The organism is Caproicibacterium amylolyticum (assembly GCF_014467055.1).
GTDB lineage: Bacteria > Bacillota > Clostridia > Oscillospirales > Acutalibacteraceae > Caproicibacterium > Caproicibacterium amylolyticum.
Window position 1 is genome coordinate 1,663,862 of record NZ_CP060696.1, and the last position, 115,343, is coordinate 1,779,204.

General features: G+C 48.3%; 114 protein-coding genes, 1 pseudogene, 2 riboswitches and 1 other annotated feature (1 of these 118 cut by a window edge). Of the genes and pseudogenes, 21 read left to right on the forward strand and 94 right to left on the reverse strand.

Annotation, left to right across the window (positions count from 1 at the left end; all coding sequences use genetic code 11):
* Positions 1-412: 412 nt before the first annotated feature.
* Positions 413-682, reverse strand: a complete 270-nt coding sequence (locus H6X83_RS07955; protein WP_212505970.1) for an HFCD family protein — start codon at positions 680-682, stop codon at positions 413-415.
* Between H6X83_RS07955 and H6X83_RS07960 the strand changes: the two genes are divergently transcribed.
* Positions 635-955, forward strand: coding sequence for an integrase core domain-containing protein (locus H6X83_RS07960; RefSeq protein WP_343063103.1), 321 nt, complete (start codon positions 635-637; stop codon positions 953-955). The genes H6X83_RS07955 and H6X83_RS07960 overlap by 48 nt on opposite strands.
* 66 nt (positions 956-1,021) lie before the next feature.
* Here H6X83_RS07960 and H6X83_RS07965 read toward each other — a convergent pair whose 3' ends face one another.
* From H6X83_RS07965 to H6X83_RS08010, 10 genes and pseudogenes are all read right to left on the reverse strand, one after another.
* A complete protein-coding gene (locus H6X83_RS07965; protein WP_212505971.1) occupies positions 1,022-1,243 on the reverse strand; it encodes a TIGR01212 family radical SAM protein in 222 nt (73 codons plus the stop codon).
* A 58-nt stretch (positions 1,244-1,301) separates the two neighbouring features.
* Positions 1,302-1,988: a hypothetical protein gene (locus tag H6X83_RS07970; RefSeq protein ID WP_212505972.1), complete on the reverse strand. Its 687-nt coding sequence runs from the start codon at positions 1,986-1,988 to the stop codon at positions 1,302-1,304.
* A gap of 134 nt (positions 1,989-2,122) precedes the next feature.
* A complete protein-coding gene (locus H6X83_RS07975) occupies positions 2,123-2,821 on the reverse strand; it encodes a glycosyltransferase (RefSeq protein ID WP_212505973.1) in 699 nt (232 codons plus the stop codon).
* Positions 2,818-3,096, reverse strand: coding sequence for a hypothetical protein (locus H6X83_RS07980; protein ID WP_212505974.1), 279 nt, complete (start codon positions 3,094-3,096; stop codon positions 2,818-2,820). Before H6X83_RS07980 ends, H6X83_RS07975 begins: the two co-directional genes overlap by 4 nt.
* Positions 3,097-3,704: 608 nt before the next feature.
* Positions 3,705-4,435, reverse strand: a pseudogene (locus H6X83_RS07985) (HAD-IB family hydrolase).
* A gap of 306 nt (positions 4,436-4,741) precedes the next feature.
* Entirely contained in the window at positions 4,742-5,608 is an 867-nt protein-coding gene (locus tag H6X83_RS07990) for an NAD-dependent epimerase/dehydratase family protein (protein ID WP_212505975.1), read from the reverse strand.
* A gap of 221 nt (positions 5,609-5,829) precedes the next feature.
* Entirely contained in the window at positions 5,830-6,270 is a 441-nt protein-coding gene (locus H6X83_RS07995) for a VOC family protein (protein ID WP_212505976.1), read from the reverse strand.
* A 217-nt stretch (positions 6,271-6,487) separates the two neighbouring features.
* Positions 6,488-7,933, reverse strand: coding sequence for an IS1182 family transposase (locus tag H6X83_RS08000; RefSeq protein WP_212505977.1), 1,446 nt, complete (start codon positions 7,931-7,933; stop codon positions 6,488-6,490).
* A gap of 75 nt (positions 7,934-8,008) precedes the next feature.
* The gene (locus H6X83_RS08005; protein ID WP_212505978.1) at positions 8,009-8,893 is read right to left on the reverse strand and encodes an NAD-dependent epimerase/dehydratase family protein; all 885 of its coding nucleotides are present in this window, start codon (positions 8,891-8,893) and stop codon (positions 8,009-8,011) included.
* A gap of 125 nt (positions 8,894-9,018) precedes the next feature.
* Positions 9,019-9,777 (reverse strand): SDR family oxidoreductase, encoded by a 759-nt coding sequence (locus H6X83_RS08010; protein WP_212505979.1) that lies wholly within the window; start codon positions 9,775-9,777, stop codon positions 9,019-9,021.
* Between the two features lie 38 nt (positions 9,778-9,815).
* Here H6X83_RS08010 and H6X83_RS08015 point away from each other — a divergent pair.
* From H6X83_RS08015 to H6X83_RS08025, 3 genes are all read left to right on the forward strand, one after another.
* Positions 9,816-10,966, forward strand: a protein-coding gene (locus H6X83_RS08015; protein ID WP_246419077.1) for an IS3 family transposase whose coding sequence is annotated in 2 segments (ribosomal slippage) — positions 9,816-10,074 and positions 10,074-10,966 — 1,152 coding nt in all. Because the reading frame shifts where the segments join, the coding sequence is not laid out codon by codon here.
* 190 nt (positions 10,967-11,156) lie between these two features.
* On the forward strand, positions 11,157-11,489 hold the full coding sequence (locus H6X83_RS14800) for a helix-turn-helix domain-containing protein (RefSeq protein WP_212505980.1): 333 nt from the start codon (positions 11,157-11,159) through the stop codon (positions 11,487-11,489).
* A gap of 19 nt (positions 11,490-11,508) precedes the next feature.
* The gene (locus H6X83_RS08025) at positions 11,509-12,114 is read left to right on the forward strand and encodes an IS30 family transposase (RefSeq protein WP_246419079.1); all 606 of its coding nucleotides are present in this window, start codon (positions 11,509-11,511) and stop codon (positions 12,112-12,114) included.
* Between the two features lie 154 nt (positions 12,115-12,268).
* On the opposite strand, the gene H6X83_RS08030 is transcribed toward H6X83_RS08025, so the two are convergent.
* A complete protein-coding gene (locus H6X83_RS08030; RefSeq protein ID WP_281390882.1) occupies positions 12,269-12,865 on the reverse strand; it encodes a dipicolinate synthase subunit B in 597 nt (198 codons plus the stop codon).
* A 5-nt stretch (positions 12,866-12,870) separates the two neighbouring features.
* Complete coding sequence (locus tag H6X83_RS08035; RefSeq protein ID WP_246419086.1) at positions 12,871-13,734, reverse strand: dipicolinate synthase subunit DpsA; 864 nt, start codon at positions 13,732-13,734, stop codon at positions 12,871-12,873.
* 199 nt (positions 13,735-13,933) lie between these two features.
* On the opposite strand from H6X83_RS08035, the gene murC reads away from it, so the two are divergent.
* A complete protein-coding gene (gene murC, locus H6X83_RS08040; protein WP_212505982.1) occupies positions 13,934-15,310 on the forward strand; it encodes a UDP-N-acetylmuramate--L-alanine ligase in 1,377 nt (458 codons plus the stop codon).
* 221 nt (positions 15,311-15,531) lie between these two features.
* On the opposite strand, the gene mreB is transcribed toward murC, so the two are convergent.
* From mreB to rpoB, 13 genes are all read right to left on the reverse strand, one after another.
* Positions 15,532-16,569, reverse strand: coding sequence for a rod shape-determining protein (gene mreB / locus H6X83_RS08045; RefSeq protein WP_212505983.1), 1,038 nt, complete (start codon positions 16,567-16,569; stop codon positions 15,532-15,534).
* 147 nt (positions 16,570-16,716) lie between these two features.
* Positions 16,717-17,385, reverse strand: a complete 669-nt coding sequence (locus H6X83_RS08050) for a ComF family protein (protein ID WP_212505984.1) — start codon at positions 17,383-17,385, stop codon at positions 16,717-16,719.
* Positions 17,372-19,594: an SF1B family DNA helicase RecD2 gene (gene recD2 / locus H6X83_RS08055; protein WP_212505985.1), complete on the reverse strand. Its 2,223-nt coding sequence runs from the start codon at positions 19,592-19,594 to the stop codon at positions 17,372-17,374. Before recD2 ends, H6X83_RS08050 begins: the two co-directional genes overlap by 14 nt.
* A gap of 40 nt (positions 19,595-19,634) precedes the next feature.
* The gene (locus tag H6X83_RS08060; protein WP_212505986.1) at positions 19,635-19,988 is read right to left on the reverse strand and encodes a hypothetical protein; all 354 of its coding nucleotides are present in this window, start codon (positions 19,986-19,988) and stop codon (positions 19,635-19,637) included.
* 369 nt (positions 19,989-20,357) lie between these two features.
* Positions 20,358-21,539 carry a methionine adenosyltransferase gene (gene metK / locus H6X83_RS08065; protein WP_212505987.1) on the reverse strand — a complete coding sequence of 394 codons (1,182 nt, stop codon included), beginning with the start codon at positions 21,537-21,539 and terminating at the stop codon, positions 20,358-20,360.
* 91 nt (positions 21,540-21,630) lie between these two features.
* Positions 21,631-21,726, reverse strand: a riboswitch (SAM riboswitch).
* Positions 21,727-21,844: 118 nt separating this feature from the next.
* Positions 21,845-22,477, reverse strand: a complete 633-nt coding sequence (locus H6X83_RS08070) for an ECF transporter S component (RefSeq protein ID WP_212505988.1) — start codon at positions 22,475-22,477, stop codon at positions 21,845-21,847.
* Between the two features lie 75 nt (positions 22,478-22,552).
* Positions 22,553-22,688, reverse strand: a riboswitch (FMN riboswitch).
* Positions 22,689-22,728: 40 nt separating this feature from the next.
* Positions 22,729-23,076: a hypothetical protein gene (locus tag H6X83_RS08075; protein WP_212505989.1), complete on the reverse strand. Its 348-nt coding sequence runs from the start codon at positions 23,074-23,076 to the stop codon at positions 22,729-22,731.
* Between the two features lie 134 nt (positions 23,077-23,210).
* Positions 23,211-24,413, reverse strand: a complete 1,203-nt coding sequence (gene tuf, locus H6X83_RS08080) for an elongation factor Tu (RefSeq protein ID WP_212505990.1) — start codon at positions 24,411-24,413, stop codon at positions 23,211-23,213.
* A gap of 96 nt (positions 24,414-24,509) precedes the next feature.
* On the reverse strand, positions 24,510-26,627 hold the full coding sequence (gene fusA / locus H6X83_RS08085) for an elongation factor G (RefSeq protein ID WP_212505991.1): 2,118 nt from the start codon (positions 26,625-26,627) through the stop codon (positions 24,510-24,512).
* A 37-nt stretch (positions 26,628-26,664) separates the two neighbouring features.
* Positions 26,665-27,135, reverse strand: a complete 471-nt coding sequence (gene rpsG / locus H6X83_RS08090; RefSeq protein ID WP_212505992.1) for a 30S ribosomal protein S7 — start codon at positions 27,133-27,135, stop codon at positions 26,665-26,667.
* 153 nt (positions 27,136-27,288) lie between these two features.
* Positions 27,289-27,717, reverse strand: coding sequence for a 30S ribosomal protein S12 (rpsL, locus tag H6X83_RS08095; RefSeq protein WP_212505993.1), 429 nt, complete (start codon positions 27,715-27,717; stop codon positions 27,289-27,291).
* Between the two features lie 174 nt (positions 27,718-27,891).
* Positions 27,892-31,446, reverse strand: a complete 3,555-nt coding sequence (gene rpoC, locus H6X83_RS08100; protein WP_212505994.1) for a DNA-directed RNA polymerase subunit beta' — start codon at positions 31,444-31,446, stop codon at positions 27,892-27,894.
* Between the two features lie 17 nt (positions 31,447-31,463).
* Positions 31,464-35,216: a DNA-directed RNA polymerase subunit beta gene (gene rpoB, locus H6X83_RS08105; protein WP_212505995.1), complete on the reverse strand. Its 3,753-nt coding sequence runs from the start codon at positions 35,214-35,216 to the stop codon at positions 31,464-31,466.
* A gap of 726 nt (positions 35,217-35,942) precedes the next feature.
* Between rpoB and H6X83_RS08110 the strand changes: the two genes are divergently transcribed.
* Complete coding sequence (locus H6X83_RS08110) at positions 35,943-37,697, forward strand: EAL domain-containing protein (protein ID WP_212505996.1); 1,755 nt, start codon at positions 35,943-35,945, stop codon at positions 37,695-37,697.
* A gap of 51 nt (positions 37,698-37,748) precedes the next feature.
* Here H6X83_RS08110 and H6X83_RS08115 read toward each other — a convergent pair whose 3' ends face one another.
* Positions 37,749-38,843, reverse strand: a complete 1,095-nt coding sequence (locus H6X83_RS08115) for a radical SAM/SPASM domain-containing protein (RefSeq protein ID WP_212505997.1) — start codon at positions 38,841-38,843, stop codon at positions 37,749-37,751.
* An 85-nt stretch (positions 38,844-38,928) separates the two neighbouring features.
* Between H6X83_RS08115 and H6X83_RS08120 the strand changes: the two genes are divergently transcribed.
* A complete protein-coding gene (locus tag H6X83_RS08120; RefSeq protein ID WP_212505998.1) occupies positions 38,929-39,918 on the forward strand; it encodes a nucleoid-associated protein in 990 nt (329 codons plus the stop codon).
* Positions 39,919-40,033: 115 nt separating this feature from the next.
* Here H6X83_RS08120 and H6X83_RS08125 read toward each other — a convergent pair whose 3' ends face one another.
* The 7 genes from H6X83_RS08125 to H6X83_RS08155 all read right to left on the reverse strand — a co-directional run bounded on the left by H6X83_RS08125 (position 40,034) and on the right by H6X83_RS08155 (position 46,465).
* A complete protein-coding gene (locus tag H6X83_RS08125; protein ID WP_212505999.1) occupies positions 40,034-40,465 on the reverse strand; it encodes an RrF2 family transcriptional regulator in 432 nt (143 codons plus the stop codon).
* An 11-nt stretch (positions 40,466-40,476) separates the two neighbouring features.
* Positions 40,477-41,586, reverse strand: a complete 1,110-nt coding sequence (gene rpoD, locus H6X83_RS08130; RefSeq protein WP_212506000.1) for an RNA polymerase sigma factor RpoD — start codon at positions 41,584-41,586, stop codon at positions 40,477-40,479.
* 12 nt (positions 41,587-41,598) lie between these two features.
* The gene (dnaG, locus tag H6X83_RS08135; protein WP_212506001.1) at positions 41,599-43,356 is read right to left on the reverse strand and encodes a DNA primase; all 1,758 of its coding nucleotides are present in this window, start codon (positions 43,354-43,356) and stop codon (positions 41,599-41,601) included.
* A gap of 53 nt (positions 43,357-43,409) precedes the next feature.
* Positions 43,410-44,432: a deoxyguanosinetriphosphate triphosphohydrolase gene (locus H6X83_RS08140; RefSeq protein WP_212506002.1), complete on the reverse strand. Its 1,023-nt coding sequence runs from the start codon at positions 44,430-44,432 to the stop codon at positions 43,410-43,412.
* A gap of 137 nt (positions 44,433-44,569) precedes the next feature.
* Positions 44,570-45,202 carry a YigZ family protein gene (locus H6X83_RS08145; protein WP_212506003.1) on the reverse strand — a complete coding sequence of 211 codons (633 nt, stop codon included), beginning with the start codon at positions 45,200-45,202 and terminating at the stop codon, positions 44,570-44,572.
* Between the two features lie 100 nt (positions 45,203-45,302).
* Entirely contained in the window at positions 45,303-45,509 is a 207-nt protein-coding gene (gene rpmE, locus H6X83_RS08150) for a 50S ribosomal protein L31 (RefSeq protein WP_212506004.1), read from the reverse strand.
* A 149-nt stretch (positions 45,510-45,658) separates the two neighbouring features.
* Positions 45,659-46,465, reverse strand: a complete 807-nt coding sequence (locus tag H6X83_RS08155; protein WP_212506005.1) for a M15 family metallopeptidase — start codon at positions 46,463-46,465, stop codon at positions 45,659-45,661.
* A 388-nt stretch (positions 46,466-46,853) separates the two neighbouring features.
* Here H6X83_RS08155 and pyk point away from each other — a divergent pair, with 388 nt between their 5' ends.
* Positions 46,854-48,608 carry a pyruvate kinase gene (gene pyk / locus H6X83_RS08160; RefSeq protein WP_212506006.1) on the forward strand — a complete coding sequence of 585 codons (1,755 nt, stop codon included), beginning with the start codon at positions 46,854-46,856 and terminating at the stop codon, positions 48,606-48,608.
* Positions 48,609-48,772: 164 nt separating this feature from the next.
* Here the strand turns inward: pyk and H6X83_RS08165 are convergent, their stop codons facing one another.
* The 4 genes from H6X83_RS08165 to H6X83_RS08180 form a co-directional block, all read right to left on the reverse strand.
* Positions 48,773-49,195 carry a type II toxin-antitoxin system PemK/MazF family toxin gene (locus H6X83_RS08165; RefSeq protein WP_212506007.1) on the reverse strand — a complete coding sequence of 141 codons (423 nt, stop codon included), beginning with the start codon at positions 49,193-49,195 and terminating at the stop codon, positions 48,773-48,775.
* Between the two features lie 146 nt (positions 49,196-49,341).
* Complete coding sequence (locus H6X83_RS08170; RefSeq protein WP_212506008.1) at positions 49,342-50,187, reverse strand: NAD(P)H-hydrate dehydratase; 846 nt, start codon at positions 50,185-50,187, stop codon at positions 49,342-49,344.
* A 1-nt stretch (position 50,188) separates the two neighbouring features.
* Entirely contained in the window at positions 50,189-50,554 is a 366-nt protein-coding gene (gene acpS / locus H6X83_RS08175) for a holo-ACP synthase (RefSeq protein WP_212506009.1), read from the reverse strand.
* Entirely contained in the window at positions 50,554-51,084 is a 531-nt protein-coding gene (locus tag H6X83_RS08180; RefSeq protein WP_212506010.1) for a DUF6106 family protein, read from the reverse strand. Before H6X83_RS08180 ends, acpS begins: the two co-directional genes overlap by 1 nt.
* A 191-nt stretch (positions 51,085-51,275) precedes the next feature.
* Positions 51,276-51,498, forward strand: a binding site (T-box leader).
* 51 nt (positions 51,499-51,549) lie between these two features.
* Between H6X83_RS08180 and pheS the strand changes: the two genes are divergently transcribed.
* From pheS to abc-f, 5 genes are all read left to right on the forward strand, one after another.
* Positions 51,550-52,569: a phenylalanine--tRNA ligase subunit alpha gene (gene pheS, locus H6X83_RS08185; RefSeq protein WP_212508531.1), complete on the forward strand. Its 1,020-nt coding sequence runs from the start codon at positions 51,550-51,552 to the stop codon at positions 52,567-52,569.
* 50 nt (positions 52,570-52,619) lie between these two features.
* Positions 52,620-55,013 (forward strand): phenylalanine--tRNA ligase subunit beta, encoded by a 2,394-nt coding sequence (gene pheT, locus H6X83_RS08190; RefSeq protein ID WP_212506011.1) that lies wholly within the window; start codon positions 52,620-52,622, stop codon positions 55,011-55,013.
* Between the two features lie 126 nt (positions 55,014-55,139).
* On the forward strand, positions 55,140-55,385 hold the full coding sequence (locus tag H6X83_RS08195; protein WP_212506012.1) for an IreB family regulatory phosphoprotein: 246 nt from the start codon (positions 55,140-55,142) through the stop codon (positions 55,383-55,385).
* Between the two features lie 33 nt (positions 55,386-55,418).
* Entirely contained in the window at positions 55,419-55,721 is a 303-nt protein-coding gene (locus H6X83_RS08200; protein WP_212506013.1) for a hypothetical protein, read from the forward strand.
* Positions 55,722-56,047: 326 nt separating this feature from the next.
* Entirely contained in the window at positions 56,048-57,526 is a 1,479-nt protein-coding gene (gene abc-f, locus H6X83_RS08205) for a ribosomal protection-like ABC-F family protein (RefSeq protein WP_212506014.1), read from the forward strand.
* Between the two features lie 163 nt (positions 57,527-57,689).
* Here the strand turns inward: abc-f and purD are convergent, their stop codons facing one another.
* The 20 genes from purD to ylxM form a co-directional block, all read right to left on the reverse strand.
* Entirely contained in the window at positions 57,690-58,952 is a 1,263-nt protein-coding gene (purD, locus tag H6X83_RS08210) for a phosphoribosylamine--glycine ligase (protein WP_212506015.1), read from the reverse strand.
* 13 nt (positions 58,953-58,965) lie between these two features.
* The gene (locus tag H6X83_RS08215) at positions 58,966-60,138 is read right to left on the reverse strand and encodes a phosphoribosylaminoimidazolecarboxamide formyltransferase (protein ID WP_246419094.1); all 1,173 of its coding nucleotides are present in this window, start codon (positions 60,136-60,138) and stop codon (positions 58,966-58,968) included.
* 10 nt (positions 60,139-60,148) lie between these two features.
* A complete protein-coding gene (locus H6X83_RS08220) occupies positions 60,149-60,853 on the reverse strand; it encodes an IMP cyclohydrolase (RefSeq protein ID WP_212506016.1) in 705 nt (234 codons plus the stop codon).
* Positions 60,850-61,485, reverse strand: coding sequence for a phosphoribosylglycinamide formyltransferase (purN, locus tag H6X83_RS08225; RefSeq protein WP_212506017.1), 636 nt, complete (start codon positions 61,483-61,485; stop codon positions 60,850-60,852). Before purN ends, H6X83_RS08220 begins: the two co-directional genes overlap by 4 nt.
* Positions 61,479-62,519, reverse strand: coding sequence for a phosphoribosylformylglycinamidine cyclo-ligase (gene purM, locus H6X83_RS08230; protein WP_212506018.1), 1,041 nt, complete (start codon positions 62,517-62,519; stop codon positions 61,479-61,481). Before purM ends, purN begins: the two co-directional genes overlap by 7 nt.
* A gap of 65 nt (positions 62,520-62,584) precedes the next feature.
* Positions 62,585-63,088: a 5-(carboxyamino)imidazole ribonucleotide mutase gene (purE, locus tag H6X83_RS08235; RefSeq protein ID WP_212506019.1), complete on the reverse strand. Its 504-nt coding sequence runs from the start codon at positions 63,086-63,088 to the stop codon at positions 62,585-62,587.
* 210 nt (positions 63,089-63,298) lie between these two features.
* The gene (locus H6X83_RS08240; RefSeq protein WP_212506020.1) at positions 63,299-64,207 is read right to left on the reverse strand and encodes an SPFH domain-containing protein; all 909 of its coding nucleotides are present in this window, start codon (positions 64,205-64,207) and stop codon (positions 63,299-63,301) included.
* Between the two features lie 47 nt (positions 64,208-64,254).
* Positions 64,255-64,701 (reverse strand): NfeD family protein, encoded by a 447-nt coding sequence (locus H6X83_RS08245; RefSeq protein WP_212506021.1) that lies wholly within the window; start codon positions 64,699-64,701, stop codon positions 64,255-64,257.
* Positions 64,702-64,942: 241 nt separating this feature from the next.
* Positions 64,943-65,809: an EamA family transporter gene (locus H6X83_RS08250; RefSeq protein WP_212506022.1), complete on the reverse strand. Its 867-nt coding sequence runs from the start codon at positions 65,807-65,809 to the stop codon at positions 64,943-64,945.
* Positions 65,810-65,894: 85 nt separating this feature from the next.
* Complete coding sequence (locus H6X83_RS08255) at positions 65,895-66,392, reverse strand: ATP synthase subunit B family protein (protein WP_246419096.1); 498 nt, start codon at positions 66,390-66,392, stop codon at positions 65,895-65,897.
* On the reverse strand, positions 66,385-66,891 hold the full coding sequence (coaD, locus tag H6X83_RS08260) for a pantetheine-phosphate adenylyltransferase (protein ID WP_212506023.1): 507 nt from the start codon (positions 66,889-66,891) through the stop codon (positions 66,385-66,387). Before coaD ends, H6X83_RS08255 begins: the two co-directional genes overlap by 8 nt.
* The gene (gene rsmD, locus H6X83_RS08265; RefSeq protein ID WP_212506024.1) at positions 66,888-67,436 is read right to left on the reverse strand and encodes a 16S rRNA (guanine(966)-N(2))-methyltransferase RsmD; all 549 of its coding nucleotides are present in this window, start codon (positions 67,434-67,436) and stop codon (positions 66,888-66,890) included. The genes coaD and rsmD overlap by 4 nt, the downstream gene beginning before the upstream one ends.
* A 116-nt stretch (positions 67,437-67,552) precedes the next feature.
* The gene (gene uvrC, locus H6X83_RS08270) at positions 67,553-69,394 is read right to left on the reverse strand and encodes an excinuclease ABC subunit UvrC (RefSeq protein ID WP_212506025.1); all 1,842 of its coding nucleotides are present in this window, start codon (positions 69,392-69,394) and stop codon (positions 67,553-67,555) included.
* 93 nt (positions 69,395-69,487) lie between these two features.
* A complete protein-coding gene (locus H6X83_RS08275; RefSeq protein ID WP_212506026.1) occupies positions 69,488-69,751 on the reverse strand; it encodes an HPr family phosphocarrier protein in 264 nt (87 codons plus the stop codon).
* 256 nt (positions 69,752-70,007) lie between these two features.
* Positions 70,008-70,760 carry a tRNA (guanosine(37)-N1)-methyltransferase TrmD gene (gene trmD, locus H6X83_RS08280; protein ID WP_212506027.1) on the reverse strand — a complete coding sequence of 251 codons (753 nt, stop codon included), beginning with the start codon at positions 70,758-70,760 and terminating at the stop codon, positions 70,008-70,010.
* A complete protein-coding gene (gene rimM, locus H6X83_RS08285) occupies positions 70,750-71,262 on the reverse strand; it encodes a ribosome maturation factor RimM (protein WP_212506028.1) in 513 nt (170 codons plus the stop codon). The genes trmD and rimM overlap by 11 nt, the downstream gene beginning before the upstream one ends.
* A gap of 91 nt (positions 71,263-71,353) precedes the next feature.
* Positions 71,354-71,587, reverse strand: a complete 234-nt coding sequence (locus tag H6X83_RS08290) for a KH domain-containing protein (protein WP_212506029.1) — start codon at positions 71,585-71,587, stop codon at positions 71,354-71,356.
* A gap of 19 nt (positions 71,588-71,606) precedes the next feature.
* Complete coding sequence (gene rpsP, locus H6X83_RS08295; RefSeq protein WP_212506030.1) at positions 71,607-71,849, reverse strand: 30S ribosomal protein S16; 243 nt, start codon at positions 71,847-71,849, stop codon at positions 71,607-71,609.
* Between the two features lie 97 nt (positions 71,850-71,946).
* Entirely contained in the window at positions 71,947-73,305 is a 1,359-nt protein-coding gene (ffh, locus tag H6X83_RS08300; RefSeq protein WP_212506031.1) for a signal recognition particle protein, read from the reverse strand.
* 18 nt (positions 73,306-73,323) lie between these two features.
* Entirely contained in the window at positions 73,324-73,692 is a 369-nt protein-coding gene (ylxM, locus tag H6X83_RS08305) for a YlxM family DNA-binding protein (protein WP_212506032.1), read from the reverse strand.
* 275 nt (positions 73,693-73,967) lie between these two features.
* On the opposite strand from ylxM, the gene H6X83_RS08310 reads away from it, so the two are divergent.
* Together H6X83_RS08310 and H6X83_RS08315 are read left to right on the forward strand one after the other, a co-directional pair.
* On the forward strand, positions 73,968-75,530 hold the full coding sequence (locus tag H6X83_RS08310; RefSeq protein WP_212506033.1) for an NAD(P)/FAD-dependent oxidoreductase: 1,563 nt from the start codon (positions 73,968-73,970) through the stop codon (positions 75,528-75,530).
* 14 nt (positions 75,531-75,544) lie between these two features.
* Positions 75,545-77,365, forward strand: coding sequence for an ArnT family glycosyltransferase (locus tag H6X83_RS08315; RefSeq protein WP_212506034.1), 1,821 nt, complete (start codon positions 75,545-75,547; stop codon positions 77,363-77,365).
* Positions 77,366-77,475: 110 nt separating this feature from the next.
* Here the strand turns inward: H6X83_RS08315 and H6X83_RS08320 are convergent, their stop codons facing one another.
* On the reverse strand, positions 77,476-77,676 hold the full coding sequence (locus tag H6X83_RS08320) for a DUF6774 domain-containing protein (protein WP_212506035.1): 201 nt from the start codon (positions 77,674-77,676) through the stop codon (positions 77,476-77,478).
* Between the two features lie 227 nt (positions 77,677-77,903).
* Here H6X83_RS08320 and H6X83_RS08325 point away from each other — a divergent pair, with 227 nt between their 5' ends.
* Entirely contained in the window at positions 77,904-79,319 is a 1,416-nt protein-coding gene (locus tag H6X83_RS08325; protein ID WP_212506036.1) for a YcxB family protein, read from the forward strand.
* Between the two features lie 58 nt (positions 79,320-79,377).
* Here the strand turns inward: H6X83_RS08325 and H6X83_RS08330 are convergent, their stop codons facing one another.
* From H6X83_RS08330 to H6X83_RS08345, 4 genes are all read right to left on the reverse strand, one after another.
* Positions 79,378-80,211: an Mrp/NBP35 family ATP-binding protein gene (locus H6X83_RS08330; RefSeq protein ID WP_212506037.1), complete on the reverse strand. Its 834-nt coding sequence runs from the start codon at positions 80,209-80,211 to the stop codon at positions 79,378-79,380.
* Between the two features lie 90 nt (positions 80,212-80,301).
* Entirely contained in the window at positions 80,302-81,261 is a 960-nt protein-coding gene (locus H6X83_RS08335; protein ID WP_212506038.1) for an NAD(P)H-dependent glycerol-3-phosphate dehydrogenase, read from the reverse strand.
* Positions 81,258-82,838, reverse strand: a complete 1,581-nt coding sequence (locus H6X83_RS08340) for a sensor histidine kinase (protein WP_246419105.1) — start codon at positions 82,836-82,838, stop codon at positions 81,258-81,260. Before H6X83_RS08340 ends, H6X83_RS08335 begins: the two co-directional genes overlap by 4 nt.
* Entirely contained in the window at positions 82,825-83,505 is a 681-nt protein-coding gene (locus H6X83_RS08345) for a response regulator transcription factor (RefSeq protein ID WP_212506039.1), read from the reverse strand. The genes H6X83_RS08340 and H6X83_RS08345 overlap by 14 nt, the downstream gene beginning before the upstream one ends.
* A gap of 274 nt (positions 83,506-83,779) precedes the next feature.
* On the opposite strand from H6X83_RS08345, the gene H6X83_RS08350 reads away from it, so the two are divergent.
* The gene (locus H6X83_RS08350) at positions 83,780-84,217 is read left to right on the forward strand and encodes an RrF2 family transcriptional regulator (protein ID WP_212506040.1); all 438 of its coding nucleotides are present in this window, start codon (positions 83,780-83,782) and stop codon (positions 84,215-84,217) included.
* Positions 84,214-84,609 (forward strand): RrF2 family transcriptional regulator, encoded by a 396-nt coding sequence (locus H6X83_RS08355; protein ID WP_212506041.1) that lies wholly within the window; start codon positions 84,214-84,216, stop codon positions 84,607-84,609. The genes H6X83_RS08350 and H6X83_RS08355 overlap by 4 nt, the downstream gene beginning before the upstream one ends.
* Before the next feature lie 54 nt (positions 84,610-84,663).
* Here H6X83_RS08355 and H6X83_RS08360 read toward each other — a convergent pair whose 3' ends face one another.
* The 7 genes from H6X83_RS08360 to H6X83_RS08390 all read right to left on the reverse strand — a co-directional run bounded on the left by H6X83_RS08360 (position 84,664) and on the right by H6X83_RS08390 (position 90,983).
* The gene (locus tag H6X83_RS08360; protein ID WP_212506042.1) at positions 84,664-85,848 is read right to left on the reverse strand and encodes an iron-containing alcohol dehydrogenase; all 1,185 of its coding nucleotides are present in this window, start codon (positions 85,846-85,848) and stop codon (positions 84,664-84,666) included.
* 80 nt (positions 85,849-85,928) lie between these two features.
* Complete coding sequence (locus H6X83_RS08365; protein ID WP_212506043.1) at positions 85,929-87,341, reverse strand: aminopeptidase; 1,413 nt, start codon at positions 87,339-87,341, stop codon at positions 85,929-85,931.
* A gap of 14 nt (positions 87,342-87,355) precedes the next feature.
* Positions 87,356-88,012 carry a lytic transglycosylase domain-containing protein gene (locus H6X83_RS08370; RefSeq protein ID WP_212506044.1) on the reverse strand — a complete coding sequence of 219 codons (657 nt, stop codon included), beginning with the start codon at positions 88,010-88,012 and terminating at the stop codon, positions 87,356-87,358.
* Complete coding sequence (coaE, locus tag H6X83_RS08375; protein WP_212506045.1) at positions 88,009-88,611, reverse strand: dephospho-CoA kinase; 603 nt, start codon at positions 88,609-88,611, stop codon at positions 88,009-88,011. Before coaE ends, H6X83_RS08370 begins: the two co-directional genes overlap by 4 nt.
* Positions 88,604-89,623 (reverse strand): L-threonylcarbamoyladenylate synthase, encoded by a 1,020-nt coding sequence (locus tag H6X83_RS08380; RefSeq protein ID WP_212506046.1) that lies wholly within the window; start codon positions 89,621-89,623, stop codon positions 88,604-88,606. The genes coaE and H6X83_RS08380 overlap by 8 nt, the downstream gene beginning before the upstream one ends.
* A 13-nt stretch (positions 89,624-89,636) precedes the next feature.
* On the reverse strand, positions 89,637-90,722 hold the full coding sequence (prfA, locus tag H6X83_RS08385) for a peptide chain release factor 1 (protein WP_212506047.1): 1,086 nt from the start codon (positions 90,720-90,722) through the stop codon (positions 89,637-89,639).
* Positions 90,723-90,773: 51 nt separating this feature from the next.
* Positions 90,774-90,983: a DUF951 domain-containing protein gene (locus H6X83_RS08390; protein WP_212506048.1), complete on the reverse strand. Its 210-nt coding sequence runs from the start codon at positions 90,981-90,983 to the stop codon at positions 90,774-90,776.
* 203 nt (positions 90,984-91,186) lie between these two features.
* Between H6X83_RS08390 and H6X83_RS08395 the strand changes: the two genes are divergently transcribed.
* Positions 91,187-91,984 (forward strand): biotin--[acetyl-CoA-carboxylase] ligase, encoded by a 798-nt coding sequence (locus H6X83_RS08395; protein WP_212506049.1) that lies wholly within the window; start codon positions 91,187-91,189, stop codon positions 91,982-91,984.
* A gap of 63 nt (positions 91,985-92,047) precedes the next feature.
* Here the strand turns inward: H6X83_RS08395 and H6X83_RS08400 are convergent, their stop codons facing one another.
* Both H6X83_RS08400 and H6X83_RS08405 read right to left on the reverse strand, forming a co-directional pair.
* Positions 92,048-92,866: a mechanosensitive ion channel family protein gene (locus tag H6X83_RS08400; protein WP_212506050.1), complete on the reverse strand. Its 819-nt coding sequence runs from the start codon at positions 92,864-92,866 to the stop codon at positions 92,048-92,050.
* Between the two features lie 24 nt (positions 92,867-92,890).
* The gene (locus tag H6X83_RS08405) at positions 92,891-94,108 is read right to left on the reverse strand and encodes a class I SAM-dependent rRNA methyltransferase (protein WP_212506051.1); all 1,218 of its coding nucleotides are present in this window, start codon (positions 94,106-94,108) and stop codon (positions 92,891-92,893) included.
* Positions 94,109-94,371: 263 nt separating this feature from the next.
* On the opposite strand from H6X83_RS08405, the gene H6X83_RS08410 reads away from it, so the two are divergent.
* On the forward strand, positions 94,372-95,118 hold the full coding sequence (locus H6X83_RS08410; RefSeq protein ID WP_212506052.1) for an RICIN domain-containing protein: 747 nt from the start codon (positions 94,372-94,374) through the stop codon (positions 95,116-95,118).
* Between the two features lie 127 nt (positions 95,119-95,245).
* Positions 95,246-95,431, forward strand: coding sequence for a hypothetical protein (locus H6X83_RS08415; protein WP_212506053.1), 186 nt, complete (start codon positions 95,246-95,248; stop codon positions 95,429-95,431).
* 56 nt (positions 95,432-95,487) lie between these two features.
* On the opposite strand, the gene H6X83_RS08420 is transcribed toward H6X83_RS08415, so the two are convergent.
* From H6X83_RS08420 to H6X83_RS08525, 22 genes are all read right to left on the reverse strand, one after another.
* Positions 95,488-97,746, reverse strand: coding sequence for a phosphodiester glycosidase family protein (locus tag H6X83_RS08420; protein WP_212506054.1), 2,259 nt, complete (start codon positions 97,744-97,746; stop codon positions 95,488-95,490).
* 166 nt (positions 97,747-97,912) lie between these two features.
* Positions 97,913-98,680 carry a lytic transglycosylase domain-containing protein gene (locus tag H6X83_RS08425; protein ID WP_246419106.1) on the reverse strand — a complete coding sequence of 256 codons (768 nt, stop codon included), beginning with the start codon at positions 98,678-98,680 and terminating at the stop codon, positions 97,913-97,915.
* A 60-nt stretch (positions 98,681-98,740) separates the two neighbouring features.
* Positions 98,741-99,229 carry a chemotaxis protein CheD gene (locus H6X83_RS08430; protein WP_212506055.1) on the reverse strand — a complete coding sequence of 163 codons (489 nt, stop codon included), beginning with the start codon at positions 99,227-99,229 and terminating at the stop codon, positions 98,741-98,743.
* Positions 99,226-99,849 (reverse strand): chemotaxis protein CheC, encoded by a 624-nt coding sequence (locus H6X83_RS08435; protein WP_212506056.1) that lies wholly within the window; start codon positions 99,847-99,849, stop codon positions 99,226-99,228. Before H6X83_RS08435 ends, H6X83_RS08430 begins: the two co-directional genes overlap by 4 nt.
* A 49-nt stretch (positions 99,850-99,898) precedes the next feature.
* Entirely contained in the window at positions 99,899-100,621 is a 723-nt protein-coding gene (locus H6X83_RS08440) for a flagellar hook-basal body protein (protein WP_212506057.1), read from the reverse strand.
* A gap of 13 nt (positions 100,622-100,634) precedes the next feature.
* Complete coding sequence (locus H6X83_RS08445) at positions 100,635-101,390, reverse strand: flagellar hook-basal body protein (RefSeq protein ID WP_212506058.1); 756 nt, start codon at positions 101,388-101,390, stop codon at positions 100,635-100,637.
* 5 nt (positions 101,391-101,395) lie between these two features.
* Entirely contained in the window at positions 101,396-102,190 is a 795-nt protein-coding gene (locus H6X83_RS08450; protein ID WP_212506059.1) for a sigma-70 family RNA polymerase sigma factor, read from the reverse strand.
* A gap of 23 nt (positions 102,191-102,213) precedes the next feature.
* Positions 102,214-104,283, reverse strand: coding sequence for a flagellar biosynthesis protein FlhA (gene flhA, locus H6X83_RS08455; RefSeq protein ID WP_212506060.1), 2,070 nt, complete (start codon positions 104,281-104,283; stop codon positions 102,214-102,216).
* Positions 104,280-105,356 (reverse strand): flagellar biosynthesis protein FlhB, encoded by a 1,077-nt coding sequence (gene flhB / locus H6X83_RS08460; protein ID WP_212506061.1) that lies wholly within the window; start codon positions 105,354-105,356, stop codon positions 104,280-104,282. Before flhB ends, flhA begins: the two co-directional genes overlap by 4 nt.
* 34 nt (positions 105,357-105,390) lie before the next feature.
* A complete protein-coding gene (gene fliR, locus H6X83_RS08465; RefSeq protein ID WP_212506062.1) occupies positions 105,391-106,167 on the reverse strand; it encodes a flagellar biosynthetic protein FliR in 777 nt (258 codons plus the stop codon).
* Positions 106,168-106,178: 11 nt separating this feature from the next.
* The gene (fliQ, locus tag H6X83_RS08470) at positions 106,179-106,442 is read right to left on the reverse strand and encodes a flagellar biosynthesis protein FliQ (RefSeq protein ID WP_212506063.1); all 264 of its coding nucleotides are present in this window, start codon (positions 106,440-106,442) and stop codon (positions 106,179-106,181) included.
* Positions 106,443-106,474: 32 nt separating this feature from the next.
* Positions 106,475-107,302 carry a flagellar type III secretion system pore protein FliP gene (gene fliP / locus H6X83_RS08475; protein ID WP_212506064.1) on the reverse strand — a complete coding sequence of 276 codons (828 nt, stop codon included), beginning with the start codon at positions 107,300-107,302 and terminating at the stop codon, positions 106,475-106,477.
* Positions 107,303-107,305: 3 nt separating this feature from the next.
* Positions 107,306-107,698: a flagellar biosynthetic protein FliO gene (gene fliO / locus H6X83_RS08480; protein WP_212506065.1), complete on the reverse strand. Its 393-nt coding sequence runs from the start codon at positions 107,696-107,698 to the stop codon at positions 107,306-107,308.
* A 28-nt stretch (positions 107,699-107,726) separates the two neighbouring features.
* Positions 107,727-108,089: a response regulator gene (locus H6X83_RS08485; RefSeq protein WP_212506066.1), complete on the reverse strand. Its 363-nt coding sequence runs from the start codon at positions 108,087-108,089 to the stop codon at positions 107,727-107,729.
* A 49-nt stretch (positions 108,090-108,138) separates the two neighbouring features.
* The gene (fliN, locus tag H6X83_RS08490) at positions 108,139-109,563 is read right to left on the reverse strand and encodes a flagellar motor switch protein FliN (RefSeq protein WP_246419109.1); all 1,425 of its coding nucleotides are present in this window, start codon (positions 109,561-109,563) and stop codon (positions 108,139-108,141) included.
* Between the two features lie 16 nt (positions 109,564-109,579).
* Positions 109,580-110,575: a flagellar motor switch protein FliM gene (fliM, locus tag H6X83_RS08495; protein WP_212506067.1), complete on the reverse strand. Its 996-nt coding sequence runs from the start codon at positions 110,573-110,575 to the stop codon at positions 109,580-109,582.
* A 42-nt stretch (positions 110,576-110,617) separates the two neighbouring features.
* Positions 110,618-111,532: an OmpA/MotB family protein gene (locus tag H6X83_RS08500; protein ID WP_212506068.1), complete on the reverse strand. Its 915-nt coding sequence runs from the start codon at positions 111,530-111,532 to the stop codon at positions 110,618-110,620.
* Between the two features lie 44 nt (positions 111,533-111,576).
* Positions 111,577-112,428, reverse strand: a complete 852-nt coding sequence (locus H6X83_RS08505) for a motility protein A (RefSeq protein WP_212506069.1) — start codon at positions 112,426-112,428, stop codon at positions 111,577-111,579.
* 29 nt (positions 112,429-112,457) lie between these two features.
* Positions 112,458-112,658 (reverse strand): flagellar FlbD family protein, encoded by a 201-nt coding sequence (locus H6X83_RS08510; RefSeq protein WP_212506070.1) that lies wholly within the window; start codon positions 112,656-112,658, stop codon positions 112,458-112,460.
* Positions 112,659-112,772: 114 nt separating this feature from the next.
* Positions 112,773-114,776: a flagellar hook-basal body complex protein gene (locus tag H6X83_RS08515; RefSeq protein ID WP_212506071.1), complete on the reverse strand. Its 2,004-nt coding sequence runs from the start codon at positions 114,774-114,776 to the stop codon at positions 112,773-112,775.
* A gap of 81 nt (positions 114,777-114,857) precedes the next feature.
* Positions 114,858-115,268, reverse strand: coding sequence for a TIGR02530 family flagellar biosynthesis protein (locus tag H6X83_RS08520; protein ID WP_246419111.1), 411 nt, complete (start codon positions 115,266-115,268; stop codon positions 114,858-114,860).
* A gap of 37 nt (positions 115,269-115,305) precedes the next feature.
* A protein-coding gene (locus H6X83_RS08525) for a flagellar hook assembly protein FlgD (protein WP_212506072.1) crosses the window boundary here: on the reverse strand, positions 115,306-115,343 show its final stretch. Its footprint extends 763 nt past the window's final position; 38 of the gene's 801 nt are visible here — the last part of the coding sequence; its start codon lies beyond the right edge, outside the window — the gene reads right to left on this strand; it ends in the stop codon at positions 115,306-115,308.

Here is a 115,343-nt window from a genome sequence, read left to right on the forward strand (position 1 = left end):
TAACGTACAAACAGTAGCATATGTTTCTTGAAACGGAACTGGCGTTGCCATACAGTGTGTTTGGTAACAAATAAATCATATGTTTTTCTGTACAGAAAGTCAATCCCCCTGCAAAAAAACGGAAAAGCAGTCTGTTATATGTTTTTCAAAAACTGGATATCCAATGAGCCAAAATCAACATAATCTGCTCACGGTGGATTCATTCTCATTTATATATAATATAGATCAAAACATGCTTCATTACATACTCATTGAGGAAATAGAAACTTTTATAGAACTTAATCCGATTGCTATTTCAGATTTTCTCGACATTTTATCCTTTATTCGAACGGTACCCTAAATGTTATATATTTTCCCTCTAAAAATTGCAAAGCGACAGCTTATTAAAAATGCTGTCGCTTTGCATGAATTTTTAAGTTTTGTCTTTTAGAAGCGGCGCCAACAAAATTGGCTGCAGCTGTCTGCCGTCCAGCGCAGCTTCCACCGCCTTAGGCAACAGCGAAAAATCCGCCACCACAGAGGAGGGCTTTTTCTCAGAATCATCCTGCCGAAAAGGTGTAAAGTATATATGCTTTACGTTTAGCAGGTGACTGATGTTCTGTGCGGAAGCCGCAAGCGCATCATTAGTAGCGATATGCAGCAGCACCGGTCGCTGCACCCGCAGATTGGATTTTACTGCCATTGTGACACACGTGTGTGTCAATTCATCCTTACAGCAATAAAAAGCCCTCAGTATGACAATGCTCCAATGGAACGTTATTGCAATACTCTTAAGGCAGAATTGGTCAACCTCTTCAACTTCCGAACCGATGAAGAATTGGCACATGCTGTTTCAGAGTTTGCTTATGTTTGGTACAATCAGCTTCGTCCACACTCATACAACAATTATCGAACCCCATATGAGGCAAGGTATGGATCAGGTCGATTTAGACAAGGGTGTTACAAAAACGCTTGACCACAACAGTTGCCGTAAGTGCCAGTGTAGCTTTGAAAGTACGCAATGTACTTGAGCCCCTTGCCTTTAGTGCCGAGTATCCGCTTCCTCGATCTGCCGTGAAACCGGAAGCGCAGCCGACGCGGCGAAATCCCCGGAGCCGCCCGCCGAGCAAAACACGCAGCCACCCACGCCCACTGTGCCGTCCCGGTTGGGGCAGCCAGTTGCAGCGGACAGCGCTAACTTATAGACTTTGCTGCCAAACAGCCGTCGGCAATAGACATTTGCAGTAAGGTATGTGTGCGACATAGATGGCCTCCGGGAATTTTAATGGTAAATGGTAAACATAATCTGTATTCTGTTTAAACTAAAAAGCATTCCATATCACGAAAAATATCGCAATACACCCCCATGCATTATTTGTTTTTTCTTTTACGAGGATCATCCCATACATGAGAATAAATGTAGCTAGTATCTCAATAATTCCTTTTAAATCAAATCTAAACATACCGTGTATTAATATGCACATCATAGCGCACACAAGGGCTCCGCAGTTCAGCCATTTACCTTTGCATGGGAATCGGATATTCACTTTTTCTGCAATGATTACATAGTTAATACCCTCTAAAAACCCCCAAATTATTGCTATTAATATGTAGCCCAGTATATTCCACGGCATGCTCGCATGGAGAATGGGTTTCGTCAAGAACATCCCTTGGAAGGGCAGAAATCCATGAATATCGTTTGTAAAATACAAGAAAAGAACTGTCGGAACAGAAACGAGTAAGCAACCTAATACAGACCATATCACATTATTCAGAATAAGCCCGTATTCTCTGAAACTTTCTTTGTTTTTCCGTTTTACAATCAAAAGTCCTAAACCAGCCATTCCGAACTGAATGGCTGCAACCGGAATAAAGCGTAAAAGCAGTGGATTTTCACCATTTCTGCCATATTTCATAATTGAATTTCCCAAAAAGATATAAAGAGCGGCAAAAATAAAACTAATTGATAGTATTATGCCTAAATCCTTTCCGGCTTGCTTCTTTATCATTGTATTTCTCATACTCCCTTCAAGTTTTTCATTTATTCATAAAATATAAATAATCTGAATTTGTGCTGGTTTCTCATTATTCCGCTTATGTGCACATGCGTCACTACATTTTCTAGTGCGCTCATTACACATATTCAGAGCCTATCGCATACTTTTTGTATCTTGGTCACAGCTGTCTGCAATCCCTTTTCCTCTTTCATTTTTTCACTTAATGTATGAACCTTATCAGTCATTTGATTATAGTTCGCTTTCAGTAACTCGATAGTTGCGACAAGAGTCTTCTCATTCAGTTCCTTAGACTTGATTGGTTTCATTCCGACATTTAATTCGTAAACTTTGTTTGCCCACAAGAACTGATCAAGAACATGCGGAATCACAATACTCGGTTTCTCGGCAAGCATTGCGGCCGCCGAGGTGCCGAAGCCACCGTGATGAATACAATACCCTTGGCGAAAAAGCCAGCTATGGGGAGCAGAACCGACCTTCATAACACTTTCCGGCAATACATAGTTTTTCAGCGTTTCGTCAAAACCCTGGATGACGGCTCTCATGCCCGTCTGCTGAAACGCATGAATAAGAATATCCAGTTTATCTTTTTCTTCCTTGCTTTCAAAGGCCATAGCACCAAGAGCTACGATTACGGGCGCGCTGCCCGATTCTATAAATTGCAGCAACTCGGGAGTCGGTTCAAATGGTTCTTCTTCCTCATACCAGTATCCAACGACCTGATTGGTTTTCTCCCAATACGGATTTTGTGGCACCATATAGGTGCTGATAGGAATCAGATTTAAATATGGCGACATGATTTCGTCGATTGTCTTAATCGGCTTCATCTTGTATTTTTTCGGATTTTATTGTATGGGCCGACCATCATCGGGTTAATAGCAATCCCTATTAATGTCTCGGTAAACTTCTGCCATCCTGTGCGCGGTTTATGCGGTTGAGAAATTGCCTCAGTTTGCAAAGTGACACTGACGACCGGCTTTTGGCAGGCTTGCCCTTCGATTGCCCCGGCGTGGCTGTGGGAAGCAATCACCAGATCTGCGTTTCGGCACAGTTTGTAAATCTCATCGGTGCTCCCTTCAATGATTTTAAAGACGAACTGCATGGTCTTGATGGCGCTAGTGAACCAATGGATGGATCTTCCTCGTATTACAGCCGCCTCATAAGAAATATCAATGTCCGGTCCAATAGGAGAAAAGTCGACATTGGCATTTTCAACCAGAGATTTCCAGCAAGGGTGTGTTGCAATGACAGGAGCAAATCCTACCCTTTTTAAAGTTCGTGCAAGGTAAATATATGGCTAAACATCCCCTCTTGTACCCAAGGTGAAGATAACTATGTTGTGAATTGACATGGCTTTTCTTCTTTCCACTGGCTTAGAATAGAATATCCCGTTAGTTAAAATATAATTTTCTTGTTTTATTAATTATCCTAATTGTACTTATTTCTCATTATTCTGCTTACATGTAGCATCCAGAATTTGCGGAACGGAATTAAGTAAATATTATGTAAAGCTCGTAAAGAAGGTAAATTTCCACAAGAGCGCCAGCACCACCTGACCTGTCGGGGGAACCCGGGCGGCAAGAAATGATCCACCAAGCCAGATAAAATAGTATGCAGAGCAAAAGCAGCAATTGTCCGAGAATATTTCCCAGAGCGAAGCCGTGAAGTCGTGGAAACTTTATATAAATACGTCCGGATAGTTGTATGGTTTTATTGAAGTAGGTCGAGTTGGTCCACATTCAGCCGGTAAGTCACATCCTTGCGCTCAACGATAATGTTAATTTTATTGCTGAGCGGATTGTCCTTCCGGATATTTGCAAGCAACTCCCTGGTTGGATTGATTACGAAGGGATTGCAGACGAGCTTCAGCATTGCAAAATCACCATTCGTATCCCCGTAAGCATAGCTGGATGAAAGGTCGATATGATATTTCTCCGCGATTTCAAAAATCGCCTTTCGTTTGCTTTCGGCATCCCACATAGGGGTATCTCCCCATTGTAGATTCCGTTGTCGTCCACTTGATAGATGGTACCTTTGTAGTCATCCATGTCGTATTTTGCTGACATTTCGCGAACCAATTCAATGGGGGAGCCAGAAATGGCGATGACTAGATGTCCCTGCACCTTATGCCACTTAATTCTTTCACGCGTATAGGTATACACGCGTTCCCCCTTCTGCTCAATCACCTTCTTTGCGATATATGCAATGTGGAAGGAATCCGTGTTCTTGACAGTTTCGGTATAAATATCTACCATCTTCTGCAGATAGTCGTCGTAATCGCCGACACGCTTGTCCCATCTTGTAAAGGCTGGTTCCACCTCGTTATACCATTTGCTGTTGTCAATCAGTTCGTATTTTATCATCTTCTTGAACATTTCGCTGATTAGGCCTTCGCGGGAGATCGTCCCGTCGATATCAAAAAAAGCTGCAATGTTTTTCATTGTGAAAATCCCCTTTAATGTGTGCTCATGTGTCTGACTTCCCATATTATGAACGCCAAACGACAGTTTACTCAGTCTTAATGCCATCGGTTTCTCTGAGACTCTATAATGTTAATAATAGCGCAAATTCCATCGAACTCAATACAATCATTTCCAAATATAAGAGTTCTCTCAGTCAGGTTGGCTGAAGGGGACTAATATCAATTGCCACTGTGATTCTAGTATACAAGTTCCAAGTTGTGTGGAATAAACAAACTGTGAAATTCGCACTGCGCCTCAAACTGCTGAGTTTGCTCATAAAGGGAATTAAACTTTTGCAGCCTCAATAAACGTATTCAACAAATCAAATATAAACGATTTAATGGGAGAAAACCTAAAGCCCAACTTTGATGCAAGCTCAGTGTTTAAACTGTAGCCCACTCCACCGTTGTATGGAGCGACTTCACCATCTTTTGATAAAATCGCGTGTTTTCCTGTCCTTTCCTCGACATATTTGATTATCTCACTTAACGAAATTGTACCGCCATTACTTCCGTTAATTGAACCAGTATACTCTTGCTCTGCCAAAAAGGCCAGAAACCTACCTGCTTCTTCGGAACTTACATATCCCATTTGTACATCTATATCGTCAATAAACATTGGAATCCCTTTTACAACATGTTCAACATAAAAGTATAGCCGCTTTGTATAGTCATCCCTTCCAATAACAAAGGGAAACCGTACGGCTACGCTGCTTTGTAACGGATATGCCTGAAATAAAGCGCTTTCTGCGAGCCGCTTGATTTCATCATATGGGTAATCTGCTCTGTTGCACCATTTTAGTGACTTTTCGAGAGGGTTAAAGTCACTTTCTGTTGTATTGACATGCAGCTGATACACAGACGCTGATGATGTCATCACATAGCGCTTGCAGTGTACAGAATCCAATACATATTTTACATCATTGGAGCAATAAGCAAGGCTGTCACATACTACATCAAAAGTTCTACCGCTAAATGCCTGCGCTATGCTTTGGGGTGATGAGCGTTCAATAACCATTCTGTGAACGCTATTGCCAAAATTATCTTTTTTCAGTCCTCTTGTAGCAATTGTAATATGGTGTCCTCTTTGAATGAGAGCTTCAACCATATGTACACCAAAATATCTAGTACCGCCTAATACTAATATATTCATTCTATCCTCCATATAGATAAAGGCTATCATTCGATTTTACTTTCGTCATTGAGACGATCTGACTCTGTGTTTAATCTCTCATTATTCCGCTTATATGTAGCATCAAGTTCCGCGGAACAGAATCAAGTAAACATAATGAGCAATTGGGAGAATACTCCGAACTGCTGAGTTTACTCATTATCGGCATCTACACATATCTTTTAAATTGGATTTTGAAAGACTTACGTAAAATAGTCGTGTCTCGCAAAGCTGACTATCTCAAATTCGATTCCCTCGGTATCCTTAAAAAAGAACGCATAATAGTCTTTGCAGTATTCAGGATAGTATTGGGGAGCATGGACGATTAATGCGGGAATCGCCGCTATTTTTTCAAACAATTCATCAACTTTATTTTTACTTTCAACATGGAAGGCGAGATGATGCAATGCCCCAGCCCTTCTTCTGCTCACTGTTTCATTGGCATACTCTTTTCTCTGATTGACGATGCCAAAGGAAAAGTTGCGGTTATGATATTCTACAATCCGATACTCGTATTCCGGAACATCATCGTATTCTTTGAGTGATAAGTCAAATCCAAGAAGCGGAAGAAACCAATCATAAAATTTCTCGGCACGATCAATATCAGAAACCGTAATATGGATATGATCAATAACAGGCGTCAATGCGCTCACCCCGAAAATTAAGTTTGTTTCCCCGTTTATAAATAATCTGAATTTGTGCTGGTTTCTCATTATTCCGCTAATGTGCAGCAGCTCAACTTTGTCGAATCAAAACTAATAAACCAGCCTGTGTGAAAACACAGTAATATTGCAGCTAAAATAAGCGGTTCCGCTTCAATATGTTGCTCAATAAGCAGAATAGGGGATAATGTGGGGAGAATTACCCCTGCATTATCCCTACTAATTGCCTTGTCCCGACAATATTGATAGCTCGTTTCATGTTATAGACTAAAAAATGCAATAAAGATTCAGTCCTTACATTTTCTGTCCTTCTGGTCAGAAAATATGAGAACCCCATAGCTCTTTTGACTGTTCCCCAAGGATGTTCTACCGTTTGTTTCCGTATTTTATACATATCAGCGAACTGCTTGGTTCTCTTGTCAACTTCATCGGCTATACGTTGGAATGGTCTGTCCTGTATCGTTCTTCCTTTTTTACCGTTACTGCATTTCTCCCTTACGGGGCAATGGGAGCACGCTTCATAGTTTTGATACCGTTTGACGTCCGTTTCCTGTGTGTATTCCTTTCTGTGATGATACGCCTTTAGCAAATGGCCCTGCGGGCAGATATATCCGTCTTGGGTTGCGTCATATCTGAATTCAGTTTTCCCATACTCTTTCGTCGCAGCCATAAAGGAATTATCAGCTTTTGAAACAATAGGGATGATATTGTCTTCCTTACACTTTGCAAACTGTGAAGCCGAATAATAACCTTTATCAGCGATTGCGGTAATTGATTCAACGCCCAATTCTTCTTTGGCCTGTAAGGCGATACTGTGGAACTGTCCTTTGTCAACCGGTTCGCTGGTAACATCCACAGCTACAACCAGATGATTCTTATCATCAACGGCAATCTGCACATTATGGCATATGTCGCAGCCTTTGTTACTGACCTTCATCATTCTGGAGTCCGGATCAGTCTTATAAATTGTGCCGTTTCCTTTTACCTGTTGCTTCAATTCTTCAAGTTCAGCCAGCCTTTTATTGATGCCTTCGATTTTTTCTTCAATTTCTGCTCGGCTCAGTTTGGGCGTAATGCTGTCGCTTTCCTGTTCATCACAGCTATCCAGCAATATTAAATACTGCTCGACTGTCTTGTTGTAGTGCTCAATCTTTCTTTCAATCTTTTTCTCGCTGTGGTACGCGAGCCGGCTGTTGCTGGCTCTGAATTTACTGCCATCCACGGCAACCATTTCTTTTCCAATCAGGCCCAACTCATCGCATATCATGCTGAACTTATGAAAAGCCAGCTTGATTTGTTTTTTATTGTCCTTCCTGAAATCTGCTATTGTTTTGAAATCGGGCTTTAAGCCGTTAATCAGCCACATGACTTCAATATTCCGATAACATTCCCGCTCAATTTTCCGAGACGAACGGATTCCGTTAAAGTAGCTGTACGCATACAGCTTAAACATGTCTACCGGATTATATGGCTTTCTGCCGGTTTCCTTCGTCACCGAATATGTAAATCCAATGGACGGAATATTCATTTTATCAACTATGGCATCAATGGCCCTAACTTCAGAATCAGGGGAAATCATGTCATCCATGCACATAAGCATCAGATTCATCTGGTCTCGATTGTCAACACTTTTGTATCGCTCCATTCTATCCAGCCCCCCTAATTCCTGCTTCCTTTATTATACCATTATTTGTCTTCGTCCTAAAGCCATTTTTCGTTTTCACACAGCCTCAAACATAGTGAGGAGTGCCGGCTTTCCGGTGATTTTACTTCCCAGAGAGGTCAAATGGGCAAAAATCTTAGCAATTGAAATCGGCAGGATTGTTTTAACTTCTTTTACACCACTTGCGCTGCTGATATAGCGGAACATATCCCTCATGGAAACACAGACGTTCCCCATTATATAGCCCTCTCCCTTGCGGCCGTTATCACAGCAGCTGATAACACCGTCCGCCAGATCACGCACATCCACTGCGTTGAAACTGCCTGCTACGCCGCCGGGCATTCTGCCGTTCACGTAGTCTATGACAAAGGTGGAAACTGGTCCGTAAGCGAAGTCGTCAGGACCACAGATTCCCGTCGGAAATACGATAGATGCATCTAATCCTTTTTTATGAACTGCGTCCATAACAATTTGGGAAGCCAATGCTTTTGTTTTTCCATAATGCCCGACAATGCCGTCTGCGGTAAAGTGGCTTACTTCGGTAATTTTTTGTCCGTTTGGAAGTTCGGGGATAGCGCTCGTGGAACTAACATAAGCGAGCTTTTTAACCTTGTGCTCCAGACACTTGTCCACCATATTTTGCGTTCCGCCAACGTTAACTTCATAAAGTTTTTCGCTGTAATCACCGGAAACCGTTACAATGCTCGCGCAATGAATTACGATAACCTCTGTACCGTCTTCAACTGTAAAAAACCGTTCCAGCGACGCCGTATCTGTGACGTCTCCAATTACGATTTCTACTTCCTTTGGCACTCGTTCTGCCGCAGGGTCCCCTTTTAAGACTAAAGCACGAATCCTTGCACCTTTTTCTAGCAGCTGACTGCAAACACTGCTACCAAGATTTCCTGCTGCGCCGGTTACTAAATAGATTCTATTTTTCATGTTTATATCTCCTTCTTCGTCACTTGCACCCTATCTTTTATTATGGTTAAAGTGTATTTACCTAACGTAAACTAATCGTAAAGTTTTAAGCAAATTGAATATGTAGCGGGTTCTTACCATGCGTTTTATTTCTTCATAGGGCTCCATCCGGATGCGACACAGCCGCCGTCACAAATGATATCCGCTCCAGTCAGGTAACCTGCCTTATCGCTGGCGCAAAAAGCTATAAGGTTTGCAATTTCCTCTACTTTACCCGGACGCTTAATTGCGCAGTAATTGATAAATTCGTCCGCTTCATTTTTTTCAAGTTTACCCATCGGCGTTTCAAAGGTTCCCGGTGTAATTGAAACCACTCTAATTCCTTTTTTGCCAAACTTAGCGGCGTCGGTTTTAGCATACCAGATCACAAAATGCTTGGAGATTCCGTATGCCATGCTCGATCTTAATTGTTTGGGAAAAAGATTTACCCTTGCCATCATCTTTTTCATAAATTTATCTTTGTTTATTCTGCTGTACTTGTATCTCCTCTTTGGCATAACGATTTCCGGAGTCAGGTAGGCTGACATGGATGAGATATCAATCAGGCAGGAACCTTCATCCATAACTTCATAAAAGGCTTCGTTTACATTAATTGTGCCTAAGGCATTGACTTCCATGACCTTTTTACCATCACCCATATGCGGGGACAGACCTGCTGCATGGATGACGGAAGATATTTTGCCTAATTCTCTGGCATGTACAGCCAGCTTGTCCACCGATGCTCGATTTGAGATATCACAGGCAAATGCTTCTGCTTCAATTCCTTTCGATTTTAGTTCTTCAATAGCGTTTTTAAGTTTTATTGGATCTATATTAAATAAGTGGACACCTGAAGTAACTATCAATTATAATTAAGTAGACACCCAAAAGGAGGCACTTACTCATGTCCACTGGTAAAACCGGAACCCGATATGACGAAGATTTCAAACGAACTCTCGTCAACCTTTATCAATCTGGCGGCAAATCACAAGCAGCACTCTGTAAAGAGTATGGCGTTTCTATCACCGCACTTGGCCGTTGGATTAAACAATACTCAATCGTCGAAACGGATGATGGCGAAATACTAACTGCTAAGCAGGTCAAAGACCTCCAAAAGCGTAATGCTCAGCTTGAGGAGGAACTCCTTATACTAAAAAAAGCGATTGCCATCTTCACGCCACACTCAAACAACGATTAGAAGCTATTCATAAGCTCCGTTTCCAACACAATATCAAGCTCCTTTGTAAGGTTCTTGGCGTTAATCGAAGTACTTACTATAAGCATTACAACACCGAACCGGCTGATCGTACAAAAGACAATCAAACGATTGCAAAGCTTATTCTTAAAATCTACGCAGATTATAACAAACGTCTTGGAGCTTACAAGATTACCTATGTTCTCCAGCGTGATTATGGCATTAACATCAGTGTCGGACGAGTGTACCGACTGATGAGGACTCTAAAACTTCCACGGATGTCCACCGAAAAACCTTATAAAAATTATAAGCATCGGGACAACGGCGAGTGTACCAACCACCTTCACCAGGAGTTCAATCAGCAAACTCCAAACATTGTCTGGGCAAGTGATTTCACATACATCAAAGTTGCCGGCAAATGGTATTATCTTTGTATTGTAATGGATTTATTTTCTTGCAAAGTCATCTCCTGGAACATATCAGGCAAGCCAGATGTCGACCTCGTCATGACTGCGTTCAAAAAAGCTTATGATAGAAGAAACTGCCCTTCTGGACTTATGTTTCATTCTGATCGAGGATCTCAGTATACTGCTTTTTCATTTCGACAGCTTCTAGATTCTCTTAATGTTGTGCAATCATTTTCCAAAAAGGGCTATCCTTTTGATAATGCTTGCTGTGAAAGTTTCTTCAAATATCTAAAAAAAGAAGAAACCAACAGGAAAGCTTATCACTCCCTACAGGAATTACAGTTGTCCATATTCCAATATATTGAAGGATACTATAACTCAAGAAGGCCTCATGGCTCTCTTCGAATGCTAACACCTAACGAGAAAGAAGAACTGTTCTGGAATCAGGCTTAATTCCTGTTTCCAGTATGTTTTCCCTAATTATTGTGTCTACTTACTTGACTATAGTTCAACTTTACCTCCTGATTTCAATACTACTTTACCGCTATGTTTATAAAATAATCCAGTAGTGAAAACTAAACGTAAACTTTTATAATTTGGTTAATTGTAAATAGGTGCAGAAGAACGTGGAGCAATTCAGAGATTGAAACGAATTGGACTTTCAAATCGAGCGATTGCTCGAGAGATAAACTGCAGCCCATCAACTGTGGGTTATGAGCTAAGGCGGGGAACACCAGAATACTCTGGGAGAGGGCGCAGACCCCGCTACTCTGCAAAGCGCAGGGCGGCAGTATATCGAGCCAATCGAGTGCGTTGCCGCCGCCCCAAAAGACATCTTGCAAATAGTTCTTTTCTTCGCTGGGCGGTAGAGAAAATCACCGCACATAATTGGTCGTTCGACACCTGCGTAGGCCGTGCAAGGCTATTGAAGCGGTTTGCGGGACAACAACATTCCTTGCACAAAAACGTTGTATAACCTACTCTGGAATGGTGACTTGCCTGTAACGCCGTTTCAGCTTCCAGAGGCGCTAAGCAGGCGACAACATGGCAAGCCACGTATTTCTAAACGCTTAAACGGCAAAAGTATCGACCTTCGGCCTGCGGAAGTGGCAAAAAGAGTTCAATTTGGCCATTGGGAGTCCGACACAGTCCTTGGGCGAAAAAAGAAGGTTGAACCAGCGACGTTCACGATTGTGGAACGCCTGACGAGGTACTATCTCACCATTCGCATTTCGGGAAAAACTGCGCAGGGTGTTGCCAATGCAATGCGGCAACTGTACCATGAATTTGGAAAGAATTTGGAAATTCGCACAATCACTACCGATAACGGCAGCGAGTTCGCCGCATTTTCTGAGATGGAGGCCTACGGTACACAGGTATATTTTGCGCATCCATATTCCTCTTGGGAGCGCCCGGTCAATGAACGCAGCAATCGAATTCTCCGTCGTTTTATACCCAAGGGAAAATCCATGAGAAACTACACCGATGACCAAATTCTCATGTTCTCGGATGAAATCAATGCTATGCCCAGAAAGCGGCTGAGTTATCGCACTCCTGAGGAGTTATTCGAAGAATACCTCGACCAAATTTACAAGATTTAATCCCGGAGTACTTTATTCTGTGAAAGTGTTCAATTTGTTATTGCAATTTTCGATTTTTACCTTTTATTTAAAAAGTAACTAAATATTATATATTTCTCCTTCAAAAATTGCAAAGCGACAGCTTATTAAAAATGCTGTCGCTTTGCATGAATTTTTAAGTTTTGTCTTTTAGAAGCGGCGCCAACAAAATTGGCTGCAGCTGTCTGCCGTCCAGCGCAGCTTCCACCGCCTTAGGCAACAGCGAAAAATCCGCCACCACAGAGGAGGGCTTTTTCTCAGAATCATCCTGCCGAAAAGGTGTAAAGTATATATGCTTTACGTTTAGCAGGTGACCGATGTTCTGTGCGGAAGCCGCAAGCGCATCATTAGTAGCGATATGCAGCAGCACCGGTCGCTGCACCCGCAGATTGGATTTTACTGCCATTGTGACACACGTATCTGTTATACCGTTTGCAAGTTTCGCAAGCGTATTTCCCGTACAAGGTGCAACAACCATCAGGTCTACCATCTTTTTAGGACCGATTGGTTCCGCGCCAGTGATCGTCTGAATCGCCGGTCGGCCTGTGATATCCTCGATCTCCCATAAAAAGTCAGATGCACGGCCAAAGCGTGTATCGGTACTGCAGGCTGTTTCACTCATTACCGGCACAATTTCGTAACCTGCGTCCCGCAAAATACGCATCTGCTGAATGGCTTTATCAAACGTACAAAAGGAGCCGCACATGGCAAACCCCAGAACTGCTTTTCCCACCTCGTTCACTCCTTCATCATTTCGTAAACGGTTTGCTTAATGATTTCCCCTGCTGCCCGCGGTGCAACCTTTGCCGGTAATGAAAAAGCATGCACTGCACAGATACCCAGTTTTTTCGCCGCCTCCATATCCACCCCACCGGGTGCAGAAGAAAGATCAATCAGCAGAGTTCCGCGCGGATAAACAGACAGTACCCTGCGTGTAAACAGCACAGCCGGCACTGTGTTAAACAAAATATCATAGTCCCCGCCGTCCTCCAGTTTAGTAATAGGAACCGCATGACAGCCTATTGCTTCGATAGCGGCTGCAACTTCTGAGCGCCGTGCCGTAACGGAAACCTCTGCCCCGAGCGCACGCAGGCGCGGCGCAAGCTGGCTGCCAATACGCCCAAATCCAGCAAGCAGGCACCGACTGCCGCAAATAGTACCCGGGTACTCCCGCATAGCACACTCAATGGCACCTTCAGCGGTCACAGCCGCGTTGCGCAGGGCGAAATCTTCACGGGCATAATAGTCCTTGATATCCACTTCCTCAAGCTGTGGGCAGGCTGCCAGTGCTTTGCCAATCATTCCGCCGAACACCCTGTGTCCAGCAAGCAGCTGGGCAAAATCTTCGTTTAAAACAATGGGATGATTACTGTACTCTGCCTTTACGGCTGCTCCATCTGTGGTTACCGGCAGCGGCAGCAGCAGTACTGTGCACGCGGATACAGTTTTGCGCAAGTCTGCTTTCTGTACATCCTCGCTGAAATCCGCATTTTCAAACCCGCTTGCATACACGGTAAACCCATCCTCGGCAATGGATTCTGCAAGTGCCAGCTGGCGACGGTCCCCGCCGATAACACCAAAGCTGCTGCGATCTATCATCATAGCTGATTACCTCCAAAATTCATGTACCATACTATGGAAAACCGAGAAATGTTGTGCTTTGCAGGCACAATAAATTGCCGCTAATTTACAGGTATATCTTGCATTCGTACTGAAAAATGTTTATGATAAGTAATGGCGTTTCAAAATGAAACGAAATCTGCGCTGTTCTGGCGTTTTCCAAATAAAAGGAGCTGTTCTTATGAACGATATTTTATCCCGTGTCAAGAAAGTACACTTTGTCGGTATCGGCGGCAGCGGTATGTGCCCCATCGCAGAGATTCTGATTCACCGTGGGTTTGAAGTCTCCGGTTCTGATAATGCCGAGTCTGACACACTGCAGCGCATTAAGTCCTACGGCATCCCAGTTTACATGGGGCAGCGTGCTGAAAATGTGCAGGGTAAGGAACTGGTCGTTTATTCCGCCGCCATTAAAGCCGACAACCCGGAGCTTGTCGCCGCAAAGGAACTGAGCATCCCCTGTGTGGAGCGCAGCGTCATGCTGGGCATGGTCACCAGCCGTTACCCCAAAAGCATTTGCGTTTCCGGTACGCACGGCAAAACTACTACCACCGGTCTCATCACTTCTATTTTGATTGATGCCGGTACCGATCCCTCTGCGGTCATTGGCGGCAAGCTGCCCAGCATTGGCACGAACGGCCGGGCCGGTTCTTCCGATAAAATCGTTGTAGAGTCCTGCGAATATGTAGATACATTTCTGCAGTTGCATCCCTACCTTGCGGTTATCCTGAACATTGATTCCGACCATCTGGATTACTTCAAGAACCTGGAAAACATCATTCAATCTTTCCGGCAGTTTGCAAAGCAGACCTCCAGTGTTTTAGTCGTCAACGGTGATGACAGCAACACCATGAAAGCCATTGACGGTTTGACCCACGCAAAAATCATTACGTTTGGTAAGGGAGAAGCCTGCAGCTACCGTGCTGTGAACATTTCTGACACCAAAGAAGCGCGTGAAAACTTTGACGTCATGAAAGATGGCAAGATTCTTTGCAATGTTACACTTTCCATACCGGGCAAGCACAACATTTACAATGCTCTGGCTGCTTTTGCGGTCTGCGACTTTATGGGCATCTCCACCGAGCAGCTGACAAAGAGCCTGCATGCTTTCACAGGTGTTCATCGCCGCTTTGAAATGCTCGGCAAATATGAGGGCATTACGATTGCTGATGACTTTGCACATCATCCCACAGAGCTGACTGCTACCCTGACTGCCGCCATGCAGATGGGCTTTCATGAAGTCTGGACGATTTTTCAGCCGCATACCTACAGCCGTACCGCGCTGCTATTAGATGACTTCGCAAAAGCACTGACGATTCCCGACCATGCCATTGTTTCCGAAATCCTCGCAGTACGCGAAACCAACACCTACAACGTTTATGCGGAAGACCTTGTAAAAAAGGTACCCGGCGCGGTTTACCGCAAGACTTTTCCCGAAATTGCTGATTATGTAATGGAACATGTAAAACCCGGCGACCTAATACTGACTATGGGCGGCGGCAACATTTATCAGTGTGCAAACCTGATTGTTGACCGCTACAAAGCCCGCGCAAAATAAATTTCCCTATACTATGCAAAAAGCTGCTGCAATGCTAATAAACATTGCAGCAGCTTTTATTTTCGGTAATACAAAATTGCTTTCCGCCGCTTTCTCAAAAAGCGACCGCAGTGTGGCGCGCGCAGCGCCACGACTCCTGTCCTTGACCTTTACTGGTAAGAGGTGGGCTGCAAACCCAGGGTCTTGAACTTGTAATAATTTTGTCGATTGCTATAAATTCTTTAATAAACCGCGCTAAGTGGATTAATAATACCGTACTCCTTATTTTCAGCGTCATCCATAAAACTGATAGCCTTACCGGCACCCAGTGCAACGCAGATATCCGCATCCTCCGCAATATGAACCGGCATTTTTACTTTGTCTGCAAGGTATTCACTTAGACCGAACAGCTTAGCCGAACCGCCGGTCATAACAACGCCGTCCACATAAACATCGCCCAGAAGCTCAGGCGGCGTTTTTTCCAACATTTCCTGCAGAATGTGTGCAATTTCAGCAGCCGGATCAAGCATCGGCGCAACCAGTTCTTCACTCGTTACATCGACCCATGCGGGCAGACCTGTATTGGCATCCCGACCTTTGATGCGGCACGCCAAAGGTTCCGGACGCTGCAGCACGCCGCCGACCGCGACTTTGCAGCTTTCCGCCATGCGGTCACCGATAATTAAATCATATTTGTTGCGTACATAACGAATAATTGCCTGGTCAAATGCAAAACCTGCTACTTTGATGGAACGTGCGATGGACAGACCGCCCAAAGAGATAACACCCATATCTGTTGCACCCGCACCAACGTCAATTACCAGTGAGCCATGCGGATTGGCAACGTCCACGCCGGCACCCATAGCCGCCGCCACCGGTTCATCGATGGAATAAACGCGGCGCACACGCGCACGACTGACGGAATTAACGATAGCGCGGCGCTCCACGCCGGTAATCTGGCACGGCAGACTAACTACCGCACGCGGCATTACGTGCGTGTGCATCAGCTTGCTTCCGCCCAACTGCTGAATGTAATAATTCACCAAATAGCGTGCAAGCTCAAAATTTGAAATAACGCCCATTGTCAGCGGATGAATCACTTTGATTTTATCACTGGTGCGCCCCAGCATGGCAAAAGCATCGCTGCCAACCGCCAGCACCTCATCACTATCCGCACGAACCGCAACCACTGACGGCTCGTTTACAACCATGCCCTTGCCCTCAACGTAGATTTTGACCGCGTATGTACCAAGGTCGATTGCTATATCGGTACCGAGCACATAATCACATCCAATCTGTAAAATAAATCGCTCTGCTATGCGAATCCTGCTGTTAATGGCCTGTCCCAGTACAAGGTGCCAACTGCAGGAAGAAACCTTCTCACATTTTTGCCGTACAGTTTATTATAATATAATCTACTGCTATTTTCAATCCTTATCTGTCGCCGGCTGCGCTTCTGCAGCTGCCACGCAGATTACCTGTTCCGCGCCCATGCGAAAAAGTTCCTCCGCACAGACAGACAAAGTCGCACCAGTCGTAACAATATCGTCTACCAAAAGGATTCGCTTGCCTGCCGCATTTGGCAAAGCTGCATACGCGCCCTGCACATTTTCATAGCGTTCTTCCGCGGAAAGCAGATGCTGTACGCGGTTACGCCGTATCTTGCGCAGCAAACGACCGTAGGGAACTTCAAGCTTTTGTGCCGCCGTTTTAGCCAACAACTCACTCTGGTTGTAACCGCGCCGCATTCTGTGCCAGCGTGTCATTGGAACCGCTGTGACACAGTCAAAGGCAAAGTCTGCGCAGGATTCTTTTAGAAGTATTGCCAGCTGATTCCCCAAAAATACACCAACGGAGGGTTCATCTCCAAACTTGAACCGAAGCATTGCATCCCGTACCTTATCCTTGTATGGATAAATTGTATAGCAGGGCAGCGTCAGTTCATCTGCACAGAAAAGTTCCTTTCTATGCAAGATAGGCTGAACATTTGTGCAGTCGCTGCAAGTCTGCTCACCGTGCCGAATGACCTCACCGCAGAACGGACACCGTGGCGGGAAAAAAATGTCTGCCAGTCCAGATAAATCATGCGTTTTCATCGAAAATTGCCTCACCGGTCAGAAATTCCCGCAAACCAGAATAGCGGCGTGTACGGCGATTGTTTTCAACCATCATACGTACAGTCTGTTGTGTGCCAACCAGAATCAGCAGCTTTTTTGCGCGCGTAATCGCTGTATAAAATAAATTTCGATAATACAGCGGGCGCGGACCCGGATACATCGGCATAACTACCGCTGGAAACTCACTGCCCTGACTTTTGTGAACGGTCAGCGCATAGGCAAGTTCCAATTCTGCAGCAGTTTCCAACTCATAGGTTATCACTTTGTCATCCATATCCACCGTCAGCGCAGAAGCGGCTTTGTCAATTTCCCGAATGATGCCGATGTCGCCGTTGTAAACACCTTCACCGATCGTACCGTCACTTTTCTCCCAACTAAGGGTATAGTTGTTCTTGGTTTGCATCACTTTGTCGCCTTCGCGGAAAAGACGGCTATTGATTTTAATTTCCTTTTTCCCTGCGGCGTGCGGGTTCAGCACACCCTGCAGCACGGTATTCAGCTGTACCGTACCCAACTCCCCTTTGCGGCTGGGCGACAGCACCTGTATATCCGTCATAGGCGAAAACTCATAAGTAGCAGGCAAACGTTTGCTGCAAAGCTCCTGTATGGTCTGTGAGATTTGGGTGGGTTCCGTACGCTGCATGAAAAAGAAATCATTTTTGCAGTCATTAAGTACCGGAATTTCTCCAGCAATGATTTTGTGTGCATTGGTAACAATCAAACTTTGCATACTTTGGCGAAAAATGTGGCGCAGCTGCACCACTGGCAGCATTTCAGACGCAATTAAATCTCCCAGCACATTGCCGGGGCCAACGCTCGGCAACTGGTCGCAGTCCCCCACCAGCACCAGCCGGCAGCCCATGGGCAGCGCCCGCAGCAGCGCTTCAAAAAGGCAGATGTCCACCATGGAAAGTTCGTCGATAATCAGCGCGTCACACTCCAGCGGCTTCTGCTCATTGCGGGCAAAAACAGGACTGTCCGTTTCGTCCCATTCCACCTGCAGCAGGCGGTGCAGGGTTTTTGCTTCCTCACCGGTCAGCTCGCTCATACGTTTTGCGGCACGTCCGGTCGGCGCTGCCAGCAAAACCTTTTCACCCTTTTTCTGCAAAATACGAATGATAGCATCCAGTGTCGTTGTCTTGCCTGTACCTGGGCCGCCGGTCAGCACCAACAGGCCGTGCGAAAGTGCCGCCAAAATAGCTTCCTTCTGCTCCGGTGCATATGCAATTCCAAGTTCCGCTTCAAATTTGTCTACCGCTTGCTCCGCATCTGGAATCGGCTGGCTGGGGTACTCCATCATCATTTGCAGACGTGCAGCAGAAAAAACTTCTGCATGGTACAGGCGCGGCAGGTAAACCACCCGACGGTCATGAATCGTGCAGGCAACAACGCTGGCCTCATGCTCCAGTTCATCATAGCTTTCATGCACCTGTTCCGGTTGAATGCCCAACATAGAAGCGGCGGTAGCCAGCAGCTTATCCTGCGGCAGATACGTATGACCGTTATTGACATTGTGCTGCAAAACATACAGAATTCCCGCCCGCACCCTGCACGGGTCATCTGCCGGATGTTCCAGTGTTTCCGCAATCGCATCCGCCCGCTGAAAACCGAGGTCTACATCCTCCACACACAAGCAATACGGATCCTGCCGCACCTGTGTGACCGATTCCGGGCCATAAACACGATAAACCCGCACAGCTTCTTCTGGGGTTACTCCAAATTCCTTCAGACCAAGAATCACTTCACGAATACCGAGTTTTTGGCGATACTCCTCTGCAATCTGCTGTGCTTTCCGTTTCGAAATGCCGCTTATCTGTGAAAGCCTGTCCGGTTCCTTTTCCAAGATTTCAAGCGAATGTTCCCCGAAGGTTTCTACAACCCGCTTTGCCATAGCACGCCCGATTCCTTTAATTGCACCGGAGGAAAGGTACAGCAAAATTGCTTCGGAAGTTGTGGGCTGCATCCGTTCGTAAATCTGCGCGCTGAACTGCCGCCCAAAAGATGGATGCTCGGTCCATGTACCGACAACGTGGAGCTCGTCCCCTGGCTCGGCAGTGGGCAGGGAGCCGACCACAGTTGTCAGCTCCTCCCCATTATTCAGTTCCAGAACGGTATACCCATTCTTTTCGTTTCGGAACGTGATTCGTTCCACAGTACCTGCCATTTCCAACAGCGTTTGCTCTTCCATTTACACTTACCCCCGGCCTGTTCCCGCACATATGTGCGTCTTACTCTGTTTCAGTATACCGCACTTTTTCCATGTTTGCAAATACTTCTCCGCTGCAAATAGAAGTACCCGGCTTACCATGCAAAAAAAGCGTGCACAGACGCTTGGTGTCGCTGTCCATGCCTTCATCCACCACCAGCAGCTCTTTCTGTGCGAAGCCCTCTGCTTCACGCAGGTTATCCCTCGCGCAGCGAAGTTCATACTCTACATCCTCCTGGTGGCCGGAAAGATGCAGCACCAGCACCAGTGTTCCCTTTTTCCCGCCGGTGCGGTAGAGAATGTGCATCAGCCACTGCATTAGGCTGCACAGCCCGACCACTGCCAGCAAAACAATTATCACCTGACCCGCAGCCATAAAAAATCACCTCTTTACAATGTATGCAAAGAGGTGATGGATGCGCACAAATTTATTGAATTGAAAGAAAATAAACTTTTAGCCCGTACACCAAAAGTTCCGCCCGCCCTTTCAAGGGCGGTAGGTGTGGGCAAAGCCCACGGCCTTGGCTCTTGACCTTAAAGCCCCTTACTGTAATACAAAAAAAGGTACATAGCAGCGCTCCCCTGCGGCTGCGAAGCCACGCCGCAAAAAAGCTATCCTGCAGGCTCCCAAGCCCGCGAACTCTTCTGAAGATTAAGGGCTTTACGGGCAAGAGCAGGCCATGGGCGCCGCCCACATCCGCAGCCTTGTGAACAAGGCTGGCGAAAACTTTATCGTATAGACTAATTAATTCAGCGCTTTTTTCAGTTCATCAACGCGGTCGGTCTTCTCCCAGGAAACGCCCAGGTCTTCACGGCCCATCTGACCATAGCTTGCAAGCTTGCGGTAAATCGGCTTGCGCAGGTCAAGGGTACGGATAATTGCAGCCGGACGCAGGTCAAAGACCTTTTCCACAGCAGCTGCCAACTGGTCATTGGTGTACTTGGAAGTACCGAAAGAATCCACCATGATGGATACCGGGCGAGCAACGCCGATTGCATAGGCAAGCTGTACTTCACACTTCTTTGCAAGGCCTGCGGCTACAATATTCTTTGCAACCCAGCGTGCCGCGTAAGCAGCAGAACGGTCAACCTTTGTCGGGTCTTTGCCGGAGAAAGCACCACCGCCGTGACGGCCGTACCCGCCGTATGTATCGACAATGATTTTACGGCCGGTCAGTCCGGAATCGCCGACAGGGCCGCCAATTACAAAGCGTCCGGTCGGGTTCACATAGTATTTCGTGTTTTCATCCAGCCATTTCGCAGGAATCGTTGTCTTAATGACTTTTTCAATCATATCCTTGCGAATCTGCTCCAACGTAACATCTTCATCGTGCTGGGTAGAAAGAACAACTGCTTCTACACGAACCGGTGTGTCACCATCGTATTCAATGGTAACCTGTGTTTTTCCATCAGGACGCAGGTAAGAAATGCTGCCGTCTTTACGCACCGCGGCCAGCTTCTTGGAAAGCTTGTGAGCCAGAGAAATTGCCAGCGGCATTTTTTCTTCTGTCTCGTCACAGGCAAAGCCAAACATCATGCCCTGATCGCCTGCGCCAATGAGGTCATCCGCGTCAGAAGCACCGTTTTTTACTTCATAGGACTCGTTGACACCCATGGCGATATCCGGTGACTGTGCATCAATGGAAGTCAGAACACCGCAGGTATTGCCGTCAAAACCGTAAGATGGATTGTTGTATCCAATGTCATTCACAACACTGCGCACGATTGCAGGAATATCCACATAGCATTCGGTAGAAATTTCGCCCATTACATGAACAACACCCGTGCAGGCGGTTACTTCGCAGGCAACGTGTGCATTCGGGTCTTTTGCAATGATGTCATCCAAAATCGCGTCAGAAATCTGGTCGCAGACCTTGTCGGGATGTCCTTCTGTAACGGACTCAGAAGTAAAGAAATGTTTTGCCATTTGTTAGAACCTCCTAAATTAATTACCCGGTAAAATGAGCAACAAAAAAAGCACGACCCGGTGAAATGCGGACAGCGCTTTATCTTTCGATACCTCATCTATCGGCTTCACCGCAGGATTTGGCACCTTACTTTCGTAGGTTGCCGGACATCATAGGGCCTGTTCCCTCCGTCACTCTTGATAAGGGGTGATAATATTAAGTTTTGCTACAGTCAGCAGTATAGCATAAAAACACAAAAAGAGTAAATAAACAAAATCAAGAAATTGTCAAAAATCGCGACAAATTATTCTGTTTACTCAAATTCTCACTTCACACGTCCATGTAAAATCGGGCTGACGTATTTATACAGCAGAAATGTAATCAGCGAAACCAGAACTGCCTTAATCAGATTCAGCGGTGTTGTTGCCAGCAGAACAAAAGTTGTAAGGTCTGTGATACCGCTGTTTACGGAAGTACCCATCTGAATCAGCGACGCCATCGGCAGGTGAAATGCTGTGGCATAAACTGGCAGCAGAACGAACGCATTAATCAGCGCACCCACAACAGCCATCACTACAGTTCCCACACCCATGCCAATCAGCGCTGTTTTGCGGTTCTTGTGCATACGGTAAATCATTGACGCTGGCACCACCAGTGCGCAGCCAAACAAGAAGTTTGCAAATTCGCCAATACCGGCGGTCTGGGTTCCACCGCCAAGAATCATGTGCAGAATTACTTTGATTGCTTCAATGACTGCCGCCGCAGCCGGCCCCAAAGCAAAGCCGCCCAACATGACCGGCACTTCGCTGAAATCCAGTTTGTAAAACGGCGGCAAAAACGGCAGCGGAAACTCAAATATCATTACCACAGCCGCCAGCGCGCCAAGCACACCAATTACTGCAATGCTGCGCACATTTGTCAATTTTGCTTTTTTCAGGGTAGTTGTTTCACTCGCCATAGTTTCTCCTTCTGAGACATGGAATGGATTTAAAAACGCCCCGGTGCATAAAATTACACCGGGGCGTAGATTATTCCACATCTTCTACCATCCGGACTTTAACCGTTGGCTCCGGAATCTGACCGGAATCTGCGGCTGACAACCGCTCGCGGGCTAACAGCAAAGCTGCATTACCGCCGGTGGGGAATTTCACCCCGCCCCGAAGAATTATTCAATTACAAGTAACAGTATATGCGATTCTGCATCCGCTGTCAAGTCCAGTCCTGATATTTTTGCGGAATACTCTGATTCACGACTTTTTTTGCATAGCCGGGTGTAAACTCACCATCCGTTTTTTCCCATGTCCGGCTTTGCTGTGCCATATAATCTGTTAAATTTTTCAGCATCTGCACGTGAATGTTTTTTCCCTCTGTTTCATAATAGGTAACAGTTGGTTTAAATTTCATGTCAGAAAATTTTACTTTTCCGTTTGCATTCTTCTCATATGTAACCGTCAGCTGACCGCCAATCAGATTCTGTGAATTTTCCTGTGTTGAAATTAGGTTGCCGAATGCATACATAACCGGACAAACAGCCCCGTCACTTTTTCTAGGCAACATCGTCCTCTGCTGAAGGACCATAGATGGTTTGCAATACCGTTCCACTATTGTGCACTTAACAATATAACAGAAAAAGGCAAATAAGCAATAAAAAAAGCCCCGCCTTTTCAGGCAGGACTTCTTATTTAACCAAATTACTCGTTAATCGTGGAAACAACGCCAGAGCCAACAGTGTGGCCGCCCTCACGAATGGAGAAGCGAAGACCTTCCTCGATAGCGATAGGAGCAATCAGCTCAACGTTCATTTCAACGTTATCGCCAGGCATGCACATCTCAGTGCCTTCCGGCAAAGTGATAACACCTGTTACGTCAGTTGTACGGAAGTAGAACTGAGGACGATAGTTATTGAAGAACGGAGTATGACGACCGCCTTCATCCTTAGTCAAAACGTAAACCTGACCCTTGAATTTTGTGTGCGGATGAATTGTGCCGGGCTTGGACAGAACCTGTCCACGCTCGATGTCTTCACGCTGAATACCACGGAGCAGAACGCCCACGTTATCGCCAGCCTGAGCAAAGTCCAGAGTCTTACGGAACATCTCCAGGCCGGTGATAACGCTCTTCTTGCGCTCGTCGGTCAGGCCGATGATTTCGATTTCTTCGCCAACCTTAGCTGTACCACGCTCAACACGGCCGGTAGCAACTGTACCACGGCCAGTAATTGTGAATACATCCTCAACAGGCATCAGGAAGGGCTGGTCAGCCTTACGGTCAGGAGTCGGGATATAGCTGTCAACAGCTGCCATCAAGTCAAGAATCGGCTTGTACTCAGGAGCGTTAATATCAGTAGAAGTGGATTCCAGAGCCTTCAGAGCAGAGCCACGGATAATCGGAGTGTCATCGCCCGGGAAGTCGTATTCGTTCAGCAGGTCGCGAATTTCCATCTCGACCAGATCAAGCAGCTCAGGATCATCAACCTGATCGCACTTGTTCATGAATACAACGATATAAGGCACGCCAACCTGACGGGAGAGCAGGATATGCTCACGAGTCTGAGGCATCGGGCCATCAGCAGCGGAAACAACCAGAATAGCGCCGTCCATCTGAGCAGCACCGGTAATCATGTTCTTGACATAGTCAGCATGGCCGGGGCAGTCAACATGAGCGTAGTGACGGCTTGCAGTCTGATACTCAACATGAGCGGTATTAATGGTAATGCCGCGCTCACGCTCTTCAGGAGCGGAGTCGATGTTGGAGTAATCTTTGAACTCTGCATCGCCATCAAAGCTGAGCACCTTGGTGATAGCAGCGGTCAGAGTAGTTTTACCATGGTCAACGTGACCGATGGTGCCAATGTTTACATGAGGCTTGGATCTGTCGAATTTTTCCTTAGCCATTGGAAGTTCCTCCTTTATTTTTCAATCGTTTTTCCCTGTTAAGAATGCAAATATATTTTAACAAGATTACAGGGAAAAATCAAGCAGAATTTGAGATTACTCGTCCTTTTTCGTACGGGCGGTAATAATCTTGTCAGCGATATTCTTCGGCACTTCAGCATAGTGGTCAGGTTCCATTGTAAACTGGCCACGGCCCTGTGTCTTAGAACGCATGTCGGTTGCATAGCCGAACATTTCAGAAAGCGGAACCATAGCATGAATCTGCTGTGCGCCATGGATAGCATCCATGCCTTCAATCATGCCGCGGCGGGAGTTCAGGTCACCGATAACGTCGCCCATATACTCATCCGGTACCGTAACAGTAACCTTCATGATCGGCTCCATGATGACCGGATCAGCCTTGCGCATAGCATCCTTAAATGCCATAGAACCGGCAATCTTAAATGCCATTTCAGAGGAGTCAACTTCATGATAAGAGCCATCATACAGTTCAACTTTGACATCAACAACGTTGTAGCCAGCTACTACGCCGCTGAGCATTGCACCCTGAATACCAGTATCAACAGCAGGAATATATTCCTTCGGGATAGAGCCGCCAACTGTAACGTTGTCGAACTCATAGCCCTCACCCGGGTTCGGGAAAATACGAATCTTAACATGACCGTACTGACCTTTACCACCGGACTGACGTACATACTTGCAGTCAACATCGGAAGGCTTGCGGATTGTCTCTTTATAAGCAACCTGCGGCTTACCAACATTTGCTTCCACGTGGAATTCACGCATCAAACGGTCAACGATGATTTCCAAGTGCAGTTCGCCCATGCCGGCGATGATGGTCTGGCCTGTTTCCTCATCGGTGTAAGCCTTGAAAGTCGGATCTTCTTCAGCCAGCTTTGCCAGAGCGATTGTCATCTTCTCCTGGCCAGCTTTCGTCTTCGGCTCAATGGCAACACGGATAACAGGATCCGGGAACTCCATGGATTCCAGAATAACCGGATGCTTTTCATCACAGAGTGTATCACCAGTCGTTGTATTCTTCACACCGATAGCAGCAGCGATATCGCCTGCATAAACGGTTTCCAAATCCTGACGATGGTTTGCATGCATCTGCAGAATACGGCCGATACGTTCGTCACAATCCTTTGTGGAGTTGTAAACAGTATCGCCGGCATTCATTTTACCGGAATAAACGCGGAAGTAGCACAACTTACCAACAAACGGATCAGTTGCAATCTTAAATGCAAGAGCCGAGAAAGGCTCTTCATCAGATGCATGGCGGTCTTCTTCCTCACCAGTATCCACATTTGTACCGCGGATAGCCGGGATGTCGGTCGGAGCCGGCATGTAGTCAACAATCGCATCCAGAAGTTTCTGAACACCCTTGTTCTTATAGGAAGTACCGCAGGTAACTACAACCAGCTTGTTGTTAATGGTTGCCTTACGCAGAGTAGCAACAATCTCGTCCTTTGTAATTTCTTCGCCGGAGAGATATTTCTCCATTAAAGCATCGTCCTGCTCAGCAACGTGCTCAATCAGAGAAGTGTGGTACTCTTCTGCCTTTTCACGCATGTCTTCCGGAATTTCTTCCACGCGCATGTCCTTGCCCATTTCATCATAATAGATATCTGCTGTCATGGAAACAAGGTCAATGATACCGCGGAAAGAGTCTTCTGCGCCAACCGGCAGCTGAATCGGCACCGGTGTGCAGTTCAGACGTTCCTTCATCATGTCAATAACATTGTAGAAGTCAGCGCCCATGATATCCATCTTATTGACATACGCCATGCGCGGCACGCCGTATTCCTCAGCCTGACGCCAAACAGTCTCAGACTGCGGCTCAACGCCGCCCTTTGCTGCGAAGACGGTTACAGAACCATCCAGCACACGCAGGGAACGTTCAACTTCAACTGTGAAGTCAACGTGGCCGGGGGTGTCAATAATATTGATACGATAATTTCTGTTCTTATCGGGGTCACCAAAGAACTCGCTGTGAGTCCAAAAGCAGGTCGTTGCAGCGGAAGTAATGGTAATGCCGCGCTCCTGCTCCTGTGCCATCCAGTCCATGGTGGCTGCGCCGTCATGCACTTCACCGATCTTGTGGTTAACACCGGTGTAGTACAGGATACGTTCAGTTGTTGTCGTTTTACCAGCATCGATATGAGCCATGATGCCGATATTACGAGTGTGATCAAGTGATACCTGCCTAGGCATTAATTACCCTCCATTCGTTCTGCAAACGCCTGCAGCATTACCATCTGTAATGTGCAAAAGCTCTGTTTGCTTCAGCCATCTTATGCGTATCATCACGCTTCTTGGCTGCGCCGCCTGTACCGTTAACAGCATCCATAATTTCTCCTGCAAGACGCTCTTTCATGGTACGCTCAGAACGCAAACGGGAATACGCTGTCATCCAGCGCAGGCCCAGAGTCTGCCGACGCTCAGGACGGACTTCCATAGGGACCTGATAGGTTGCACCGCCAACGCGGCGTGCCTTAACTTCCAGAGAAGGCATGACATTTTCCATGGCAGCCTCAAAAACCTCCAGAGGTTCTTTTCCGGTCTTCTCTTTAATAATATCGAAAGCGCCATAAACGATCTTCTGGGCTACGCCCTTCTTACCGTCAATCATGATATTATTCACGAGACGTGTGACTAACTTCGAATTATACAGCGGATCGGGCAGCACGTCCCGCTTCGCAATATTGCCTCTTCTTGGCACTTTACTTCCCTCCTTCACATAAATGATATCATAGGTACTCGAAAATGAATCTTCCCGTCAGGCCAGCAAAAAGCGCTTATATAAACGCCGCTTGCAACTCCCGCTAAAGCAGAAGCTGGCAGCCGTAAGGTTTTCGTCAGTTTCAGTCCTGTCTTACTTGGCAGCCTTTCCTGCCTTGGGGCGCTTAGCGCCGTACTTGGAACGGGCCTGCATACGCTTGGCAACACCCTGCGCATCCAATGTGCCGCGGATGATATGGTAACGTACACCAGGCAGATCCTTAACACGGCCGCCGCGAACCATAACGACGGAGTGCTCCTGCAGGTTGTGACCAACACCGGGGATATAGGCTGTAACTTCCATTCCGTTGGAAAGACGCACACGGGCAATCTTACGCAGAGCAGAGTTCGGCTTCTTCGGCGTAGCAGTTTTCACAGCTGTGCAGACACCACGCTTTTGCGGGGAGTTCTGGTCGATAGCCGCACGTTTCTTAGCATTCCAGCCTTTCAGCAGTGCCGGAGCCTTTGCTTTCTTTTCGGCGACTTCACGTCCGGTATGAACCAATTGGTTAAATGTGGGCATAGTACACCTCCTAACTCAGATTTTGGACAATTTATGTTATGCAGATTTCTCTGCGTAACAGCTGCTTTACACACCGAATCCCACCCCGGCAATTTGCAGAGGTGGGAAAGTATGCGATTTACGATGAAATGGCCGCAATCTCGTGCCAAACCATCACAATTCGTTATTATACAGCTATACTGCTGTATTTGTCAAGCCCTCTTCTCCTTTTTCAGAAGAAGTCTTTTCAAGCTGCACATTTGCATAGTGCTTCATGCCTGTACCGGCAGGAATCAGCTTGCCGATAATGACGTTTTCCTTCAGACCCATGAGCGGGTCAACCTTGCCCTTGATGGCAGCGTCGGTCAACACACGCGTTGTTTCCTGGAAAGAAGCGGCAGAAAGGAAGGAATCAGTTGCCAAAGAAGCCTTTGTAATACCGAGCAGGGTGGGCGTGCAGGTTGCTTCCCGCAGATTGGACTCACCCGCAGCAATACGGTCGCGAATCTGCTGGTTGACAGCTTCGAATTCCAGCTTCTCCACCATGGAGCTAGGAAGAAGATCGGTATCGCCGGCTTCCTCAACACGTACTTTCTTCATCATCTGACGCACAATAACTTCGATGTGCTTATCGTTGATATCAACGCCCTGCAAACGGTAAACGCGCTGCACTTCTTCAATCAGATAATCCTGCACCGCTTCAACACCGCTGATAGCAAGAACATCATGCGGATTCACAGAACCTTCTGTAATCCGGGTGCCGGCCTTGATACGCTGTCCTTCCTGCACTGTAACGCGAGAACCAAACGGAATCAGGTAGCTCTTAGACTGCCCATCATCGCCTGTGACCACAACATGGCGGTTCTTCTTGATTTCTTCAAACGTAACTTTGCCAGGAATCTCACTGATAATTGCAAGATGCTTTGGTTTGCGTCCCTCAAACAGTTCTTCAACACGCGGAAGACCCTGTGTAATATCTTCGGCGTTTGCAATACCGCCGGTATGGAAGTTACGCATGGTCAGCTGTGTGCCAGGTTCGCCGATGGACTGTGCCGCAACAATACCAACAGCTTCACCAACGGTCACTTCCGTGCCGGTCGCAAGGTTTAGACCATAGCATTTCTTGCAGACACCGTGCTTAGAACGACAACCTAAAATAGAACGAATCATAATACGTTCTACACCGCGGCCAACAATAATGTCCGCATCTGCATCCGTCATCATTTTGTCCTTGCTGACTAGCACTTCGCCAGTTTCTTCGTCAACAAAATCTTCCACCAGGAAGCGGCCAACCAGACGTTCATGCAGGGATTCAATGACTTCATTGCCTTCCTTGATATCATAAATTTCAAGGCCGCTAGTAGCGCCGCAGTCATCCTCACGAATAATAACATCCTGAGAAACATCAACCAAGCGGCGGGTCAGGTAACCAGAGTCAGCAGTACGCAGAGCAGTATCGGTCAAACCTTTACGGGCACCACGGGAAGAAATGAAGTATTCCAAAATGTTCAGACCTTCACGGTAGTTCGCGCGAATCGGGACTTCAATGGTTTCACCGGAGGTATTTGCAATCAGTCCACGCATACCGGCCAGCTGACGAATCTGACTCATAGAACCACGAGCACCGGAATCTGCCATCATGAAAATAGGATTGTAGCGGTCAAGGTTCTTCTGCAGGGCGTCAGATACTTCATCGGTTGCTTTGTTCCATGTGCTGATAACCGCCATATGACGTTCTGCATCAGAGAGAAAACCGTTTTTGTACTGATCCGAAATCATATCCACGCGCTCTTCTGTTTTCTGCAGAATCTCTTTCTTCTGCGGTGGAATTGTTGCATCACAAACAGCAACCGTAATGCCAGACAAGGCAGAGTACTTGTAACCCTGTGCCTTAATGCTGTCCAGAACTTCACTGGTTCTTGCAGTGCCGTGGGTCTTTATGCACTTTTCAATGATCTTGCCCAACTGCTTCTTGCCAACCAAGAAGTCAATCTCAAACTTAAAGAGATTTTCGGGCTTAGAGCGGTCAATAAAGCCCAAATCCTGTGGAATCGGGCGGTTAAAGATAATCTGACCAACCGTGGTATCCACCAGTGATTCGCGCATTTCCCCATTAATCTCGAGGCGGCGGCGAACTTTGATTTTTGCATGAATCTCGATGGCCTTGGCATCATATGCCATAATCGCTTCATCGACATCCTTGAAAATCTTACCCTCGCCCTTTTCGCCGTCACGGTCAAGCGTCAGCCAGTAAGAGCCCAGGATCATATCCTGTGTAGGAACCGTAACCGGCTTGCCGTCAGAAGGCTTCAGCAGGTTGCCGGCTGCCAGCATCAGGAAGCGTGCTTCCGCCTGTGCCTCACTGGAAAGCGGCACATGAACAGCCATCTGATCGCCGTCAAAGTCCGCATTGTATGCCGTACAGGCCAGTGGATGCAGCTTCATGGCACGGCCTTCAACCAGTACAGGTTCAAAAGCCTGAATGCCCAGACGATGCAGTGTAGGTGCACGGTTTAGCAGAACCGGATGATTTTTGATTACAATTTCCAGCGCATCCCAAACTTCCGGCTTCGCGCGCTCAACCGCTTTACGGGCAGCTTTGATGTTTCCCTCTGTTCCGGTTTCCACTAAGCGCTTCATGACAAACGGTTTGAACAGTTCCAGTGCCATTTCCTTTGGCAGGCCGCACTGATACATTTTCAGTTCCGGACCAACCGCAATAACGGAACGGCCGGAGTAGTCAACACGCTTGCCCAGCAGGTTCTGGCGGAAACGTCCCTGCTTGCCCTTAAGCAGGTCAGACAAAGACTTCAGCGGGCGGTTGTTCGGACCGGTGACCGGTCTGCCGCGGCGGCCATTGTCAATCAGCGCATCCACTGCTTCCTGCAGCATGCGCTTCTCGTTGCGCACAATAATATCCGGTGCATGCAGTTCCAGCAAACGCGCAAGGCGGTTGTTGCGGTTGATAACACGGCGGTACAGATCATTCAGGTCGGAAGTCGCAAAACGACCGCCGTCCAGCTGTACCATAGGACGCAAGTCCGGCGGAATGACCGGAACAGCGTCAAGAATCATCCACTCCGGGCGATTGCCGGACTGGCGGAATGCCTCCATAACTTCAAGCCGTTTTAGAATACGCACACGCTTCTGACCGGTCGCGTTTTCCAATTCAGCTTTCAGCTCCTTGGACTCCTTTTCCAAGTCGATTTCTTCCAACAGTTTTTTAATAGCTTCCGCACCCATACCTGCCTGAAAATCATCTTCATACTTTTCACGCAGATCGCGGTATTCCTTTTCAGTCAGAAGCTGTTTTTTCTGCAGTTCACGCACATCGCCGGGGTCTGTTACAATATAACTTGCAAAGTACAGAACCTTTTCCAGCATACGCGGTGAAATATCCAGGATCAATCCCATGCGGGACGGAATACCTTTAAAGTACCAGATATGCGACACCGGAGCGGCCAGCTCAATGTGACCCATACGCTCACGGCGAACCTTAGCGCGGGTAACTTCAACACCGCAGCGGTCGCAGATTTTGCCCTTATAGCGGATACGCTTGTACTTGCCGCAGTGGCATTCCCAGTCCTTAGTAGGCCCAAAAATGCGTTCGCAGAACAAGCCGTCACGTTCCGGCTTCAGCGTACGGTAGTTAATGGTTTCCGGCTTTTTCACTTCGCCATGGGACCATTCGCGGATCTTTTCGGGAGAAGCAAGGCCAATTTTGATTGATTCCAGTGTGTTAAATTCCATGTAGCAAAATCCCCCTGTCAGTCTGCCGTATCAATATCATCCAGTGAAATGTCCAGGTCGTCTTCCCCGTCTGTGCCCTCACTGCTACTGTCGTCACCGTCACCACTTACATAGCTGTCAGGGCCGTCATAAAGGGCATCGTCTGCTTCATTCACGGAATAGCCGTCCAGATTGTCAGCAACATCCGGCTCGTCAAAGTTGCCGCCGTTTGGTGAGAAGCCCATATCATCGTCATCGTCAAAGGTCTGGCGCAGGTCGATTTCCTTGTTGTCCTTGTCCAGTACCTTCATGTCCAGACCCAAACTCTGCAGTTCCTTAATCAAGACCTTAAAGGATTCAGGCACACCCGGCTTCGGGATATTCTGACCCTTAACGATTGCTTCATAGGTCTTTACACGTCCGACAACATCATCCGACTTCACAGTCAGAATTTCCTGCAGTGTATAGGCAGCACCGTAAGCTTCCAGTGCCCAAACTTCCATTTCACCGAAACGCTGACCACCAAACTGCGCCTTGCCGCCCAAAGGCTGCTGCGTAACCAGTGAATATGGGCCAGTAGAACGAGCATGCATCTTATCATCAACCAGATGATGCAGCTTGAGGTAGTACATAATGCCAACGGTAACAGGGTTGTCAAAGCGTTCACCGGTACGGCCGTCACGCAGCCAGAACTTGCCGTCTTCGCTCATATCTGCTTCGCGGAATGCAGCACGAATATCCTCTTCGTGTGCGCCGTCAAATACAGGCGTCATAATCTTCCACCCAAGTGCACGCGCAGCCATACCCAAATGCACTTCCAGTACCTGTCCGATATTCATACGGGAAGGCACGCCCAGTGGGTTCAGTACAATGTCCAGCGGTGTGCCGTCGGGCAGATAAGGCATATCCTCCACCGGCAGGATGCGGGAAACAACGCCCTTATTACCGTGGCGGCCAGCCATCTTATCGCCAACAGAAATCTTACGTTTCTGTGCGATGTAGCAGCGAACCACTTTATTAACGCCCGGGCTCAGCTCATCGCGGCTGTTTTCACGGGTAAATATCTTTACATCAACAACAATACCGTACTCACCGTGCGGTACACGCAGAGAAGTATCGCGCACTTCACGCGCTTTTTCACCAAAGATAGCACGCAGCAGGCGGTCTTCCGCGGTCAGCTCTGTTTCACCCTTCGGCGTTACCTTACCGACCAGAATATCACCGGCATGCACTTCTGCACCGACGCGGATAATACCGCTGTCATCCAAGTCACGCAGCATATCTTCGTTGACGTTCGGAATATCACGGGTGATTTCTTCCGGCCCCAGCTTGGTGTCACGTGCTTCCACTTCATGCTCTTCGATATGAATGGAGGTAAACACATCGTCGCGCACAACTTTTTCGCTGATCAGAACAGCATCCTCGTAGTTGTAGCCTTCCCACGTCATAAAGCCAATCAGGGCATTCCTGCCAAGGGAAATCTCGCCGTCCTTTGTTGCCGGGCCATCTGCGATTACGTCGCCAGCATTGACACGGTCGTTGCGATTCACAACCGGCACCTGATTGAAGCAGGTACCGGAGTTGGAACGCAGGAACTTTATAATCGGATAAATGTCAAGGTCTCCGTCATCTGTAATGACACGCACTTCGTCAGCGCTGACGCTCTTAACCACACCGGCATGCTTGCACAGTACGCAGGCTCCGGAGTCAACGCCGGCCTTGTATTCCATACCAGTACCGACGATTGGGGATTCCGTCTTAATCAGCGGCACAGCCTGGCGCTGCATGTTAGAACCCATCAGAGCACGGTTGGTATCATCATTTTCAAGAAACGGAATCATTGCTGTTGCAACGGAAACAACCATTCGCGGAGAAACATCCATAAAATCAACTTTTTCACGTTCCACAACCACGAACTGGTCGCGGTGACGGCCATTTACCTTTGCATTTTCAAAGTGTCCGTCGTCGTCCAGTGGTTCGTTTGCCTGCGCCACAATGTAATTGTCCTCTACATCCGCTGTCATATAGACAACGTCACGGGTAACCACACCGGTTGCTTTATCCACACGGCGATACGGCGCTTCAATAAAGCCATATTCATTGATGCGTGCAAAAGTAGCCAAATAGGAAATCAGGCCGATGTTCGGGCCTTCAGGCGTTTCAATCGGGCACATACGTCCGTAATGGGTATAGTGTACATCTCGAACCTCAAATCCTGCGCGGTCACGGGACAAACCGCCGGGTCCCAAGGCAGACAGGCGGCGCTTGTGTGTCAGCTCCGCCAGCGGGTTGGTCTGATCCATAAACTGTGAAAGCGGAGAGGAACCAAAGAATTCCTTAATTGCAGCCACAACCGGACGAATATTAATCAGGGAATGTGGGGTCAGCACTTCCAAATCCTGTGCCTGCAATGTCATGCGCTCACGAATCACACGTTCCAAGCGGGAGAAACCGATGCGGAACTGGTTCTGCAGCAGTTCACCAACAGAACGGATGCGTCGATTGCCCAGATGGTCAATGTCATCTGTTGTGCCAAGACCGACCTGCAGGTTGCACATATAGCTGACAGAAGCAAAAATATCGTCAATAATAATATGTTTCGGCACCAACTCTTCCACGTGCGTGCGGATTGCCTCTTTCAAAGCCTCCTCATCGCCGGCACTTGCCTCAAGCAGGTCAGCCAGCACAGAATAACGCACACGTTCTTTGATGCCACATTCTTCCCCTGCATCAAAGGAAACAAAATTCTTGATGTCCACCATGCCGTTTGAAATAACCTTTACTTCACGTTCGTTTATGGTTACATATGCGACGGAAACACCGGCATCATCCATCTGGCGGGCCAGCTCATGCGAAACAGCCTGGCCAGCTTCTGCCATCAGCTCACCAGTGGAGGGGTTTACAACCGGGCGGCTCAATACCTGCCCGGTAATGCGTCCGGCAAGATTCAGCTTTTTATTGTATTTATAGCGGCCAACACGGGAAAGATCATAACGGCGGGAATCAAAAAACAAGCCGTTAATGTGAGATTGAGCACTGTCCAGTGTAGGCGGTTCACTTGGGCGCAGCTTTTTGTAGACTTCAAAAAGTGCTTCCTCAGTGTTTTTGCAGGGATCTTTTTCGAGCGTTGCATCGATATAGTCGCTGCTGCCAAAGTATTCACGAATTTCTGTATCACTGCCAAGGCCCAGTGCACGAATAAAAACAGTTACCGGCAGCTTCCGGTTCTTATCGATACGAACATAAAAAACATCATTCGCATCGTTTTCATATTCCAGCCATGCGCCGCGGTTCGGGATAACCGTTGCGCTGTACAGTTCCTTGCCGGTCTTATCGTATTCCATCTTATAGTATACGCCCGGGGAACGCACCAACTGAGAAACAATAACGCGCTCTGCGCCGTTGATAACAAAGGTACCGCTTTCCGTCATAAGCGGGAAATCACCCATAAAGACTTCCGATTCCTTGATTTCCCCGCTTTCCTTGTTCAGCAGACGGGCTGTTACGCGCAGAGGAGCTGCGTAGGTTGCATCCCGCTCCTTGCATTCCATCACGGAATAATTCGGCTTTTCGGTATCCAGCTTATAGTCAACAAAGTCCAGGACCAGGTTGCCCGTGTAGTCGGTAATGCCGGAGACATCTTTGAAGACCTCCTTGAGGCCATCATTCAGGAACCACTCGTAAGAATTTTTCTGAATTTCGATAAGGTTTGGCATCTGCAATACCTCATCAATTTTGGAAAAGCTCATGCGTGTGTTTCTGCCTACCTTCACCGGTTTGACATTCACCATTGGCTCAATCACTCCAATCCTTTTTTTAAGAGCCGCCTATCCGCGTACGTCATTTTTCATCATATTCTGCCGCACAAGCCTCTTGCCTTTTTCAATCTATTGTGATATGATAGGAGCAATCAAGAGATAGGTGCACGATTCTATGATGATGCAGTTTAATATTCTATTCCATTTCTATTAGTTTGTCAAGGCAAAAGTGACGATTTGCCTTGGCTTTTTTCTTTTTATGCAGTTTTTTGATGCAAGAGGTGCACGTCTGATTCGCTGTGCGGGGCTGTTTTATATTCAGTTTTTGTAGATTATAGACTGTATAATAATTAAATAGTCTATGATGATTTCGTGAGTAATCACTTTTTATTAGCTGCATCCGGTGAAATTAAATTTTTAGATTTTTCAAAATTTAAATGACTTATTTGATGCATTTGAGTTTGATTATAAGAAATATTTTGAATTATTATTACATTTTGTTGACTAATTTGAAATATTATTCTATAATAAGCACATTCAAAATTCAGGCAGATAACGTAAAAATGAGGTAAACATAGTTAATTAATTAATCTGTATATCTAAAACTTTATCTGCTGAATTTTCCGTAAAGCTCGTCTGATAACTGCAAATCAGTCAAATATTGACTTTTTTCTGCTTACCAAAGCAGCAAAGCAATTTTTCAGAAAATTCAAAGGGAATTCAGCCAAATCAATGGATTGATAAATCGAGGCTTACAAAATGGAAAATGCATCTCAAACTGTGGCAGCGGCAAAAGGCCCTGCCACCTTGCAGTCCCATTCGGCACTGTACCTAAATCATTACGATGAATTTGTAGAAAAGAGCCAGACGCTTATAAAAGAAGCATCTGATAAAAAACATTTTATAATTATATATGCCGACATTACTGATTTTCAAACGGTAAATACTTTTTACGGCTTTGCTGAAGGCGACCGTTTTCTGTCTGCTTTTGCAGATTTTTTAAATTCTACCCTTAACACATGTCTTTGCGGGCGGGTTTTTTCAGACCATTTTATCTGCCTTGCCCAGATGCACAGTACAGCCGGAACAGAAACTACTGCTACCAGCTATCAGCTGAAGCTTCAGCGCTTCCTGCAGGAACAGCTTCCCTGCCATCCGGACTGCCGGCTGCACATTGCCTGCGGTCTGTGCACTGTTGATGACACAGGCCTTGTTACAGCAATCGACAATGCCAATACAGCCCGAAAGCGCGCCAAGTCGCACAGAGGTACAAAAGTCATATGGTTTGACAGCAACTTAAAGAAACAAATTGAATTGGAGAAAAGCACCGCACATCTTGCGCAAGCTGCCTTGCGGGAAAAGCGCTACTGCTTCTATCTGCAGCCAAAGGTCAACCTGCACACTGGAAAAATTGTAGGTGCAGAAGCATTGGCCCGTGGTATCTCTGCCGACGGTGAACTGGTTTATCCGGATATGTTCATCCCCTTTCTTGAGCAAAACGGCTCTATTATTGAAATGGATTATTTGATTTTCAGCAAAGTTTGCGCTTATCTTGCTGACCGCCTTCGTCAGGGACTGCCTGTTGTCACAATTTCCGTAAACCTTTCGCGGCTGCACACCCAGCGCAGCAACACGGCTGATATCCTGCATGCAGTGGCCAGCACCTATGACATTCCACCCTATTTGCTGGAGTTTGAGTTGACTGAAACCTTGCTGTTGGATGAATTCGATAGTGTCAAACATTTGATTGATGCGCTTCGTAACTATGGCTATAAAGTTTCCATTGATGACTTTGGCTCCGGTTACGCGGGCATTAACATTTGGCAGGAATTGAATTTTGATATTTTAAAGTTGGATAAGAAGTTCCTTTCCAGCGATCCAAAAGTAAAGCCACGCAATGACGCACTGATTCCCAACCTGATTCGGATTGCAGACCAGCTGCAAATGACAGTACTCTGCGAAGGCGCAGAAACTGAGGAACAGTGTGAATACCTGAAAGGTATGGGCTGCAGCATTGTGCAGGGCTATTATTTTTCCAAGCCGCTTTCCTGTGAAAACTTTGATAAACTGATGGAGGAAAACCACGGTACCTACCCGGTTGAAGCTGACCAGCATCCCTATACTGCCAGTACCTCCAACTTTCTTGTTCGCTCTGTAACAGATTCCATTTTTGATGTCGTACCGGGCGGCATGGCTGGGTTTGATGAGGACAGCGGCAGACTGCTTTACGCATCTGACGGCGTCAAAAAGTTAACCGGATACTCTATTGAAGAACTGTTTACTTTTGGTAGTGTACGAGATTGGCTGGAGCACTTTATCGCACCTACTGATTTTTCAATCATCATTAATGAGCAGCAAAAACTGCACAAAGACGGGAAAATGTATCTTTTGTTCGACCTGCACCGTGCGGACGGCACAGTGGTCAAGCTGGAAATGTACGCAGGCAGAGTTAAAAGCCCTGAGTGGGGCAGTTACATACTTTGTTGCTTCCTTAATAAAACAAAAAATGTATAAAGAAACGCTGTGCTCTCGATTGAAAGCACAGCGTTTCTTTATACTATGTAATTATTCCTGAGAACTGTGGCAAGCCAGCTCCTGCACGCGTGCGGAATGCGTAAAGAGTGTGCACCCGCCGGTGTGCGGCCCGCCCACCAAATTTTCTTCCTGCAGTGCCAAGAACAGCGGAGAATGTAAAATTTCCAGAAGTGTTTTTTCCCGAACATTGCAGTCATCATACGGTGAGAACGGGCACGGCTGCGCTGCTCCGCGCGGGCTGAGATGGAAAAATCCGCGCCCCGCCGCCAGACAACCACCAACATGCTTTTCGTCACCCGGAAATGATAGAAATACCATATTGGGGAAGTCGGCACGTATTACAGCGACTTTTTCTTCATACGCTGGTCGGGTTTCCTCTGTAAACGCCAAATCCAGCCCCATACCGTTTACGGGTTCATACTCCACATAAAAGATCAGGCAGCAGCCTGCATCCGCAAGTCCCCGCAAAAAGTCCTTTGACGTCACTTCCTCCAAATTTTTAGTTGTTACCATCACAGAAACGCCAAAAAGCACACCGGCTTTTTTCAATGCTTTCATCTGTGTAAAAATTCTTTCAAACGTTCCTTTTCCACGGCGCTCATCCGTCTGCGCCTGCAGCCCCTCAATGCTAAAAACAGGCACCAGATTACGGCTTTTTACAAACAGTCCCTGATATTCAGTGGCAAGAACTCCATTTGTAAAGATTGGGAATATCATGCGCTTATGCTTTGCTGCGGTTTCAATTACATCGCGGCGCATCAGCGGTTCACCGCCTATTAACATGGAAAATGAAATACCGATTTCTTCCGCCTGTGTAAAAACAGCTTCCCATTCATCTGCTGAAAGTTCCGGCACCGGTTCATCCTGACAGGTTCCGCAGGCACGCGCAAAGCAGCCTTTACAGTGCATATTGCAGCTTCCGGTAATGCTGGCCATCAAAAAGGCCGGCACATGGGTTCCCTGCTGTTCCTTGGCAGCGCGGCGCTCCTGTGCTTCCTTTGCATATTTCGTAAACTGCAGCAGAAAAGCTGCTTCCCGTGGATTTTTCAGCGCCGTTTTCGCTACATTTTCCAATATGTTTCGTATGGTTTCGCTCATGTATTCGGTCAGTTCGCTGTTCTGCATGGTTTGTTCTCCTTTTTTGAAAAAAGCTTTCTTGACCTTTTGCCCCGATATGGTACAATACAAGAATGAAAGGGGACAAAAATGAATGGTTTCGATTACACAGGCTGTACTGCACGTACTTGACACTAACATTGATCTGCCGGTTCTTTCTGACACTCCGCTGACACTTGATCCGGACACAGAGGCATTTTTAAGCGGTCACATAGAGCGGCTGTATGCCAGCGACGACTGCAAGCTTTGCCGCTTCCTCGGCGGCAGTAAATTTCAGGCTGCCGCCGCCAAGTGCGGCGAACACTTTCTGCCGTTTACCCGCGACATTGCCGGCCAGATTTTTACCGTTATGAAACAGAATCCGGATATTCCTGCCGGCGATCTGGTCTTTGCGCAGGCGGAAATTGATGAGCATCCCTACCTGATTCTTTTGAAGCTGAACTACCGTGATTCCTACATTCACTATTACATGAGTCCGGACGGTCAGGAACGTTCCAACACCATTATGCGGCAGCGTACAACTTTGCCGCAGCCCAAAAGCAAAATTGACGAGGGCGCGCTGGTTTCTTTGAACGGTGATGAAGTCCGCCTGATGGAAAAGAAATACGAAATTGACGGAAAGAAAGCCTGCTATCTTTCCGAACAAATACTGGAATGCAGTTTTGGCATTTCCGAAAAGCAGAAGCTGACCGCTGTACAGAAAGCGGTGGAAACCGTCAATGAAAAATTCTTTGACAACAAACAGGAAATTGAAGTACACGTGGCAAATGTGCTGTGTGAACAGGCTGGAAGTGACGATGCCGCCACACTGGACGCTTTGTGCGACTCAATCTACGGCGGCTCCCCCGCTGAAGTGAAAGAAGAATTCACACGAGCAGTTGCAGAAAAAGATTTGCATATGTCAGACACCGTCCGCGTTTCCCCCACCGCCGCAAACCGGCTGAAAAAGCAGTCCATTAAAACGGAAAACGGAATTGAAATCAAGATTCCAATCGATGTTTACAACAGCGGCGACGGCGTTCAGTTTATCAACAATCCGGATGGGTCGATTTCACTGCTGATAAAAGGCATTCATCTTTCTTAATGTTTTAGGCTAATACTTGTTCACTTTTATTTTAGCTACTATTTGTTCGCCTGTCAAAAGATTTTTTATAAAGGAACTGCCTGCGGATGAGAACTGTTTCATCCGCAGGCAGTTTTTATTCTTGCGTTTGCTCTGCTTTTGAGGGCATGGGTGACAAGACATCCGCAAATGTATAAGAGCGAAGTTTATCCCGCACCAATACGGTCACTTCGTCATATATCTTATGAAAATGGCAGCTGGTAGTACAGCTGTGGTCACAGCTGTACTCCTCCTGTTGGCAGCGGCTGAACATATACGGTCCCTCCACCGCCTCAATTACCTGCAGCAGTGTAATCTGCTCCGGTTTTTGTGCCAGCTTGTACCCACCGTGTGCACCCTTAAAAGAAACCACCAGCCCCGCATTGACCAGTTTGTGCAGGATTTTCAGTGTAAACCGCTGTGTGACTCTTGTTTTTTCTGCGATGGTACGGGCATCTGCCCTGTTTTCCGTGCGGGTCAGCATCTCCATAATCCGCACCGCATAATCGGTTTCGAGTGTGATGACCATTGGGGCGCCCCTTAATCCAAAAAGTCTTTCAGTTTTTTACTGCGGCTGGGATGGCGGAGCTTACGCAGGGCTTTCGCTTCAATCTGGCGGATACGTTCACGGGTAACGTTAAACTCTTTACCCACCTCTTCCAGTGTACGGGAACGGCCGTCTTCCAAACCAAAGCGCAGGCGCAGAACCTTTTCTTCACGCGGAGTCAGTGTATCCAGCACTTCATCAAGCTGTTCTTTTAAAAGTGTGTGGGATGCTGCATCCTGTGGAGCGGGTGCATCATCATCCGGAATGAAGTCTCCCAGATGGCTGTCCTCCTCCTCACCGATAGGGGTTTCCAGCGAAACAGGTTCCTGTGCCACACGCAGGATCTCACGAACTTTATCGACCGGCATACCCAATTCATCACTGATTTCGTCAGCAGAGGGTTCATGACCGTTTGTATGCAGCAGCTGGCTTGAAACCTTTTTCACTTTATTGATGGTTTCAACCATATGCACCGGAATACGAATTGTACGCGCCTGGTCAGCAATCGCGCGGGTAATTGCCTGCCGAATCCACCAAGTTGCATAGGTGGAAAACTTAAACCCTTTGGTGTAGTCAAATTTTTCTACTGCCTTGATTAGGCCAAGGTTGCCCTCCTGAATCAAGTCAAGGAACTGCATACCACGCCCAAGGTAACGCTTCGCAATACTGACAACCAAACGCAGGTTAGCTTCTGCCAAACGCTTTTTCGCAGCTTCATCGCCCTCTTTGATGCGCACTGCCAAGTCAATTTCTTCTTCTGGTGACAGCAGAGGCACCCGGCCGATTTCCTTTAAATAGACCTTGACTGGGTCATCAATGGCAATGCCGTCTGTATTGACTGCAACATCCAATCCCTCGTCTTCATTATCCTTGTTGTCCCCAATCTGCAGGTCACCAAGAATATCTTCCCCAAGGTCCTCAACAATTTCGATACCGAGCCCCTCAAGCATATCGTAAAACTTTTCAATCTGTTCCGGTTCAAAGTCAAGTTCACCGATTGCGTCAAGGATGTCCTTTGTAGAAAGTGAACCCTTTGTCTTACCCTGCTCAATTAAGTCACGCAATACTGTTTTCTTATCTGGTGTAGCGGCCGCTGCTGCCATTTGAAAACCCCCTTATTTTTTCTCTGCACGCAGCTGCTCCAGGTAGTGCTGAATTTCATCATCACTTCTGGTCTGCGCACTGTTCTTATCATTTTCCTCAAGGATGACACGGATGTAAGCATCCACTTCCTGCCTGCCAGCTTTAAGCCCTGCCTGCCGCGCGCAGTAACCAGCCACCAGCCCCATTTCGCCTTGGGAAAGACTGTCTGCCAAATCTGTAAGGCTAACTGCCTTGCCATCCTTCATTTTGCCCATGATTATTCCATATACACGGCGATTAAACGTCGTAATGAACTTTTCCGGCGGTAATTCGGCGATTATATACGCGGAATTTTCAGGATAATCGATCATTGCCCCCAAAAGTGCCTCCTCAGCACGCGCTGCGCGGAGATTTTGCGATTTTTCCGGATTGACTTTATCCTGCATACCTGCTGTTTGCCGACGAAACGTGCGAAACGCTTTTTTCTGGTGAGAACGCTGCTTCTTTTCCCGCAGCATTTTAACCTGCTGCAAAACAGCTGCACGCTGAATGCCAGCTTCATCTGCGAGTTTTCCGGCATATACTTCGCGTTCAATGTCACTGTCCAGCGCAGACAGCACCGCCGCCGCCTCATTCAGGTAATGAATCTTTCCCTCCGGCGTCTGCACATTAATATCTTTCTTTAACTTCGTCAGGCGATACTCCACATCATTGCCGCAGCTGTCCAAAAGCTGCTGAAAACGTGCATGTCCGCTTTCACCGTGCGTACGGATAAACTCATCCGGGTCCTTACCGTCCGGCACAACCAAAATTCTTACCGTAAGTCCGGCCTCCCGCAACAGAGGAATACTGCGGGAGGCTGCTTTCTGCCCTGCTGCATCCGCATCATAGGAAGCAACTACTTCCTTCGTATAATGTGCAATCAAGCGTGCCTGTTCCGGCGTCAGTGCGGTACCAAGCCCCGCAACTGCGTTTTGGAACCCTGCCTGATGCAGCGCAATAACGTCCATGTAGCCCTCGCAAAGTACCAGATATGGTTCAGCGTAATCTTTTGCAAAGTTCATTGCAAAAAGATTGCGTCCCTTGCTGAAAATCGGCGTATCGCTGGTATTCAGGTACTTCGGCTCTCCCTGACCCAGTATCCGTCCGCCAAATGCAATTACATTTCCGCGCAGATCAATAATTGGAAACATCACGCGGTCATGAAAACGGTCAATCGCGTGTCCGTTCCGGCTGGAAAAAGCAACATTTGCCTGTATCATTTCCTGTTCGCTGAAGCCCTTTTTGCGCAGATAATTGACCAGCGAAAAACGATCCGACGGCGCGTAGCCAAGGCCAAACCTGCTGATGGTTTTTGGAGCAAGCGCGCGCTTTTCAAAGTATTCCATGCCGGCACGCCCCTGCGCGGAAAGCAGAACACCGTGGTAGTACCGCGCCGCTTCCCGGTTCAGTTCATACAGCCGTATGCGCAGCTTTGCCAGCCCGCGGTCAGTATCACTTTCCGGTACCGTCATGCCCGCCCGCTGTGCCAGAGAACGCACCGACTCCATATAATCAAGATTGTCGATTTTTTCAATAAAGGTAATCACGTCGCCGCCCGCACCGCAGCCAAAGCAGTAAAATGAACCGTTATCCGGATAAACCGTAAAGGACGGTGATTTTTCGCTGTGAAACGGGCACAGCCCAACCAACGTACGTCCGCGCCGCTTCAGGCTGACATAGCTTGAAACAACGTCCTCAATGCTGCTGCGGGCTTTCAGTTCTTCAACAAATTCCTGCGGAAGCGGCAAATTTCAGTTCCCCTTTCCTGCGTTGCTCCGGCTGGCAGGCTCTGTCATGCAGTTTATCTGAGCTGCCAGGAATGCGGCACATAAATTTTTTCAAACAGCTCTACTGCATAAGGGTCTGTCATACCGGCAATATAGTCCACCGCAGCACGTCTGATGCCATCTTGTTGTGCAATGACGCGCATATCTGCAGTCAGGTGCTCCGGTGAAAGCGCATATTCGTACAGCTTTTCAATTACAAGTGGCACCTTGCTTTCTTCCGACTTTGCGTGTGGATTTACATACACAGACTTGTACATAAATGCGTGCAGCTTGTCAAACGCTTCCTGCACCGGTTCATCCATACGAATTACACCGTCCGCACTGCAGCATACAACTGAACGCACAAGACAGTCTATCCGCTCGCGCTTGGAATTGCCTAGCACTGCTGTAATTTCCGGCGGCAGCTGGCTTTCCTTTAAAATTCCCGCACGTTCCGAATCATCAATATCATGATTTATGTATGCAATGCGGTCTGCTACCCGCACAATACGGCCTTCCGGTGTTTTTGCCTGTGTCCCTTTTGTATGGCACAAGATGCCGTCCCGCACTTCTTCCGTCAGATTCAGCCCACGTCCGTTTTTCTCCAGACGTTCCACAATCCGCGCGCTTTGTTCATAGTGGTGAAACGATGTGCTGCCATCCTCCAGCGGATGAACTCTGCAGATTTCATCCAGTGCATGCTCACCCGCATGACCAAAAGGAGTATGGCCAAGGTCATGTCCAAGTGAAATTGCCTCTGTCAAGTCCTCATTGAAGCGCAGACAGCGGGCAATCGTGCGCGCAATCTGTGCAACCTCCAGTGTATGGGTCAAACGGGTCCGGTAATGGTCACCTTCCGGAGAAAGGAACACCTGCGTTTTCCGTTTCAGGCGGCGAAATGCCTTACAGTTGATAATGCGGTCACGGTCGCGCGAAAATGCCGTACGCAGGTCATCTTCCTCTTCCGGGTACTGTCTGCCTGCTGTATCACAAGCGTGAGTTGCAATCGGAGAAAGCGTCATTTGTTCAATCTTTTCCGTCTGCTCACGAGTATTCACAGAGTCCTCCTTTCCGTTATGCTGTTTTAAGCAGCATTTTGGCAATTTTCAAACCAGTTCATAGTATTATACGCAGAAAAAACGATTTCCCCTGCAAATCTGCAAAAAGAATCTGAATATTTAAAAATTATTCACAATTAGTCCACCACTGCAGCTACTGAAAAATACTTCTCACCAATCTGCCGTACCTGCACAGTACCGGCCGTCGCATCCGCAAGTGCCGCATTCAAGCCTGCCAGACGCTCCGCTTCCATGTGAAACTGCAGCGTAACCAAGTCCGTAAAAGAAGTGTCATCCACTACAGCATCATGTTCCGGAACCAGTGCCCCCACTTTGCCATACTGGCTGTAGGTGCAGCTTGCCTGCAGCAGCAGGCAGGGCTTCATGCAGACAATCCCTGCCTGCTCCACTGCAATAGACGCGCCGTGTGAGTATGCACGCACAAGGCCGCCTGCACCCAGTAAAATACCGCCGAAGTAGCGGGTAACCACAACCACCGCGTCTGTAACGCCTGATTTCAGCAGAACATTCAGAACCGGCACCCCGGCTGTACCCTGCGGCTCTCCATCATCAGAGCAGTGCTGCTCGCCGCTTCTAAGCACATAGGCAGAAACATTGTGTTTTGCGTCCCAGTATTGCTTTTTCAAGCGTGCCACAAAAGCCACAGCCTGCTCCTGCGTCTGCACAGGTGCCGCTGCACCCAAAAAGCGGGATTTTTTCTCAGTAAACTCGTTTGCACCCTCTGCTTTCAGTGTAAGGTACTCTATCATTTTCCGCACCTCCGCATATAGAAAAAAGGACTGCTGCAGAGCAGGGCTGACAAAACAGTCCTGTTGTGCGGCAGTCCTCAGCATTCCAGAGAAAAGCGAATCACTTTGTTGCCGAACCGTAACGCTTTTTGAACATATCGACACGGCCGCTGCTATCCACCAGCTTCTGCTTGCCGGTGAAGAACGGATGGCACTTTGAGCAAATTTCAACGCGGATGTTCTCTTTCGTGGAACGAGTGTGAATCACATTGCCGCAGGCACATGTGATCGTTGTATCCTTATACTCAGGATGGATACCTTTTTTCATGAGTTGTCACCTCTTTCAGCAAAAGCTGCAGCATAACAGCCCGGTCTGCGTGGTTGATCGCAACAAACACGAAACAGCGCAAATGGGCTCTAAACATTCGCCATTTTAACACATACGGAAATGAAAAGCAAGTTTTTTATTCAAATAAATCAGTTGCTAACCGTCTGATTACCTTTGTAAGTCACATATTCTTCCAGACAAAGGCCCATTTTCCGCATTGTCTGTGCATTGTTGGTGCCCACATACCGAAAATGACTGGGGTCATCCTGCAGGCCGGTGCGGCCTTCTTTGTCGTCTGTATATCTGCGGACAAAGCCATACTCCACACAGTGATTCAGCAGCCAATGGTAGCCGTCAGAGGACAAAAAGGCCGAATCAGATGGAAAAGTAACCGCCATGCCGGTCTGATTTTCGCTGCAGCCGCCCGGCGGAACCACTGCCGCAGCGTCACTTTCCGCCACTGCACGGGTCTTCCCTTTATTTTGCATCAGTTCCTGTATTTTCTGCTGATATAATTTTTCCTGTGCATCCGCATCTACATAGCCGCCCGTAACCTGCAGTGTATATCCCGCTGCTTTTGCATCTGCCAGCATTTTTTTGAGCGCCGGTAAAATTCGTTTGTCCACCTGCACATTTTCATAAGTGGTAAGCTGTGCTGTAAAACTGCTGCTGATTTTTTTATCCGGCGAAACAACGGTAAGCGCCCAGCTGTCGTCCGGCACGGGCAAAACATCCTCCTGCTGCAACACAGTGGAAACATCAGAAACCGCAGAAGCGGAATTTTTGCCGGTCTGCGGGCGCAGCGCCTGCCACACCAGCACTCCAAGCAAAGCCACAAGCAGCAGAATGACGGCCAGCAGCGCTGCCATCCAGTGCTTCAAGCGCCGAATACCAGCACCTGAGCCGCCTCGCGGAGCAGTGTCCGCCAACACTCTTTCCTGTCGATTGTTACGCATATATATTTTTCTCCCAATCCATTTTAAGTATTTTTCAGCAAAAGTTGCCGGATGCATGTATCATCTTCCCTATTGTAATCCCCACTGACATACTTTTCAAGGTGTTTTGCGAACGTAAAAAAAACGGTTGCATTTTTGAATATTTTGCTGTAATATAAAGTGGGCAAAATTTTGAAAGCGCTTTAACAATATTTGCGCTTCCTCTGCGGCTGCCTTCTATCAAAAATGGATATGCTTGTCAGTATCAGTAGCAGTTCGTATGTCTTGCGGACATTTTTGCATTCTTTTTCGATAAAGCCAGCAGCAACTGGACGTTAAACAGTATTGTTCCGCGGTTTCTGCTTTGCGCCTGATGAATTGATTTTTTAGAATCGAGGTCATTAATTGTATGCGTAAAACAAAAATCATTTGTACACTTGGACCTGCCACTGACGATAAAAACGTCCTGCGCGGTCTGATGCTTGCCGGGATGGATGTGGCCCGTGTTAATTTCTCGCACGGTTCACATGAAGAACACCAGGTACGCATCGATACTGTGAAGGAACTGCGCGAGGAGCTGGGCCTGCCGGTAGCTCTGCTGCTGGACACAAAAGGGCCGGAAATCCGTACGCTTGACTTCCCGGAACCAGTTGACTTGGTCGACAGTCAAAAGTACACCTTGTCAACCGAGGATATTCCCGGTGACATCAATCGCTGCGGTATTACATTTAAGAATCTGCCAAATGAAGTGTCAACCGGTACACGAATTCTGATTGATGACGGCTTGGTGGAACTGCGTGTAGATGACACCACCAGCACTGAAGTACACTGCACAGTCATGAACGGCGGCCGCATCAACAAACATAAAGGCATCAATGTTCCCGGTGCCAATCTGTCCCTGCCTTTCCTGAGTGAGCAGGACAAGTCCGATATTGCTTTCGGCGTGGAGCAGAACTTCGACATGATTGCTGCTTCCTTCACTCGCTGTGCCGATGATATCCTCAGTCTGCGCAGTGAACTGGAAAAGAACGGCAACCACGACATGCAGGTAATCAGCAAAATTGAAAGCACCGGCGGCGTTGAAAACATTGATGATATTATTCGTGTTTCCGACGGCATCATGGTTGCCCGCGGCGACCTTGGTGTAGAAGTTCCGATGGAAGAAGTTCCGGTACTGCAAAAGGAAATCATCAGCAAGGTTTTTGCAGCCGGTAAACTGGCCGTTACCGCAACGCAAATGTTAGATTCCATGATTCAGCATCCGCGCCCGACCCGTGCAGAAGCAACCGACGTTGCAAACGCCGTTTATGACGGTACCAGCGCCATTATGCTTTCCGGTGAAACCGCTGCCGGCAAATACCCGGTTGAAGCCGTGAAAACAATGTCCCGCATTGCGGAACGCACCGAGCAGAGCATTGATTACACACGCCGCTTCCGCACCAGCACTTGGACAGAACGGACTGATGTCACGTCTGCTATTTCTCATGCGACCTGCACAACCGCGCATGACCTCGGCGCAGTTGCCATTATGACTGTAACCAAATCCGGCCGCACTGCACGTACCATTTCCAAGTATCGTCCTGCCTGCCCCATTATCAGCGGCACTACCAGCCGCAAGGTCTGGTACCAGATGAACCTTTCCTGGGGTGTCATCCCGATTATGGTTGATGAAAAAGACAACACGGACGAGCTGTTTGACCACGTTGTTGATGTTGCGCGCAGCAAGGGCCTAGTCAAAAACGGTGACCTTACTGTCATTACCGCAGGCGTGCCGTTGGGCATTTCCGGCACCACTAACCTGGTAAAGGTACAGTTGGTCGGTGATGTTTTGGTCACCGGTGCCGGTATTTCCTTAGGCAGTGTGTGCAGCAACCTCTGCGTCTGCAAAAATGAGGCAGAGCTCGCCCAAAATTTTCACACAGGGGACATCATTGTTGTTCCAACCACCAGTAATGACGTTATGAAATATATGCGCAAAGCTTCCGGTATCATTACCGAGGAACCGGGCATGAATTCTCACGCCGCTATCGTGGGGCTTTCCCTGAACAAACCTGTGATTGTCGGTGCGGAGAACGCAACAAAGATTCTGCGCAGCGGTGTAACTGTAACACTGGATTCTGACCGTGGGATCGTTTATGCAGGCGATGAAAAAGCTGTCAAATAAGTTCACGCATACAGAATAATAGAATGATTAAAGAAGGCTGCTTCCGCATTGAGAAGCAGCCTTCTTTTTTTCTCCTAAACCGAAAGCAAAAACACAGCGGCAGTCCTCAGGGATTTACCGCTGTGCTGAATCTGCAATGGCGAAATATACTCTAATGGAACGCTTTATGTAGCAGCTCCATGAGAAATCTGTGCCGCTGCCGCTGGCATATTTGCAATATGAGAATGATTATGCATCGGCTGCTCTGATAAGCCAAAACTGACAGACAAAGCACGATCCACTTCCGCCATACCCTCTTCCCCAAGCCTGCCCATGTGCTCACGCAGGCGGTGTTTGTCAAGGGTACGTACCTGCTCCAACAGCACAATACTGTCACGGGAAAGGCCGGTGGCAGCGGCATTCAGCCGAATATGTGTCGGCAGGTCTGTTTTTCCGCGCTGACTTGTAATTGCCGCAGCAATCACAGTTGGACTGAAGCGATTTCCAACATCATTTTGAATGATGAGAACCGGCCTGACCCCGCCCTGCTCTGAGCCGACGACTGGACTTAGATCCGCGTAAAAAATGTCTCCACGCTTTACTTGCATTACACTCACGCTCCGCATTTTGTTTTCTGCAGATAGCATTGGCAGAAGTACCAGATTTTATACATCTGTGCTTCTGGTAACAGTGTATGCAATTCCGTGCTTTTTGGCGTTTCTGCTTGATTGGAAAAACAAAAACGGCTGAAACATCAAAGCTCTTTTTCAATTTTCAAAAAAATTTGTGGCAGTTCCGCAAGCATATCATGTGGAAGCATTGCCTGCTGCGACAAATGTGCCGCGCACCTGTCCCCCGCCAGTCCATGCAGATAAACTGCAGCGCAGGCCGCCGTAAATGATTCTGCCCCCTGTGCAAGGAACGCGCCAATCATGCCTGCCAGCAAATCGCCGCTTCCGCCGCGCGCCATGCCCGGATTCCCGGTTGGATTCTGTATAATGCGGCCGTCTGGAGATGCAACGACTGTACCCGCACCTTTTAAAACAAGCACTACATCATATTTTCGTGCAAAAGCAGATGCCGCACCTTGGCGGTCTGCCTGCACCTCATTAACGGAACAGCCCAGCAGCCGTGCCATTTCTCCCGGATGCGGTGTCAGCACTGCAGGAACCGTCAACTGATCCAAAACGTCACAATTTTTAACAATACAGTTCAGTCCATCCGCATCCAGAACCAAGGGGACACGAATTTGCTGCAGCACCTGCCGCACCCACCCCGGATGGGCAGTTGAGAAGCCACAGCCCATCACGCAGGCAGTCGCCTTTTTCAAAGAATAGAGCACAGGCGAAAAATCTTCATCATATACCGTATAAATCGGTTCCAACAAATGTGCGGAAACAATCGGGTAAATACATGCTGGCAGCGCCGCATCCACCAACCCCGCACCGCACCGAAGTGCTGCACCCGCGCACAGTACTGCTGCACCCGCCATACCACAACTTCCGCAAATGCAAAGTAAGCGGCCAAACGTCCCCTTGTTGCTGTCGATTGGGCGCTTTTTGATTACCGAAGCAGCCATTTCATAAGAAATCAGTTCCATTCTATGCTTCCTTTCGCTCCCCCGCAACAACTGCAGCTGCGGTACTGCCAGTGTGGGAAATACTGACAGAAAACTCCCACCCTGCTGCTAAAGCCGCAGCCCGACCAGTCAGGTGCAGATAAGGCGCGCCGTTTCGCTGGCGAAGCAGTTCCACTTCCCGCAGGGAAAAGCCGCACAGACCAGTGCCCATTGCCTTTGCAAACGCTTCCTTGGCACTAAAAGAAGCAGCGACGCTTTGTGCAGGAAATCCGCGCCCCTGCAGCTGGGCAAACTCCTGTTCACCCAAAATTTCTCTGCAGAAACGCGGATTTCTCATAGACCGCTGAATACGGTCAATTTCACAAAGGTCGATTCCCACCGCCAGCATCAGTGCTGCGGCACGCGCGGAAAAGCCGCCATGCTGACAGTGCGCTTCAGTGATGTTTTCACAGCCGTCTGCACACGCTCGTCCGGGCTGAACACGACCAAAATCGTGCCGTATTTGTCAAAATGACCGGTCATGTACCATTCCCCGCTGCTGCCGTTTGCAGTTGTACCTACCTGATAGGTTGCGTCAAAATGCTTGCCTGCCAGTTTCTGCGCATCATAAGTACCAATTTCATCAACATCATGCAGGTCAATGGAAAACTGGCGCTTGCGCTTACGGCGATGAATGATTTTATCACAGGTGAAGTCGCCGTTTGTAATACTGTACTCAAACTCCCAGTCGATTGATGTAACAATATAATAGATAGCAAAGCAAACGCCAACCAAAATCAGCAGTGAGAACATAAACAGTTCTTTAATAAACATGGTCAAAGTCAATATTGCCAATGCACCGACAACAGTTGCCGCCATAATAGCAAAGTCCTTTGCGCCCATTTTTCTTTTAATAATCTGTTCACAGAAAATGTCCATTTTCAGTTTTCCTCCGATGTCGTAAATTCAGTCTTTTTTTATTGTATCATAGGCGGCAGACAATTACAAACAAAATCCATGTAAACACAAACATTTTTTATGAAAACTGCTCTTTGCCGCGGCTTTATGCTTTCATGCGGCGGGGCTTGCAATCTGTGCTTATGCATGCTATAATAATCGATGCATATAAATAAAACGCTGTGAGAAAGGAAGTAGCACTCGACCGCAGACACAGAGAAGGTGTGTCATTGGCTGAAAGCACACCTGCCTGTACCGAGCTGTGAAGTTCCCTTTTGAGTGGCCCCGCTGAACCAACTGTTTAAGCAGAAAGTAGGCGGGGACGGTTGGCCCCGTTAGCGGCTGTCAGAGTATAATATAGGGTGGTACCGCGAAGTCATAGCCTTCGCCCCTTTTTGTGGGGCGGAGGCTTTTTGATTTGCAAAGAAAGGATGAAAACCGCAAATGATAAAAGATGAACTGCAGTCAATCGACCAAAAGGCGCTGCAGGACCTGCACGCCGCCGACACGCAGAAGCTGCTGGAAGAACTGCGTGTACGTTATCTGGGCAAAAAAGGCACACTGACCTCCATTTTAAAGCAGATGAAGGACCTTTCAAATGAAGAACGTCCTGTTATCGGCAAGCTGGCAAACGAGGTGCGTTCCAACATTGAAAAAGCTATTTCGACCCGTACGGAAGAGCTGAAAAAGCTGGAACTGGAACACCGCCTTCGTGCGGAAGCGATTGACGTTACCATGCCCGGCAAAAAGCAGGCGGTTGGCCACCGCCATCCGCTGTCCGTCACGCTTTCAAACCTTGAGGAAATCTTCCTTGGCATGGGCTTCAGCATTGCAGAGGGACCGGAAGTGGAATATGATTACTACAACTTTGAAGCACTGAATATTCCAAAAGACCACCCCGCCCGCGACGATCAAGATACGTTTTATATTACTGACAACATCCTGCTGCGTTCCCAAACCAGCCCGGTGCAGGTTCGCACCATGGAAAAACAAAAGCCGCCGATTCGCATTATCGCACCCGGCCGTGTATACCGCAGTGACGCAGTGGATGCCACCCACTCCCCGCTGTTCCATCAGATTGAGGGCTTAGTTGTGGACAAAAACATTACCTTTGCCGACCTGAAAGGCACACTGGAAACTTTCATTAAACGTCTGTACGGCGAGGACAGCGTCGTGCGGTTCCGCCCGCATCACTTCCCCTTTACCGAGCCGAGCGCTGAAGTTGATATGCAGTGCTTTAACTGTCACGGCGAAGGCTGCCGCATCTGCAAAGGTGAGGGCTGGATTGAAATTCTCGGCTGCGGCATGGTACACCCCAAGGTGCTTTCCAACTGCGGCATTGACCCGGAGGAATACTCCGGATTTGCCTTCGGCATTGGTCTGGAGCGCATTGCACAACGCCAGTTCAATGTGGACGATATGCGCCTTTACTACGAAAATGATGTTCGTTTTCTGGAGCAGTTCTAAATAATTGCTTTTATTGAATTATTACTGGAAAGTGTGGGATTAATCATAAAATGAACCTTTCAAAACGTTGGTTAAAAGAATTTGTAGACCTGCCCGAAATGCCCCTGCGCCAGTTCACTGAGGCAATTACCCTGAGCGGCTGCAAAGTGGAAAGCTGGAGCACCGAGGGTGAAGAAATCTCCAAAGTAGTTGTCGGCAAAGTGCTTTCTTTGGAGCATCACCCCGACAGTGACCACTTGTGGATTACCAAGACAACCGTCAACGAAGCGGAAGAACCGCTGCAGATTGTCACCGGTGCGCAGAATCTGCACGTCGGCGACTTTGTACCAGTCGCGCTGCACGGCAGCACGCTGCCCGGCGGCAAAAAAATCAAAAGGGGCAAACTGCGCGGTGTGGAAAGCAATGGCATGCTCTGCGGCATTACCGAACTCGGTCTGACAACACATGACTTCCCCTCTGCCATTGAGGACGGCATCATGATCTTGACTGTGGAAGACGGCTGCAAACTGCAGCTTGGCATGGATATCCACGAAGCGCTCGGCTTTAACGACACAACCGTTGAATTTGAAATCACTTCCAACCGTCCGGACTGCTTCTCGGTAATCGGTCTTGCGCGTGAGGCGGCCGCAACCTTTAACCTGCCGCTGAAACTGCATACCCCGATCGTAAAAGGCGGTGCAGGCAATTGCTCCGGTCTGCTGGATGTAAAAATCGAAGCGCCGGAACTTTGCCCGATTTACACAAACCGCATTGTGAAAAATGTGCGTGTGAAGCCCTCCCCGCTGTGGATGCGTGAGCGCCTGCGTGCGATGGGTGTACGTCCTATCAATAATATCGTTGATATTACAAATTACGTTATGCTGGAATACGGGCAGCCGATGCATGCCTTTGACCTGCGCAGCGTAGAAGACGGTACCATCCGTATCCGTCGTGCAAAGGCTGGCGAAACCATCACCACACTGGATGGTGTAGAACGCAAGCTGACCGAAAAGCAGCTGGTAATTGCCGACAGCAAAAAGCCAATTGCCATTGCCGGCGTTATGGGCGGCGAATACAGCGGCATCATGGATGACACCACAACGATTGTGTTTGAATCCGCAAACTTCAACGGTACCAATGTCCGTGTTACCGCGCGCGACCAGGGAATGCGCACAGAGGCTTCCGGCCGCTATGAAAAAGGGCTTGACCCCAACAACTGCATTCCGGCCATCAACCGCGCTTGTGAACTGGTGGAGCTGTTGGATGCCGGTGACGTAATGGATGGCATCATTGCTGATGACCACTCCAGCAATGAGAAGCACCGCATCCTTTTGGAGCCGGACTGGACAAATCGGTTCCTGCACACAAACATTTCCAAAGAAGAAATGAAAACGATTCTGGCAAAGCTGGAATGTGAATTTGACGATGACGAAATTCTGGTGCCGACTTTCCGCCCCGATTTGGTTCACAAGGCGGATATTGCCGAAGAAATTGCCCGCTTCTACGGCTACAATAAAATTGAGAGCAAAAAGCTGCCCGGCGGCGCGGAGGGTATTATTACCGAAGAACAACACTTCACGCGCACACTGCACCGGTATATGCTTTCTTTGGGTGCAGATGAAATCATGACGTACTCTTTCTTCTCCCCCAAGGATTATGACAAAATTTTGATGCCTGCCGATGACCCGCTGCGCAATTCACTGACCATCCGCAACCCCCTTGGCGAGGATACCAGTATTATGCGCACCACCGCGTTACCCTCCATGTTGCAGGTCATTTCCCGCAACTATAACAACCGCAACCCAGAAGCCTGCCTTTATGAGCTTGCCTGTGAATATCATCCAACCCAGCCGGACAAACTTCCAGAAGAAAAGCCCATGCTGGTTGCAGCCATGTACGGCGAGAACTACGACTTCCTTTCTGCCAAGGGTATGGTGGAAGTGCTGCTGGACCGCTTCGGTATAAAAGACTGGGACATTGCCGTCTGCAAAGACGCTTACAGCTATCACCCCGGCCGCTGCGCCAAGCTGTTTGCCGGTGAAGATGAACTCGGCATCATTGGCGAGATTCATCCGGCAGTTGCCGAAAACTTTGAAATTGGCGTCCGTGTTTATTCCTTTACGCTGGATGTAAATGTTCTGCGCGAGCACGCGCAGACAAACCACGTTTACCAGCCACTGCCGAAATTTCCCGCGGTTTCCCGTGACCTTGCGCTGATTTGCGACGCGGAAGTTCCGGTGCTTGACCTTGAAAAAGCAATTAAGCGCGGCGCCGGCAAGCTGCTGGAAAACATTCAGGTGTTTGATGTATACCGCGGCGAGCAGATTTCCCGCGGAAAGAAGAGCGTTGCGTTCAGCATTGTTCTGCGCAGTGCGGATGCAACGCTGACGGATGAACAGATTAGCGGTGCTATCAATAAAGCAATCAAGGAACTGGAAAGTGTGGGTGCTTCCCTGCGTGCATAAAGCTTCTTCCCAAAAATGCAGCAAAAACTGCTGCTTTTTCAAGGTGCACACCCAAGAATTCACAATTTCTCCCTTGCATTCCATCCCCTGCTGATGTATGATAAAACTATATCAGGAGGTGATCCTATGCAGGATAAGACAATGACTTTCTCCATCGGTGGAAACCGTGAGGAGGACATTAAAAAAATCATGAGTACGGTATATGCTGCTCTGCAGGAAAAAGGCTACAACCCCATCAGCCAAATTGTGGGGTACATCCTTTCTGAGGATCCAACATATATCACCACCCACAACAATGCGCGCAGCCTTATCCGCAGAATTGACAGGGATGAATTGCTGCAGGTACTGGTAAAATCGTATCTGCAGGCATAACTGTCAGGCTGCCGCCTGAAAAGGAGGACTCCTATGAGCGAAAAGAAAGATGAAGCTCAGTTCCCAATGTACAAGGGAAAGCCACTGGTTCGCAGCGGCGACGTACTGTACTATGGCAGTATGAAGGACAAATATGTCTGCCGACTTGAGATTAAAAGCAAAAAGAAAGTAAACGACATGGAAGTTGCCGACAAGGTCGCCATCCAGCTGATGCTGACGGATCCGGCTGTCCGTGCCCGCAAGCAAATAGTTAAGACAAGCGAAAAGCCCGGGCTTTACCTTGCCATGGACATTGCAGATGCATGGCTTACCCGTGCGCTGTCCGAAGCTGAATAAAACTTCTTTACAGGCGAAAACATACAGAATTTTGTGTGTTTTCGCCTTTTGCTTGACATTTTTCGGAAAGTCTGCTATTCTGATTGCACTTGAGAAAAGAAAGGGTATGTAAAACTTGCGTAAAACTTCCTGCTAATTGATAGAGGTACACACTGAAGGGCTTTTATGCCCTTTTGTACCTCCTGCAGGAAGTTTTCGGAGGCTTGCACGCCCTTTTTCTATGTCTGAAACTTTATTCTCTCACAGAAAATGGCCACGGAAGCTTAAAAACTTCCTGCGGCCATTTTTTGTTTTGCAGTGCGCTGCAAAAGGAGGTATAAGATTTTATGACAATGCTTGCTGTTTCACACCTGACCTTTGGCTGGCCGGGAAGCGCCGACACTGTTTTCGAGGATGTTTCTCTGCAGCTTAACACAAATTGGAAACTAGGCCTGATTGGCCGCAACGGACGCGGCAAAAGCACGCTGCTCCAACTGCTCTGCGGAACGCAGGAATACCGCGGTACCATTTCCCTGCCCGAAAAATGCGCCTGCTTCCCCGCAGCAATCCTGCACCCGGAGATGCCCGCCCGCGAAGCAGTACTGGAGGTGCTGCCCAATATGGCAGACTGGCAGCTGGAACGGGAACTGCGCCAGCTGCAGATGAATCCGGAGCTTCTGGAGCAGCCCTACTGTTCACTAAGCGGCGGTGAACAGACCAAACTGCTGCTTGCCGCGCTGTTTTTGCAGGAGGATGTCTGGCCGCTTCTGGATGAGCCAACCAACCATCTGGACCTGCAGGGGCGGGAAGTAATCAGCCGCTACCTTGCCCGCCAACGCGGATTCCTTGTTATTTCGCACGACCGCGCCTTTCTTGACGGCTGCACCGACCATATTCTGTGCATTGAAAAGAAGAAAATCGTTCTTCAGCACGGAAACTACAGTTCCTGGGAAGAAAACAAGGCGCGTGAAGATGACTTTGAAGCCGCAAAATATGACAAGCTTGGCAAAGAAGCCGCCCGCCTGCGCAAAGCGGCTGGCCGCACCGCCGACTGGGGTGACGCGATAGAATCCCGAAAATGCGGTTACAAAAATTCAGGGCTTCGCCCGGATCGCGGTTACCTCGGCCACAAAAGCGCCAAAATGCAGAAACGCGCAAAAACGGTGCAAATGCGCCAGAGTAAAGCACTGGAGGAAAAAGAAACGCTGCTTCGCAATGTAGATGAAGCACCGGAACTGACACTTTCCCCCCTGCCCTGCCGCGCAAAACTGCTGTTGGAAATGAATGCTGTAAAAATCCACTACGGCAGCAGAGAGATTTGTGAACTTCCCCGCTTTCAGCTAGCCCCCGGGGAACGTGTTGCCCTGTTAGGAGCAAACGGCTGCGGAAAATCCAGCCTTCTGAAACTGATTTGCGAGCAGAATATTCCGCACACAGGAACGGTTCACACCGCCTCCAGCTTAACGATTGCCTACCTGCCGCAGGACACTTCATTCCTGCAGGGCAGTATTCAGGAATTCGCAGACAGAAATCAGCTGAATCTGCCGCTGTTTCTAGCACTGCTGCGCAAACTCGGCTTTCCGCGGGAACAGTTCTGCAAAGAGATGCAGAGTTTCAGCGCTGGGCAGCGTAAAAAGGTGCTGCTCGCGCAAAATCTCTGCACACCCGCACATCTGTATATATGGGATGAGCCGCTGAACTACATGGATGTGCTTTCCCGTGTGCAGGTAGAAAATCTCCTGCTCGGCAGCAAACCGACCATGCTTTTTGTGGAGCATGACCGCCGGTTTGTTGAGAAAATTGCCACCCGCACGATTGCCTTATAAGAGCATGGGCTTTCTATCACAATCTTCGAAATTACACGCAAAAGAAGCTCCTTAAAGATTGCTGTAAGAAAGCAAGAAGAAATATTTGGTACAAAAAAACAACCGCCGCAGTTCACAAATCTGAACTGTCAGCGGTTATTTTTATACGGTAATGCTGTTTAATTTACACTTTGCCAATATCATGGCGGAACTGTACCCCATCCCATGTAATTTTATCTACCGCCGTATAGGCGTTTTTCAGTGCTTCGTCCAAGGTAGCACCAGTGCAGGTAACGCCCAGCACACGGCCGCCGTTTGTGTAAAATTTGCCGTCTTTTTTCACCGTTCCGGCGTGATATACCGTTGCGCCCGCAACCTGACCGTTTTCGTCCAAGCCGTGAATTTCGATTCCCTTTTTATAACTTCCGGGATAGCCGCCGCTTGCCAGAATCACGCAGGCGCAAGCGCCGTCTTTCCATTGAATGTCCAGCTTGTCCAAGGTGCCGTTGATGGTTGCCTCAAAAATGTCCACCAAATCCGTTTTCAGGCGCGGAAGCACCACCTGTGCCTCCGGGTCACCGAAGCGGGAATTATACTCAATCACTTTCGGGCCGTTTGGCGTAAGCATCAAGCCAAAGTACAGGCAGCCTTTGAAGGGTCTGCCCTCTTCATTCATTGCGTGCAGTGTCGGCATGAAAATTGTTTTCATACATTCTGCTGCAATTTCATCCGTATAAAACGGATTCGGGCTGATGGTACCCATACCCCCGGTATTTTTACCCTTGTTGCCGTCCAATGCGCGTTTGTGGTCCTTGCTGCTCACCATCGGCTTCAGCGTTTTGCCGTCTGTAAAGGCAAGCACGCTGACTTCCGGTCCGGTCAGAAATTCTTCCACAACCACTTTGCTGCCGGAAGCGCCGAAAACTTTATCTTCCATAATCGTTTTCACCGCGTCCTCGGCTTCTGCCTCGTTCTGCGCAATGATTACGCCTTTGCCCAGTGCAAGGCCGTCTGCTTTTACCACAACCGGGTATTGATTCTGCTTTTTAATATAAGCAAGCGTATCCGCTGGATTGTCGAAAACTGCATAAGCCGCTGTGGGAATCTGATACTTCTTCATCAAATTCTTGCTGAAAACCTTGCTTGCCTCAATCTGTGCCGCCGCACGGTTCGGCCCAAATGCTGGAATACCAGCCACTTCAAACGCATCTACCATGCCCGCCGCAAGCGGATCATCCGGTGTAACGCAGACAAGTCCAATTCCATTTTCTTTTGCAAAACTGACCATGCCCGGAATATCGCTGACCGAAATCGCCACGTTTTCCGCATCACAGCCAATGCCGCCGTTGCCCGGTGCGCAGTAAATCTTCTCCGCACGTTTACTCTTCATCAGAGCGCGGATAACCGCATGCTCACGGCCGCCGCCGCCAACTACCAGAATTTTCATGAACCGCACCTCTTTAATGATGGAACAGACGCATACCGGTGAACGCCATGGTCATTCCGTATTTATCGCAGGTATCAATGACATTATCATCGCGAATGGAACCGCCCGGCTCCGCTACATACTGCACGCCGCTTTTGTGTGCGCGCTCAATGTTGTCGCCAAACGGGAAAAACGCGTCGCTGCCCAGGGTTACACCGGAAAGTTCTGCAAGCCAAGCTTTCTTCTCCTCGCGGGTCAGCGGCTCCGGCTTTACTTTCAGGAACTGCTTCCAGTTATCGGTTTTCAGCAGGTCTTCCCATTCATCGGAAATATAATTGTCAATCGTGTTGTCGCGGTCAGGGCGGTGAATTCCATCCACAAATTGGAGTGCCATCACCTTCGGGTGCTGACGCAGCCACCAAACGTCCGCCTTGTTGCCCGCCAGACGAGTGCAGTGAATACGGCTCTGCTGTCCCGCGCCGACGCCAATAGTCTTGCCGTCCTTAACGTAGCAAACCGAGTTGCTCTGCGTGTATTTCAGTGTAATTAAGGAAATCAGCATATCACGTTTCGCGGCTTCCGGCAGTTCCTTGTTTTTGGTAACCACATTGTTCAGCAAATCATTGTCAATCTTAAACTCATTGCGTCCCTGCTCAAAAGTTACGCCGAAAACGTCCTTGTGTTCCACGGGAGCAGGAACATAGGAAGCGCCCATCTGCACCACGTTGTAAGTACCGCGGCGCTTTGCTTTCAAAATTTCCAGTGCTTCCTCGGTGTAGCCCGGCGCAATCACACCGTCGGAAACCTCGCGCTTGAGCAGCAGCGCTGTTTCCTTATCGCAAATGTCAGAGAGTGCTGCCCAGTCGCCATAGGAGGACATACGGTCAGCACCGCGCGCAGCAGCGTATGCGCTGGCAAGCGGCGAAAGCTGCAAATCATCTACAAAATAGATTTTTTTCAGTGTATCGGAAAGTTCCATCGCCACTGCGGCGCCGGCCGGGCTGACGTGCTTAAAGGAAGCCGCCGCGGGCAGGCCGGTTGCTTTTTTCAGCTCACGCACCAGCTGCCAGGAGTTCATAGCATCCAGCAGGTTGATATAGCCGGGGCGGCCGTTCAGCACTGTAATGGGCAGTTCCCCCTGCTGCATAAACACACGCGCAGGTTTTTGGTTCGGGTTGCATCCGTATTTCAGTTCCAGTTCTTTCATGATTGCCTCCTCAAACATTCTTGTTTGTGATTTTCCAGTCATGCTTGCCGGTCTTCAAATCAATAAAGCAAGTGTACAGCGAAACTTTATTGTCCACATTCAGGTTGTTCCAAACCTGCGCGGTGAAAGCTTCCAAATCACCGGGAACCGTCACCAGTGTGGGTTCGCCCTCAAAGCTGGGCAGCGGGCTGCCGTCGCCCATATAGGTGTGAATGTAGCGCCCCTGTCCTGCTTTCGGATTTTCGTACTCATAGAAATAGCGAAGCGTGCCGCTGGCATCATTATTATCACTTTTCAGAATGGAAAGATTAAAGTCGCCGTTAGGCTTTACAACGCCGCTGATGCGGGGCGTAAAGTTAGGCTCGTCCGGCTCAAAGGTACGTGTCAGCAGTGCATGGCGATAGCAGTGGCTCTGTTGCATATGCTCATAAATCGTATCGGTCTGGTCGCCGTTGGTCACAATTGTTTTTCCGTCAAGCTGCCGCACCGGTGCGTAAATAATCAGGGACGGGTCAGTCATTTTGCTTTCGTCAAACGCTTTGGTCTGGATACCGTCCTCTGTCGGTACAAATACGCGGTTGCGGCTGTTTTCACTGCGCCCCATAATGAAGTACGCAATCGCTGCGTGCTTGCCGTCTTCGCTGCGGCCCAAAATGATGCCGCGGCCGGGGTACGTGCAGGAGGAAAGTTCCTGCGCCAGTTCTTTGATTCTCATTCTGCTGCCTCCCTGATGTTTACTCTGCCGTTTTCCACCTGCAGTCTGCCCGCACAGAAAAGCGCCGCCGCCTTTGGCAGCAGATGCCATTCCGCCTGCTCCATCACCCGCCGCTGCAGGGTTTCCGGTGTATCGCCTGCTTGAATTTCCACCGCTTTCTGCAAAATAATCGGGCCGCCGTCGCACACTTCATTGACGAAGTGAACCGTTGCGCCGGTCACTTTCACACCACGCGCAAGTGCCGCTTCATGAACGCGCAGACCGTAAAAGCCTTCGCCGCAGAAAGAGGGAATCAGCGACGGATGGATATTGATCATTTTATTTTCGTATGCGTGAATGATACGCTCGGAAATAATCGTCATGAAGCCCGCCAAAATGACAAGCCCGGTTTGATTTTCCGCTAAAATCTGCAGCAAAGCATCATCATATGCCGTTTGCTGGGCAAATTCTTTTCTGCGCAGCACTTTTGCGGCAATGCCGGCTTTTTGGGCACGTTCCAGCGCGTATGCATCCGGGCGGCTGGAAACGACCAGAGAAATCTTTCCGTTCGGAATCTCGCCGCGGTTTTGTGCGTCAATCAGCGCCTGCAGATTGGTTCCGCCGCCGGAAACCAAAACCGCAATATTCAGCATAATACGACTCCGTCCTCTCCGGCTGCAATCTCGCCGATGATAAAGGCTTTTTCGCCTGCGTCACACAGGATGCTGACCGCTGTGTCAGCATCTTCCGGTGAAACAACGCAGCACATGCCAATACCCATGTTATAGGTATTGTACATATCATGGTCAGAAATTTTGCCTGCATCCTGAATCAGCGTGAAAATCGGCAACTTTTCGATAGAGGAAAGCTTGATTTTCGCGGTCATGCCGGGCTGCAGCATGCGCGGAACATTTTCATAAAAGCCGCCGCCGGTCACATGAGAAACTGCCTTGACTTCTACTGCCTGCATCAGCTTTTTCATGGATTTTACATAAATCTTCGTTGGGGTAAGCAACGCTTCGCCCAATGTCTTTCCCAATTCCGGTACATACTTTTTCACACTTGCTTCATCTATGCCAAGCGCCTTACGCACCAACGAAAAGCCATTGGAATGAACGCCAGAAGACTGCAACCCAACAATGACGTCACCTGCTTTCACTTTGCTGCCGTCAATGATTTTTGCCTTGTCCACAATACCCACAGAGAAACCGGCAAGGTCATACTCTTCGTCTGGCATCAGTCCGGGGTGCTCTGCGGTTTCGCCGCCGACCAGTGCACTTTCTGCCTGCACACAGCCTTCCGCTACACCGCCGACAATGGTTGCGATTTTTTCCGGGAAATTCCGGCCGGTCGCAATGTAATCCAGGAAAAACAGCGGCTGCGCACCGCAGCAGATAACATCATTGACACACATCGCGACGCAGTCAATGCCGACTGTGTCGTGCTTATCCATCAAAAACGCAATTTTCAGCTTTGTACCGACACCATCGGTGCCGCTCACCAGTACAGGCTCCTGCATTCCGGAAAATTCCGGCTTGAACAGGCCGCCAAAGCCGCCAATGCCGGAAACCACCCCGGCGGTTTTGGTGCGGGCAACATACTGCTTCATCAGTTCCACTGACTTGTAACCAGCGGTCACATCAACGCCGGCCTCTTTGTAGCTGTTGCTGTAACTATTCTTGTTCATATTATTCCTCCGAATTTTGATTGCGCTTTCGCCTTTTTCCAGTTCCACTACACTTGCTGTTCGCTTTACAGTTCTTTGAGCTTCTCCTGAATGGCAGCATCCTTTTTCGCAACACCTTCCGCCATGTCTTTCTTTGCCTGCGTAAGCTTTGCCGCCAGTTTGTCATCCGAAAGTGCCAGCATCTGCGCCGCTAGGATTGCCGCGTTTTCCGCGCCGTCGATTGCCACAGTAGCAACTGGAATGCCGCTTGGCATCTGTACGGTGGCAAGCAGTGCTTCCATGCCGCCTAAGTTGGAAGACTTAATCGGGATGCCGATTACAGGCAAAGTTGTGCTTGCAGCCAGCACACCGGCAAGGTGAGCCGCCATACCTGCCGCCGCAATGATGACCCCAAAACCGGCTTCTTTCGCGCTGCGTGCAAAAGAAGAAGCCGCGTCCGGCGTACGGTGTGCGCTCATTACATGTACTTCGCAGGGAATTTCCAGCGCATTCAGTTTTTTAATTGCTTTGCTGACGGTTGGAAAATCGCTGTCGCTGCCCATAATGACCGCTACTTTTTTCGTTGCCATTGTTAACCACTCCTGTATACAAATTTATTTACACATAAGAAAATAGACTGTGCCCAAAACGGGTACAGCCTATTTTTGCGTATAGGGAGAGCCGGAAATCTGATGCATCTGCTCGCCCCCTCAATAAACTTTAATATCTCTATTGTAGGGGAAAATGCAGATAAATGCAAGATGTGACCGGCTTTTTCCTGAAAAATTCAAAAAACTATATTATTTCGGGTCTTTGGGGTCGGTAATTATTTCTTTCAAAGAGGTAGCCAGACCCGCCAGACTCTGGATTTCGGAAGGGATAATGATCTTTGTGGCCTTGCCGTCAGCTGCTTTCTGGAAAGCTTCAAGGCTCTTCAGAGCAATGACGCGGTCGCTCGGATTTGCATCATTCAAAAGTTTCAGTGCATCCGCATAGGCGCTCTGCACTTGGCGGATAGCTTCCGCCTGCCCCTGTGCCTGACGGATTGCAGATTCTTTCTGTGCATCTGCGCGGAGAATGGTGCTCTCCTTTTCACCTTCAGCCACCAGAATTGCACTCTGTTTCTGACCTTCTGCTTCCAGAATACGAGCGCGGCGCTCACGCTCTGCCTTCATCTGCTTCTCCATGCTTTCCTGAATCTCAGTCGGCGGCAGGATGTTTTTCAGTTCCACACGGTTGACTTTAATGCCCCACGCGTCAGTTGCTTCGTCCAAAATTGTACGAATCTTGGTGTTAATGAAGTCACGGCTGGTCAGTGTGTGGTCCAGCTCCAAGTCGCCAATGATATTGCGCAGTGTGGTCGCAGAAAGGTTTTCGATTGCAGAAACCGGGCGTTCCACACCGTAAGTGTACAGCTTTGCATCTGTAATCTGAAAATAAACGACCGTATCAATCTGCATGGTAACGTTATCTTTTGTAATAACAGGCTGTGGCGGGAAATCGACGACCTGCTCTTTCAAAGAAACATTTTTAGAAACCTTCTCAATGAACGGAATTTTGAAGTGAAGTCCTGTACCCCATGTAACATGGTAGGCACCCAAACGTTCTACAACATAAGCATGTGCCTGCGGTACAATTTTGATGTTGGAAATCAGAATAATCAATAAAATAACAATGACAGCAGCGAGTACAATCAATCCTGTAGGCATAATTTTTCTCCTCTCGGTGCACTGTTTTGCTTCAGCGCAAATAAAATTCATGCATGGCTTACAATTACTTTGACGCCTTCGATTCGCTTGACCAACACATTTTCGCCGGCGGCAATGACCGCACCATCTTCTGAACGTGCAGTCCAAATGCTGCCCAGCACCTTAACAAGGCCGCGTCCGGCGGTGTTGTCGATTTCCTCTGTTACAACGCCGGTTTTGCCAATGTAGCGGTCGGCATTGGTTTCTGCCTTGTGAAAGCGGGTCATCTTTTTTACCAACGGCCGCGTGAGCACTAAAGTTGCAACCGCTACAGCAATGAAAAGGATAAACTGTACCGGAATACTAGCGCCGCAGGCCGCTGCAATGACAGCTGCTATGCCGCCAACAGCAAACCAGATGCTGACCAGCTGCACGGTGACAGCCTCAACAATCGCCGCAATCACAACGATTACCAGCCACACAAACGGCATTGCTGCCAAAAGCTGATCCCACATTTTTTTCACCTCCATTCGATTGACAATATATTAGCATAACTTCCAATGCAGTACAACCGACAAAGAAACCAAATTCTAACAATTAAACGCGGTTTTGAGTAAAAAAACGCTTTTTCACTCAGGAGGTCTGTCACACAGGTTCTGTGGAGTTCAATCTGCAGTTCGCGCAGTTTTGTAAATCATTATAAAATTGTAATCATTCCGCTGTTCAGTAAGTATATGTAGCTTTCGCGCTGGACATTCAAAAGTGAACGAGCAACAGCAGCGTCCCTGCTGTCAACAATCCCAAACCCACAGCCGACTTTCGGTTCAGTTTTTCTTTCAGCAGGATAAATGAAAACAGGATGGTGACTAAAATAGAAAGTTTGTCTATCGGCGCAACGATGCTTGCGCTTCCTTCCTGCAGTGCGTGGTAATACAGCATCCAGGAAAGGCCGGTCGCAAGTCCGGAAAGTGCCAGAAACAGCCAGCTCTTTTTATCAATTTTTCCGATTTCTTTGTGCAGTCCGCGTCCAAAGACAATGCCCCATGCAAGGATTAATACCACCACGGTGCGTATTGCCGTGCCGAGATTGGACTCCACTCCCTGTATGCCTACTTTACCGAGGATGGCCGTCAAGCTGGCAAATACCGCCGAAAGGACTGCCCAAACAAACCAGCTTCTGCTTTTCCCTGCAGGAGCATCCCCTTCTTTTTTCTGAATCATCAGCATAGTACCCGCCAAAATCAATACCATGCCAATCAGCATATTAGCAGAAAACGCTTCGTTCAGGAACAAAAATGCAAGGACCATTGTCAGCACAGTACTGGATTTATCAATGGGTGCTACTTTGTTGACATCGCCAAGCTGCAGTGCACGAAAATAGCAAATCCAGCTGGCACCGGTTGCCGCACCGGAAAGAATCAAGAACACCCATGTTTGCGACTTGAGTGTAAAAATTGTGCCGCCTGAACCCGCGATACCGACCATTAACCACGCAAACAGCACCACCACAATCGTCCGCAGTGCCGTAGCAAGGTGTGAGTTGACATTTTGAATGCCGATTTTCGCCAAAACCGCTGTAATACCGGCGAAGAATGCCGAACCAAACGCATATAGAACCCACATTGATATTTGCCTCTTTACTATGTAAAATCGCGTTTTGTAAGAAAAACCTCCGTCACCTTAGCGGCGAGGAGGACTTAAAAAATCTTTATTTTTTGCCATGCGTTTTTCCGGCATGGGAAGCAGCAGCTTTGAGGCTCTGCCGTGTGTTGCGCAGCTCTGTCAGATTGGACGAAAGGCTCTCATCCGCGCGGCGCATCAGGTCGTCTACATATTCACTGCTTGCACGGCGCATATCACGCGTCTGCTTCTGCGTAGTTGCAATCAGCTCATTTGCCTGCTTTTGCGCCTGCCGGAGAATTGTTTCCTGATTCATCAGAACCTTAGAACGTTCTTCCGCTACACGGATGATACCGTCGGCTTCTTTTTTTGCATCTGCCAAAATCTTTGCGCGGTCAGCAACAATTGCCCGTGCTTTCCGAACCTCCTGCGGAAGGGATTCGCGCAGTTCATCCAGAATTTGACGGACTTCGTCGCCGTCAACAACCGTGCGGCCATGGCTGAGCGGCAGGCTCCATGCTTTTTCCAACAAAGCATACATCTCGTCAATCAAATCTTCCGAATTCACGGTATTCTCTTCATTCATGTTTGTTCCCTCCTGCATAAATCCGGTCATTTATGTCCTGCATAATGCACTGCGGCACGCATTTTGAAATATCACCGCCAAATACGGCGATCTGTTTTACAACGCTTGAGCTTAAAAACATATTTTCCGCTTGTGTATTAAAAAAAATCGTTTCCAGGTTCGGGTTCAGGTTTCGGTTGGTCAGTGACATCTGAAATTCATACTCAAAATCCGAAAGGGCACGCAGGCCCCGCACAACAGCCACTGCCTGTTTTTGGCGCGCATACTCGGCCAGCAGACCGTGAAAGCTGTCGATTTCCACCTGCGGCAGGTTGAGCGTACAGCGATGGAGCATGTCCATACGCTCCTCTGCTGTAAAGGCGGTCTTTTTTTCGGGGTTGTCCAGCACGGCCACAATCACTTTATCAAACAATTTGCAGGAACGCCGGATGATATCCAGATGTCCCAGCGTCACCGGGTCAAAGCTGCCCGGACAAATTGCCACTCGTTCTTCTTTCACTTTGACACATCCTTATGCACGAAGGTAGTAACCATAATCTTACCGTATCGGTACGTGCGATTTTTTACAAAATCACCAGCGCAGTCCGGCATCGTTTCATCATCAGGATGTTCGCAAAAAATCACACCGCCGGGATTCATCACCGCCGCGCAAAGCGGCAGTGCCTGCTGCAGCAGTCCGGTCCGGTAAGGCGGGTCTAAAAAACAGAGGTCATAAGGTATCGCTTTGCGCTGTAAAAAAAGCAGTGCGTCCGTTTGGTGCACAGCAGCCCGTTGTGCAAGTCCGGTAGCCTCCAAATTTTTTTGAATAACATTGACGCTTTCCTTGCTGCTGTCCAGAAAATCCGCATAGGCAGCACCGCGGCTGAGTGCCTCAATGCCTAACTGACCGGAACCTGCAAAAGCATCCAGCACCCGGCGGCCCTCCACCTGAAATTGAATGATGCTGAAGATGGCTTCCTTTACGCGCTCCGGTGTGGGACGTGTTTCAGAACCTTCCCGTGTAGTGAGGCGGCGGCCCCTGGCTGTACCGGTGATTACACGCATAGATTCGAACCCCTTTCCTCTTGTGGTTTTTCACACCATGGCTACTATTATCGCATTACAGATTGAATCTGTCAACTTCACCTGAAAAAGTTTCAGCAAAATTGGCGGGTTCTATCTTATTTTTCGATTTCGTGGAAGTAATCATAAACTTCCTGTGCTGCCGGGCGGGTCATGTCCGGCGCAAACGCAAGTTCTTCCAGTGTTGCTTCCCGAATAGCCGTTATTGTGCGAAAATGATGCAGCAGCGCTTTTGCGCGTTTTTCTCCGATTCCCTCAATCTGTGTAAGTGAAGAAGCAAAAGCGTGTTTCTTCCTGCTCTGCCGGTGATACCCGATTGCCCAGCGGTGCACTTCGTCCTGAATACTGGAAACCAACGTAAACGCCGCCCGGTGTGAATTGATGGCAATTTCCCCACCATCGCCGGTGATGGCCCGCGTGCGGTGGCTATTGTCCTTCACCATACCAAACAGCGGGATCTGCAGCTTAAAGTGTTCCAGTACAGGGCGCACCGCGCTGACCTGCCCCTTGCCACCGTCCAGCAAAATCAAATCCGGCAGGCGTCCGAAGCCTTCGTTTTCGTCCTTGTGCTGCTCATACTCCTGAAAGCGGCGCGTCAGCACTTCATTCATAGAGCCGTAGTCATCCTGCCCCTCAACGGTTTTGATTTTGAATTTCCGGTAGGCGGATTTCAGCGGACGGCCGTTTTCAAAAACAACCATACCGGCTACATTATCTTCACCGGCTAAATTGGAAATATCATAAGATTCAATATACTGCGGCGGATTCTGCAGCCCCAGCAGCCGCCCAAGCTCGTCCAGTGCACTGGTTTCCCGACCTGTACGCCCGGTAGTTTGAGCCACTTGCTCCGCAGCATTGCTGCGCACCATTTCAGCAAGCTTTGCCTGCTCGCCTTTCTGCGGCACTACCAAATGTACCACACGGCCGGCTTTGGCAGAAAGCCACTGCTCCAGCAAAACCATATTCTCCGCCGGTGCGTCCAGCATCACTCGCGGCGGAATTCGGTCACGAATTGAATAGTACCGCTCAATGAATTCACTTCGTGCGCTCTCCGGCTCACCGACCGGCCCCATCGGAAAGCTCTCGCGGTCGCAAAGCCGTGCATCCTGATATCGAAACACCTGAAAACAGGCAGCGGACGGTCCCTGCGCCAGCGCAATCACATCCTGTTCCGGTATAGAATTGGCAACAACTTTTTGCCGGTCCGCCATGCGTTTAATCGCCTGAAGTCGGTCACGCAGGCGTGCCGCACGCTCAAACTGAAGATTTTCGCTGGCTTCCAGCATTTTCTGTTCCAGCTTCTTCACAGAAGCGGCACTGCCGCCCTGCACAAAGTCAACCGCTTCATCAATCAGCTCCCGATATTCGGACTCTGTGATTTTTCCAAGGCAAGGAGCACAGCACTGCTGGATATAATAGTTCAGGCAAGGTCGCTTTTTCCCGATATCCTGTGGGAAGCGGCGGGTGCAGTCCGGCAAACGGAAAATTTTCAGTGCTTCATCCACGCTCTCTTTCGTTGCCCAGGAACTGACATAAGGCCCCAAGTATTTCGCATCGTCGTCCGCAATCTGCTTCGCCTGCGAAAGCCGCGGCCACGCTTCATTGGTAATTTTAATATAATGATAACCTTTGTCGTCTTTCAGCAGAATATTATACTTTGGCGTATGCTGTTTAATCAAGCTTGCTTCCAGCACCAGTGCTTCAAACTCACTGTCTGTCAAAATATATTCAAACCAATCCACATGGGCAACCATCTGGCGTACTTTTTCCTCATGGTTCTTTTCACTGCCGAAATACTGGCTGACACGGTTTTTCAATGCTTTAGCCTTGCCGATATAAATAATCTCGCCGCTTTTGTCATGCATGATGTAGACACCGGGATGCAGCGGCAGATTCATTGCTTTTTTGCGCAGTTCCCGCCGCTTTTCCTCACTGATCATCTACCCTGCCTCCTCTTTCAGAACTTTATAAAAACAAAAAAGCTGCCCCGGCACGGAAAAGACCGTGTTCACGGGACAGCAGTCTGCCGCAACTTACTCAGCAAAACCAGACTTAACCAATTCAACAAGGCTGTTCACAGCATCTTCCTCGTCAGAACCGTCCGCAATAATGCGGATGGTAGTACCGCCAACAATGCCCAGGGAAAGGACACCGAGCAAGCTCTTTGCATTAACGCGGCGCTCTTCTTTTTCAACCCAGATAGAGGATTTGTACTCGTTGGCTTTCTGAATGAAGAAAGTAGCCGGACGAGCATGCAGGCCAACCTGATTCTGAACTAAAACTTCTTTAACACACATTCTGATTAGCTCCTAACGATTTAAATTTGAAACCACAAATCAAATATACCTGAATAAATGGATGGCAGTTTAAATACTAACACTGTATTTAACTAGTATTATAGCACTTTTCAAAATGCGGTCAATCACCGCGTCGAAAATTCGGGTTTATACCTAAGTGTAAGGTCTTAACGAACAGGCATATTCGTGCAATCTGCTATATTTGTTGAAAATTTTTAGTCTGTCTGCTACAGTTAGCGCGCAAAAATGGTCAATTTCACGTACTGGTATCGTTTTCGCTGTTATCCCTATAACGCATTAAAAATGTCCGGTCTTCATCTGTAAGCAGTGCCTTTTCCAGCATATCCGGACGTTTCCGGAGGGTGCGCAGCAGGCTCTGCTGCCGCCGCCAGCGAGCAATATTGGCGTGATGCCCGGTCATCAGCTCCGGCGGCACACTTTTACCGCGCCAGACCTGCGGGCGGCTGTACTGCGGATATTCCAGCAGCCCATTGTAATGGCTTTCCTCAACAAAGCACTCGTCTGCGGCCAGCACGCCCGGCTGCAGGCGTGCAAGGGAATCAATTAGGCAGAGTGCCGGCAGTTCGCCGCCGGTCAGCACAAAGTCGCCAAGTGAAACTTCCTCATCTACATACTGTTCCAGAACCCGTTCATCCACACCCTCATAATGTCCGCAGAGGATGCAGAGATTTTCGTACTGATTCAATTCTTTGAGCAGCGGCTGATTTAAAGGTCTTCCCTGTGGACTCATAAAAACAATATGCGGTTTTTTCCCAAGTGTTCTGGTAAGGTCATCGAAGCAGGCCGCAATCGGTTCCGCAATGAGCAGCATGCCCTTGCCGCCGCCAAAAACCGTATCATCCACCGTACTGTGTTTGTCATGCGCATAGGTACGCAGCTGATGCGGCACAATCTGCACCGCCCCGCGCTTTCTGCCACGGCCGACAATGCTTTCCGCCAGCACAGCTTCACACATTTCCGGAAAGAGTGTAATCAGGTCAATCCGCATTGAACATACCCTCCAATGGCTCAATTTCCACTGTGTTTTCCTCCAGAGAAATGCGGTGCACAACCTGCGGGACTGCGGGAATCAACGTTGTTTTTCCAGTTTTATCTGTAATTTCATAGACATCATTGGCACCTGTGCCGTACACAGCTGTTAAAGTACCGTACAGTTCACCATCCTGCGAATTGCGCACGGATAAACCGATTAAGTCCTGCTGAAAATAGGCTCCCTCCGGCAGCGCGGCATCATCCCGGCGAAAGCACAATATCCGGCCGCGCAGCGCATCCGCCTGCTCCACCGTTGAAATGCCCTCCAGTGTGACCAACAGCAGACTTTTATGCACACGGGCCGAAAGCACCTTAACTGCGGTTTTCTCTTTTTCCCAGTACAGAGTTTGAAACTGCTTGAGGAATTCCGCAGAGTCACACCACGGCTCAAGCCGCAGTTCCCCGCGAACCCCATGGGTACCCACAATCCGTCCGGCTTCCAGATACTCTGCTTTCATGTATGCCCTCCACGCTGTTTTAATTAAAATTCATGAGTCAAAAAAGTACTGCCGCAAGCAGCAAAGCCTGCGGCAGAAATTCTGAAATTTGTCAGTCTATTTCCACGGACACCTTGGTGTCCTGCCGGGTGGCTGCTGCACGCATAACCACACGGATGGCCTTTGCAATTCTTCCCTGCTTACCGATTACACGCCCCATATCATTTTCTGCAACATGCAGGTGATAAGTGACTGTGCCATCTTCGGCAGGCTCATCCACGGTAACAGTTACAGCCGTAGGGTCTTCAACCAGCCCCTGCGCAATGGAGATCAAGAGTTCTTCCATGGAACAAACCTCCCTTTACTCAGAGAACACCGTTCTGTTTGAAAAGGCGCTTTACGGTATCGGTCGGTTGTGCGCCGTTTTTAATCCAAGTCTGAACTTTTTCAGCGTCAACCTTAACTTCCGCAGGCTCCTTCAGCGGATTGTAATAGCCGATTTCCTCAATGAAGCGGCCGTCGCGCGGGTCACGGGAATCAGCGACTACAATACGATAAAACGGATTTTTCTTTGCGCCCATGCGGCGCAGACGAATCTTAACTGCCATTGTTTTTTACCTCCAAAGTAAAACGTACATGAAATTATAAAATGTATAAATCAGGAGCGCCCGGCCTGCAGCCGCCGCCTCCGTGAATTATCAAAAATTAAAACGGCATTCCGCCAGGCATACCACCGGGCATGCCGCCCATTGGCGGCATAAAGCGGCGCTTGCCCTTTTTTCCCTTCATCATCTTCATCATTTTCTGCATCTGCTCCATCGATTTGAGCAGTTTGTTCACATCCTCGACCTTGGTACCACTGCCGGCCGCTATGCGGCGTTTGCGGGAAGGATTGATTGTTGCAGGCTTTTCGCGTTCTTCCGAAGTCATAGAAAGGATAATGGCTTTCTGGCGGTCGACCAACCGGTCATTCAGCTGGTCATCACTCAGTTTGCGGGTGTCCATACCAATTTTTTCAAGGATACCGCGCATTGGCCCCATCTTTTTGATTTGATCGAACTGTGCAAGCAAGTCGTTAAAATCAAGCTTGTTCTGCAGCATGCGCTTGGCGGTCTTTTCGGCTTCCTTTTCGTCCAGCTTGGTCTGTGCATCCTCAATCAGCGTCAGCACATCACCCATACCAAGGATACGGGACGCCATGCGATCCGGATGAAAAACTTCAATATCATCCAGTTTCTCACCGATACCGGCATATTTAATCGGCTTGCCGGTAACCGCCTTAACAGACAATGCCGCACCGCCGCGGGTGTCGCCATCCAGTTTTGTCAGGATTACACCGGTGATTTCCAACTTTTCATCAAAAATCTTAGAAACATTCACCGCTTCCTGACCGGTCATGCTGTCCACAACCAACAGGATTTCGCTCGGCTGCACCGCTTCTTTGATGTTTTTCAGCTCATCCATCAGCTTGTCATCAATCTGCAGACGGCCGGCGGTATCAATCAGCACAATATCATTGCCATAATCCCTGGCATGCCGAACTGCATCTTTGCTGATCTGAATCGGATTGCCCTGCCCTTCTTCAAAGACAGGCACCCCCGCCTGCTCGCCAATAATCTGCAGCTGCTTAACAGCTGCCGGACGGTACACATCGCACGCCACAAGCATCGGGCGGTGCCCCTGCTTTTTCAGCAGGCGGCCCAGCTTTGCAGCATGGGTCGTTTTGCCGGCGCCCTGCAGGCCGCAGAGCATCACGATACACGGTCCGGAAGAAGGCATTTTCAGGCGGGCTTCTCCGCCGCCCATCAGCTCAGTAAGTTCCTCATTGACGATTTTAACAACCATCTGACCGGGAGTCAGGCTTTCCATGACCTCGCTGCCAATGGCCCGATCGCTGATTTTCTTGGTAAACTCTTTTGCAACTTTGTAGTTTACATCCGCTTCCAGCAGCGCAAGACGCACCTCACGCATTGCAGTCTTCACATCATCTTCCGTCAGCTTGCCCTTGCTTTTCAGCCGCTTGAAAGCAGCGGAAAGTTTGTCTGAAAGGCTTTCAAATGCCATTGCGCGCCTCCTTTAAAGTCAATCTGCCGATTCCAGTTTGTTAAGAATCTTCAGCAGGTTCTCAATCTGTTCCGTAATGGACTTGTCATAAACAAAGCGGCTGTTGTAGTCGCGGATATGCTCCGCATACTGGCGAATCTGCGAAAATGCAGCAGCACGTGCTTTGGATTTCTGCAGCAGGCCGAGATTTTCTTCCATTTCTTTCAACTGTGTTTCTCCGCGTTTAATCGCGTCGCGCACACCCTGCCGGGTAATGCCTTCATTCTGGGCAATTTCCGAAAGGGAAAGATCATCATTATAATAACATGAAATGACATCTCGCTGTTTTTCCGTAAGCATGGAACCATAGTAATCCAATAACAGAGAAATTTCAAAATCCTTTGCCAAAACCCGCTGCCTCCATTTCCTGTAAAGTGCTTTGCTTTACAAGCAAGTATGATTATACCGCATCTTTTGTCCTTTGTCAAGCCGCTGCCGTCTGGATTTCGTTTTTCTTTCCTAAGAACAAACAGAAAACTGCACAGTCCGCAGCTATACACTTGGTACGCCTGCTTTTCACAAGACTTTCACTGTACAAACTACTGCTTTTCCAGTATAATACAAATTGAAAACTATTTAATCTATGCAAAGCATAAAACTTTTTGAATAATCAGGAGGCCTTTATGAAGCAAGTCATTATCATTGGTGCCGGCCCCGCTGGACTTACGGCTGCACACGAACTGCTCTCCCGTGCCGGCAAAGACTGCGCAGTAACGATTTTGGAGGAAAGCGAAGAAGTTGGCGGCATCTCCCGTACCGTGCGCTGGCATGGTAACCGGATGGACATCGGCGGCCACCGGTTCTTTTCCAAAGAAGAACGTGTCAATCGCTGGTGGGCACAGCGTATGCCTGCGCAGGGTTCCCTGCCCTACGACGACAAGGTGCTTGGCCGCATCAGTCCTGTGTCAAAAGGCGGCCCAAACCCAGAAACCGAGAACCGCGTCATGCTGACGCGCAGGCGCGTTTCCCGTATCTACTACAACCGGAAATTTTTTGACTATCCCATTACCATGAAACTGCAGACCTTCCGCAATCTTGGACTTGCCTCCACTGCAAAGGCAGGCTGCAGCTACCTTGCCTCCTGTGTACGGAAGCTGCCGGAAACCAGCTTGGAAAATTTCTATATTAACCGGTTTGGCAAAACACTTTACGGCATGTTTTTTGAAGGTTACACCGAAAAACTCTGGGGACGCCATCCCCGCGACATTTCCGCTGACTGGGGCTCCCAGCGTGTAAAGGGGCTGTCTGTCTCCGCCGTGCTGAAAGATATGCTGAAAAAGGCCACCGGCCGAAAAAATGATAAGACCGAAACTTCCCTGATTGAACAGTTCCAGTACCCGAAATTTGGCCCCGGTCAGCTTTGGGAGGAAACCACAGCGGAAATTTCCGCGATGGGCGGTGTTCTGCGCAAAGGCTGCTGCGTCAAGCAGATTCACACAAGTGGCAGCCGCATCACTTCCGTTACCGTACAGACTGAAAATGGCGCCGAAGAAATCCGTGGCGATTACTTCCTGTCCTCCATGCCAATTAAAGACCTTGTTGGCGGAATGCCGCAGGTTCCCGAAAACATTGCCAAAATTGCAGCGGGTCTGCCGTACCGTGATTTTGTTACAGTTGGTCTGCTTGTTAAAAAACTAAACCTGAAAAACGAAACCGAAATCCGCACACTCGGCAACATTGTGCCGGACTGCTGGATCTACATTCAGGACACCAACGTGCGTCTTGGCCGACTGCAGATTTTTAACAACTGGTCACCTTATATGGTTGCCAAACCGGATGAAACCGTTTGGATTGGTTTAGAATATTTCTGCACAGAGGGCGACAGCTTTTGGAACATGACCGACCAGCAGTGCACCGCATTTGCTGCGGGAGAGCTGGTACGTATGGGTATCCTCTCCTCCCCAGGCGATGTTCTGGATTCTCACCGTGAGCGTGTAAAGAAAGCCTATCCGGCTTACTTTGACACCTACGCCCAAATGGACGAACTTACCGCATATCTGAATCAATTTGAAAATCTGTTCTGCATTGGCCGCAACGGTCAGCACCGCTACAACAACATGGACCACTCCATGATGACCGCTTTCCTTGCAGCTGACAGCATTCTTACCGGCAGCACCGATAAGGAAGCTATTTGGAACGTCAATACAGAAAAGGATTATCAGGAAGAAAAGAAAACTGAGCAGTAAAGGAGTTGTTCCTCATGCATGAACGTGAAAAATGGGAAAGGTGCCTGTTGCACCCCTATCTTCTCCTGATACTCGGCTGCCTGCTGCTCTATATTCTATTTCCGCAGGGCAATACGAACAATGTGCTGGATGCCCGCACAAACGGCTGTTTGGCAGCCCTGCTTGTTAGCGGCTGCATCTGTTTGTATCTCTGGCGGCAGCCCGCCAAAAAGAAACAAGTCACTGAAAATCTGCATTTTGACTCCATACAGGTTCTGATTTGCATTTGTATCGCTGTCTGCGCAGGCTGCTTGTTTTTCATTTACTGCAGCAGTCAATATCAGCTGGAAATGCTTGCACTGCTTGTACTGCTCACATTAGCCGGCATTGGCATCTGGCTGCAGATTTCTCACCGGCTGACTGCCCGCCGCGCCTGCATGCTGCTGGGGGCGGCTGCACTGGTGCTCCGTGCGGTATACATCCTTTATACTTCCTACCTGACACGGCAGCATGACGTTTACCCGGTCAATCAATCTTTGGGGCATCAGGCCTATATTCTGTATTTTGTGAACCACAACTTTGCTCTGCCGGACTTTGACCCCACCTCTGTCTGGGAATTTTACCATCCCCCACTGCACTATTTCCTCAGTGCTTTGTGGGTAAAGCTGCAAATGCTGTTTGGAACAGACACCGCTGTGGCGATTGAAAATGTCCAGTTCCTGACGCTGTTCTACTCCTGCGCAGCCGTCCTTGTCTGTTATCGGATTCTGCGTGCGCTGCACTTTGACGGCAGTGCGCTGACCGCTTGCTTTGCTATTCTCTGCTTCCACCCATCCCTGATCCTGCTTGCAGGCAGCATCAACAATGATATGCTGTGCATTCTGCTTTCTCTGGCTGCGATTCTGTACGCCATCCGCTGGTACCAGAATCCCACTCTAAAAAACATTCTTCTGCTAGCTGCCTGCATCGGGCTCGCCATGATGTCCAAATCCTCCGGTGTTTTAGTTGCCCCAGCGGTGGCAGTCGTTTTCCTTATAAAGCTGCTGAAAACAAAAACAGAGCGCAAAGCGCTCTGGCAGCAATTCGGTGCATTTCTGGCGGTTTGCGCACCGCTCGGCCTGTGGTGGACTGTTTACTGCAAGCTGCGCTTCGGTGTGCCGGTGGGTGCTTTGACTGCCCTGACGCCGGACAATCCACAGTATATCGGCGGATTTAGTATTTCACAGCGCTTCTTTGGCATTGATTGGCAACATCTTTCCGTATTTGAAAATTGGGATTGGCAAAACCATGTTTTTGAGTACAACCTTTTGTTTGCCATGCTAAAGACTTCTCTATTTGATGAAGCAAAGCTCTTTACAGAAGGAGCAGGCCTGTTCTGCGCGCAAACACTGTTTTGGAGCAACTTGCTGCTGATGGCCGCCTCATTGGTTTGTATGGCAGTAACCGTTGTATTTGCGGTGCGCGGCAGCGAAACCACACTGTTGCGGCAGAAAAAGTATCTGCATCGAAATGACGAAGAATTTCTGTCCTATACAGTTCGAATGGAGCCATACAAACTGGAGCCGCGCAAAACACGCATTATGGTACTTTTCTTTGCCGTGCTGTATATCACTTTTCTTGGCTTCTACGTTTGGTTCTGCTTCTCACAGCCATATGCCTGTACACAAAGTTTTCGCTACATTATTCCGACCGTGCTTATTGGTGCGGCAGGAGTCGGCTCTGTGCTGGAGCGCACCCGCCTGGTTCCTACACGCGGCAGAAAGATAATTACATGGGCGCTTTCCCTGCTCTGCACAGTCTTCTGCTTTTTCAGTACGGTGGTTTACCTGCTTGCAGGCGCTTTTCCCGCTCAGTAACCCGCTGCCGTATAACGAAGGATTCTTGCTCTAGTAAAAAGAATACTACAAAAACAGGGCATACACTTCATTACAGATGTGTGCCCTTTTTATGCCAACCACACCATATTTCAGTCCGGCAGAACTTCGACTGCTGCTGGTTTTGAAGACGCTTTTGCACAAATACACGCCCGCTGTGCCGCAATCGTTGCAAGCGAATCCCCCAGTTGTACGAAAGCGGCTGCTGCTACCGCCAATTCTTCATCACTCAATTTCTCGGAAATCACCGCAGCAAATGCTGAAACCCCAACTGTCAGTGAACATGGATTCATTCTAACTTCCCCCTTGCCGCCAAATTGCCTTTTCAGTATATGCAAATTGCTGCTGTTTGGTCACTTACCGGCAAAAAGCACGCAGAAACGGACAATTCCGAATTTGTAAATTTTCTGTTTTTGTGGTTTTCTGCCATACAGCAGAATTGTATCCGCTTTCGCGCTGTGTTATAATACAGCTATGTCACCTGCGGCTTTCTGCCATATGTAAAGGAGCGTTCAAAAATATGAAAAAATTACCGGCAGCATTGGTTGCTCTGCTGCTCTGCGCGGGAGCAGCCTTTACTGTGCCTGTATCCGCCTCATCCTCCCCAGCTGTTTCCTCCCAAGCAGCAGGCAGCTCTGCCTCTGCTGCAGAGGGAACTCCGTTTGAGCTGAAAAACACCTACCTCAAAATGACCATTCCCAAAGGGCTGTATGCCTTTACGCAGGACACAGACGTCAGTGACGAAAATCTTGCAAAAGCCGGCATTGACAACTGGATTTCACAAAAGAAAACCATGCAGGATCAAAGCACCGTGCTCATGGTCTGTGCGCCGCAAAAGCAGTACACCATCAATCTTGGTCAGAAAAACAGTTCTACAACGCAAAAATATTACAATATGACCACCATGTCTGATGCTGACATAAAGTCCCTTATGGACGAAATCAGCAAGCCCCAATCCTCTTTAACGGATGATTCTTCTGCCATAGCGAGCACTGCAAAACGTTACACAAGCAGTGCGAAACTGCCTTTCATTTATATGGAAATGAAAGGCACGATTGAAGGTAAAAGTGTAAAAGAAGTCGCATACTTCACTGTTATTAATGGCTGTGGCTATACATTTGAAACTTATAAAGAAAACGCAAACCTCACCGCTGTGCAGACTGCAAGCCTGAAGGCACTGGTAGACAGCCTGCAGGTCACTAAATTTACAGATAAGCCTGTAGAGGATTCTTCCAGTTCCACAAAAACCATTCTCCTGATGATTTCTCCGCTGTTCCTCATTGTGGCCATCGTTCTTGCAGTCTACCTTACCGGCCGTTTCCGCCGCTCGCGGGAAAACAAGCGGAAAGCACTGCTTCTGGAACGCATTACTGACTACCGCAAACACCAGGATGAAATTGAAGCGGAAGCCCGCGCAAAAGGGCTGCCGCCTGCGGAGCCGGAAGCATTGATTGAAAACACAACGAAGTGTGTTAAAAAGACACTGAAGCGTTTCAGCTGGGTCGATTTGCTGCTGAACCGCAAGGGAACCTGGATTTCCATGTTGATTGCTGCCATTCTCTGTATTGTAGCGGCGGTGGCGGTTTCTACACCGCTGATCAAAGTAATTGCCGCAGTGTGCGCAGTATTCTGTATTCTGCGCCCGCTGTTGATTCCCCGCAAAGTGTTCCAAAACGAGGAAGGCAGTTTCCGCAAAATGAAGAGCCGCAAAATACATTATCAGTTCCGGGAAGAAGATTTCCGTGTTTCCGGTGTTTTCTCCGGCGTTTACCCCTATGTGCAGATTATTCACGTTTATGAAGTGGAACGTTACTTCTACCTTTACCTTGGCGCAAACCATGTTTACATCGTCAACAAACATTCCTTTACCAAAGGTACGGAAGACGACCTGCGCAAGCTGCTGAAAGAAAAATGTCCGGGCTATAAAACCCGCTGAGTCCACAAAAAATGCCGCTGCTTCCGTGTTGGAAGGCAGCGGTATTTTTTACGCAAATTTAATTTTTCAGCAGCTTTTCAACGGTATCCGCAGCTGCGTCGAGCCACGGCGCTTCCACCTGCTCCGCACTGCCGCTGTCAATTTTAGAGGCGATCTGTGGGTCAAGAGGACCACGTGCCAAAACATTCAGATTGTATTTTTTAACGACTTCATCCAAATGGCTTTCACCGAAAACATAAATCTTCTTTCCGCAGTCCGGGCACTGCACATAACTCATGTTTTCAATGACACCGAGAATCGGTACGTTCATCATGCCGGCCATTGTAACCGCCTTGGAAACAATCATCGAAACCAGCTCCTGCGGTGAGGTCACCACAAGAATGCCGTCCAGCGGAATGGACTGAAACACCGTCAGCGGTACATCGCCGGTTCCCGGAGGCATGTCTACAAACAGAAAATCAACGTTCTGCCAAAGTACATCGGTCCAGAACTGTGTAACCATATTAGCGATAATCGGTCCGCGCCAAACAACAGGGTCGGTTTCATTTTCCAGCATCAGGTTGACACTCATCACGTCGATGCCTTTTCCACTTTTACAGGGCAGAATGCACTTGTCCTGCATCAGTGCGCGGCCGTGAATGCCAAACGCTTTCGGAATAGACGGGCCAGTAATATCTGCATCCAGAACGCCGGTGTGGTAGCCACGGCGGTTCAGCAGGACTGCCATCATGGCAGTTACCAAGCTTTTCCCAACGCCGCCCTTACCGCTGACAACCCCAATTACTTTTTTAATACTGCTTTTGGGGTTTGGCTCCTTCAAAAGGCTCTGCGGGTCTTTGCGCTCGCCGCAGTTTTCCCCACAGCTGCTGCAGTCATGCGTACATTCGCTCATTGTAATCACTCCTGTATTATACTTCCAATGCACAATTACCTATCATAAAGAAGAATCCGGTTTTTGTCAAATATAAGCAGATTGGTCAAGTTAAAACTCCATCTTAATGGAGCGCAGAAACAAACCGCTGAGAACACGGTTTGGCTCCTGCCCGCCGTTAATGACTGAATCCACTGCTTTGCAGATAGGCAGTTCTACTGCATAGCGTTCCCCCAGCTGCAGCAAAGCAGTCACGGTCGGCACACCCTCTGCCAATTTTTCATAATGCACATTCTGCACAAAGTCTTCACCGAACTTGCGGTTGTGGCTGTACCGGCTGAAAACAGTCGCCTCATAGTCGCCAAGGTGTGCAAGGCCGTAAGCGGTGATTTCTCTGCCACCCATTGCCTGAATCAGGCGGCCAATTTCGCGCGTACCACGGCTCATCAAAGCACCTTTCAGGGCAGTTTTATTTAAACCATCCAGCATACCGGCGGCAATACCGATTACGTTCTTTGCTGCCGCGCCCACTTCGTTGCCCAGTAAGTCATCCCCAAAGTAAAAGCGAATCAGCGGACTTTCAAAAATTTTTACGACGCGCCGCTTCACTTCCATGGAATCACTGTCAATGACCATACAGTTTGGGATTCCCTGCAGAAAATCCTGCACGTGGCCTGGCCCGACCCACACCGCCAAAGCCACATCCGGCAGAAATTCCCGCACTACCTGTGTCAGTCGCAGACCGGTGGTGGCTTCAATACCTTTCATGCAGAGCACAAACGTTTTTCCGGCACATTCTGCTGCAGTAAGCTCCTGCAAAAAGCTACGCAGGCTCTGCGCTCCCACCGAAATAACAATCACTTCTGCCGACTGCACCGCACCGCGCAGGTTGCTGCTGAATTGCACCGTATCCGGAAACGTAATCAGCTCATTACTGTGTGTCTGCACCAGCTGCTGAAAGTGTGTCGAATTTTCCCGACCGTAAAGTGTGACCGTATGGCTGCACTGCTGTGCCGCATACCACGCAAGAAAGCTGCCCCAGCGGCCGCATCCACATACTGTAACCTTCAATTTGTGTTCTCCTCCTCTGCTTTTCTGCTGCCCGCGCTCTGTTCCGGCAATGCTGACGGCCCAACGTTCGGCAGCTGCTGCTTGATTGTCAGGGAAAACCAGAATGTGCTTCCCTTTCCCATTGCACTGCGCACACCGTAAGCACCGTCGTGCATATCCAAAATAGTTTTGACAATCGACAGACCCAAGCCCGTGCCAATCTGCGCGCGCTTATGTTCCTTGTCGACTTTGTAATAGCGTTTCCAAATATCCTGCAGTTTTTCTTCCGGAATACCCTCACCGGTGTCGGTCACTTCTATTTTTACCTGAGAACCGTCAACTACCTGCCGCAGCATCACCCTGTGGTCGCTGCCGGTGTAAGTAATTGCGTTGTTAATGAGATTATATACAACCTGCGAAATTTTCAGCTCGTCCGCGTAAACAACGACATCCTCATCCGCTTGAAAGGTCAGCACACAGTCGGTCATTTTATCGTAACGATGCAGAATACTGCGAATGTTGTCTGTCAAATCAAATTCCGTTTTCTCAATCTTTTGCGTACCGGACTGCAATTTGCTCAGGTCAAGCGTATCATTGACCAAAGAAGTCAGCCGATTCGCTTCATCTATGATGATCTGCACATTTTCCGGCGTGTTTTCGCCGGGCAGGTCGCGCATGATTTCTGCATAGCCGGAAATCATGGTAAGCGGTGTACGCAGGTCGTGGCTGATATTTGCCACTAAATCTCGCTGAAGATGTTCGACCTTGCCCAATTCCCGTGCCGCATAGTTCAGCGTATGCGCCAGCTGTGAGATCTCATGGTATGCATTTTCATCAAATGAAACATCATAATCGCCGGTTGCAAGTTCCTTGGCGGTTTCCGTAATCCGGATAATCGGGGAACTGATATGGTGAGAAAGGTACAGCGCCAACAGCGCACCTACCCCCAGCAGAATCAGTGTCAACCAAATAATTTGTGTGCGGATAGTGCGAATGGTCGCATCCATCGGGGTCAGAAGCGTGTAAAGGAAAATCATGTATTCGTTCCCACTGCCGTCCTGCTTCACCGTTGCGTACACCTGCGCACGGTTGGAACTATCTTTACCGCCGCCCTTACTATCTATGATTTCATAATGTTTGCCACCCTCCGCCACGGTCTTTTGCAGCACCTCCATTAAGTGCTGGCCAATTAAAACCGAAAAACGGTTCGGCGAAAAATCATTGTTAAAAATAATTTGGCCATCCGCACGGATCCCGACCGCATAAATTTGTCCGCTGCGGGCGGTGTTCTCAATCATATCACTTAAATTCGGGCTGTAAAGATTCTGCTGAATCGTTTCCGCAGCCTCGCTAAGTTCGTTTCGCTTCGTCTGCTCATAAAACTGATCAAAAAAAACCGTTTGAAACAGCCAGAGCACCACCAGTACCACTGCGGCAAAAGCCGCAAAGGAACCAAATATGCGCCACTTGATGCTGACGTTTTTCCATGATTCAAACAGATGATTTACAGAAACACGGTGCGGTCCACGCGGCGGCCTTTGTTCCGGCGAAGCCGGCACCGGTTTGCTCTGTGCCGCCAGCGGCTCATTCTGCTTCAAAACGGTACCCCACTCCCCTGAGTGTCACAATGAATTTTGCGTAGGGGCCAAGACTCCTTCTCAGCAGCTTAATGTGCGTATCCAGTGTACGGTCATCCCCATAAAAGTCGTAGCCCCACACATTGGTGATCAGCTGCTCACGCGTCAAAGCGATATTACGGTTGCTGACCATATAGAACAAAAGGTCATATTCTTTCGGCGAAAGTTCAGCTTTTTCCCCGTCCAGTGTTACAATGCGGCCGGTAAAATCAATCGTCAGTCCCTCGAAAGAAACGACCTCTTTCTGCGGACCGCTGCCGGACTTTGCGCGCTTAATGATAGCACCCACACGCATCATCAGTTCCTTTGGTGAAAACGGTTTTACAACATAGTCGTCAATGCCAAGTTCAAAGCCGTGGATTTTATCGTATTCCTCACCGCGGGCAGAAAGCATCAGTACCGGTGAATCACAGACTTTGCGGATTTCTTTCACAGCAGAGAAACCGTCCAGTTCCGGCATCATAACATCCATAACGATCAGGTCGAAATCCCGCGGGTGGTCGCGGCAGGTCTGTACCGCTTCCATACCATCCCCGGCCTCCACAACTGCGTAGCCCTCAAACTCCGCATACTTGCGTATCAGCAGGCGAATCTTTTCCTCATCATCAACCACTAAAATACGATACATCTGAATTCCTCCTCAAAAAGCAGTTATTCTCCCAATCATTACTTTATTATAGCGCACCCTTAGGCGACCTGCAAATCCTGTCAGTGTAGGGATTATCATTTCTGAATTAAACATAATCTATCCATGTGAACAGCCCGTGAAAAGTTTTTCATCATAAGATGAAAAGCAAAACGCTTGCACCCCGCCGCAAAATACGGTATAGTTATAGTAAATAAATTTAGTAATGTTTCCGGCAGCCTGCACCGCAGCCGGAAAATCAGAAAGAAGGAGCCGGATGAAATTATCCACACGCAGCCGCTACGCTTTAGAGGGAATGCTTTACATAGCCGCATATGGGCAGGACAGGCCTGTTCCAATAAAAGAAATCGCAGAGAAAACCGGCATCTCCATGGCCTATCTGGAACAGATCTTTTTTCTGCTGAAAAAGGCCGGCATCACTTCCACCATTCGCGGCAGCCGAGGTGGTTTTGTTGCTGCCAAGCCACTGCAGGAAATTACCGCCGGCATGATCGTACGTGCAATTGACGGAGCGATTTCCCCAGTAAGCTGCGTTGAAGATCCGCAGCAGTGCGCCACCAAGAGGTTGGCTGTCTGCCCGACACGTCCACTGTGGATTGAAGTGACAAACGCAATTTCCAGTACGCTGGACAGCATGACGATGGAAGATCTGCGCAGCGGCTTTCTGGCAGAAAGCGAGGCACAGAAAGAATGAAAATTTCCACGAAAGGCCGGTATGGCCTGCGCGCCATGCTGGCACTCATTCGAAATGATGATGAGTTGGTCTCCCTCTCCACGATTGCCCAGAAAGAGTCCCTTTCGCTGAACTATCTGGAAAGTATTTTTTCCCAGATGAAGCGTGCTGATTTGGTCATAGGCGTAACCGGTGCACAAGGCGGTTACCGCCTGACCCGGCACGCTGACCAAGTCAGCGTTTATGAAGTTCTGCGTGCGCTGGAAGGCAGTCTTTCCGTAACGGAACCGGAAACTTCCATGCCGCCTATCCGCCAGTATTTAACGGACCACGTTTGGAACGTCATTGACGGAAAGGTTGAAAAAATTCTGCGCAGTATGTCTCTGCAGGATTTGGCAGCAAACCGCAAGTAAAAGCAAAACGGTCTGCGCGACTGAGAAAGTCTGCGCAGACCGTTTTGTTATATTTTAGTAATTGGCGTTTTTATAAATTTCATAAGCTGCCGGAATATCCAGCTTGCAGAACGTGCCAACTGTACGTTCACCGCCGTACATACAGTTGGAGGCAAGCTGTTTGAGCACTTCGTCAGACTGAATACCAACTCCCTGCAGTTCAGAGAAACAGGTCGGCATGCCGAGGGAACGGAAAAAGCGTACCGTCAGCATAATGCCCGCTTTCGCTTTTTCCTCTGTTTCGCCGTTCCAAACGCCCCAAACTTTTTCCGCATAGCGTGCAAAACGCTCCGGCGCACTGGACATTACGTAATTTGCCCAGGAATCCCACACAGCAGAAAGGCTGGCACCGTGAGCAACGTCAAACATAGCGCTGAGCTCATGTCCAAGCTGATGGACTGAAAAATCTTTTTCATTGCCAAGGCCGGTCAAGTTGTTGTGGGAAACACTGCCGCTCCACATCAGCTCACTCATGGCATCATAATTTGTTTGGTCGCAGTGTGCCACGCGGCCGTTGCGGACAATTACGCGCATCACTGCTTCTGCAATTTCATCTGTCAGCTGATTGTTGCGGTCAATGGTGAAGTAACGGTCAAGCGTATGCATCAGCATATCCGTAATGCCGCAGGAAAGCTGAAAACTCGGCAGCGTGTATGTAAGCTCCGGGTTGAGCACCGCAAATTGGGGGCGGTTGAAGTCCGTGTTCAAACCGCGTTTGCGCTTCGTTTCCTCATCAGTTAAAACAGCGGAGTCGCTGGTTTCGCTGCCCGCCGCCGGAATTGTCAGAACCACGCCGACCGGATAAGCGCCGGTCACTGCTTCTTTACGCGTCCAGAAATCCCAGATATCCTTTCCCGGATGTGCAAGGCCAATGGCAACTGCCTTGGCAGTATCAATGACGCTGCCGCCGCCGACTGCCAGTACAAAGTCCGCGCCAAACAACTCTGCGCGTTTTTCAGCTTCTCTGGCAAACGACAGGCGGGGATTCGGATGCACACCGCCCATGATTTCCGCCGCGATTCCCGCCTGCTGCAAAACCGTTTCAATCCGGTCAATCAAGCCGCTGCGTTTGGCACTGCCGCCGCCGTAAAGCACCAGCACGCGGCTGCCGCCATACTTTTTGATTTTTTCGGCTGTCTTCAGTTCGGCATCTTTTCCAAATACGACCTCTGTAGGACATTTATATTCAAAACTCTGCATTTGCCCAATACCTCTCCTTCAACACAAAGAGCGGGCGCTCCGGCATACACTTTCCGCAGACCGGATGCCCGCTTCTCTATTTATTCGGCTTCAAAGAACACTTTCATGGCCTGATACGTCATATATTCATCCAGTTTGCTGGTAACTTCAAACGGTGCATGCATGGACAGCACCGGCACACCAACATCGACAACGTCAACATTCATGCCGGCAATATACATAGCAACCGTTCCGCCGCCGCCTGCGTCGATTTTGCCAAGCTCGCCAATCTGCCAGAGGACCTCGTTCTCGTCAAACAGACGGCGAATCTCGGAAACAAATTCTGCACAGGCATCGCTGGTGTCATACTTGCCGCGTGCACCGGTATACTTGGACATACCAACACCATTGTTAAGATAAGTGGAGTTGTTTGCCTCATATGCATCCGGGTAATTCGGGTCAAACGCCGCTGTGACGTCCGCAGACAGGCAACGGGACTTTGCCAGCACATGGCGAACTTTCAGACCTTCTGCGTCTGCAAGGTCTTCAATGAAGTCATGCAGATAGTTAGAATCCAAACCTGTGTTGCCAACACTGCCGATTTCTTCGCGGTCAGCAAGGACCGTAATCGCGGTGCGCTTCGGTGTTTTGGTTTTAACAGCTGCCATCAGCTCTGCATAGGCGCAGGAGCGGTCATCCTGACCGTAGGCACCAACCAGCGCACGGTCAAAACCAATGTCACAGGGATGAAATGCGGGTGTAAACGCAATATCAGCGGAAACAAAATCTTCCTCTGTAATGCCGTACTGTTCGTTGAGCAGCTTCATTACATTCAGCTTAAACAGGCGCTCACCGTCTTCGTCGCGAACCGGGCGGCTGCCAACCAGAACATTCAGTTTTTCACCCTCAATTGCCTTGTCAGCCGTTTTTTTGGACTGCTCACTGGAAAGGTGTGGCAGCAGGTCGCTGATGGTGAACAGCGGGTCGCCCGGCTCTTCGCCAAGACGCAGGTCAATATTGGTGCCGTCCTTGCGGCAGATGCGGCCGTGCATGGACAGCGGAATGGTTGTCCACTGATATTTTTTAATACCGCCGTAGTAGTGCGTTTTCAGCTGGGCAAGGTCGTTCTGCTCAAACAACGGATGCGGCTTCAAGTCCAAACGTGGGCAATCAATGTGCGCAGCAGCGATATGAACGCCCTCTTTGCAGCCCTCTGTACCGATAACTGCCAGAATCAAAGACTTAGAACGGTTGTTGTAGTAGACTTTGTCCCCTGCTTTGTATTTTTTGTCTGCATCAAAGGGTACAAAACCTGCATCTTCTGCAATTTTAACCGCAGTGGTAACCGCTTCACGCTCTGTTTTGGAATTTTCAAGAAAATCCTTGTAACCCTCGCAGAAAGCATCCGCCTTTTTAATTTTGGAATCGCTGACAGAGAAAAAACCGTTTTTACGGTTCACTAACAATTTCTCTGCAAGCTCCTTTGCATCTGGTTTATCATTTTTTTTAGCCATTTGTAGTCCTCCATTCATTTCGTCACTGATGACGAATTGTGTGTATAATATAATTTCTTATATTGTGCGTAGTTATCCATAACTTTTTTCGCATATGCCCGCGTTTCAGAAAAAGGAATCTGTTTGAGTGTTTTTCCGTCAGCAGAATAATTTTTATTTTTCAGCCAGCCGCTGACGTTTCCCATACCGGCATTATAAGCCGCAAGAGTGGTGCTCTGATTTGGAAACAGTTTTTCTAAAGTAGCAAGATATTTGCAGCCAAAGCGAATGTTCACCTTCGGGTCATACAAATCATCTGTTGTATACTGCTTTTTATCGCTTTTATCCATTGTGGAAAGCATCCAGGAAAAAGTATCCGGCATAATCTGCATCAGGCCAACCGCCCCCGCCTGCGACACACACTTCGGGTCAAAGCCGCTTTCCTGCTTGATGACTGCGTAAACCAAAGCCGGTTCAACATGAAATTCCTTTGCTTCCAGTTCAACGTATTCAGAATAGGTGCGCGGATAAGAAGCATACTCCAGCTGCTGGCTTGACTTCTGCATGGACAGTGTACAGACATACGCAATCAATGCAAATATAACCACAACTGCCATCACGATCAATGTACGGTTGCGAATAGCAATCATGCGGTGCACTCTTGTCCGTGCGCTGTCGGAAACTCTGCTCATATACTCTCTCCCAGCCAAGCCTGCAGCTGCTTTTGGGCATGTTGGGGTACTTCCTGCGGCAGAAGTGAACCGTCCAATATGCAGTCTGCATGCTCTTTAAAATAGTCATCTCCATACTGAGATGCCATACGCAGCCACGCTTCTTCCTCACTGATTTTGTCACGCTGCATAATTCGTTTCAGCCTGATCTGCTGCGGTGCCAGTACAGCGGCAACCAAAGTGCACATTTTTTCAAGGCCGCCCTCAAACAGCTGTGGTGCATCAATGATAATAATGCCGATTCCCCGCTGCTCATACTCCGTAATTTCATGAGTAATCTGTTCCAGAATTGCCGGATGTGTAACCGCATTCAGCCGCTGCACAGACTGTTTATCCGCAAAAGCGCGGCTTGCCAGCAGACGCCGGTCCAGCACACCGTTTTTTAGGATATCCCCACCAAATTCCATCTGCAGCGCCTTTTGTACGGCAGGATCCTCAACCACTTTCCGCGCCAGCTTGTCGCAGTCAATGACCGCACAGCCAAGCGTACGAAATGCCGCCGACCATGTGGACTTTCCAGCGCCGGTAGGCCCGGTCAGGCCGATTATCCTGCTATGCAAGGGAAAGCACCTCAAATCCGGCTGCACGCATCAGGCGGTTGTAAACAGCAAGCCCCACTCCTTTTGGCTCCGGGCAGCGTGCATAAACCGTACTGGCACCGTGTTCATCAAACTCACGCAGTGCATCGAACAGTTCCCGCGCCATCGCGTCGTCGTCTGTACTGCCGCCGTAGCAGATTGCCGGGACCTGCAGCTTTTCATCATCGCCGTTGTAGCAAAGCGCCATAACGCCCGGCTCAGCATGTGCATTGACATATGCCGCGTACTGTGCGTCGTTTCCCTTCAAAATAATGACATTTGCCTTCGGGGAGTAATGTTTGTATTTCATGCCCGGTGAAACCGCACGTACACCCTCTTTCAGCGGGTGCAGTACCGCGTCGTCCATTTCGACGGTACCCAGAACCGCACGCAACTGTTCCAGGGTGATTCCACCGGGACGAAGCAGGCGCGGTGGATTGGTTGCCAGCGTAATTACCGTACTTTCCACACCGACTCCGCAGGGACCACCGTCCAGCACCGCATCAATCTTACCGCTCAGGTCATGCAGTACATGCTGTGCAGTAGTCGGGCTGGGCCTGCCGGATGTATTTGCAGAAGGTGCCGCAAGCGGCAGACCGCTTTCCGTAATAATCCGCTGTGCTGCCGGATGTGACGGAAAGCGGATTGCCACTGTAGGCAGGCCGGCACTTACCTCATTTGGAATACACGGAGCCTTCGGTAAAATCATGGTCATAGGCCCCGGCCAAAAAGCCTTTGCCAGCTTTTTCGCCGAATCCGGCACTTCCGCAACCAAATCATAAATCTGCTCAAACTTTGAAATATGGACAATCAGTGGGTTGTCTGCCGGGCGTCCTTTCGCCGCAAAAATTTTTGCGGCAGCGGCACCGTCCAGTGCGTTTGCGGCAAGTCCGTAAACAGTTTCCGTAGGAATACCAACCAAGCCGCCGCTGCGTAATATTTGCGCGGCGCGCGCAAAGCCCTCATCATTTGCCTGCAGGGATTCTGTCTGCATAGATCTTCCTCCTTTATGCTTCCTGCCCGCCTTGTACAGAATCTTCCAGCTGACTGGAGCGGTCAGCTGAAATCAGCGGGTCGATTACTTCATCCAATGAACCGTTGAGAATATCCTCCAGCCTGTAAATCGTCAGGCCGATGCGATGATCCGTTACACGGCTCTGTGGATAGTTGTAAGTGCGAATACGTTCACTGCGGTCACCGGTGCCAACCTGACTTCGGCGCTCGGAAGCGATTGCATCATCATGCTTGCGCTGCTCAATATCAAGCAGCCGGCTGCGCAGAACGCGCATGGCCTTATCTTTGTTTTTGTACTGGCTTCGTTCGTCCTGACACTCTACTACCATGCCACTTGGCAGATGCGTAATGCGAATAGCAGAGCTGGTCTTGTTAATGTGCTGACCACCCGCACCGCTGGAACGGAATGTGTCAATCTGCAGATCTTTCGGGTCTATCTGCAGTTCCACTTCGTCTGCTTCCGGCAGCACTGCTACCGTCGCTGTGGAAGTGTGGATACGCCCCTGCGCCTCTGTTTCCGGAACACGCTGCACACGGTGAACACCGCTTTCGTATTTCAGGCGGGACCACGCGCCCTGTCCGGAAACCATGAAACTGATTTCCTTGTACCCGCCAAGTTCCGTCTCATTAACATTCAAGATTTCTGTGTTCCAGCCACGATTCTGTGCGTACATGGAGTACATGCGGTACAGCACTGCGGAAAACAATGCGGCTTCCTCACCGCCTGCGCCGCCGCGAATCTCAACAATCACATTCTTGTCATCGTTCGGGTCTTTCGGTAAAAGTAGGATCTTGATTTCTTCGGTCAGGTGCGCAAGTTCCTGCTCTGCTTCCTTGAGCTGCTGCGCTGCAAGCTCGTGCAAGTCGCGGCTGCTGTTGTCTGCAAGCAGTTCCTGCGCTTCCGCGCGGTCTGCTTCCGCTTTTTGGAAACTGCGATAGTGTACCACAAGCGGTTCCAGTCCACTGTATTCTTTCATCAATTCTGTATACAGACTTTGATTTGCAGTAACTGCCGGGTCGCAAAGACGCACATTCAGTTCTTCAAACCGTCTTTCAAAGGCTGCAAGATTTTCAAACATAAATGGAATAACTCCTTTCGGGGCAGTGCTCCAAACTGGGAATGGAATGCGTCAGGTATTCTGCTTTTCACCCGCTTCTGGCGCTGGATGTGTGATTCGGCGGATGTTCTTTTCGCATTTTCGCCGTGGCAGCATAATTTCTCTGCCGCAGGAGGTACAGCGGATTTTAAAATCCATACCTGCACGCAAAACCAAAAACGTACCGCACCCGCACGGGTGCGGTTTTTTCATCAGCAGCAAATCACCGGGACGAACATCCATCCTCACCGCTCCTTTCGCATGTGCACATATGTTATAAGTATAGCATTCCTCTGCGGCGGAAACAATATCCTTTTTATGAATTTCTCCTTCTTTTCGGCACAAAACTTGCACTTTATTTCCTTCCTGTGTAATATTAACAGCAGAAAGCTTGGCTTTGCTACCTGACTTATCCCGTAGCACTAATTTGCAAAGGAGTGTTCCATATGATACAGCAGCAGTCTGCGCTGACCCCGCAGGAAATACTTCACGGCCTTTCAACAAGGGTTCTCGGCCAAAAAATCGACTGCCTTTCTGTTACCGATTCAACAAACACAGAAGTGAAAAAACTTGCTGAAAGCGGTGCGCCGGACGGCTCTACTGTCACTGCTGAACGCCAAACCGGCGGCAAAGGCCGCCTTGGCCGTGTGTGGGACAGCCCCCCCACCGGCGGGCTTTACTTTACAGTTCTTCTGCGCGGGAAGCATCTGCCGGAGCCGCTGACGAACATCACCCTGCTTGCGGGGCTTGCTGTCTGTACTGCTCTACGGGAACTTTTTTGTGTGGATGCACGCATCAAGTGGCCCAACGACATTGTTGTGGACAGCAAAAAGATCTGCGGAATCCTCGCAGAAGCCGGATTTGAAAACGGCAGAGTCAGCTGGGCTGCCGTGGGAATCGGTATTAATGTAAACAACACTGCTTTCCCGGAAGAACTTGCATACCGCGCCACGTCCCTGCTTTTGGAAACCGGAAAACCGCAGAGCCGCTGTACCGTACTGCAGCAGGTTCTGGAAAAATTTGAACCGCTGCTGGAAGTGGGAATACTGCCGCAGGCATACACGGATTTGTGTATTTCCCTTGACAAGCAGGTAAGCTTTACACAAAACCGACAAACTTTTATCGGGCAAGCCCGCGGCATTACACCCGATGGAGAGCTCCTTGTGGTACTGCCGGATAACTCCACAGTCGCAGTCGGTTCCGGTGAAGTAGTTGTACAGGGAATTTACGGGGAAAAGGTATAAAAAGCGCAAAAGGACTTCCGCCACATAAGTGTGTAACGAAAGCTCTTTTGCGCTTTTGTGCTGTCAGGCAATTTCAGTTTTATTGTGTACATCAATCTGCGGAAATGGGGTATGAAAGCCATTTGCGTCAAAGGCAAGCTTTACTGTTTCCTGCATCTCAAAGTACAAGTCCCAATATTCTTCTGTTTTGCACCACATACGCATAGTCAGCACAACCGCGCTGTCACCATGCGCTTTTACCGCGACCAATGGTGCCGGCTCTGCCAGCACCTTGCTATTCTCCCCCGCCAAGCGTTGAAGCAGTGCTTTTGCATTTTTCAAGTCATCACTATAGTCAATGTTAAATTCCAAGTCGAGCCGACGTTTTTCCAATGCCGTATAATTCGTAATAATGCTGTCTGCAAGGCGGGAATTCGGGAAAACCACTTCTTTATTGTCAAAGGTATGCAGCGTGGTAAACATCAGTTCCACACGCTCCACAGTACCCTCGACGCCCTCTGTGGCAATGTAATCTCCAACACGGAACGGCTTTGTAAAAAGCATCTGAATGCCGCACGCAACATTCGCCATATTATTTTTTAGTGCCAGACTGATGCCAAGCCCAACCGCGCTGAAACCGCCCACAATAACGCTGGTATTGAGGCCAAGAGATGACAGTGCCATAATAATTGCAACGATTTTAATCAGGATGGAAGTGGCGGAAGAAAGGAAAGAAACCACTCCCGCATCCCGATTGGCTTTCACCAGTGCTTTTTTGCAAAAGCGCTGCCCCACGCGGCTCAACAGCCAGCCAATCACAATTACCAAAACTGCTTCAATTAATTTCGGTAAAAAATCACTCATTCCGCTTGAAAACTTCGCCCATGTTTGTGTAAAGTCCATTACTTGCCTCCTGTAAAGGAATTGTTAAACCACCTGAAAGAGGTAAAATTTCAGGTAATCTGTTTCAGGTACATTCCAAAGCACCGGATGGTCCGGTGCCTGCTGACGTGCTTCTATCTGCCGCAGAGAAACCTGCGCATCTGCCGCCGCCGCATGCAGCATTTTGCAAAAAAGCGGATCCGGCATAAAGTGCGAGCAGGAGCAGGTTGCAAGGTAGCCACCGCGTGGGAGCAGCTTCATGGCACGCAGATTAATTTCTTTGTAACCGCGTGCGGCCTTTTCCACGGTACGCCGGCTTTTCGTAAAGGCCGGTGGGTCAAGGATAATAAAATCATACTGATTTGGCTGTAAAGTCGGCAGCAAGTCAAACACATTTGCTGTTTCGCAGTCAATTACATTTTCAAAACCATTTCTCCGCACATTTTCACGCGTCATTGCAATCGCTTCTTCGCTGATATCAACAGCATGTACATGCTGCGCACCGCCTTTTGCCGCATTCAGTGCGAAAGAACCTGTATGCGTGAAACAATCCAGCACCCGTTTCCCTTTTGCCAAGCGGGAAACGGCCAAACGGTTGTATTTCTGGTCAAGAAAAAAACCGGTTTTCTGTCCGTTTTCGAAGTCAACCAAATATTGAATTCCGTTTTCCGTAATTTCTGTTTCGGTGCTTTTCGGTATCGGCAGACTAGGCAGCAGATAAAAACCTTTTCCTTGTTTTAGACCCTCCAGTTCCCGAATGGCAACATCGTTGCGCTCATAAATACCATCTATTTTCTGGCCGTCTTCTGTCAACACTTTATAGAGTGCCGCAAAAAGCATTGGTTTGATTTTTTCAAATCCAAGGGAAAGCGTCTGCGTTACGAGGATTCCACCGAAACGGTCAACTGTTAATCCGGGAAATTGGTCTGCCTCGCCAAAAATAATGCGGCAGCAGTCTGTGTCACCGTTCATCACTGTTTTGCGGTACTCCCATGCATAACGAATGCGCCGCTCAAAAAATTCCTGATTAAAAACATCATTTGCGTTTCTGGAAATCAGACGTACGCGGATTTTACTATGACTGTTGTAAAACCCGGTACCCAAATAGCGGCCCTTGCCGGAAAGCACATCTGCCAGTTTACCGTCCTCCGGTGCTTCTCCCACCAAAGAAACTTCTGTATCATAAATCCACGGGTGTCCGTTTGCCACGGATGCCTCCGCTTTTTTTGTAACAATAATCTGCCTGTAGCCTCTGTCTTTCATTTTATGCCTCCGCTAAATTCATCCTACTCAAAAGCGCCGATTGGCACGGCGATATTTTTAATGATAACGGATATTGCGGGGAATTGCAACAAAAAGCGAATGACGGTTTACAGATATTACCATTAAATCGCCATTTTTAATTTACAATGATTGACATCACCTTTTTAAATGCTATAATTGAATAAAAATGTAAAGCACAGATGCGTAAAAACTGCACAGTTTTGTCGATTCAATACATCATCATAAAAGGAGCGTTTATTGTTATGGCAGTAAAAAAAACAGCGACCGAAAAGTTCGCCTCTAACAGCAAATTCTATCAGATTCTTTCCAAACAGAGTGGCAAGGCAATCAGCGTGGAAGACTGCGATGCAGGCAATGGCGCACTGCTTGCAATGAATACCCCTGATAAAAATGCAGCTTCACAATTCTGGAAGCTTGAACCTGCTGCTGACGGCTACTGCCGCCTTGTCAACACTGCTTCAGGCAAATCCATTGATGTTATTAACGGTGGAACTGAAAACGGTGCATGGCTGCATCAGTGGGATTCCTGTGACACTGACACCCAGCTGTGGAAGCTGGAATCCTCTTCCCGCGGGTGCTACAAGCTGATTTCCAAAGCAAGTGGAAAATGTGCCGACATCGTTGACATTTCCAATGAAGAAGGTGCGCATCTTCAGATTTGGGACAACGTTGACGGTGAAAATCAGGAATGGAAGCTGCTTCAGCTCGCACCGAATGATAACGAGGAACCGCAGAAAGCGGCTCCGACTGCCAAACACCGCCGCGGCCGCCGTGCCGCTAAAAAAGTTGCTGCACCGGTTACTGCTGCAGTCACCACTGAAAATACTACTGCCATTAAACCAGCTGCCGAAGCAAAGCTTGCTTCAATACCAGCTGTAAAAGCCGCAGGAACACAGCCTGTGGGCATCCATGAAGAGCAGAAGCCGGAACTTGCGAAAGAAGTAAAAGCAGTCGGTGCAGGCGCTAAAAATTCCGTGAAAAGCAAATAATTCTGGAAACAGGAACGCTGAAAAACGTTCCTGTTTTTTATACAGTTATTTCCGAGTTACCTTGTAGTTTTTGCCTTCCATATTGCTCCTCACTGCGGAAATACTAGTACTGAGAGGTGATAAAGGAATGGAGCAGCCGACCAAAGCTTACCGTGATCTGTTTACTTTAATGCGCGAAGAACCCGCTGCAAAAGCCTACTTTGAAGAACTTCCCGCAGAAGTGAAAGAAGAAATGAGCACACACGCTTTTCGCGTAAATTCTTTACAGGATATGCGCACCTGTGCCGACAGCTTTACGCGCCAAATCACATAATATTAACCCAAAAAGGTCACTGCAGTTAATTCTGCAGTGACCTTTTACTTTTTCTATTAATCAGTAACCGTAAAGAATACTGTTTTTCCACAGCAGTTGCCTGTATTGTCTTCAAGGCTGACATCCAAACGGTGCCTGCCTGCAGACCATGACTTTCCGCTGATGGCAACTGTACCGTTTTTGTCGCAGGCATAGCCCTGCGCATTGATGTAATTCACACCGTCAACGCAAACTTTCATACTGTTCCAGTTGATTCCGGATGTCATGCCATTTGTTCCGGCATCATGGCATCTGATCTCCACATCTGCTTTGTAATTGGAATAGGTTTTTCCATCCACACTAATTTCATCGATAATCGGTGCAGCAGCATCTACATTGTTTCTATCATAAGTAAATTGTATGTCATCTACTACTGCGTAGCCCTTGCGGCAGGCATTTTTCCCCGCCGCAACAATGCTGATGGAATCACCGCGGATTGAAAATGGACCTTTTTCGTTATGAGAAATCGGCATTTCGATATATTTCCATCCGCTCCAATTCACCGTACCGGGCATGGAAATATACACTTTTTTGCCGCGGCTGTTGTAAACACAGCCCCACAGGCTGTCACCGCGGCAGGCAGAACCATTCACCCACATTCCCAAGGCAGCCGCACTGCCGCTGCTGCTGCGGGCACAACGCGGCCCAAAGTTAACCGCTAAATTACCAGTTTCCTTTGCTTTACGGAAATCAAAACTGACGCGCATGGCGTATTTACCGCTGTGCACCAGTGATGTCATGCTTCCGTAATTCACTGCTAAATCTCGGTAATTGGCGCTTGCTGCCCATTTATTCATCGCCACACGGTCGTTGGTCAGCCATTCACAGCTTTCCATGATCTCCGGTTCACCAACACAAATATGTATGCGAACCGTTTCACCGGTACCTTTCAGTTGTACTGTAATGTTTCCTGATGCAGCAGTATTGGATGCATGGAAAACGCCGTTTCCATCCACACTGCCGAGTCCCGCCGGAATCTCGTAGGACAAATCTGCCGGATTGATTAAAACAGGATGGCCCTGCCAGGACGCCGTAATTCCAAGGTTTAAGGTACTGCCCGGCAGCACACGCATGTCAGCAGATTTGCGGGCAAGGCTGTCCGGCTGCACGACATGAACCATTTTCGTGCCCATTACCTGACCGTCCAAATTCAGTTGTGCTTCCACCGTACCAGTCGAAGCTCCGGCAGTTACTGTACCTCGTGAATTGATAATTCCATCTGACCCCGCGGCAAGTGACCAACTCAGTCCGGAGGAAGCCATTTCAGCCGGACGGCCGTCATTGCTTCTTGCCAATGCTGAAAACTGAATTAAGCTGCCTGGTGTGTAATAATCATATGCCGCTTTCACGTCCGCAGAAGCCATATCGCCTCCTTGCGGAGCATCCAGCACAAACAGCCAGGAATTTGCCACTGCACGTTCTGAGCCGTCTGATGGCCTGTTCTGAACCTTCAGTGCCGAGCTGTTCTCTGCTTTGGTCAGACAAGTGGCAGAACCACCGCCATCCATATTGCCTGCCCAAACAGCACCGAGGTCTTTCATCATCTGTGCAATGCCATCCAGGGTCAAGCCATGAGAGTAGGGTGACTGACGTCCGTCCACCATCAGGAAGAAAATCGTATAGTCTGAGCGAACACCAACCGCTACGCGCGGTGCCGGTATTGCGCTGTGGTCTGTATTCACAACTTTGCTGTCATCAACCAACACGCTGTGAATACCCATGGCTTGCCAAATATCACTTTTGTTCTGTTCATAAACTGTACGGTCACCGTAAATTGGTGCACCATTACGCTTTAAACCAAAAAATTTCCACCATGTGCGAACTGGTGCATAAGGGTGAATTTCTTTACCGTTTTTAACAACAACGCCCCATGGGTCACCGGTGTTCATGTTATACATGTCACTATTAATCGCAGCAACGACCTGTTTCCCCTCTGCAATTACTGCATTGGCCTGATTCCGTACAGTAGACAATCCAATTTTTTCGCTGTCATGCGGTGTGCCTGCCACCAAAGAAACCCGTGGGTCGCCTGCTTTGTAGCTAAGCATAAAGCAAGTATTGCGGTACTTATCTTTTCCGATATACGAAAAACGTGTTTCTGTTAAACCCGGGGTTACCGTTTTATTTGTTACGCTTTCGACCGATGCAGCCAGCGACAGCGGCATCCCATTGACCGCCGCAACCGCATAAGCAGGTGCCGCAGAAAGTGGCTGCAAAACGATGACTGCGGCCAAAAATGCCGGCAGCAGTTTTTGAATTTTGAACTGAAAATGCATTTGTTCTCGTCCTCTCCCACGATTTCAAACCGTGATATGCAAATTATGAAATATCATCCAGTTTATTGTAACACTTTTCCTTTTTTGCTGCAAGCGCAGATAGAGTTACATAACTGTAAAAAGTCCCTGCTTGCGAAAAGCAGGGACTTTATTATCTGCATATTTTTTAGCGATACCAATAACTGCTTCTGGAATTTTCTGAACTGTCAGAATCCCATCCGTTTTTCAGTGCGTTTACAATCAGACCAACAAACATCTGATAATCCTGATATGTAAAGTCTGTATTGTCTGCGGTTGATGTACCGGAAGCAGAACCGGCGGAAAGCAGATTTGCAAGGCCGGAAGTATCCACACCACTTGTACCTGCAGAAGCAGATGCGGCTTGATAAGTTGTATTCGGCACTTGAATATCCTGCCCCATGTAACTCATAACTTTTTTGACATAGTTCTGCGTTTCTGCAAACGGCGGTATACCACCATATTTTGCAACATTGCCGCAGCCAGCGTTGTAACCTGCCAAAGTCAATTTAATATCACCATTGTAGCGCTTCAAGTTGGCTGCAAGCTCCTGCGCACCACCCATGATATTTTGCTCTGGGTCAAATATATCCGTAATGCCATATTCTTTTGCCGTTTCCGGCATTAACTGCATAATGCCGGAAGCACCTGCAGAAGAAACACAATTCGCTTGAAAATCAGATTCCGCCTTTGCAACAGCCTTCAGCAAATTTTCCGGTACACCGTATTTCTGTGAAGCCTTTGCAAAAATACTTTCCAGTGTGCTGGGTGCAGAAACGGATGCCGCGGAAGCCGTACGGCTAAGCACATTTTGAAAAGACGGCTGTGAGGAAACTGCCGAAGTTCCGGAAGCCGCTGCAGCAGAGCCTGATGTTCGTGATGCTGTCATCAGCCTGGGATCAAAGTATATTTCCATTCAAATCTCCTCCTTTTGAACACTTGGCCTTTATTTATCAGAAAAAGTATGTATTCAGTCTTACCAGACCCACTCACCGCGATTTACAGACTTAATCCGCATGGAACCGTCATCCGCGCCAAAGTACAATGTACGGCCGTAATTCTTTCCGGTATCCTCTGCAATAATCGGAATGTGCAGCCGAAGCAGTTCCTGCTTCACCGCAATGACATTCCGCTGGCCGATGTTTGCCAGTGAGGAGTTGTTAACGCCTGAGAACATCTGCGCTCCTCCGGCAATTTTCGCCTTCATTCGAAAAATATGTGCGCCCATTTTTTCCATACGATGCACCAAAATCTCGATGGCCGTGTCTGCAAATTTCATGGCCTGACTTTTATCAGCAGACATCTGCACACTGGACGGAAGCATAATGTGAGAAAGCCCCGCTATCTTCATAGAAGGATCATACAGGCAGATTCCCACACATGAGCCAAGTGCATACGTCACCAGCACATCCGGTGCTTTTACTGCATTTAAGTCGGAAATTCCGACAGTTACAACCTGACTCATAAATCCAGCCCCAAATTCTTCATAATCTTTTCTAGCGATTCCATATCCGGGATCATGAGAACCTGACTGGACGCACTCTGCCCATCTGCATTAAACTCATCGTTGATAAAAATAATCTTATCGCTGATATTTGCAAAATGAATTGCGGGGACACTCAGGATGGAACCTGCCATATCAATGCAGATATCCGGTACAGAAATATTCATTCGCAAATCTGCCAAAGTGGAAATAGCATTCACGTAAGAAGCTGCCATGATATTGCCGACTTCTTTTAGGGCGGAAAGCTCCATTTCTCCCACATCATTGAAACTTTCAAGTTCACAGCCAAGCAATGTATTGAGCAGCATATGTGCAAAATCTTTCTGCAGCAGAAAAATCATCATGCCCTTTACATCATCTGTCATGGTGAACAGCAGACTGACCAGAAGATTTTCAGGGCCGCCAAGACTGTCCACTACGGTGTTGTAATCCAAAATGTTGATTTTGGGCACCTCTATATTAATGGGCTTCGACAGCATAGCGGAAAGCGCTGATGCCGCATTTCCCGAACCAATATTGCCAATTTCCTTGAGCACATCAAGGTGCATATCATTCAAATCCGTCAAATCACGAAAAGCCATGAAAAAATTCCCTCTTTCTTAAATCTTGCCGACAAATTCAGTATAAGAGTTATGAACGCAGGTCATTGATAGTATCTTCCACTTCATTGTTCGTCTGCAGTACACGGGCACTCAGCTGAAAGCCGCGCTGTGCCTGAATCATATTAGTCATTTCATCTACAAGGGAAGTGCCGGACTGCTCCAGATATCCGTTTTTCAGCTGGACCCCCGCAGCTGCTGCAGGCTGACCGGAAGCTGTATTTTCTGCATAAAGATTTCCCGTAAGCTGCGTAAGCGCCTCCGGGTTTTTGAACTGAAAAATTCCAATTTGGCTGGACACATCCTTAAAACGCCCTGCCACTGCATCACGTGCAATCGGAATCCGTGCGCCCTGACTGTTCAGCACAAAGCGACCCTGTTCGTCCGCAAGATAATATTTACCTGTACCATCCTGAGAAGCCTGAAAAGAACCGCAGCGAGTAAAGGCCGGTGTACCGTTGTTGTCTACTGCAAAGAAGCCATCCCCAACAATCGCATAGTCAAGGTCACCTTCAGTCGGCTGCAAAGACTGCTGATCCATATTCATGCCCGTACTCACATTGCGTGTGCCGGTACCCTGCAAGGGTTCATCTGTACTATTCACATACATTTTGTAATGCAGCAAATCTTCAAAAGAGGTTGTAGTCGGTTTAAAACCGGTTGTACTGCTGTTTGCAATATTGTTGCCGACAACGTTCATTTCACTTTGAAATGCAACAAGTCCGGCAGCGCCGGTATAAAATCCGATATTCATGGCTTATTCTCCTTTACACGCTGGCAATCTGAGAGGCGGCTTTCTGATTAATCTGATCATAAATCTGCAGCGCTGAACTGCAGGATTTGAGAGCACTCTGTGCCTCCATCAGCATGGAAACCTCACGGTTCAAATCAACATTTGAAGATTCCAGTGCTTTTTGGCGCAGGGTTACACTTCCTCCGGCAGCACCTGTTGGTGCGTTTGCCGGGGCACCAAAAAGCCCATTGGAATACTGCGTCAGCTCAGCATCATCTGCTGGTGTTGTTAACATAATGGTCCCTGCCTGCTGGCCAGCGCTGGTAAGCACAGTGCCGCCGGAAAGCACCGTAAAGTTGGTGTCCCCCACCTTGATTGGCTGTTTATCTGTCCCAAGCACACGCCCGCAGTCTGGCAGTTCAAGGTAACCTTCATCATCTACATCAAAGCCGCCATTGCGCGTGATGTATTTTTTACCGTCCGAACCAGCAATCGTAAAGTAGCCGTTTCCATCTATGGCAACATCCATACTGCGATCCGTTGTTTTGATATTATCCGCATTGAAGCGAGTTGTCAAGTTTTTTACGATAGTTGCCGGACTTGCATAGCCGATATTTTCCGTATTGCCGTTTTCAAACCTTGTGTACAGTTCCTGCTCAAAAGGAGTCGCTGTTACACGCTGGGTACGGTAACCCGGTGTCTGACTGTTGACAACATTGTTTCCTTCGGTTTCCAGCTTCTTCTGCTGAGTCATCAGCCCGGAAGCAATCGTATAAAATCCACTAAGCATGGTTTTTATTCCCTTTCACTTAAATAATCAGAAAGTCTTTTACTGAGTTTTGCCAGACCAGAAGTTCTGGCACAGGAAGCACGCTGCTGGCTAACGCCAAGCACTTCTCCAATTTCCCGCAGATTTAAATTCTCATAGTAACAGAGGGTAATCACTTCCCGCTCCCTCTTTGGCAGCGCATCAATCGCCTGCTGAAGTACCTGACACAATTCCTCCTGCATCACTCTTTCTTCCGGAGAAATTTGCTCACCGTCTTCTGAACCAGCATGATTGATAAGCTGAGAAGCATTTTCCAGCAAATCTTCGAAGGAATACATTTCCGCATTGGCGATTTCCGCAATGTACCGGTCGTAGTCCTCCATACTCATATCCAAGCGCTCACACAGTTCAGCCTGTGTAGGCTCTCTGCTCAGTTCTGCGGTCAGCGCATCCTGTTCCTGCAGAATTGTCCTGCGTGCCGAGCGCACCCGATACGGCAGCCAGCTCTGCTTTCTCATATAGCTGAGCACAGAACCACGCAGACGCTTGAAAATATAAGTATCAAAACTTGCGCCACGGGATGGATCAAATTTATCAATGCAGTCAATCAGTGCAAGCACACCCTGATTAATAAAATCATCATACTGCATATTTGCCGGCAGGATGGAGCGCATACTCATAACTGTTTTTTTCACAGAACCCAAATAATGCATAACAAGCTGATTACGAATTTCCAAGTCGCCGGTCTGTTTGTAGCGCAGCATCAGTTCTGCCGGATCAGCCGAGTCTTCATATGCTTCTGCTTCTGCGAGATTATTCATTTGTGCCCCTCCTTCTGCCGAATTTACTCCTGTTTGGGAATTTCAATCGTGCCTAGCGCCTGTATCTGTACAGACGGGTCAATTTCGTTAAAAGAAAGTACCGTTACGTTAGGGCAGAACTGGTCAACCAGCTTTTTAAAGTAAATACGCACAACCGGTGACGTAAGGATAATCGGTGTCTGTACCACTTTTCGCATTTCGTTGACTTTTTCTGTTGTAGACGAAGCAATCTGCTGTATAATATCCGGCTCCAGAGAAAGGTAGGAACCGCCGTCCATTTTTTTGACAGAACCCATAATCATGTTTTCTACACCGGCATCCAAGCTGACCACCTTCAGCTGACCTGCCTCTGCAAAACGATGCGTAATGACACGGCGCAGGGACTGCCGAACGTATTCAGTAAGGATATCGGTATCCTTAATGGTAGCAGAATAATCAGACATTGTTTCCAAAATAGTTTCCATATCCCGAATCGGCACACCTTCACGCAGCAGATTCTTGAGGATTTTCTCCAAATCACCCACAGAAACAATATTGGGAATCGTATCGTCCACAACGGTAGAGTTGACTTTCTTGAGGTTCTCTATCATGTTCTTGACTTCCTGACGGTTCAGCAGTTCATCCGCATGGGAGCGGATGACTTCCGACAAATGTGTAATGATAACCGAAGTCGGATCAATCAGGATATACCCTGCCATTTCCGCTTTGATTTTCTGGTCGCTGCTAATCCACTTTGCAGGCATGCCAAACGCCGGCTCAACGGTGTCAATACCATCTATATCATCCTGTGGGCGGTCTTCCGGCACCAATGCAAGGAAGTGGTCAATCAGCACTTCACCCTGCGCAACGCTTTCACCTTTAATCCGAATCTCATACTGGTTTGGGTTGAGCTGACCGCTGTCCTGCAGACGGACAAACGGAATAACCATGCCCATTTCATCCGCAAACTGTTTTCGGAACATGACCACGCGGTCTACAAAATTTCCGCCGCTCTTTTCATCAACAAGAGGAAGCAGGCTGTAGCCGAATTCCATGCCGATTGGGTCTACATTCAACAGGTTGTATACGTTGTCCAAATTCCTGTAAAACTCTACATCACTGGTAACTTCCTGCTTTACCGGCGGACCCTCTACCGCAAGCTGCGGCTGCGATTCCTGAGCCTTCATCTTCTTGTTAATCATGTAGCTGCCTACCATCAGCAGTGCTGCCAACATGATCACCTGTACCGGCGGGAAACCGATAAGTATCAGACAAAGCATTGCCAGGCCCGAAATAAATAGGACACGCGGCTGGCGGGTAAATTGCTTTACTACATCTTCGTTCAGAGTGGAGTCCGACGACGTGCGGGTAACAATCATGCCGGTAGCCACAGAAATCAGCAGCGCCGGAATCTGAGACATCAAGCCGTCGCCAACCGTGGATTGCGAGTAGGTGGCCATAACCGTTTGAATATCGCCGCCATGCATCATACCGACAATAATGCCGCCAATCAGGTTAATAACAGTGATGACGATGGAAATAGTTGCATCGCCTTTTACGAACTTGGAAGCGCCATCCATAGAACCGAAGAAGTTAGCTTCCCGCTGAATCTTTGTACGGCGCTCACGCGCCTGTGTTTCATTAATCAATCCGGAACTTAAGTCCGCATCGATCGCCATCTGTTTACCGGGCATTGCATCCAAAGTAAAGCGGGCAGAAACTTCAGCAACACGTTCCGAACCTTTTGTAATAACCAGGAACTGCACCAAAACGATGATAAAGAAGATAACCAAACCAACTGCAAGGTTGCCACCGATAACAAAAGAGCCGAAGGTCTTGACTACTTCGCCGGCGTAACCGGAGTTAGAAAGGATGGAACGCGTGGAAGAAACATTTAGTCCAAGCCGAAACAAAGTCGTAATCAACAGCAAAGACGGAAAAACAGAAAACTCCAGCGGCTCCTGTATGTACATGGTGGTAAGCAGAATCACAAAAGAAAGTGCAAGGTTTGTAATAAACAGAAAGTCCAGCATCTGCGTCGGCAGCGGGATAATCAGCAGGAACACGATGATTATTACAAATATAGCTACAATGTTGTGAAAGATCTTCTTCATCTATTCTTGTCCTTTTTCTTGAGTTTGTAGACGAAGGCCAAAACCTCTGCCACTGTTTTGTAATACTTTTCCGGAATCTCCTGATCAAGATCCACTGCTGCGTACAGGCCACGGGCGAGCGGCACATTCTCTGTTATATAAACGCCGTTCTCCTCTGCCACTGCAACGATTCGCAGTGCCAGAGAATCCAAACCTTTTGCGACCACAACCGGTGCTCTTGATTTTTTCGAATCATATTGAATCGCTACCGCGACGTGGGTCGGGTTACGAATAACAACATCCGCATTTGGAACATTCTGCATCATACGTCTGCGTGACATTGCCTGCTGGCGATCCTTAATCTGGCCTTTAATCTGCGGGTCACCCTCTGTTTCTTTATATTCTTCCTTAACCTCCTGCTTCGTCATGCGCAGCTTTTTGTTGTAGTCCCACCACTGAAAGAAATAATCGAATGCAGCAAGCGCAACAAATACAACTGAAACTTGTATTGCCATGTTAAAAACGGTATCGCAAATATTTGCAAAAGCCTGCCCTACCTGCATATCCATCATACGTGGAAGCTGCAAAATCCAGCCATTTAAAACATTCCAGACAATAATGCCCAGCAAAAGGATTTTTAGAATGGACTTTATCAGTTCCATAACGCCACGCATGGAAAACAGATTTTTAATTCCATTCAGCGGATTCATGCGGTTTGCTTTAAACGCAAAACCCTTTGCGGAGAAAAGGAATTTGGTCTGCGCCAGCGTAAGTGCAACAGCCGCAGCAGAACAAATCAGCGCAACTGGCAAAGCACCGATTGCAAAGGTAATGCAGCCCTTGATAAAAAGCTGAGAAACATCATCTGTGCTCACGGTTTCCATCGTAGCACCCAGATTGATGAAGTCACGAAGAGAGTACTGAAGCTGTCCCAGCATAGTGGAACCAAGTGCTTTCAAAATTGCAAAGGAGGCAAGCATTGTTGCCACAGTAACAGCTTCCTGACTGAGAAAAACGTTGCCTTTTTTTCGTTCATCCGTCTTTCGTTTCGGGGTAGCCTGCTCTGTTTTTTCACCGCTTGAATTCTGCGCCACTTCACCACCTCCTTCGCTGCCTGCAAACGAATTGTCATCCCGTCGGTTTTAACAAATACAGAGCCTGCTCCATTGCTTTCAGCATGGTATCTGTGTAGTTTGTAATGAAGTTGCAGATTGGACTGGCAAAAAGGAACATCAAGCCAATTCCCAGCAGAATTTTCAGCTGCATGCTGATGACAAAAACATTTATCTGCGGAATCAGCTTCATCAGGATACCCATGGCAACCTCCAAAAGCAAATCTGCCGCAAGGAACGGCAGCGTAAGTCTCACCGCCAGAGAAAATGCGCTGGTAAACAAATCCAGCAAGAAGGACCCCGTTTGGCGAATATGTGCCAACTGCCCCATTGGAATAATATCATAAGAAGAAGTGAAAATGCGAATCAGCACCAAGTGGCTGTCAGTTGCAAAGAAATAAAGTACAAAGATGACATCCAGCACCTTGCCAGACAGAGACATTTGTATGTTTGTGCCCGGGTCAAAAATCTTTGCCATTGCTAAGCCAAAGGTGGTATCCATCACATCACCGGCAAACATCAGCAGATAGTAGAATATCTGAAAGATAAAACCGCAAACCAGACCGGCCAGCATTTCTTTGCCAATGGCAAGCACAAGACCAACATCAGTCAAACCGACCGGAGCTGTTTGCAGCAAACCCGGCGCAATAATGGCCGTCAGCAGGGCTGCCAGCCCAACACGCATTCTTGCCGGAACATTTTTGCTCATCAGCAGCGGATTAAACACCACCATGCCGCACATTCGGCAAAAGACCAGCAGGTAGGCAAGCAGTGTCTGCATTTGTATTGTCATGAATGCCCCACCTACACCTGAATAATCATTTTGCAGATACTTTGAAACAGGTCGCTCATGACTGAAATCATCCAGGAACCGAGCATCAGCATCATAAAGGCAATCACTATAATTTTCGGTACAAAGGTAATTGTCTGTTCATGAATCTGCGTGGCAGCCTGAAATATAGCAACAATCAGACCTATGGCGATGCTTACAACCAAAAAAGGAACTGCAAGCTTCAGCATTGTCATGATTGCTTCACGAAAAATTGTAAGTACTTGTTCGGATGTCACAGGCACGGCCTCCTTTCCTCAGTATCCTGCCGCTAATGGAAACTTTTCACAAGCGAATCAAACAGCAGCCCCCACCCGTCTACTACCACAAACAGCATCAGCTTAAACGGCAGTGAAATCATGGAAGGCGGCAGCATTACCATGCCCATGGACATCAGCACACTGGAAACGACCATATCAATGATCATGAAAGGAATGAACAGCAGGAATCCTATGGTAAAGGCACGCTTTAATTCGCTTGTAACAAAAGCAGGCATAATCACACGAAATCCCAAACTCAGCAATTCATTCGGCTCTACCTTTTTCAGCTCATGCTTCTGACCGGAAAGTTCGAGGAACATGTTCATTTCCTTAACACCGGTCTGTTTCAGCATAAATACTTTTAAAGGCTTTTTGGCGTTTTCAATTGCCTGTGTCTGCGTAATCTTTCCGTTGGTATACGGCTGTACAGCCGTATTGTTGACTTCGGTCAGGGTTGGTGCCATAACGAACAGGGACAGCGCAAGTGCTATACCAATCAACACCTGGTTTGGCGGAGTCGTCTGCAGACCTATTGCATTTCGCAGGAGCGAAAGCACAATGATGATACGTGTAAAACTGGTCATCATCAAAAGCATTGTCGGTGCCAGTGCAATTGCTGCAAATAGAATCAATACCTGCAGCGGCCCTGTAGAAGTACCCTTGTCATTTCCTGTATCCATGGTGACATTGAATTTAGCTGCATGTGCACCTGTTGCAAACAAAAACAGCACAAGTACCAAAAACACACCCAATGAAACGAAGAAACGCAATATGTACCGTTTCAGTTCTCTTTTTCGCTGTTCAGGGCTGACCTCTGCCCGTGACGGAAGTCTGGTCATAAGTCAGTCCCCTTTCTTTCCTGTTTTATCGGGGAGCTTAATGCCCCAGTTTTGTAATGAATTTTTTAGTACGTCGGAAAACGGGGCGGTCTTTCCATCTGTACCCTGCGGCTTTTCATCCGGATAAAGTTCTGCATCCAGTTCCTGCAGTAAAGTAATGTGCTGCTGCGCAACGCCCAGCAACAGAACTTTTTCATTCACCTTCACTATTACAAGGGAACTGTCTGCACCCAAAGTAAGCCTGTCCAACACTTTCATGCTGGATGAAGCACCGCCCATTCTACCGCCGTAGTGCTTACCAACAAGCTTTGTGCACCAGTAAGCACCTACAAAAATCAAGATAATCAGTGCAAGTGTACCCAGCACTGAAAAAACACTGTTTACTGTATCTGGCAATCGCTGCTACCTCCCAGAATACAAACAATCAAAGAGGCAGAACCTTGTTGACAGTCTGTACAATACGATCCTGTTTAAATGGTTTAACAATGAAGTCAATTGCGCCAAGTGTAATGGCATCCATAACCATGGATTCCTGGCCCATTGCTGAACACATAATGACCTTTGCATTTGCATCTGCTTTTTTAATTTCGCGCAGTGCGTCGATACCATTCATGTTCGGCATTGTGATGTCCATAATCACCAAATCCGGCTTTTCCTGCTGATACAGTTCAACTGCGCGCTGACCGTCTTCACCCTCAACAAAATCCGTGTAACCTGCTTTTGTCAGATAGTTTTTGATCATCATTCGCATGAAACCGGCGTCATCTACAAGCATAATCTTATACATGGTGATTCTCCTTTTTTCCTTGAAACGAAATTTTTATACCTTATTTATATCACATATTGCTTAAGGAGTCCATTAATTCTTTCGTACCAACAATCTCAGTAATGCGTACTCCAAAATTATCTCCTATAACAACCACGTCACCGTGAGCTAATAATTGGCCGTTTACAATAATATCGACCGGCGCACCCGCCTGTTTTTCCAACTCAATTACGGTTCCTTGGCCGAAATCAGCAATTTCTTTAATCGGTCTTCTGGTCTTTCCGATTTCCACTGAAACATCAAGCGGAACGTTCATAAGCATACCCATATTGATACTGTTCAGAGAGGTAATGCTGTTTTCCTGCTGAGAAAAATCCGGGAACTTGGCCTTCTTTACATTTACAGCTGGTTCCTGCATCATACTGCCCATTGGGCCCGAAAAAGACGGGTTCTGCTGTGGCATCATCTGCGGCGGATAATAATACCCATTCTGTGGCATCATTTGCGGCATCATCGGCATTCCCATCTGTGGCATTTGCTGCATCTGCGGTGCTGCCTGCGGTACCGGCTGCTGCATCTGCGGTGCTGCCTGCGGTACCGGCTGCTGCATCTGCGGCGCTGCCTGTGGTACCGGCTGCTGCATCTGCGGTGCTGCCTGCGGTACCGGCTGCTGCATCTGCGGCGCTGCCTGCGGTACCGGCTGCTGCATCTGCGGCGCTGCCTGCGGTACCGGCTGCTGCATCTGCGGCGCTGCCTGTGGTACCGGCTGCTGCATCTGCGGCGCCGCCTGCGGTGTTGGGGCAGTTGTGGATGCAGGCTTCGCGTTCTTCGGCTCAACTGGTGGCTCGTCCTCTTTTTGCGGGTCCATCAGAATATTGATAATTTCCTTTGCAAAACTTGCCGGCAGCACACTCATGAAGTTGCTGTTCATGACACCGTTAATTGTCAAGTCAAAGGAAATGCCAACCATATCCTCAACTGTACTGCTGCCAAATACCATCTCATTAATACTTTCACCTGTTTTAGAAACAAAGGCATCCGGTGTGGAAATATTAACGGAACGATTAAACACTTCTGAAAGAGCTGTTGCAGCAGCGCCCATCATTTGATTGGAAACCTCGCAGGCTGCACTCATGCTCAATTCATCAAATTCATAGGAATCATCTTCATCTGGCAGATCTTCATTACCCATCAGCAGATTCAAAATAATCTGCATGTCCCGGCGGCGAAACACCATAATATTGGTTCCTAAAACACCTTCAATGAACTCAATCTTCACAACCAAGGCAGGCTCAAGGTCTGCATAATCCTCGTCGTGAATGGGCTTAATGTTCATTCTTGGTGTTGTAATAACCACTTGCCTGTCCAGCATAGATGACAGCGATGTTGCTGCCGAGCCCATGCTTATATTCATTACTTCACCGATTGCATCCAGTTCATCAGTAGTAAACTGACTGTCTTCGGTCGAAAGATTGGCATTCTGGCTAGTGCTCACAGTTTATCCCCCACTTCTATACAGCAACTACATCGATCAGCTTGACCGACTTTTTCAGCTTGGAAACACCAAGTTTGGCGTTGTACCAAGGCTCGTCATCAACCATCACGCATATGTCACTGTTAATATTTTTGTTCAATGCAATCACGTCCTGCACCTGTAACTGCAGGATATCACCCAAAGACATTTGAAAAGAATCAAGGACTGCCTTGATTTCAATGTCAGAATGCTTAATGGAATCCATGATTAAATTGCGCTTTTCCTGCTCTTTTTCAGGATCCTGCTGTTTAATAGCACGTGAATACCTGCTTTTAAAGCTGTCAACCACTTCCTCCAGGCTTTCCGCCGGAAGGCAAATGGTTATGGTCCCCGAGTAATTGTCCATCGTTACGCTAAGCGCCGCAATAACAACTACATCCTGCGGTGAAAAAGCCTGCAGAAGTCTTGCGTTTGTTTCAAGACTTGTCAGCGTAGTTGCCACTGGTACATAGGAACACCAGGACTCCTGCAGATACTTCGTTATCTGCTGAAAAATGCTGTTCAGCAGCGTCAGTTCAATCTCCGTAAAATCGCGCTGCGGAACAAACACTTCCCCACTGTGGCTGGTTCCGCCAAGCATTCTTTCTACTAAAAGATACCCCAGACTCGTTGTCATGTCAAGAATCAAAGAGGTTTCTTCGTAATGCTCATCTTCCGGTTTAAAGTCAATAATTCCGGTCAACGAATTATCTGGCAGAGCATTGTTAAACTCAAAGTAGCGTTCTTCTTCAATCTGAAGGACTTCCACTTCACAGACATCCCGCAGCGTACTAGTAAAGTAGGACGAAAGCACCCGCGCAAAGTTATCATGAAGGCCATTAAGAGATTTGAGCTGCTCTTTGGTGAATTTCTTAGGGGAGCTGAAATCGTAGTCCTTGACTTTCGGCTTTTTTTCCGTTTCTGTGTCAACAGCACCGGAATGCATCCGTTTCATCAATTCGTCAATCTGACTTTGTGACAGATTTTCTGGCATATATCAAAATCACTCCTTTATGCCGCCAAGCAGCAAATTGATTCAGTCTTTGTAGGGAGATACTTTAGACTGGGCAGAGGCTGCGCCCGAAGAAACGGATGCCTTTGATGAGGCAGGCTGAGAAGTCGTCTTGGAAGTTGTGGTTTTTCCCAAATTTCCTTCAGCAGTCGGGTATTTGCTGGGGTCATAAGTACCGGCTAAAATAGCATCTGCAGCCTTCAAATTCGACTCTGTGCCGTAAATTTTAATTTCAACACGGCGGTTCTTAATTCGGCCAGCCTCGGTTGAATTGTCAGCAGTTGGGTGGCTGTTGCCATAACCGATAGACAAAAACAAAGAATCTTTAATATCCTTATTGTCGTCCAGAAATGTAACCACACTTGCGGCGCGTTCACCGGAAAGTTTCCAGTCATTTACCGGGTAGTTCGGGTCGCCGGTGTCTGCCGTATGACCCTCCACTTGAATACGCTGAATTTTCGACTCCATATTCTTTAAACCCTTGCCCAAAAAATCAAGAGTAACCTGAGCTTCCTTTGTCAGGATAGAATCATCCGGCTTAAACATCATCGCGTTGCTGAACTTAATGTACACAACACCGGTTCCGTTTTTGGTAACCTCAATGTCAGCCTCTTTTTTATTATTTTTCACATAATCAGAAAGGTACTGATACAGAGCATCCATTGTACTCGGAAGTGATTCACTGCCGCTTGCAGTTGCACCACTGACATAGCCGGAAGTACCACCCGATGTACTGGTATCATTCTGCATAATTACTACCTGCTTACCATTGGGATCATTGCCTGTCATAACTTTTACCAGCGCCTGAAACTTCTCTTGGTTCACACTGGACATACTGTACATGACAATAAAGAAAGTCAGCAGCAAAGTAACCATATCTGCATATGTATTCAGCCATGTACCGGTATCCTCATCGCCGCCTTTATTCCTTCTACTCATATGCCCACCTCCTTGCGCAATTCAAAATGCTGCTTTCATGATGATTATTTTTTACCCTTCTTACCTTTCTTGGCTGGCTTTCCATCATACTCTTCACCCTCAGTGGAAGTATACATACCGCGCGGCAGAAGTTCTGAAAGACGGGATTCAATAAACTTCGGGTTTTCACCTGCTTGTATGCCCTGCACACCTTCGCATATAATCATTTTGCACAGCATTTCTTCTTCATGACGCACACGGAGCTTGTTGGAAATCGGGATAAAAATCATGTTGGAAATGAAAGAACCATAAAAAGTTGTAATTAATGCAACAGCCATGTTTGGGCCAACAGCACTTGCATCATCCAAATGCTTCATCAAATTGATCAGGCCTATCAATGTGCCAATCATACCAAAGCCAGGAGCAAAAGCCGCGCCTTTGTCATACAGCGCTCGGTCTTGACTATGTCTGTCTTCCAAGTAATCCAGTTCTGTTTCCATTTGCTGTTTTACTTTTTCAGGGTCAACAGAGTCAACTACCATCATCAGGCTGCTTTTCATGAATGGGTCTTCTACGTTCTCAATATCTTCTTCCAGGGCGAGCAGTCCGCTGACACGTGCTTTTTTAGCAAATTCTACAATTTTCGCAATATAATCGCTGGGGTCATACTTGTTTGGTGAAATAATAATTTTCAAGTGCTTCCCAATTTTTTTGAATTGGCTTATCGGGAAAGCAATCATCAAACAGGCAACCGTACCGCCAATAACAATCAGAATACTTGGTACGTCATAAAAGTTTAACAGCGTACTGGCTGGTAATGTTTTGATTGCATGCGTTGCCGAATCTGTGTTCGTCAATATACCCATCACAATCAGACCGATGCCAAGTATCAAGCCTAAAATTGAGTTAAGATCCATTTCCGCTCACTCCTCCTTCCGCAGCCATATCATTTCACATTGGTTAACCCGCGGAATACTTCTCTGCGAAAATCGACAATTTTGTCAACAACTTCGCTTGTACTTTCCTGCACAATATACAGATTTTTATTGGTCATTGTAATGGTGGTATCTGGCATTTCAGAGATAGTTTCTATCAACTCATCATTGAGTGCAAACTCCACACCATTCAGTTTCGTAAGCATAATCATAATCTTTTCCTCCATAATATTTTGGCTTCACCGCCATGGGCAAGCAGGAAAAACCTTTTCTGCTTGCCCATGGCGGCAGCTTGTGCTGCCGGGCACGGAATTCAAATGTTCAACTTAACGCTTCAGGTTAATCAGTTCTTCCAGCATCGTATCGGATACCGTAATAATTCGGGAATTCGCCTGAAAGCCTCTCTGCGTCGTAATCATATCCGCGAACTCCGAGGAAAGGTCAACATTGGACATTTCCAAAGCACTGGTTTTCAAATTGCCGGAACTGTCTGAACCCGGTGTTGTAACATGCGGGTCGCCGGAGTTCAAAGACGAAGTATAATAGTTGTTGCCTGCTGCCTGCAGACCGGAAGGGTTTGCAAAGGTTGCAATGCAGATTTGACCAACCTGAACAGTACCTTTATCTGAGTTATGTACGGTGACCACGCCATTGGAACCAATGGCAATGTCGGAAATTTCATTCAGCGAAACCGCACCGCCTTCTGTGCCGCCTGTCATAACAAACGAACCGGCGCTCAAACCAAGATCTTTTGATTTTGTGGTACTGGTTACATTGTACTGTGTTGCTGCCGCCGGGCTGCCACTCTCATCTGTAAAAGCAATACCGTTTGCAGCACCTGTGGAAGCAGCCATATTAGAAGCAGACAAAAATTCTGCTTTTGACGGCAGAGACATAGTCAATGTTTTGCCGCCAGCACCATTCAATGTAATGGAACCACCTGTAAAGCTGCTGGAAAGGACATTGCCAGAGTATATTGTTCCGGTGCTTGTAGTTACGCTGACCGGAACAGACCAAACCGGCGGCGTGCCCGAGCTGGTTGCGGTCACGTCCACTTTCGTTACGGACTCACCGTCTGCCAAACCAGAAATTTTAATACCGCCCAGAATGGTGCCATTTTTCAGGCCTTCTGTAACATTCGTATCATAACTTGGCCAAGTAGTACCGACATTAACCGTTGCACTGTTCATTACCGTAGAATAAGTCGGGTAACTCATTGTAATGGTATCAGTTGTGCTGTCACCGTTGGCAAGTACCATTTTGCCGGGATTTGTCATTTGGCTTTTTGTTACTTTTCCGGTATATGTTTTTGTGCCTATTTTGCAGGACATCTCAAAATATTCTTCTGTGTTGGTTGCGGTGTCCGCCGGATGACGTACCAAACCGAATGTTGCTTTATCAGTGTCATTTTCCTTCGCAAAGGTTGCGCCAACGCTGTCCAGCTTGAACCCGCCAAAGATACCGCCAGTGCCAAGTTCAATGGTACCGTAATCATAACCATAATTGGTTTCCGCAATCTGCTTGCCTGTCAGGCCGCCCGCTGGGAATGCTTCCGCATTATCAACGGAAAGGTTCAGGTCGCCTGCGTCAATCTGCTTGCCGCCGTTTGCAACGGTAATCGCAGAATTGATCTTGGTGTTCAAATCGTCCAGTGAAGTGAACTTTGTGCGGGAATTCAGCGTAACAGTAATTGTGCCGTTTGCAATAACTGCTTCAACCGCCTGCCCAACCGGAAGCGCATCGCTGGAAGCGATGTTCACGGATAAATTTCCTTCTTTGGTCTGGTTGGTAGCGGTAAGGGTAAAGTTGTTGCCATTGATTGGCTGGGAAAATGTTGCAGCCTTTGGCTGTACGGAACCAACCTGGTCCAGTTTAATTTTTTGCATGCCTGTGCCGGTTTTGTTGGTACCCTGATAGCCCAGCACAAAGTTGCCGTTGACATCGGTCAGATAACCGGTGTTTGCGTCGTAGCCGAGCATACCGGCCTTGGTATAGTAAACATTGCCGGAGCCGTCCATTACCTGAAAATAACCTTCACCGGCAATGGCAGCGTCCATGCCGTAACCTGTGTTTTGCATAGCTGACTGCGTCTGCATGGTCTGTACACCCAGCAAAGAGGAACCAACACCGACTGTAGAGGGGTTAGTTCCGCCCTTAGTGGCAGTACCGCGGGTTGCAGCGTTTAGTGTCTGATAGTATACATCACTGAACACTGCACGCTGAGATTTGTATCCGTATGTATTCACGTTTGCGATATTATTACCGATAACGTCCATCTTAGATTGGTGAGCCTTCATGCCGGCTACACCGGAAAACATTGCTCTGCTCATGGTAATCAATCCTCCTGTTGCGGAACCGCCGTGTCCTTCTGTCATTCGGGACACGGAAAGCTTCCCTCACGGGGTCCGGCTTTAAATCACTACGGTTCCGTCAATATTTGTAAACACATTCCCTGTTAATTCATTTCCGTCAACTGCGGTTATTACCGTTTTGTTCTGTGCGCTGACTACAAACGCATTTTTATCCATTAGAATCAGCGTATCATCAAGGCCTTTGTTTCTTGCCAGCTCCACGCCTTTGTTCAGTCGTTCCATACCATCCATTGTAAGATTAATGCTTCGCTCCTGCATTCGTGCGGCAGCATGTTTGGAAAAAGATACGCTGCTGGAACTTTCCCTGTTCTGCAGTGCCTGACTAAACAGTGCCTCAAATGATTCAGCGGAAGTTTCCTCCTGATGAATCTGTGTCTTTTCCGGAGTCGGCCGAAGTGCGGGCTTTCCGGTAACAATCGAAGTATTTCGATAGATATTCAGTTCACTCAACAGACTCGCCTCCCTGCGTTACTGTTTTTTCCGTTTTTTAGCTTGCTCTTTTCGTCTTAAAGGTCTGTGATTTGT

Bases quoted from the DNA above. Each gene is read 5' to 3' on its own strand.
- H6X83_RS08505 (WP_212506069.1), bottom strand. From the start codon at position 112,428: ATGGATCTTAACTCAATTTTAGGCTTGATACTTGGCATCGGTCTGATT.
- H6X83_RS08365 (WP_212506043.1), bottom strand. From the start codon at position 87,341: ATGGCTAAAAAAAATGATAAACCAGATGCAAAGGAGCTTGCAGAGAAA.
- H6X83_RS08360 (WP_212506042.1), bottom strand. From the start codon at position 85,848: ATGCAGAGTTTTGAATATAAATGTCCTACAGAGGTCGTATTTGGAAAA.
- trmD (WP_212506027.1), bottom strand. From the start codon at position 70,760: ATGCGGATTGACCTGATTACACTCTTTCCGGAAATGTGTGAAGCTGTG.
- H6X83_RS08355 (WP_212506041.1), top strand. From the start codon at position 84,214: ATGAAAATTTCCACGAAAGGCCGGTATGGCCTGCGCGCCATGCTGGCA.
- H6X83_RS08350 (WP_212506040.1), top strand. From the start codon at position 83,780: ATGAAATTATCCACACGCAGCCGCTACGCTTTAGAGGGAATGCTTTAC.
- H6X83_RS08120 (WP_212505998.1), top strand. From the start codon at position 38,929: ATGGTTTCGATTACACAGGCTGTACTGCACGTACTTGACACTAACATT.
- recD2 (WP_212505985.1), bottom strand. From the start codon at position 19,594: ATGGAAGAGCAAACGCTGTTGGAAATGGCAGGTACTGTGGAACGAATC.
- fliR (WP_212506062.1), bottom strand. From the start codon at position 106,167: ATGACAATACAAATGCAGACACTGCTTGCCTACCTGCTGGTCTTTTGC.
- purD (WP_212506015.1), bottom strand. From the start codon at position 58,952: ATGAAAATTCTGGTAGTTGGCGGCGGCGGCCGTGAGCATGCGGTTATC.
- fusA (WP_212505991.1), bottom strand. From the start codon at position 26,627: ATGCCTAGGCAGGTATCACTTGATCACACTCGTAATATCGGCATCATG.
- uvrC (WP_212506025.1), bottom strand. From the start codon at position 69,394: ATGATCAGTGAGGAAAAGCGGCGGGAACTGCGCAAAAAAGCAATGAAT.
- H6X83_RS08050 (WP_212505984.1), bottom strand. From the start codon at position 17,385: ATGAAAACGCATGATTTATCTGGACTGGCAGACATTTTTTTCCCGCCA.
- H6X83_RS08060 (WP_212505986.1), bottom strand. From the start codon at position 19,988: ATGGCTGCGGGTCAGGTGATAATTGTTTTGCTGGCAGTGGTCGGGCTG.
- H6X83_RS08145 (WP_212506003.1), bottom strand. From the start codon at position 45,202: ATGATAGAGTACCTTACACTGAAAGCAGAGGGTGCAAACGAGTTTACT.
- H6X83_RS08165 (WP_212506007.1), bottom strand. From the start codon at position 49,195: ATGCAAGTAAAGCGTGGAGACATTTTTTACGCGGATCTAAGTCCAGTC.
- rpoB (WP_212505995.1), bottom strand. From the start codon at position 35,216: ATGGTGAATGTCAAACCGGTGAAGGTAGGCAGAAACACACGCATGAGC.
- H6X83_RS08485 (WP_212506066.1), bottom strand. From the start codon at position 108,089: ATGTATAAGATTATGCTTGTAGATGACGCCGGTTTCATGCGAATGATG.
- flhA (WP_212506060.1), bottom strand. From the start codon at position 104,283: ATGAAGAAGATCTTTCACAACATTGTAGCTATATTTGTAATAATCATC.
- purM (WP_212506018.1), bottom strand. From the start codon at position 62,519: ATGAACAAGAATAGTTACAGCAACAGCTACAAAGAGGCCGGCGTTGAT.
- pheT (WP_212506011.1), top strand. From the start codon at position 52,620: ATGAACCTTTCAAAACGTTGGTTAAAAGAATTTGTAGACCTGCCCGAA.
- abc-f (WP_212506014.1), top strand. From the start codon at position 56,048: ATGACAATGCTTGCTGTTTCACACCTGACCTTTGGCTGGCCGGGAAGC.
- rpoC (WP_212505994.1), bottom strand. From the start codon at position 31,446: ATGGAATTTAACACACTGGAATCAATCAAAATTGGCCTTGCTTCTCCC.
- H6X83_RS08445 (WP_212506058.1), bottom strand. From the start codon at position 101,390: ATGCTTAGTGGATTTTATACGATTGCTTCCGGGCTGATGACTCAGCAG.
- H6X83_RS08255 (WP_246419096.1), bottom strand. From the start codon at position 66,392: ATGAATGAAGAGAATACCGTGAATTCGGAAGATTTGATTGACGAGATG.
- H6X83_RS08125 (WP_212505999.1), bottom strand. From the start codon at position 40,465: ATGGTCATCACACTCGAAACCGATTATGCGGTGCGGATTATGGAGATG.
- H6X83_RS08515 (WP_212506071.1), bottom strand. From the start codon at position 114,776: ATGAGCAGAGCAATGTTTTCCGGTGTAGCCGGCATGAAGGCTCACCAA.
- murC (WP_212505982.1), top strand. From the start codon at position 13,934: ATGAACGATATTTTATCCCGTGTCAAGAAAGTACACTTTGTCGGTATC.
- H6X83_RS08155 (WP_212506005.1), bottom strand. From the start codon at position 46,465: ATGCGTAACAATCGACAGGAAAGAGTGTTGGCGGACACTGCTCCGCGA.
- fliP (WP_212506064.1), bottom strand. From the start codon at position 107,302: ATGACCAGACTTCCGTCACGGGCAGAGGTCAGCCCTGAACAGCGAAAA.
- H6X83_RS08330 (WP_212506037.1), bottom strand. From the start codon at position 80,211: ATGAGCGAATGTACGCATGACTGCAGCAGCTGTGGGGAAAACTGCGGC.
- H6X83_RS07955 (WP_212505970.1), bottom strand. From the start codon at position 682: ATGGCAGTAAAATCCAATCTGCGGGTGCAGCGACCGGTGCTGCTGCAT.
- H6X83_RS08415 (WP_212506053.1), top strand. From the start codon at position 95,246: ATGGAGCAGCCGACCAAAGCTTACCGTGATCTGTTTACTTTAATGCGC.
- H6X83_RS08195 (WP_212506012.1), top strand. From the start codon at position 55,140: ATGCAGGATAAGACAATGACTTTCTCCATCGGTGGAAACCGTGAGGAG.
- H6X83_RS08275 (WP_212506026.1), bottom strand. From the start codon at position 69,751: ATGTGTGTTAAAGAAGTTTTAGTTCAGAATCAGGTTGGCCTGCATGCT.
- H6X83_RS07965 (WP_212505971.1), bottom strand. From the start codon at position 1,243: ATGTCGCACACATACCTTACTGCAAATGTCTATTGCCGACGGCTGTTT.
- pyk (WP_212506006.1), top strand. From the start codon at position 46,854: ATGCGTAAAACAAAAATCATTTGTACACTTGGACCTGCCACTGACGAT.
- H6X83_RS08075 (WP_212505989.1), bottom strand. From the start codon at position 23,076: ATGTTGCCTAGAAAAAGTGACGGGGCTGTTTGTCCGGTTATGTATGCA.
- H6X83_RS08110 (WP_212505996.1), top strand. From the start codon at position 35,943: ATGGAAAATGCATCTCAAACTGTGGCAGCGGCAAAAGGCCCTGCCACC.
- H6X83_RS08070 (WP_212505988.1), bottom strand. From the start codon at position 22,477: ATGGCGAGTGAAACAACTACCCTGAAAAAAGCAAAATTGACAAATGTG.
- H6X83_RS07990 (WP_212505975.1), bottom strand. From the start codon at position 5,608: ATGAATATATTAGTATTAGGCGGTACTAGATATTTTGGTGTACATATG.
- H6X83_RS08315 (WP_212506034.1), top strand. From the start codon at position 75,545: ATGCATGAACGTGAAAAATGGGAAAGGTGCCTGTTGCACCCCTATCTT.
- H6X83_RS08240 (WP_212506020.1), bottom strand. From the start codon at position 64,207: ATGCCTACAGGATTGATTGTACTCGCTGCTGTCATTGTTATTTTATTG.
- H6X83_RS08380 (WP_212506046.1), bottom strand. From the start codon at position 89,623: ATGCAGACAGAATCCCTGCAGGCAAATGATGAGGGCTTTGCGCGCGCC.
- H6X83_RS07975 (WP_212505973.1), bottom strand. From the start codon at position 2,821: ATGAAGCCGATTAAGACAATCGACGAAATCATGTCGCCATATTTAAAT.
- H6X83_RS08325 (WP_212506036.1), top strand. From the start codon at position 77,904: ATGAAAAAATTACCGGCAGCATTGGTTGCTCTGCTGCTCTGCGCGGGA.
- H6X83_RS08035 (WP_246419086.1), bottom strand. From the start codon at position 13,734: ATGATGATAGATCGCAGCAGCTTTGGTGTTATCGGCGGGGACCGTCGC.
- H6X83_RS08405 (WP_212506051.1), bottom strand. From the start codon at position 94,108: ATGAAAGACAGAGGCTACAGGCAGATTATTGTTACAAAAAAAGCGGAG.
- H6X83_RS07980 (WP_212505974.1), bottom strand. From the start codon at position 3,096: ATGCAGTTCGTCTTTAAAATCATTGAAGGGAGCACCGATGAGATTTAC.
- metK (WP_212505987.1), bottom strand. From the start codon at position 21,539: ATGGCAAAACATTTCTTTACTTCTGAGTCCGTTACAGAAGGACATCCC.
- rpsP (WP_212506030.1), bottom strand. From the start codon at position 71,849: ATGGCAGTTAAGATTCGTCTGCGCCGCATGGGCGCAAAGAAAAATCCG.
- prfA (WP_212506047.1), bottom strand. From the start codon at position 90,722: ATGTTTGAAAATCTTGCAGCCTTTGAAAGACGGTTTGAAGAACTGAAT.
- rpmE (WP_212506004.1), bottom strand. From the start codon at position 45,509: ATGAAAAAAGGTATCCATCCTGAGTATAAGGATACAACGATCACATGT.
- H6X83_RS08290 (WP_212506029.1), bottom strand. From the start codon at position 71,587: ATGGAAGAACTCTTGATCTCCATTGCGCAGGGGCTGGTTGAAGACCCT.
- H6X83_RS08450 (WP_212506059.1), bottom strand. From the start codon at position 102,190: ATGAATAATCTCGCAGAAGCAGAAGCATATGAAGACTCGGCTGATCCG.
- H6X83_RS08320 (WP_212506035.1), bottom strand. From the start codon at position 77,676: ATGAATCCATGTTCACTGACAGTTGGGGTTTCAGCATTTGCTGCGGTG.
- H6X83_RS08215 (WP_246419094.1), bottom strand. From the start codon at position 60,138: ATGAAAGAACTGGAACTGAAATACGGATGCAACCCGAACCAAAAACCT.
- rsmD (WP_212506024.1), bottom strand. From the start codon at position 67,436: ATGCGTGTAATCACCGGTACAGCCAGGGGCCGCCGCCTCACTACACGG.
- H6X83_RS08440 (WP_212506057.1), bottom strand. From the start codon at position 100,621: ATGAATATCGGATTTTATACCGGCGCTGCCGGACTTGTTGCATTTCAA.
- H6X83_RS08245 (WP_212506021.1), bottom strand. From the start codon at position 64,701: ATGTGGGATCAGCTTTTGGCAGCAATGCCGTTTGTGTGGCTGGTAATC.
- rpoD (WP_212506000.1), bottom strand. From the start codon at position 41,586: ATGGCAGCAGCGGCCGCTACACCAGATAAGAAAACAGTATTGCGTGAC.
- fliM (WP_212506067.1), bottom strand. From the start codon at position 110,575: ATGCCAGAAAATCTGTCACAAAGTCAGATTGACGAATTGATGAAACGG.
- H6X83_RS08005 (WP_212505978.1), bottom strand. From the start codon at position 8,893: ATGAAAAATAGAATCTATTTAGTAACCGGCGCAGCAGGAAATCTTGGT.
- H6X83_RS08115 (WP_212505997.1), bottom strand. From the start codon at position 38,843: ATGCAGAACAGCGAACTGACCGAATACATGAGCGAAACCATACGAAAC.
- H6X83_RS08250 (WP_212506022.1), bottom strand. From the start codon at position 65,809: ATGTGGGTTCTATATGCGTTTGGTTCGGCATTCTTCGCCGGTATTACA.
- H6X83_RS08510 (WP_212506070.1), bottom strand. From the start codon at position 112,658: ATGATTATGCTTACGAAACTGAATGGTGTGGAGTTTGCACTCAATGAT.
- rpsL (WP_212505993.1), bottom strand. From the start codon at position 27,717: ATGCCCACATTTAACCAATTGGTTCATACCGGACGTGAAGTCGCCGAA.
- H6X83_RS08200 (WP_212506013.1), top strand. From the start codon at position 55,419: ATGAGCGAAAAGAAAGATGAAGCTCAGTTCCCAATGTACAAGGGAAAG.
- H6X83_RS08180 (WP_212506010.1), bottom strand. From the start codon at position 51,084: ATGGACATTTTCTGTGAACAGATTATTAAAAGAAAAATGGGCGCAAAG.
- H6X83_RS08500 (WP_212506068.1), bottom strand. From the start codon at position 111,532: ATGAGTAGAAGGAATAAAGGCGGCGATGAGGATACCGGTACATGGCTG.
- tuf (WP_212505990.1), bottom strand. From the start codon at position 24,413: ATGGCTAAGGAAAAATTCGACAGATCCAAGCCTCATGTAAACATTGGC.
- purN (WP_212506017.1), bottom strand. From the start codon at position 61,485: ATGCTGAATATTGCGGTTTTGGTTTCCGGCGGCGGAACCAATCTGCAG.
- H6X83_RS08410 (WP_212506052.1), top strand. From the start codon at position 94,372: ATGGCAGTAAAAAAAACAGCGACCGAAAAGTTCGCCTCTAACAGCAAA.
- H6X83_RS08395 (WP_212506049.1), top strand. From the start codon at position 91,187: ATGATACAGCAGCAGTCTGCGCTGACCCCGCAGGAAATACTTCACGGC.
- ffh (WP_212506031.1), bottom strand. From the start codon at position 73,305: ATGGCATTTGAAAGCCTTTCAGACAAACTTTCCGCTGCTTTCAAGCGG.
- H6X83_RS08420 (WP_212506054.1), bottom strand. From the start codon at position 97,746: ATGCATTTTCAGTTCAAAATTCAAAAACTGCTGCCGGCATTTTTGGCC.
- H6X83_RS08370 (WP_212506044.1), bottom strand. From the start codon at position 88,012: ATGAGCAGAGTTTCCGACAGCGCACGGACAAGAGTGCACCGCATGATT.
- H6X83_RS08220 (WP_212506016.1), bottom strand. From the start codon at position 60,853: ATGAGAATCAAAGAACTGGCGCAGGAACTTTCCTCCTGCACGTACCCC.
- H6X83_RS08425 (WP_246419106.1), bottom strand. From the start codon at position 98,680: ATGGAAATATACTTTGATCCCAGGCTGATGACAGCATCACGAACATCA.
- H6X83_RS08310 (WP_212506033.1), top strand. From the start codon at position 73,968: ATGAAGCAAGTCATTATCATTGGTGCCGGCCCCGCTGGACTTACGGCT.
- purE (WP_212506019.1), bottom strand. From the start codon at position 63,088: ATGGCAACGAAAAAAGTAGCGGTCATTATGGGCAGCGACAGCGATTTT.
- H6X83_RS08435 (WP_212506056.1), bottom strand. From the start codon at position 99,849: ATGGCTTTTCGTGATTTGACGGATTTGAATGATATGCACCTTGATGTG.
- H6X83_RS08000 (WP_212505977.1), bottom strand. From the start codon at position 7,933: ATGGAGCGATACAAAAGTGTTGACAATCGAGACCAGATGAATCTGATG.
- H6X83_RS08400 (WP_212506050.1), bottom strand. From the start codon at position 92,866: ATGGACTTTACACAAACATGGGCGAAGTTTTCAAGCGGAATGAGTGAT.
- H6X83_RS08390 (WP_212506048.1), bottom strand. From the start codon at position 90,983: ATGGATGTTCGTCCCGGTGATTTGCTGCTGATGAAAAAACCGCACCCG.
- H6X83_RS08170 (WP_212506008.1), bottom strand. From the start codon at position 50,187: ATGGAACTGATTTCTTATGAAATGGCTGCTTCGGTAATCAAAAAGCGC.
- H6X83_RS08345 (WP_212506039.1), bottom strand. From the start codon at position 83,505: ATGTATCGTATTTTAGTGGTTGATGATGAGGAAAAGATTCGCCTGCTG.
- H6X83_RS08430 (WP_212506055.1), bottom strand. From the start codon at position 99,229: ATGAGTCAGGTTGTAACTGTCGGAATTTCCGACTTAAATGCAGTAAAA.
- acpS (WP_212506009.1), bottom strand. From the start codon at position 50,554: ATGCTGGCGGTGGGAATCGACCTTTGTGAAATTGACCGTATTCAGCGG.
- H6X83_RS07970 (WP_212505972.1), bottom strand. From the start codon at position 1,988: ATGATAAAGAAGCAAGCCGGAAAGGATTTAGGCATAATACTATCAATT.
- H6X83_RS07960 (WP_343063103.1), top strand. From the start codon at position 635: ATGCAGCAGCACCGGTCGCTGCACCCGCAGATTGGATTTTACTGCCAT.
- rimM (WP_212506028.1), bottom strand. From the start codon at position 71,262: ATGAAAGCAGAGTATCTGGAAGCCGGACGGATTGTGGGTACCCATGGG.